A 105,664-nucleotide genomic window follows, 5' to 3' on the forward strand; every position below is an offset into this window, starting at 1 on the left:
CTGTTCGGGCTGGCCGGCTGGGTGGTCGAGCGGTTCGTCGCGCGGCGGCAGCAGTTGTTCGACCTGCAGTACCGGGCCACCCGGCTGCGGGAGAAGTCGGTGCTGCTGTGCCTGCTGATCGTGCTGGCCGGCAACGCCGCCGTGTTCGGGGCGCTCGGCTTCGCCGGGGTCACCGGCGGGCTCACGATCGACCGGATCGTCGTCTTCGCCCAGAGCGCGGTCGGCGTCAGCCTGATCGCGTTCGGCGGCCTGAACTGGGCCCTCGACGGTGCCGCCGCCCCGGTCGCCGCCGTGCTCCGGCTGCGGGGGGCGATGCGGGACCGCGGCGCGCTGGCGGAGCCGGCCACCACGGCGCACCGGCCGGCCGACGACGCCCCGGTGCGGGAGATCCGGTTCCGCGGTGTGACCTTTCGCTATCCCGGCACCGACCGGCTGATCTTCGACCGCCTGGACCTCACCATCCCGGCCGGCGGCTCGCTCGCCATCGTCGGCCAGAACGGCGCCGGCAAGACCACCCTGGCCAAGCTGCTCTGCCGGTTGTACGACCCGGACGAGGGCTCGATCGAGGTGGACGGCGTCGACCTCCGTGACCTCGACCTGGCCGCCTGGCGGGAACGGATCACCGCGGTGTTCCAGGACTTCGTCCGGTTCGAGCTGCCGCTGCGGGAGAACGTAGCGCCGGCGGGTCCGGCGTCCGACGACGAGTTGCGGGCCGCGCTCGCGGCGGCCGGCGCCGACGGGCTGGCCGGGCTGGACACCGTGCTGGCCAAGGGCTATCCGGGCGGCACCGACCTGTCCGGCGGCCAGTGGCAGCGGGTCGCGCTGGCCCGCGCGCTGCATGCGGTGCGGACCGGAGCCGGGCTGGTGCTGCTGGACGAGCCGACCGCCCAGCTGGACGTCCGGGGCGAGCTGGCGATCTTCGAACGGGTGCTCGCGGCGACCCGCTCGGCGACCACGATCCTGATCTCGCACCGGTTCTCGACGGTACGGCTCGCGGACCGCATCTGCGTGCTGGAGCACGGCCGGGTGATCGAGCAGGGCAGCCACGACGAACTGATCGACCGCGGCGGCCGGTACCGGACGATGTATCAGCTGCAGGCTCGACGGTTCGACGCCGGCTTCGACGAGGAGGGGGTGGCGTTCGATGTCCTCGGCTGACCGCGGCGACGGCCCGGACCCGGACGACCTGCCGCCGGCGCTGGCGTCGATGTGGCGGCTGTTCCGGCTCGGTTACTCGCACGAGCCCGTTCTGCTGCTGGTCTCGCTCGGGATCACCCTGCTGGCGGCCCTGCCGGACGCGCTGCTGGCCCTCTGGCTGCAGTGGCTCGGCAACGCGATCGTCGCCCGGGACGGCACGATGATCATGGTCTCGGTGTCGCTGATGGCGGTCTCGGTCGCGGCGAGCTGGCTGCTCCGGGTGCTCAGCACCCGGCTGACCCGGCGGTTCCGGGACAAGGTGACGGTCGGCCTCGAGTCACACATCGCGACCCTGCAGGCCTCGATCGGCGGGATCGAACTGCACGAGCGACAGGAATATCTGGACCGCCTCTCCGTGCTGCGCAACCAGGTCTTCGTGCTCGACCACATGTACATGTCGGTGCTCGGGACACTGGGCTGGATCCTCCGGCTGGCGGTCACCCTCGGCCTGCTCGCCTCGGTTCACCCGCTGCTGCTCCTGTTGCTGGTGTTCGGCCTGCCGCCCGTGTTCAGTTCGTCGATCCGGCCGGCCGTCGAGCGCAGGGTGGAGGAGCGGGTGGCCCGGCACACCCGGCTGGCCGAGCACCTGTTCAGCACGGCGACCACGGCCGCGGCCCGCAAGGAGGTCCGGGTGACCGGGATCGGGCCCGGCCTGGTCGCCCGCCGGCGCAGCGAGTGGGAGCGCTGGTTCCGGCCGGTCGCCGCGGCCCGCTGGGGTACGGCAGCGGCGCACGCCGTCGCCTGGGTCGTGTTCGGCCTCGGCTACGTCGGCGCCATCGTGTTCGTCGTGCTGCGCGGTTCGCCGGTCGGCGACGTCTTGTTGATCATGGCCGCCGGCGCCCGGCTGTCCAGCTACATCGGCGCGACCGTCGGCGAGATCGGCTTCCTCCGCGGCACCTGGCTGGACGGCTCCCGGCGGCTGGTCTGGCTGGAGCGCTACGCGGCGAGCCAGGTGCCCGGCGCCGACCGGCCGGCGCCGGAACGGCTGGGCTCCGGGATCGACCTGGCCGACGTCTCGTTCCGCTATCCCGGCGCCGACCGGCTGGCGCTGGAGGACGTCACCGTGCACCTGCCGGCGGGTGCGGTGATCGCGATCGTGGGGGAGAACGGCGCCGGCAAGTCCACCCTGGTCAAGCTCCTCTGCGGTCTCTACCGCCCGTCCGTGGGCCGCGTCCTGGTCGACGGCGCCGACCTGGCCCGGATCGACCCGGCCCGCTGGCGGGAGCGGCTGGCCGGCAGCTTCCAGGACTTCTACCGGTTCGAGTTCCTGGCCCGGACCAGCGTCGGGCTCGGCGACCTGCCCGAAGTCGATCATGAACCGGCCGTCGTCCGGGCGGTCGGCCGGGCCGGCGCCGGTGACGTGCTGGAACGGCTGCCGTACGGGCTGGACACGCAGCTCGGGCCGACCTGGCCGGACGGTGCCGAGGTGAGCTTCGGGCAGTGGCAGAAGCTCGCGCTGGCCCGCGGCTTCATGCGGACCGGCCCACTGCTGACCGTCCTCGACGAACCGACCGCCGCACTGGACGCGGAGACCGAACACGAACTGTTCGAACGCTACGCCGAGTCGGCCGCCGACCGGCACGATGGCGGCATCACCGTCCTGGTCTCGCACCGCTTCAGCACGGTCCGGATGGCCGACCTGATCTTGGTCCTGGACGGCTCCCGGCTGGCCGAGTACGGCAGCCACGCCGACCTGCTGGCCCTGGGCGGGCCGTACGCCGAGCTCTACCGGATCCAGGCCAGCGGCTACCGCTGATCCTTGCTATCCTGCGGTTATGCGTATGACAGGGCAGTGGTGGCCCGCCTGAGCGGCGGCCACTGAATCCTGCGTACGAAATCCCATCAGCCGCCCGCATCCCGGGCGGCTGTTCTCATGATCACGCTCCGGCGCGCGGGCCCCACCGGAAACGAGAAGACGATCATGACCGAGACCACTGCCACCGAGCCCGGGATCCCTGTCACGGCGCCGGATCCGGCGCGCCGGCTCAGTCTGCTGACCCCGAGCGGCAGCCTCACCCTGGGCAACTATCTGGGGGCGCTGCGGCCGATCCGTGACTCCGCCGGCGAGGGCTTCTACGGCATCTGCAACCTGCAGGCGATGACGACCGAACACGACCCGGCCACCCTGCGGGCCCGGACCGATGAACTGGCGATGATCATGGTCGCCGCCGGTGTCGACCCGGACCGGAACAGCCTGTTCCGGCAGAGCGAGGTGCCGGCCCACCTGGGCCTGCAATACCTGCTCGAATGCACGGCCACGATGGGCGAGTTCGGCCGGATGATCCAGTACAAGGACAAGGGCCGCGGCCGGCCGGAGACCCGGGTCTCGCTGTTCACGTACCCGGCGCTGATGGCGGCCGACATCCTGCTCTACCGGGCCGCCGAGGTGCCGGTCGGCGAAGATCAACGGCAGCACGTGGAGATCACCCGTGATCTGGCGATCCGGTTCAACCGCCGCTACGGCGAGGTGTTCGTGGTGCCGAAGGTGATCAATCCGCCGGTCGCCGCCCGGGTGATGAACCTGCAGCATCCGGCCGAGAAGATGGGCAAGTCCAACGACGCGGTCAGCGGCGTGCTGTTCCTGCTCGACCCGCCCGACGTGATCACCCGCAAGATCAAGAGGGCGGTCACCGACTCCGAGCGCGAGGTCGGCCACGACCCGGTCCGGCGGCCGGGCGTGTCCAACCTGATCGAGATCGCCGCCGGCTGCCGAGGCTGCTCGATCGAGACCGTGGTCGCCGATCACCCGGACCTGGGTTCGCTCAAGCAGGGCGTGATCGACGCGGTGCTCGCGGAGCTCGAACCGCTGCAGCGCGCGTACCGGAGCCTCGACAAGGCCGACGTGGACGCGTACTTCGCCGCCGGCGCCGAGCGGGCCCGCGCCGTCACCGAGCCGGTGCTGGCCGCGGCCCGGCAGGCGATCGGCCTCTAGGCGGCAGCGGTGCCGAGGGGCACGTGACGTGGCTTGGTCCCGCGACAGACTCGGGCCGCGTCAGACGCCACTAGGCTGGTGCGACCCGAGCGAAGGAGCCCTCACATGCCGTCGCCCTCCTGGCGCATCGCCGTCGCCGGATTCGATCACATGCACGCCGGCGACCAGATCTCTCTCGCGTTGGCCCATCCCGATGCGGAACTGGTCGGGGTCTGGGACCCGGAGCCGGCCAAGGTCGCGCCGGTCGCGGACGATCTCGGCGTCGATCAGGCCCTGCGCTACACCGACCTGGACACGTTGCTGGCCGAGGCCCGGCCGGACATCGTGATCGTCTGCTCCACCACCCGGGACCATCTCGCGCTGGTCCGGCGGCTGGCCCGCGACGACGTCCACATCGTGCTGGAGAAGCCGTTCGCGGTGTCGATCGAGGCCGCCGACGCGATGATCACGGCCGTGGCCGAGGCGCCGAGGGCGCGTCGGGTGCCGACCCTGTCGGTGAACTGGCCGCTGGCCTGGTATCCGCCGCACCGCACCACCAAGCGGCTGATCGCCGAGGGGCTGATCGGCGACGTCCTCGAGGTGCACTACTACAACGGCAACCGTGGCCCGTTGCACCATGTCCACGGCAAGGCCGAAGCTGATCAACTCGCGGCCAAGAACGACAGTTGGTGGTACTCGGCCGAGGCCGGCGGCGGTGCGCTACTCGACTATCTCGGGTACGGAACCACGCTGGCCACCTGGTACCGCGACGGCACGCTGCCGACCGCGGTCACCGCGCAGACCTGGGGTCCGCCCGGGCTCGAGGTTGACGAGCAGTCCGTCGTGATCGCCCGCTACCCGACCGGACTGTCGGTGTTCCAGACCAAGTGGGGCTCCTTCACCGACCCGTGGGCGATCCAGGGCCAGCCCAAGCACGGCTTCGTGGTCGTCGGCAGCCGGGGAACGATCATGAGCCTCGACTACGCCGCCGAGATCCACGTGCAGACCGTCGACGAGCCCGCTCCGACCGCGATCCCGGTGGACGTGCTGGAGCCCGCCGAGCAGTCCGCGCTCGCGTACCTGATCAGCAGGCTGGAGCAGGAGCTGCCCATCGAGGGCCCCACGTCCTGGCAGATCTCCCGCGGCGGCCAGCTGATCGTCGACGCGGCCCGGGAGAGCGTACGGACCGGAGCCGAGGTCGCCCTGCGGGACCAGGGAACCCCGGCATGAGCGGCCCGGACCTGTCCGTCCTGGACTTCGCACCCAAGCCGGAACGCGGCCCGCAGCTCGGCATCGCCGTCGTCGGCACCGGCGGGATCAGCGGCATGCACCTGACCGCCTATCGTGCCGCCGGCTACCGTGTGCTCGCGCTCTGTGATCATGCCGAGCCGAAGGCGATCGCCCGGCGGGACGAGTTCTTCCCCGAGGCCGACGTCTACACCGACCTGGACGACCTGCTCGCCCGGGACGACATCGCGGTGATCGACATCGCCACCCACGTCGACGTCCGGCCCGGCCTGGTCCGGCGCGCCCTCGCGGCCGGCAAGCACGTGCTCAGCCAGAAGCCGTTCGTCCGCGACCTGGCCGAGGGCGAGGAGTTGATCACGACCGCGGAACGTGCCGGCCGGCTGCTCGCGGTGAACCAGAACGGCCGCTGGGCGCCGCACTTCGCGTTCCTGCTCGCCGCCGTCCGGGCCGGCACGATCGGTCGGGTCAGCTCCGCCGACTTCGCCGTCCACTGGCCGCACGACCAGGTGGTCGAGCACGATCCGGTGTTCTCCACGATGGCGGATCTGATCTTGTACGACTTCGGCATCCACTGGTTCGACATCGCGGCCCAGGTGTTCGCCGGCGCCGAGCCGCGGTCCGTGTTCGCCGCCACCGGCTCGGTCGGCGGTCAGTCGATCGACGTACCGACCGTGGCCTCCGTGGTGATCGAATTCGATCAAGGTCAGGCGACGCTGCTGTTCCGCGGAGCGAGCCACTTCGCCGAGTCCGGCCGGTACCGGATCGAGGGCGAGTCCGGCGTGATCACCCACCAGGGAGAATCGCTCGGCGGGCCCTCCGCCACGGTGACGACCGCGGACGGTTCGACGACTCTTGATCTCGACGGCACCTGGTGGAGCCACGGGATGCACGGCACCATGGCCGAGCTGCTGGCCGCGATCCACGACGGCCGGGCCCCGGCGAACGCCGCCGGGACGTCGCTGCCCGGGCTGCGGCTCTGCTTCGCCGCGATCGAGTCGAGCCACACCGGCCGGCCGGTCGACCCGCGCACGGTCGGCGCGCTGCGCTGACCCGGAAACGCTTCGACAGCCACCTACCGCGGCCGGATACTCTTGCAGACTGACGTACCACGGCAAGGAACGGACGATGGCGAAGAAGACGACGAAGAACGGCAAGGCGGGCAAGGACCCGTCCGGCCGGACCATGGTGGCGCAGAACCGCAAGGCGCGCCACGACTACGCCATCGGCGACACCTACGAGGCGGGCCTGGTGCTGACCGGGACCGAGGTCAAGGCCCTCCGCGAGGGGCGGGCCTCGCTGGCCGACGCGTTCGCGACGGTCGACGACGGCGAGGTGTGGCTGCGCGCCGCGCACATCCCGGAGTACAGCCACGGCACCTGGACCAACCACGCCGCCCGCCGGACCCGGAAACTGCTGCTGAACCGGCGTGAGATCAGCCGGATCGAGCGGGACCTGACCTCCACCGGGTCAACACTGGTCCCGTTGTCCATCTACTTCCTCTCCGGATATGCCAAGGTGGAAATCGCGGTAGCGACCGGTAAGCGCGAGTACGACAAACGTCACTCGATCGCCGAACGGGAGTCGCGCCGGGAAGCCGAGCGGGCCCTCGCGGCCCGGAACAGGGGTGAATGAGTCGATGCGGCGGGTCGCGAGCAGGATCAGGGTCCGGGCCGAGGTCGTCAAACCCGTTCCAAGATCATTGATCTTGATCCTCGCGGCCATGATCTTGGTCGCCGGGCTTGCGCTGGCCACCGCCGGGCGGGCCTGGGGCGCGAGCGACGAGATCAGCTCGTACAAGATCGACTACAAGGTCGACGAGGCCGGCGTGCTGCACGTCACCGAGACCATCGACTACGAGTTCGGCAGCTCGGGGCGGCACGGCATCGACCGTACCTTCGTCACCCGGGAGAAGTACGACGACGAGAACGACGCCGTCTACGACCTCAAGATCGTCTCGGTGGAGAGCCCGACCGGCGCCGCGGACGGCTACAAGGAGTCGACCAGCGAGGACGACAGCGGCCGCACGGTCGAGACCCGGGTCCGGATCGGCGATCCCGACGAGACGGTGTCCCGCTCCGAGACGTACGTGATCAAGTACGAGGTACGCGGAGCGATGCGGACCAGCGGTGACTACGACGAGCTGTACTGGGACGCCATCGGCACCGGCTGGTCGGCCACCCTCAACGACATCTTGATCACCGCGACCGTTCCCGGCGGCGCCCAGGACACCAACTGCTACGTCGGGCCGCCGACCAGCAAGGACGAGTGCGAGGAGCAGTCGAAGAAGACCGCCTCGACCGCGACCTTCAGCCAGTCCCAGCTCACCTCCGGTGACGGCCTGACCATCGCCGTCATGATCAAGCCCGGGCTGATCAGTGACAACCAGCCGCATCTCGAGCCGGACGGGTCGAAGCTGACGCCGGGCGAGATGATCATGTTCGGGGTGCTCGGCCTGCTCGGCGCGGTGGTGATGATCGCCCCGCCGATCATCGGCTACCTGTGGTGGCGCAAGAACGGCCAGGACCAGCGCTACGCCGGGCTGGCGCCGGGCACCGTTCCGTTGGCCGGCCAGACCGCGCCGGTGGTCCAGCACGACCCGAAGATGCAGATCCCGGTCGCGTTCTCGCCGCCGAAGATCCCGGTCGCCGAGGCCGGCCTGTTGATCGACGGTCAGGTCGACACCCGGGAGACCGCGGCGACGATCATCGACCTCGCGGTCCGCGGCGCGCTGACCGTGCAGAGCGAGGGCCCGGACGACTTCCGGGTCACCCTGGTCGACCCGAACCGGGCGGCCGCGCCGCACGAGATGACCCTGCTCAGCAAGCTGTTCGACGGCCAGCCGCCGGGCACCGTGAAGGACCTGTCCAAGCAGGGCGCGATGGTCACCGCGCACACCTCGATGCAGACCGCGGTCCGCAACCAGGTCACCCAACGCGGCTGGTTCCTCAAGGTGCCGTCAGCGAGCACGTCCGGGGGAGCGGGCTTCGGTGTCGCGGTCATCGGTGCGTTCGGGGCGTTCGCGGTCGGCATCCCGTTGTTCTGGATCGCCATCCCGCTGGCCCCGCTGGTGATCACGCTGATCGTGCTGCGCAGCAAGCTGCGGCGCGGTCGCCGTACCCCCGACGGGCGGGCCGTCTGCGACCAGGTCGAGGGCTTCAAGACCTACCTGGAGACGGCCGAGGCCGAGCAGTTGCGGTTCGAGGAGGGCGAGGACATCTTCTCCCGCTACCTGCCCTGGGCGATCACGTTCAACCTGGCCGACCGGTGGGCCGAGGTGTGCGCCCGGATGGTCCAGCTCGGCCGGATCCCCGACGCGATGCCGTACTGGTACTCGGGCAACTATCACAGCCTGACCAGCTTCAACACCGGCTTCATCACCGGCACCCTGATCAGCGCCTCGACCCCGGTCCCGTCCAGCAGCGGCGGCAGCGGGTTCAGCGGCACCGGCTTCGGTGGCGGGAGCTCGTTCTCCGGTGGCGGTGGGTTCTCCGGTGGCGGTGGCGGCGGTGGAGGCGGCGGCAGCTGGTAGCGGGCCGCCGCCTCGCGGCGGAGTGGGTCAGCGAACGTCGATCAGGTCGACCACGAAGATCAACGTCTCGCCCGGGGCGATGGCGGAACCTGCGCCGCGATCGCCGTACGCGAGATGCGGCGGGATGACCAGCTTGCGGCGGCCACCCACCTTCATCCCGGCGACGCCCTTATCCCAGCCCTGGATGACGCGGCCGGCGCCGAGCGGGAAGTCCAGCGGCGCACCGCGGTTGTAGCTGGCGTCGAACTCCTCACCGGAGGAGTGGGCGACGCCGACGTAATGCACGCTCACCTGGGTGCCGGGCGCGGCCTCCGCACCTTCACCGACGGTGATGTCGATGATCTCCAGGTCCGCCGGCGGCGGCCCGTCGGGAAAATCGATCTCGGGTTTCTCGGTCATGGGCAAACCCTATGGGTACGTCCTCGCACCCGCGCGGAGGACCACGGGACCAGTCAGGGGAGTGCCCGATGGTCCCGCGGGCCCGAGTCGACCAGGCTTATCCCCATGACTTCCGCATTCGAACACCCCAGCCTCAAGATGCCGGTCACCGACGAGCAACGGGACCGCGCCGAACAGTGGCTGCAGGAGGCGTACGCCGACGGACGGATCAGCGAGCAGGAGTTCGACCGTCGCATCGGCCAGGTGATCTCGGCGGGCAATCGCCGGGAACTCAATGAGGCGTTCTTCGGCCTGGTCCACGTGCCGAACACCTCCAAGGCGCTCGGTGTGCATCCCGCCTACCAGCCGATGATCCGGCCGGAGACCAAGCAGCAGGCGGGGCGCGGCATGGCCGGGCTGGCGCACTTCTCGGTGTTCTTCCTGTGGATCTTCGGACCGCTGCTGTTCTTCGCGGTCTCCCGGGAAGGCAGCTACCCGCGGAAGGAGGCCGCCAAGGCCTTCAACTTCCAGCTCATCTCGATGGTCTCCTTCATCGTGGCCGCGATCGTGAGCACCTTCGTACCGTTCGACATCTTCGACTGGATCTTCCCGCTGATGTTCGTCGGCTGGCTGGTGCTGACCATCGTCGGTGGCGCCAAGGCCCTGCAGGGCGAGGACTGGCGGAACCCGGTCAAGTCGGTGATCAAGCTCGAGGCGCTCAAGGAACGGTGAGCCTCGGGGCACTCCCCGAAGAAAGGTCGGCATGCGCGGAACATGCCGGCCTTTCGCCTTGTTGAAATAGGTGCTGCAGGCTGTTGGCCGCTGAGCTACAGTAGGCAGGCACAACTCAACAGGGGGTGATCGGTTTCGACTTGGGACGATAGTTCCAGGGGAAGCGGGCCGAGGATCCAAGGTCATCTCGTAAACGACTCCTTGGAAACCAATAAGTGCCGATTCTAAGCGCACTGACTTCGCTCTCGCTGCCTGAGCAGTGATCGAAGGGTCAGACCGGGCGTGCCTCCGTCCCGGACCCTGGCCTCATTCAGGAGGCTCACCTGTACTGGCTGTGTCTTAGGGCCGTACGGGGACATTCACTGAGACTGGGCTTGTCTGCAACGTGCTGGTGCGAGTGCAGGAGCCGAGTAGAACGCTGAGCCAGCTGCGCCCGGAGAAGACCTGGTTCGTCGCTCGAGGACGCGGGTTCGATTCCCGCCACCTCCACCCGATCGAGGGGGCGAGGTCTGCCAGCAGAAAGCGCTGGCGGGCCTCGCTCTTTTGTTTCTGGGGGTGCAACCCCCAGGCCCCGCCCGGGGAGGTCCCCGGACCCCCATCGGTAGTGGTTGAGTTGTGTGCTGGTTCCCCCATCGATGGGTCGAGCCATGTCCAGGTCGCCCTAGGGTTGCTGCGTGACCCTTGAATTGTTCTCGCTCATCGTCGACGACTATGACGTCGCCATTGCGTTCTTCACCGGGACTCTGGGGTTCGAACTGGTCGAAGATGTGCCGGCCAGGACTACCGATGGGCGGGACAAGCGGTGGGTTGTTGTGCGGCCGGCGGATGGGGGAGCCGGGTTGGTGCTGGCCCGGGCGGACGGTGCGGAGCAGGCCGCGGCCGTGGGGCGGCAGTTCGCGGGGCGGGTCGGCTTGTTTCTCCGGGTCCAGGATTTCGATGGCGCCCTGCGGCGGGTTGGTCAGGCCGGTTGTGAGGTGGTCCGGCCGGCTCGGGTTGAGCCTTACGGGCGGGTCGCGGTCTTTCGTGATCCTTGGGGCAACCTCTGGGATCTACTTGGTGACTGATCGCGGCTTTACGCCTCGGTGAGTCGGATCGCGTCGAGGAGCAGGAGCGAGGCCGCGGGGGCGGCTTCGGTGTGGAAGCGGAGCCGGTGGCGGCCGCGGCTCAGGCGGGCCTCGCCGCAGGCGAACTCGGCGAAGCCTTCGCCCTCGGCCAGTCTCGTGTCGAAGGGGGCGCCCTGGGCGACGTCGTCGAGCAGGAGCCGGGTCGTGCTGCCGGTCTTGTGCTGCTTGACCCGCACCCAGATCCGGTACGTGCCCGAGCGCGGGACGTCCAGGCCGAGGTCCAGTGAGCCGCCGGCCTGGCCGACCGGGTGGGACAGCAGGGCGTAGCCGGCGGCGTTCTGGTCGGGGACCGGCTCCGGGCGGTCGCCGGTCGGCAGCACCGGCAGCTGCTCGGCCTGGCGGCGGAACGCGTAGCGGTGCGGACCGATGGCCAGTGAGTCCTGACCGTCGGTCAGCCAGGCCAGGTCGAAGCGGGCCAGGACGACGTGGTCGACCGCGTTGAACTCGTTCACGTCCCGGCCGTAGAGGACCAGGATCGTGCCGTCGTCGAGATGGCCGAGATCGGAGTAGCTGGACCGGCCGGCGTTGACCACTCGCTCGACGGGATAGCTGTCGCCGTTGTCGTAGCTGAGGCTGACGGTGAGGTTCTCCCGTGCGGTGGTGCTGTCCGGGCGGCTGAACAGGGTGCGGGACACGTCCCCGGTGCCGAGGTACCCGGCGAAGCCCGAGTCGACCGCGGTGTAGTGCCGGATCGCGGAGTCGAAGACCGGCGCCGACCAGGTGTCGCCGCCGTCCCGGCTGACCGAGCGGATCCGCGGGTGGACGCCCGAGCTGGCGTACCGGCCGTTCAAGATCAACGAGCCGTCGGTGCGCTCGACGATCCGGGACTCGTTGATCGGATAGGTCACGTCGAGCGGCAGGGTGCCGCCGGCCCGCCAGGTCTTTCCATGATCATCACTGATCACCACGCCGACCCCGTAGCGGCGCTCGGGCACCGGCAGGCTCACCTCGCGCCGGTGCCAGACCTGGACCACCAGTCGGCCGTCCCGGAGCTGGATGCCGTGTCCGGGGCCGGACAGGTGCACCGTCCACTCGGTCGGGTTGCCGTCGAACAGTCCGGTCAGTTCGATCCGGTCGCCCCAGGTCCGGCCGTCGTCGGAACTCCGGCGCAGGAACAGCCGGGTCGCGGCGTTGTGCTCGTTGAGCGCGTAGCAGAGGAAGACGTCACCGGTGTGACGGTCGACCACCGGGGTCGGGTTGGTCCAGCTCTGCGCACCGTCGGTCGGCTCGATCATGATCGTGTCCGACCAGGTCCGGCCGCCGTCGGTGCTCCGCTTGCCGACGATGTCGTGCGGCGCGTCGTCGCCCCGGGTCACCCGGGCCTCGCTGAAGGCGAGCACGGTGTCGCGGCGGGTCACCGCCAGCCCGTACACGAAATGGGTCTGGCGGCCGTTCTCCCCGCCGGCCCAGACGATCGACTCGGCGAACCGGCCCGGTCGTCCGGTGGCGCCGGCGGTGGCGGTACCGGTCAGCGCGGCGGCCCCGGTGATCATGCCCCCGGCGAGCAGCAGTCCGCGTCGTGAGAAACCCCGATGTCCCATGATCAACTCTCTCTTGATACGTATCAACCTCACGGTCTGGCTCAACCATCGCCGTCGCCGGGAGGCGGTGTCAAGGGCAGGCCGGGCTCGGCCCGGTGAGCGAGATGATCACCGAGCCGGCCCGCGGATGATCTTGAGCTCAGTCCGGCAGGCCGCGGTCGTAGGTCTGGTGCAGGCCGGGGGAGCGGTCCTCGATCGCGAACGACGCCCGGGTGTCGATCGGCTCGTCGGGCCGGGAAACCGTCGGGAGGACGCGGAAGTCGGCGTCCAGCCGGTCCGGCGTGATCGTCGTCATCACGTAGCCGCGGAGGTTGTTGTAGAAGCGGAGATGCGGGTTGTTGTGCAGGATCGACTGATCGGCGGGGTCGGTGTCCCGGCCGTCGCCGGTCGCCGTGATCGACGTGCAGACCAGCTCCGAGCCCACCGACGGGGTGGTCGGGTCGTCGTAGTCCAGCTTCAGATCGCACGCCCAGGCGCGGTGCACGTCGCCGGTCAGGACGACCGGATTCCGTACCCCGGCGTCGATCCAGCCCTGGGTGATCCGCCGGCGGGACGCGACGTAGCCGTCCCAGGCGTCCTGCGCGGTGATCTTGCCCGGCCCGTCGTCCCGGTCCTGCTGGGCGAAGAACACCTGCTGGCCGAGGAGATCCCAGCGCGCCTCCGAGGTGCGGAAGCCGTCGATCAGCCAGTCCTCCTGCGGCCGGCCCAGAATCGACCGGTCCGGCTGCTCGGCCGCCGGGCAGCTCCGCCAGCCGTCGCCGCAGGCCTGGTCGTCGCGGTACTGGCGGGTGTCGAGCATGTGGAAGTTCGCCAGCCGGCCCCAGCGGAGCCGGCGGTAGAGCCGCATTCCGAGACCCTGCGGGACCGAGGTGCTGCGCAGCGGCATGTTCTCGTAGTACGCCCGGAACGCCGCGGTCCGGCGGTCGAGGAACGTGGGCTGAGCGTTCTCCGGGACGTCACCGGCCCAGTTGTTGTCGACCTCGTGATCATCCCAGACCACCAGCCACGGCGCCGCCGCGTGCGCGGCCTGAAGATCAGGATCGGTCCGGTACTGGGCGTAGCGCTGCCGGTAGTTGGCCAGGGTTACCGTCTCCGGGCCGTCATGATCACGGATGTTGCCGCCCGGGATGGTGTAGTCGCCCTTGCGGTGCTCGTACTGGTAGTCGCCCAGGTGCAAGATCAGATCCGGATGATCTTCGGCGAGCCGCCGGTAGGCGGTGAACCAGCCGTGCTCGTACTGCGCGCAGGAGACGAACCCCATCCGAAGTTCGGTGCCCAGCGTCTGCGGGTCCGGCGCGGTCCGGGTCCGGCCGGTCGGGGAGAGGTAGCGCTCGGCGCGGAACCGGTAGAACAGCTCGCGGTCCGGTCGCAGGTCGCTCAGTTCGACGTGTACGGAGTGGGCGGTCTCGGGCCGGGCGAGCGCCGTGCCGCGCCGCACCACGCGGCCGAACCGGGGGTCGTCGGCGAGTTCCCACTGCACCCGTACGGTGCGGTTCGGCATCCCGCCGAGGCCGTCCTCGGCCAGCGGTTCCGGGGCCAGCCTGGTCCACAGGACGACCCCGTCGTGGGTGGGGTCGCCGGAGGCCACGCCGAGCGTGAAGGGGTCCTGCCGGAGTGCTGTCGCCGGGGTGGCGCCGGCGATGCCGGGCAGGGTCGAGGCCGAGGCGGTCGCCAGGCCCCCGAGTACGAAGATCCTCCGGCGGATGCCGGAGCGAGCTGGTTGAACCACGTCGTGTCCTCCAGATGAGAAGAGTGCGAACGTGGTCAGCGTGCGGTCCGGACGTGCCTCGAAGTTGATCTTCAGATGAGCGGCCGATGGCTGCTCGGTGGCGGGTCGTGATCAGTCGGATCTCTTGTGGGCAAGCGAAATCGGGCCCGGTGAGCGATGGCTCACCGGGCCCGTCCGATCATGATCAGTAGTCCTCGGTCTTCATGGCCTTCCGGAAGGTGGCGGCGCAGAAGGCGGTCCAGTTGGCCCCGCTGCTGGCGACGGTGCCGGAGCTCTGACCGATCCGGCGCAGCACCGAGGTCGAGTCGCCGCTGGTCTCCGGACCCCAGCTGCCGTCGACGCCCGTACCCAGACCCCAGACGAAGTTGCAGGCCGCCTGCACGATGTAGGTCTGGCTGGTCGAGCTCGTCTTGTAGGTGGCGTTCGTCGGTGAGCCGTAGATCGCGTTGTCGGCGTGGATGTGGTTGTGGTGGTCGGAGTTGTCGTAGTACGTCAGTACGTGCTGGAAGTAGCGGGCCAGGCTGCAGGCCAGACCCCAGTAGCGCGGCCGGAGGTACGCCTCGTTTGCCGTACCCCGCCATTGGTCGTAGCGGCAGGACAGGTGGTTGACCCCGCCCGAGGAGTTCCGGAAGTTGTAGCGGGCCAGGTCGAAGGCCCGGCCCTCGCCGTGCATGCCGGGCTTGTTGACGTAGGCGCCGTAGGAGTACGCCTCGACCGGCGATCCCCAGGTGGTCGGCACGTTGTAGGAGGTCCAGCGCTTCCAGGTGCAGAGCTGGTTGTAGAAGGTGTCATTGAACTGGAGCGTGACCGGGTTGCCGGTCGGCTCGTAGTAGAACTTGCAGTCCGCGCTGTCCAGCACGCTGTGCCCGGTCAGGGCGTGCGCGGTTCCGGCCAGCGCGGACCAGCCGACCGTTCCGGCGGCCAGCACACCACCGGCCCGGAGCAGGTCGCGTCTGGTCCGTCGAGGGCCTGGCATCGTCTCCGACATCGTTCGTCCTGTCGCAGTAGGGCAGGGCTCACGGGCCCGGATCGGGCCCGAGTCATCGGGAGGGCGCTCAGCCGGGCGTGATGATCAGGAGCCGCCGGTCTGTTGCAGGGACTCCGCGTACTCCGCGGCGATCTGGTCGCCGCCGTCGCGCTTCCAGGCCGCGACCGCCTCGTCCCAGTCCTGCAGGGTGCGTTGGCCGCGGATCACCTCGTCCTGCAGGCTCGACATCGTCTTGCCGAGGGTGACGCCCTTGGTCTCGTCGGTCTGCGAATAGAGGCCGGCGGTGGGCCAGGGGATGCCGTCGGCGACGGCCGACTCCTCGGCCCGGTACTCCTGCTCGGCGACATCGGGGAAGCCCGCCACGTAGTGCACCCGCGGCGGCGACATCAGGTAGCCGACGTTGAAGATCTCGCCGCCGGCGTCCTCGACCGGGACCGGGTTGCCGTCCTTGAGCGTGTGGTGGACGCCCTCGATCCCGCTGGAGAGGAACAGTTCCTCGGCGGTGCCGAACGGCGCGGCCAGGTAGTTCAGCATCCGGAGCAGCTCGGTGATCCGCTCCGGGGCGGCCTGCTTCAGTGCGGTGATGCAGAGGATCGCCGGGCCCAGATACTGCGGAGCCCAGCCGCCGCCCTCCCACTTCGGAGGGCGCACCACGGCCACCGTGTGCGCCGGGTCCTCGTCCTTGACCGCCTTGGCGCTCGGGAAGAACGCGCCGGGACCGCTGACCATCCGGACCGTGCCGGCGGCGATCCAGGCCGTCACCTGGGCGCTGACCGCGTTGAACGAGTCCGGGTGGAAGACGCCCTCCTTCCACAGCTGGCCGACGATGTCGAGCGTCTGCCGGTACTCCTCGGTGGCGTAGTCCCGGGTGAAGACGCCGCCCTCGACCCGCCAGGTGTTGGGCGCGCCGACCATCTGGCCGACGTACTGCATCATGTTGCGCGGCGACCGTTCGGCCCAGCGGTTGTGCTTCGGGTCGGACAGCTGCCGGAACAGCTCGCGCAGCTCCTCGCCGCTGGACGGTTCGATCCCGACGCCCAGTTCGGCGGCGATGTCGTCGCGCACGATCAGCGAGATCACCTGCGGCGTGCGGTGCTGCGGGATGCCGTAGATCCCGTTGTTGTAGACGCCGGCCGGCCAGCTCAGGGTGGGGATGTTCGCCAGCGCCGGATAGTCCTTGATCGCCGCGCCGCCGAGCTGCTCGGTGAGGTCGGCGAACTTGGCCTTGAGCAGGCCGGGCAGCTGCGTGGTCTGGTACAGCTGGACGATGTCGGGGATGTCGCCGCTGGCCAGGATCGTGGCCAGCTTGGCCGGGAAGTTCGCGGTCGGCGCGCCGAGCACGGTCAGTTCGGCACCGAGCCGACGTTCCAGCTCCTGCCAGTAGCGGTTGGCCGACCGCTCCTTGACCACGTTGTTGATGATCGCCGCGGAGGCGACCGCCTGACCGCTGGTGATCGGGGTGGTCGCCGGGTCCGTGAACGGTTCCGGGGTGCCCGGGTAGCGGTAGAAGGCCGGCTGGACGCCGGCGGCGGTCGCGGGCAGGTCGGCGGTGACCCCGGTGAAGGGGACATAGTCCGGCAACGTGATCTTGGTCCGGGACTGCTGGTTGCCGGTGGTCCCGCCGCTGTCGGTGCAGGCGCCGAGCAGGCCGGTCCCGCCGAGGGCCACGGCTCCCGCGGCGGCTCCGCGCAGCAGTTGCCGGCGGTGCAGTCTCCGGTCGGTCATGATCATCAGCCTTCCTTGATCAACTTGGCATGGTGGGTACGGCCGTCGCGGTCGCTGGCGTCGATCTCCAGCGTGATCGTGCTGCCGTCCCGGGTGACCTGGACGGTCGGGTCGGCCGTGTCCGGTCGCAGGTCGAGGCCGGTCAGCCGGACGGTCCAGCTGTCGACGTTGTTGGCCGGGTTGGCCAGGCCGATCCGCAGGCTGCTGCCGCGGGCGGTCAGGGCGACCGAGCAGAGCTTGGACGCGGTCAGCACGCCGCCGTCGAGCTCGCCGACCAGCCGGACCTCCTCGGCGGGGTCGGGGACGCCGAAGAAGTTGACGCCGGTGAAGCCGAAGCGATGGGCGTACACGGCGTGCGTGTACGTGCTCTGGGCCAGCAGCCGGACCCCGGGATCGCGGTGCCGCCGCTCGGTGGTCCCGGCCGAGGCGCCGGGCAGCACCAGATAGGCGTAGCTGCCGTCGGCCGGCTCCTTGCCGTGATCGAAGCGCAGCGACAGGTAGCGCCGGGTGTACGGGGTGTCGTCGTGACCGGTCCAGTAGTGGTTGATGTCGAGCCAGGTGCCGGTCCGCGCCTCCCGCAGCGCGACCAGGTCCGGCGCGCTGCCGGCCACCGGGTCCAAGATCACGTAGCCGGCGACCCCGTCGAGGTGCGCCCAGCCGGGCCGGCCGAGATTGGCGGTCCAGCCGAGGTCGGCCGGCTGCCGTACCCCGTCGACGGTGAGGGCGTTGGTCCCGTCCTCGAACAGGTTCCGGTTCTCCATGATCGTCTCGATCGGGTACGAGCCGTCGCCGACGATCGCCGAGCCGACCGCGACGATCGCGTCGTCGAGACAGAACCAGGACTTGTTGCCGCGGAGGGCGGAGCCTTCGCCCGGGCCGACGATCTTCTGGCCGATCACCGCCCGCACTCCGTCGGCGCTGGCGCCGCCGGCGAAGGCGGCACTGGTATTGCGTTCGCCCATCTCCGGCAGCGGCCGGCGCTCGACCGTGATCCCGGGCAGCCGCATCGGGTCAACCGTCACCCAGAAGGCGTCCGAGAACTGCGCGTTGTCGTCGGTGAGGTAGAGGTAGTTCATCCCGCGGCCCTGGTTCCAGCCGCGCTTGTTCTCGCCGGTGGACATCGCCTCGTAGGCCGAGATGCCGGTCCGGCACATGGCGATCGTGAAGGCCCAGCCGGGTTGCCGGTGGATCGCCCGGGCCATGCTCGGGATGATCTTGTGCTCGATCGGTTCCGGCGCCGCGGTCAGCTCCGGATCGTCGAGGATCCCCTTGAACAAGGCGATCCGGCGCAGGTTCGTGGTGTCCAGCGGATCGGCGAAGGAAGAGCGCTCGAACCAGCCCAGGCAGCGTTCCCGCCACTCCTTCGCCCGCTCGGCCGGGACCGCCGCGGCCAGCGTGAGGATGCCCTCGGCGATGTCCAGGGCCGGCCCGTGCTCGACCCGGTCCTGCCGCGAGGTGGCCCGGCCGCAGACGTGCGAGAAGGTCTGGTTGTCGTAGACCACGGGGGCGAAGCAGTCGTCGACCGCGGTGAAGATCAACTCCACCTGCGGGCCGGTGATCTCCCAGGTCGAGCCCGCCAGCAGGGCCAGCAGCACGCCGAGATCGCGGAGCAGCCCGGATCCGTAGGTGCCGGTGTAGGGCTGGCTGTTGTGCTGGATGAAGCCGCCGTCGCGGTGGAACCCGTCGCCCTTGGTGGTGTAGGCGAAGACGTCGAGCAACGCGTCCCGGGCGGTCTCGACCCGCTCCACGGACCGGCCGTTGATGCCGCGGACGAGTACGCCCTCGCAGAGGTCGACCCGGTTCGCTCCGGTGGACAGCTTGTGCCGCGGATCGCCCGGCGGATACACGTACCGCGGATCCGACACGTACCAGTCGATCGCCGCGCCGTAGGCCTCAAGATCATCGGGATCGGCCGCGTCGCCGAGGATCGCGAAGACCCCGCCCAGATACTGCGGCAGGGCGATCTCGGAGTTGTACCAGTTCCCGGTCTCCGGCACGCCGGCCGTGTAGTTGTGCTGCAGCAGGGTGTGCGCGCCGGCGGCGATCGTGGTCAGCAGCGCCGCGTCGGCGTGATGCCGGGAGCCCTCGGTGGCGTACCCGATCGCCATGGCGCGGAGCCGGCTGCCGCTGGTCGCGGCGGGACGGGACCGCTCCGGGTCGTCGAGATCGTACGGGAGGTCGGTGAAGACGGCCGTCCGGTTCGGATCCGGGTCGACCAGCGCGAGGTAGCCGTCGATGGCGTCGTCCTGGCCGGCGATCGCCCCGATCACGGTCGGGTCGGTGAGGTCCTGCGTGCCGCCGGTGAGGAAGTCGACCCACCACTGGCGGAGCCGGGCGAACTCGGCGTCGTCGGCCCGGGCGACGGCCGGCACGCCGAGCACGGTCGCCGCGGTGACGCCGGCGGCGGCCCCGGTGGCGCCGTGCAGGAAGCGCCGGCGGGTCAGGCTCGGAAGATCGACGGCGGACGCGCGGTGCGCCGGTCCCGGGTCGATGATCATGAAGGCTCCTCGGGATCGAGATCGGCGACGGATCTGCGATGACCTGCTCCGCCGATGCGAATCAGATTACGACGGGTTCCGTCATAAGGTCAATGGTGATCGAGATGACGATCTCTAGAACCATTGTTTCGAAGGAGTTTCGGACATTGCGGGTTATTATCGGCACTCGATGGAAATGGCCCGGCTAGAGTTCGGGTGACGATCAGGAGGTGCCGTCATGGTTGCTCCGGCCGCGTCGGGTTCGGACCCGGCACTGTTGCGCCGGCTCAACACGGAGCTGGCCCTGCGCACCGTGCGGGACCTGGGGGAGATGACGCTGGCCGAGGTGGCCCGGGTGGCCGGCCTGGCCCGGTCCACGACCGCCGACGTACTCGGCGATCTGGTCCGGTCCGGGATCGTCGCCGAGCTGCAGCCGGCCAGTGGTCGCTCCGGCCGGCCGGCGCGCCGGTACGCGTTCCGGGCCGACGCCGGGTACGTCGCCGGGGTCGGCATCGACAGCACCGGCGTGCAGGTCGTGCTCTGCGACCTGTCCGGCGACGTGATCTTGACCAGCTCCGGCGAACTCGACACCCGGCAGGCCGCTTCGCCGGTACGGATCGCGCGCCAGGTCGTCGAGAGCGCGCTGCGCGAGGCCGGGCTGCGGCCGCGGCTGCTGCGCGCGGTCGGCGTCGGCGTGCCGGGCGTGGTCGGCGCGGCCGGCGACATCCTGATCTGCCACAGCCACCCGGACTGGGACGGAGTTGATCTTGCCGGCACCTTGAGCCGGGAGCTGCACTGTCCCGTCCTGGTGGAGAACCGCGGCCGGATGGCGGTGCTGGGCGAGGTGTGGCGGGGGATCGGCGACGGTGTCCAGGACCTGATCTTCGTCCACGCCGGGGCCCGGAACGGCGTCGGCGTGATCGCCGGCGGCGTACTGTTGCGCGGCCGGCACGGCGCCGCCGGCGAGATCGGTCACCACCCGGCGCTGTCCTGGACCGGCCAGCGGCGCTACCGCGATGATCTTGCCGAGCTGTATCCCGAGCTCGGCCTCACCGACGCGGCGGCCGCCGCCTTCGCCGCCGCGGCCGCGGGCGAACCCCGCGCCAGTGCCCTCGTGGAACGTTACGTACGCGACCTCGCCGAAGGCATCAACGCCCTGGTCCTCGTGGTGAACCCCGAACTGGTCGTCGTCGGCGGCCCGATCACCCGCGGCGGCGACCCGGTGCTGGCCGCCCTGCGCGCCCGGATCGACCAGGTCGCCCTGTTCCCGCCGAAGGTCAGGTTCTCCGAGCTCGGCGACGACGTGGTCGCCCTGGGCGCCGTCCGCCGCGCCCTGCTCCGGATCGACGAGAACCTCCTCGAACTCACCTAGCCCCCAACCCCCCACCAACCCCCCCATCAACCCCGGTGACCGGGCACAAAAGCAGGCGTTCGGGCGGCGTGTCGCTGCTGAGGTGCCGACTCGGTGCCGCCACGGAATCGTGGCCGGCGGGCGGGACCAAACTCGGCCCGCGCGGTGTTCTGTCCAGTGGTGCCGCAGCCAGCGGCACCGGAAGAGGAGGAACCGTGTCACAGGTTTATCGCAAGACCCCGGAGGCGCTGGACCGGCTGACCGAGGACCAGTACCGGGTCACCCAGCAGGACGGGACCGAACCGGCCTTCGCCAACGCGTACTGGGACAACCACGAGCCCGGGATCTACGTGGACGTGGTCTCGGGGCAGCCGCTGTTCTCGTCGACCGACAAGTACGAGAGCGGCACCGGCTGGCCGAGCTTCACCAGGCCGATCCGGTCGGACGCCGTCCGCACCGAGTCCGACCGGTCGCTCTGGATGGCCCGTACGGAGGTGCGGTCCACGGCCGCCGACAGCCACCTCGGGCACCTGTTCTCGGACGGCCCGCGGGACGCCGGAGGTCAGCGGTACTGCATGAACTCGGCCGCGCTGCGCTTCGTTCCGGCCGCGGAGCTCGAGGCGCAGGGCTACGGCGAGTACCGCGCACTGTTCGACGAGCAGATCAGCACCGACACAGGGGAGACATCATGACCAGCGGGACCAACGACACCGGCGCGATCACGCGCACTCCGGGCACCGAGACGGCCGTCCTGGCCGGCGGCTGCTTCTGGGGCGTCGAGGATCTGATCCGGCGCCAGCCCGGCGTGCTGGGCACGCGGGTCGGTTACACGGGCGGTACGAATGATCATGCGACGTACCGCCGTCACCCGGGTCACGCCGAGGCGGTCGAGATCGTCTTCGACCCGACGGTGACCACGTACCGCGACGTGCTGGCGTTCTTCTTCCAGATCCACGATCCGTCGACCCTGAACCGTCAGGGCAACGACGTCGGGTCGAGCTACCGGTCGGCGATCTTCCCGGTCACTCCGGAACAGGAGCGGGTCGCCCGGCACACGATCGAGGACGTGGACGCCTCCGGCCTCTGGCCGGGCAACGCGGTGACGACGATCGAGCCGGCCGGACCGTTCTGGGAGGCGGAACCCGAGCACCAGGACTACCTGCAGCGGTATCCGCACGGCTACACCTGCCACTTCCCGCGGGCCGGCTGGGTGCTGCCCCGGCGTGACGCCGCCGTGTGATCAAGAGCAGTGGTGGTGCGCCCGGGGTTCATCCCCGGGCGCATGATCATCCGCGTTCGGCCGTGAGGATCCGGACCTTCGACGGGTCCTGACCTCGTTCGGCGATGTGCCCGTCCGGCCGGACCAGGAGGTACCCGCCACGCCGCATTCCGCACGCCGCGCGGGTGCCTCCGCCGGGGTCGGACTCGTCGTCGATCCGTACCAGCACAGGGTCATCGCCCGGCTCGACGGCATCCGCCCGGCCGCCGACCGGCGCGAAGTTGATCAAGGTGAAGTGGGCCGGATCGAGATGATCATGAAGGGATCCGCCGGTCACCGGAAGATCGGGCAGCCGGTCGCCCTCGGTCGGGACGGCGCCCGGACGGGGCCGCCGGCGGGCATAGCTGATGTCGAGCTGGGAGTTCTCCCAGCTGGTCTGCCGGGCCAGCGCCCGGCTGCCGGCCGTGGCCCGGAGCAGGAGATCCCGGGCGCCGCGGGCGAGCGGGTTGCGGATCCCGTACATCCGGCGCCGGGCCTCGACCTTGGTGATCGTCGCCGCGGCCACCGGACGCCGCTCGGCCTCGTACCCGTCGAGCAGGTCGGGCGCGGCGCCGCGGATCACCCGGGCCAGCCGCCAGCCGAGATTGACGGCGTCCTGGATGCCGAGGTTCATCCCCTGGCCGCCGAACGGCGGGAACACGTGCGCCGCGTCGCCGGCGAGGAACGCCCGGCCTACCCGATAGCGGTCGGCGAGGCAGACCCGGGTCCGGTACACCGAGATCCAGTCGGTCCGGACGATCGTGGTGCTGGTCGGTCCGCGTTCGTCGAGCAGGGCCTGGAGCAGTTCGGGCGGCGGCTCGGCCGGCCGGTCGTCGCCCGCGGTCCGGTCCGTGACGTCGACGAAGAGCCGCCACAGCCCGTCCGGACCGGGCAGCCTCATGATCATCAGCGGCCCCTCGGCACCGAGCCACATCGCGCTGTCCTGGACCGGCGGGGCCGGGTCGAGGACGGCGTCGGCGAGGTAGTAGGTCTCGCCGGTGGCCTCCCCGGTGAACGGGATCCCGAGCCCGTCCCGGACGGAGCTGCGGGACCCGTCGGCGCCGATCAGCCAGTCCGCGGTCAGCTCCCGGCCGTCGGCCAGGCGGGCGGTGACCGACTGCTCGTCCTGGGTCAGCGATTCCAGCTCGCTGCCGGCCGCGACGTCGATGCCGAGCTCGCCGAGCCGGCGCCGGAGGATCGCCTCCAGACCCTGCTGGGGCAGCACATAGGTGTACGGGTACGGACTCTCCGGCGGCAGCCACGGCATCCGGGTCAGCTCCCGGTCGCCCCGCATGATCGAGGCGCCACTGAGCCGGTACGCGTCCCGGGCGACCTCCTCGGCCAGGCCGAGCCCGGCCAGCAGTTCCATCGACCGGGCCTGGAGCCCGAGCGCGCGGGAGCTGCTGGTCGGGGTCGCCCGGCGGTCGATCAGGCGGCACGGAATCCGGTTGGCGGCGAGCACGAGGGCCGCGACCATCCCGGTCGGTCCGGCGCCGACGATCAGCACCTCGGAGCCCTGGCGGTGTCGAGTGTGGTCCACACCTTCCTGACGAGACAGCCGGGGCGAATGTCAGGATTGCCGAATGACATCATCCCGCGGCTCCGGCCTGCCGCTGCCGCCGCTGACCACCCCGGTCCGGATGATCGGCGGCCGCCGGTTCGACTTCGCCCGCGAGATCGCGATCATGGCGATCGTCAACCGGACCCCGGACTCCTTCTTCGACCAGGGCCGGGACTTCGAGCTGGACCGGGCGGTGGAGTCGGCCTGCGCGGCCGCCGAGTCCGGCGCGGACTGGGTCGACATCGGCGGCGTACCGTTCTCGCCGGACACCCCGCCGGTCAGCGTGGCCGAGGAACTGGACCGGGTGCTGCCGGTGATCACCGAGACCGCACGGCGCAGTTCCGTGGTGATCTCCGTCGACACCTGCCGGCCCGAGGTGGCCAGCCGGGCGATCGCCGCCGGCGCCTCCGTGATCAACGACACCAGCGGACTTCATGATCAGGAACTGGCCGAGGTGGTCGCCTCCTCGACCGCGACGCTCGTGGTCACCCACTCCCGCGCCGCGCCCGGCCAGCACCTGCGCCGGCCGCAGTACGGCGACGTGGTCACCGAGGTCCGGCAGTTCCTGGCCGACCGGGTCAACCTGGCAATCGGCCTCGGCGTCCCGGAGGACCGGATCGTCATCGACCCCGGCCACGACCTGAACAAGAACACCCAGCATTCGCTCGAGCTGACCCGGCGGCTGTCCGAGATCGCCCGGCTCGGGCTGCCGCTGCTGGCCGCCGTCTCCAACAAGGACTTCATCGGCGAGGCGACCGGGCTGGACAAACCGGACCGGCTCGCACCATCGCTCGCGGCCGCCACCATCTGTGCCTGGCAGGGCGCCCGGATCCTGCGGATGCACGACGCCGCGGCCTCGGCCGCCGCGGCGACCATGATCGAGACCATCGCCGGCTTCACCGACCCGGTCTACCAACGGCACAACCTGGACTAGCCCGTCAGCGGCGCAGCGGCGAAGAGTGGGTGCGGAACGGAGCGCCGTGGGGACGGCGGCGGGGCAGAGCAGTAGAGTCGGGGAACGCTCGGGGAGACCCAGGTACGTCGAGGAGGAGTCGATGCCGGACTCCGGACAGTCCGAGACCGCGGCTCCAGACACCGGACAACGCGGCCCGGATTTCGTCGCGCCCGGGTTCCCAGGAGAAGGTACGGCCCCGCCGGCGATCCAGCCGGTGCCGTACCACGGCCAGGTCGGCGCCTACCTGGGCGACCTGCACCAGCCCGACCCGAACCAGCCCGGTCAGCCCGAGTCGCCGTACGGACCCGTACCGCCGGCAGGGCCCGGGGCGCCGAACCGGCCGAAGCGCCCGGCGCGACTGCTCTGGATCCCGATCGTCGCCGTGGTCGTGGTGCTCGCCATCGTCGTCGCCGTCGCAGCGCTGACCCGGCAGCCGGAGTCGCCGGCGGTCCAGGTCCCGCTGCCGGAGGACACCGCGCGGGCGTTCGTCGAGGCCGGCTACCGGAGTGACTGCGAGGCGGCGCGGAAGACGATCGACGAAGAGTTCTGGGACCGGGGCGGACTGACCTGCCAGGACGTCAGCTTCCACGGCGCGGAGTTCATCGACACCACGATCGCCGACTGGGCCTTCACCGACACCGAGGTGACCGGCGACCTGGCCAGCATCACGCTGGACCCGCCGGGTGAGATCGCGCCGACGGTGCTCCGGATGCGCCTGATCGACGGCGGCTGGCGGATCACCGACTGGCAGTTCTGAGTCAGCTCCGAACGGCGAGCCCGATCTCGCGGCCCACCGGGCGGAGCAGCTCGGCGGCCAGCCGCATGCTGCGCTCCGGATCCGGCTCCCGGTCGGCGAGCGCGTACACCGCGTCGAAGCCCGCTCCGGCGGCTTCCTCGGCCGTGAGCAGGTTGCGTCCGCAGACCGCGTAGACGGCCGGCACCCCCGCGGCCCGGGCCCGGCGGGCGACCCCGATCGGCGACTTGCCGCCCAGGCTCTGCGGGTCGAGGCTGCCCTCGCCGGTGATCACCGCGTCGGCGCCGGCCAGCCGCCGGTCCAGCCCGACGAGTTCGCAGACCAGGTCGATGCCGGGCCGCATCCGGCCGCCGAGTACGGCCAGCGCGGCGAACCCCACCCCGCCCGCCGCACCGGCCCCGGGCGCCGAGACCAGCACCTCCGGGTCAGCACCGAGCGCGTCCGCCACCAGCCGGGCGTAACCGTCCAGGGCGCGGTCCAGCAGCTCGACGTCCGCGGCGGTGGCACCCTTCTGCGGGCCGAACACGGCCGCCGCGCCGTTCGGGCCGAGCAGCGGATTGCCGACGTCGGCGGCCAGCACGATCCGGGTGCTCGCGATCCGCGGATCGAGCCCGGACAGGTCGACTCGGGCCAGGCCGGTCAGTCCGCCGCCACCACTGGGCACCGGCCGGCCGTCGGCGTCGAGCAGCCGGGCGCCGAGCGCGGTGAGCAGCCCGGCGCCGCCGTCGGTGTTGGCGCTGCCGCCGACGCCGAGCACCAGCTCGGTGCAGCCGGCGTCCAGGGCGGCCCGGATCAGCGCACCGGTACCGGCGCTGGACGCCTGCAGCGGGCTGAACCTGGGACGCCCGTCCGCGTCGCGCGGCAGCTGGTCCAGGCCGGACGCGGCGGCCAGCTCGATCACGGCCGTCTCGGGCCCGCCGCCGGCCGGCACCCCGATCGCGTACGTCGCGCGCACCGGCTCGCCCAGCGGACCGGGCACCTCGACCGGGACGGCCCGGAACCCGGTGCTGACGGCCGCCTCGACCGTGCCCTCGCCGCCGTCGGCGACCGGCACCTGGTCGGTCTCGATTCCGGCCCCGGCCAGGCCGTCGGCCAACGCCCGGGCCACCTCGGCCGCGGTCAGCGAACCCTTGAACTTGTCCGGGGCGATCACGATGCGCACGGCCCTATTTTCCAGCCCGCCGCCGACCCGGCGCAGCGTGGCCCACCGGCCGGGTGCGGCGTGAGAGGATCGGCGGGTGAACGCGCCCTCGGTCTCGTACTCGATCACGGTCCGGCTTGAGGTCCCGGCGGTCGGCGGTGGTGTCGGCCAGCTGACCATGGCCGTCGAGCAGGCCGGCGGTGCCATCACGGCCCTCGACGTGACCCGCTCCGGTCATGAACGGCTGAGCATCGACGTCACCTGCGCGGCCCGGGACACCGAGCACGCCGACCAATTGGTCGAGGTGATGCGGTCCGTGCCGGGCGTGGTGATCGGCAAGGTCAGCGATCGGACCTTCCTGATGCACCTCGGCGGCAAGATCGAGATGAACGCCAAACACCCGATCCGCAACCGGGACGACCTGTCGATGATCTACACGCCGGGAGTGGCGCGGATCTGCACGGCGATCGCGAAGAACCCGGAGGACGCCCGCCGGTTGACGATCAAGCGGAACAGCGTCGCGGTGATCACGGACGGCTCCGCCGTGCTGGGGCTGGGCAACATCGGGCCGAAGGCGGCGCTGCCGGTGATGGAGGGCAAGGCGGCGCTGTTCAAGCGATTCGCCGAGATCGACGCCTGGCCGCTCTGCCTGGACACTCAGGACACCGACGAGATCATCAACGTGGTCAAGGCCGTCGCGCCGGGCTTCGCCGGCATCAACCTCGAGGACATCTCCGCCCCGCGCTGCTTCGAGATCGAGGCCCGGCTGCGGGAACAGCTCGACATCCCCGTCTTCCACGATGATCAACACGGTACGGCGATCGTCGTCCTGGCCGCGCTCTACAACGCGCTCCGGGTGGTCGGCAAGGAGCTCCCCAAGATCAGGATCGTGATGTCGGGCGCCGGTGCGGCCGGCACCGCGATCATCAAACTGTTGCTGGCGGCCGGCGCGACCGACGTGGTAGTGGCCGACATCGCCGGCGTCGTGCACCGCGGCCGGGACGGGCTGGCCGGGGAACTGGCCTGGCTGGCCGACCACACCAACCGGCTCGGGCTGACCGGGACGCTGTCCGACGCCATCGACGGCGCGGACGTGTTCATCGGCGTCTCCGCGCCCGGCGTGCTGACCGGTTCCGACGTGCAGCGGATGGGCGACAAGGCGATCGTGTTCGCGCTGGCCAATCCGGAGCCGGAGATCGACCCGGCGGTGGCGATGGAGTACGCCGAGGTCGTGGCGACCGGCCGGTCGGACTTCCCGAACCAGATCAACAACGTGCTCGCCTTCCCCGGGGTGTTCCGCGGGCTGTTGGACGCCCGGTCGACCGAGGTGACCACGCCGATGCTGATCGCCGCGGCCCGCGCCCTGGCCGGCGTGGTGACCGACGAGGAGTTGAACGCCGCCTACATCACGCCGAGCGTCTTCCACGCCGACGTCCACCATGCCGTCGCCACGGCGGTACGGCAGGCGGCCGGCGGCGAGGCCGAAGGAGTCGAGGCCGACGGGTCGCTCGAGGCGGCGACGTCCGACGGCTGACCCAGTTCGGTTGATGGCGCAGCCAGCGACGGTCGGCGGCGGACGTCCTTCCGGGGAAGGTACGGCCGCCCGCCGGGTCCTGCTCTGCGCGGTGGTGATCAGCTGTCTGGCCCAGCTGATCGCGCTCTATCGTCCGGCCGGACCGCCGACGCCCGACGTCATTCCGCACCTGGACAAGGCCGGACACCTGGTGATCTTCGCGTTGCCGGTGCTGCTGATCATGCTCTGGCGGGCGGCCCGGCGCGGTGACCGGCCGGGCTTCGGCGCGGCGGTGATCGCGATCTTCGCGGGCCACGCGGTGCTGAGCGAGATCCTGCAGGGCGCGCTGCTGCCGCAACGAAGCGGTGACCCGCTCGACGTCGTCGCCGATCTGCTCGGTATCGCCATCGGGTACGGTACGGCGGTGCTGATCATTGCTCGGCGGCGGTGGGGGGACGGATGACCGAGGTGGCGCCGAGACCGGGCCAGCTGCTGGTCTCCAGCGTGTTGCTGACCGAGGGGATCTTCAGCCGGTCCGTCGTGCTGGTGCTGGACAGCGACGCCGACGGAGCCCTCGGGGTGATCGTCAACGAGATCGCGCAGACCCGCCTGGAGGCCGTACTGCCGGACTGGGTGGACGCGGTGACCGAGCCCCGGCTGCTGTTCAGCGGCGGGCCGGTGTCGCCGAACGGCGCCATCTGCCTGGCCAGCGTGGCCCGGTCCGGCGAGGAACCGCCGGGCTGGCGCCGGCTCTTCGACGACATCGGCCTGCTGCACCTGGACACCCCGATCGAGATCGTCTCCGGCGCCTACGCCGACCTGCGGATCTTCGCCGGCTACGCGGGCTGGGAGCCCGGCCAGCTGCAGACCGAGATCGCCAACGGCATGTGGCACGTGGTGTCGTCCACCTACGCCGACGTGTTCGGCGGCCGGCCGCACGACCTGTGGCGCCGGGTGCTCCGCCGGCAACGCAACCGGCTCGCCTTCTTCTCCGCCTACACCGACGAGGCCGAGCACAACTGACCCCCTGGGCTCAGGACGACGCGCTCGAGTAGCGGGCCAGGGCAACCCGCCAGTGCAGCCGGGTCAGCACCATGATCACCGCCGCGGCGCCGACCACCCCGGCCAGCAGCACCGGATCCACGCCGTGGCTGAGGAACTGGACCGGCAGCGTGGCCGCGGCCCCGATCGGCACGACGAAGATCAACACCACCCGGATCGCGGACGGGAAGAACGCCACCGGATAGCGGCCGGCGGTCAACGCGGACAGCACCACGTTGTGGATGAACGACGCCGCTTCGAACCAGAATGCCAGGTAGGCGAGGTTGGCCCAGACCGCGGCGATCGTGGCCAGACCGCAGCCGAAGACCACGGCGGCCGCGAGCACACCGACCGGCGAGATCGGCGTGCCCCACAGACCGACGATGATCAACGCGGTCCCGGCCAGCGCCCCGGTCAGCGAGGCCGGCTGGACCCAGCGGAAGGTGGTGAGCCACTGGGCCGAGGCCGGCCGGATCAGGACCGTGTCCAGTTCGCCGGTACGGACGTAGGCGTCGATCCGGGTCAGGTTCGGCGCCACGAACGCATTGATCAATCCCATCGCCAGCTGGAACGTCCCGGTCACGGCGATGATCTGACCGCCGGTCCAGCCGTTCAGCTGCGGCGAGCTGCGGATGATCAACAGCACCGGGATCAGTCCGGTGGCGATCTCGGCCAACGCGACCAGGGCGGTGGTCCAGGCCTGGGCCCGGAACTGCGCGTCCCGCTTCAGGGCCTGGACGGCGACGGCCCGCCAGATCCGGCCGTGCCGCCGGAGGTGACCTGCGATGTTGATCATGCTCCCACCGCCGAGTACGAGCGCAGACCGCGCCGCCAGATCAAGAGCGCCGCGGCGGCGAACACGAGCAGCCAGCCGAGCTGCTGGGCGAAGCCGAACGCCAGCCCGCCCGGCACCCGGTCCAGCAGCACCTCCATCGGGAACGAGACCATGAACCGGAACGGCTGCCAGAGCGTGATCCCGGAGATCTCCGGCGGCATCAGGGCGAGCGGCACGATCACGCCGGCCAGCACCGGCGTCATGATCGAGATCGCCAGGTTGAAACCCTGCACGTCCTCGAACCAGAACGCCAGGGAGCCGCGCGCGATGTCGAAGATGTAGCTGATCGCCATGGCCACGGCGATGGCCAGCCCGAACAGCAGCCAGCGCGCCGGGGTGGCCGGCAACGGCAGCCCGCCCGGCACCACGACGACCATGATCAACACCAGCGGCACCAGCAGCAGGAGCTTGATCGTCTTCTCGCCGAGGTTGTTGGCGAACCCGTCCAGGTGCACCGAGGTCGGCCGGATCAGCCACTTGTTCAGGTCGCCGTTGCGGATCATGCCGGCCAGGAAGAAGGCGGTCCAGGACGAGGTGAGCATGTTCACCACCGCGACCAGCAGGAAGTAGCTGTTCAGGAACGCCGGGGTGACGTTGACCTGCGCGCCGGCGGTCAGCGCGGCCTGCCAGACCGCCAACGAGACCAGGGGAGTGAGCAGGGTGCCGATCTGCATGAGCAGGAAGTCGCCGCGGTAGACGAACGTCATGCCGATGTTCAGGGCGAGCACGCGGCCGAAGACCCGGAGGTGCCGCCGCAGCGGACGGGACCTCATCGCAGGCCCCCGCTCAGAACGGCGCGCATCACCTCGTCGAGGTCGGCCTCGCCGACCTCGACGTCGACCAGCTCGCCCCAGGACGGTGCGCCGGACAGGACCTCGGTGATCTTGGACCGGTCGGCCTCCATCCGGAGGATCGGACCGTCGCTGTCGATCATGGTCACGTCCGGCGGCAGCGTCGCCGGCGGACTCGGCGGGCTCGCGTACGTCAGCGTCAGGCGTTTCGCCGGTCGGGTGGACCTGATCAACTCGGACAGCGAGCCGTCGAAGCCGAGCCGGCCGTGATCGACGAGCAGCACCCGCTCGCAGAGCGCCTCGACGTCGTCCATGTTGTGGCTGGTCAGGATGATCGTGGTCCGCCGCTGCCGGTTCACCTCGCGCAGGAAGTCCCGGATCACCGCCGTGGACAGGACGTCCAGCCCGATCGTCGGCTCGTCCAGGAACAGCACCTCCGGCTGGTGCAGCAAGGCGCCGATCAGCTCGCACTTCATCCGCTCGCCGAGGGACAGCTTGCGGACCGGGATGGTGAGCAGGTCGCCGACCGAGAGCAGCTCGGCCAGTTCCGTCACCGAGCGCTCGAAGGTGGCGTGGTCCAGGTCGTACATCGCGCGGTGCACCAGGTAGCTGTCCATCGCGGAGACGTCCCACCAGAGCATCGACTTCTGGCCGAGCACGACGGCGATCCGGCGCAGGAAGCCGAAGTCGCGCCGCCAGGGCTGGTGGCCGAGCACGGAGACCGTACCGGAGGACGGGCGGAGCAGGCCGGACAACAACTTCAGCGTGGTGGTCTTGCCGGCGCCGTTGCGGCCGAGCAGGCCGACGAACTCGCCGGGCTCGATGGTCAGGTCGAGGCTGTCCAGGGCTCGACGGGTTTCACGGGTGCGGTGGAAGAGGCTCTTGATGGCCCCACCGAGGCCGGGCGACTGACGATGGAACCGATAGTCCTTGGTCAGGCCAGAGGTCGTGATCACGGGCATGGTGACTCCTTTGCTGCACGTATCTGCGGCGCCGGGAAGGTTCGCTGACTATGGCGTGAGATGTGCAGCCCTGGAGGAGGCGCCCGTACGGACGCCGAACAATGAAGGTCCGGGCTGCGGACCTAGTTAGCTCGCCCGATCACGGGGCAGAGCTTAACGCAGAGTCGCCCGAAGGTGGATCGAATATTCCTGGCCATGATCGCGGGAGCGCGATCAGAGCGGCATCGAGGCCCGGTCGTAGTCCAGCGGGTCGATGCCGTCTTGGCCGTAGATCAACTTCTCGAACGCGGCCCAGCCCTCGGCGTCGACGAAGGTGGCCTCGGCCGCCGAGACCGGCAGCAGCCAGTCGATGTTGACGGACAGGTCGCCCGTGCGGAACCGGGCGAAGTCGGGCGCCAGGTAGGGCGGCCGGCCGAGGTAGAGCGTGTTCATGGTGGACAGGTCGCCCAGGTGCGGGATGTTGCCGACGACCGTGCCGATGTCGGGCAGTTCGCGCAGCGCCAGGACCATCCGCGCGTAGTCGCCGAGCACGTACGGCAGCACGCTCCGGTGCAGCCGTTCCGGGGCGACCATGATCAACTCGAGCCGGAACCGTCCGTCGGCGCTCAGCGAGTCCAGGACGTAGTCACTGAGCCCGACCGTCGAATAGACGACGGCGCCGTCGATCCGGCTGGGGGCGAACTCGACCACCTGGAACCCGAGGTCGGTGCCGGCCTGGTCGGTGGACCAGGCCGCAGAGACCGAGCCGAGGTGGCGGGTCAGGTGGTGATACAGCTGGTCGGCGAGCCCACCCACTGCCGATGCTGTGCCCCGTTCGCCTCGGCTCGGCCGGTCAGCCACCCGGTCGGCAACGTTCGGAATGGACGGAATCCCGGTCTCGCCGTGCCAGCCGGTCCCACGACGCTGGCCGTCGTCGTGGGACCTGAACCACCCATGGTCTCCGGCACGTCGCGGCGGTTCGACGAGGCAGGTTCCCGAGGTCGCGAGGACCCCTTCGCCGCCACGGAAAGTGGGGTACTCCAGGGCTCGAAACATCGCAGTCCTCCTCCGTCGCGCTCGCACTGGGCGTTCGATGAGGTGGACGGTGAAATCGTCGTCACTTTGACGCCGATGCCGATGTGATGTGAGTCACGTCAGGGTTCGTCGGGCCCAGGTCAGGGCCCGGTCGGGAGGGCCATCAGGCGTCGAGGAACGCGGCGACCCGGGCCAGATGGCGGGCGTACTGCTCGGCGCCGCCGCCCTCGTGACCGTTGTACGGCCAGACGGCGATGTCCTTGGGCCCGGCGTAGTGGTGGTACGCGGCGAACACCGTCGAGGGCGGGCAGACCTGGTCCATCAGGCCGACCGAGAAGTCCGCCTCGGTGCTCGCCCGGGCGGCCAGGTTGACCGTGTCGAAGTACGCCAGCGTGGCGAACACCTGGTCGATCCGGCCCCGCTGCCCGGACAGGTAGCGGGCGATCTCGGCCCGCGACCCGACGCCGCAGATCTCGGTGGCCCGCCGGAACAGGGCGAACGAGGGTACGTCGAGCAGGGCCAGCGCCAGATCGGACCGGAGGCCGGCGACGGCCAGGCCGATCCCGCCGCCCTGGCTGCCGGCGGCGAGCACCACCTCGGCCTCGGCGCCGACCAGTTCCCGGGCCACGTCGACGAACCGGTAGGCGTCGACGTAGACCCGGCGCAGGTAGAACCGGTCCCGGTCCTCGATGCCGCGGGTCAGGAAGCCGGGCACCTCGGCGTTGTCGCTGGCTCCCGGATCACCGGTGCTGCCCGGGCTGTCCGAGCCGCCGCCCTGGCCGCGGACGTCCATCACCAGCACCGAGACGCCGAGCGACGCGTAGCCGAGCCACTGGTGCGGATAGCCGCGGCCGCCGTTGTACCCGGGGAAGTGCAGCACGCAGGCCGGCCGGCCGCGCGACACCTCCGGGCGCAGCCACCAGCCCCGGATCCGGTGCCCGTCGAAGCCGGCGAACTCCACGTCGTGCACGGTCATCCCGGCGAACGGTGCCGGCTCGGGCCGGGTGATCACGTCCAGCGGTCCCGACTGCTCGGCCAGCGTCGCGGACCAGAACGCGTCGAAGTCGGCCGGCTCGTCGCGGTCCGGACGGTACTGCCGAAGTTGATCAAGGGGGAGGTCGAACAGCGGCACGGACTCTCCTTCAGCTCACGACAGGCCGTTTCCGGTCAGGACAGGGCGGTTCCGGCGACGACGACCTGGCGCAGCCGGAGCGACGGGTCGCCCGCCGCGAAGTCGAACAAGATCAGATCGGCCGGCCCGCCCGGCTCCAGGGTGCCCCGGCCGTCGGCCAGCAGGCCGGGATTGCCGGTGGCCAGCCGGAGGGCGTCGGCGAGCGACAGCCCGGCCAGCCGGACCCCGCCGGCGACCCCGTTGGCCAGCGGCACGGCGGCGCCGGCGAGATAGGTGTGGTTGGCGTCGCCGAGCCGGCCGTCCGCGGTCAGTACGACGTCGCCGCCGACCGGGGTCCGGTAGCGCCCCGGCGGCATCCCGGCCAGGGCGGCGGTGTCGGAGACCAGGTAGGCCCGGTCGAGCCCCTTGGCCCGCAGCATCGTGGTCAGCGTCGCGGCCGGCAGATGGTGGCCGTCCGCGATGAAGCCGCAGCTGAGCCGGTCCTCGGCGAGCTGGGCCCAGAGGTAGTTCGGGTGCCGCGGCAGCGTGGCGTGGGCGCCGTTGCCGAGGTGGGTGGACCAGCGCGCGCCGGCGTCGACGGCCGCGGTGATCTGTTCCGGGGTGGCGTGGGTGTGGCCGATCGACACCGCGACCCCGCGGCCGGTCACCGCGGCGATGTAGTCGGTCACGCCGGGGTAGTGCGGCGACACGGTGATCATCCGGATCGCGCCCTCGGCGGCTTGCTGCCAGGCCTCGAACTCGGCCAGGTCGGGCGGCCGTACGTGCTCGGCGGGGTGCGCGCCGCGGGCGCCGTCCTGCTCGGAGATGTTGGGGCCCTCGACGTGGATCCCGGCGATCACGTGGGCGGTCAGCGGATCGTTCCGGCGGGCCTCGGCGATCGCGCGCAACGACCGCAGCATCGCCTCCGGCGCCTCGGTGATCACGGTGGCGAAGGTGGTCGTCGTGCCGGCCCGGACCAGGGCGTTGATCATGGCGACGATCGCGTCCGGGGTCACGTCGGGGCCGTTGGCGTCGTGGCCGCCGAAGCCGTTGACCTGGATGTCCACCAGGCCGGGGGCGAGCCACGGAAGCTCGGCGTCCGCGGCGGCCGCGGCCTGCCGTACGTCGGTGATCCGTCCGTCCGCGTACCGGACCTCGATCGGCCGGCCGCTGCCCGGGTCGCGCCCGATGAGCGACTGCTGCTGGGTCATAGGGCTGAATCTTCGCATGCAACCGATTGCAGATCAACGCCGCGATTCCGGTCCGCTGGGTGTAGTGTCACTGAACGTCCGGCCTGCGAAGGGAGGAAGTCGGCGGTGAGCAAGGTGACAATCTACTCGATCGCCGAGGAGCTCAATGTCTCGGCCTCGACGGTGTCGCGTGCCTTCAGCAGGCCCGAACTGGTCAAGTCCGACGTCCGGGAGCAGATCCTGGCCCTGGCGGAGCGGCTCGGCTACCAGCCCAACAAGACCGCCCGGCGGCTGGTCACCGGGGTGACCGGGGCGATCGGGCTGTTCGTGCCCGACATCACCAACCCGTTCATGCCACCACTGGTCCGGGCGATCCAGCAGGCCGCGGTCGAACGGGACGCGTCGGTGCTGCTGGTCGACGCCGAGGAGGACAGCCGGGCCGAGCTCGGCTTGATCACCCGGATCGCCGGTCAGGTGGACGGCATGATCATCGTGTCGCCGCGGTCGGCCAGCTCGGTGATCAAGCAGGCCGTCGGGCGCAAGCCCGCGGTGTTGATCAACCGGGTGATGGACGGCGTTCCGTCGGTGGTCTGCGACAACACGTCGGCGCTGCGGGAGGCCGGCAGCTACCTGGTCGAGCTGGGGCACCGGACGATCGCCCTGCTGCGCGGTCCGTCGGCGTCCTGGGCGGCGCAGCGCCGGTCCGAGGCGGTCCGGACCTGGGCCCGGAAGGCCGACGTGACCTTGATCGAACTCGGCCCGTTCGACGCCTCCTTCGACGGTGGCCGGGCCGGTGCCGAGGCGTTCGCGGCGTCCGGGGCGACCGCGGTATTCGCCTTCGATGATCTTGCCGCCTGCGGCGTGGTGGCCGGGCTGGCCGACCGCGGTCTGCGGGTGCCCGAGCACCGGTCGGTGATCGGCTGCGACGACGTGCTGCTGGCCCGGGTGCTGACGCCCAGCCTGACCACGATCACCGCGCCGGTGGACGACCTCGGGACCACGGCGGTACGGATGCTGGAGGAGGCCCTGGCCGGCAACGACCCGGACCCGGTCCGGCTGCCCGGCGCCTTCGTCCCGCGGGACTCCACCGGGCCCGCCGCGCCCTGAGCAGGAGATCAGACGCGCACTGAGCCTGTCGAAGTGCCAGGCGCGATCGAGCCTTGCCCTTCGACAGGCTCAGGGAACGTGTTCGACGCGGCCCCGAGCGCTTCCGCGAGCCAGTGACCGCAGGCTGCGACGACATGCGCCGGCGGCGGATGGCCGCGGTCGTGCAGCAGGGTGCTGAGTCCGTACGGATCCGGCCAGGCCGGCCGGGCCCGCTCGGCCAGCGGCAGGTTGGCCGGGCCGTCGCTGTCGCCGCCACCGGCCAGCAGGAACGGCCGCGGTGCCACCAGCCCGAGCAGTTGATCATGGTCGCGGTCCGGCCGATGATCACCGAGATACCAGGGCGCGTCCCAGTTGGAGTGGTCGAGCCCGAGCCCCGGTTCATGGGCCACCGCGGCGGCGATCCGCTGGTCCAGCGCGGCGAGGTGCAGGGCGAGCTTGCCGCCCAGCGAGTGACCGAAGACGCCGAACCGGTCCAGGTCGAGGCCGGCCAGGCCGAGCCGGCCGGCGGCGCCCGGCTCGGTGAGCTGGTCGAGAACGAGCCGGAGATCGGCCACGCTGCGGCCGAGCCCGGTGATCGACAACCGCTCGGCGTGCCGCCGGGCCGGCGGTCCGTAGCGGCCGGCCAGGTCGAGCGGTGCGTCGTCGGCCGCGGTGACCTCGAACCACCACGGCACCGCCAGCACCGCGAGCCCGTACGCCAGCAGGGCGGAGCCGTGCGCGCGGGACGGCTGGCCCGGCGGTCCCGCCGGTCGCCGGCCGACCAGCCCGAACAGCGGCTCCACCTCGTAGAAGGGCATGATCACCAACGGACGCGGACCCGCACCGTCCGGCCGGACCAGCAGGCAGTCCAGGTCGTCGCCGAAGCTGTGCAACCGCAGTACCTGGCCGGTCCGGTCGCCGACCGGCCGCTCGGTGATCATGGTCAGTGAGCCCGACGGATCCGGTGCCGCGCCGAGCCATTCGGTCCACCAGGCCCGGGCGGCCTGCTCACGGCCGGACTCCTCGGTGATCATGACTCCAGCGCGCGGTCGATCTCGGCCAGCACGACCGCTTCCACCGACGGGTCGAAGACGCCGGGCAGGCCGAAGTAGTACGGCGACTCGGCCGGCTCGTAGCCGCCCTCGGCCAGGTGCTGCGCGGTGATCAGATAGCCGGTCATCCCGTTCGTGTAGCCGAGCACGATCGCGCCGGAATCCGTGCTCTCCTTGGCGTGGCGGCCGAACCGGGTGACCAGTTCGGCGGAGAAGCCGAGGAACCGGGTCGATTCGGTCAGCCGGAGGTCGGTCAGCCGTACGGTGACCGGCGCGGCCAGTCGGTCCGGGTCGGCCAGCATCAGCCGGGCCCACTCGGCCACCGGCCCGTCGCCGGCCGCCAGGGCTCGCAGGTCGTCCGGGGTCCGGCGGTCCGGCACCGGGACCTCGAACGGCCGCTCGGTCACCGCGACCGCCGGCGTCTCCGGGCGCCAGGCGCCGGTCCGGAGCAGGCCCTGGACGGCGTCGGCGAGCCGGGCCCCGAACGCCTCCACCTCGGCCTGCTCGGCGGCCGGGAATTCCGTACCCACATAGCGATCCGGGTTCACGTCGCCACAGCATCCCTGCAGGTACAGGGCGACGCCCGCTCCGGAGTTCTCGAGGGCCGACATCGCCGAGCCGGTGAAGTCGGAGGTGATCGCGTTGGCGTGGTGCAGCACCGGATGGCAGGCGTGCTGGACCAGCAGGGCGATCGGGTCGCCGGCGTCGGAGCAGAACCTGATCACGGTCGCCTCGTGATCGAGTTCGGTCGGCGGGTGCGCCCCGCCGGTCCGGGCGTGCCGGCGGTCGACGCCGAGCGGGACCATGATCGACGACCGCTCCACCGTGACCGGCTGGTGGCCGGCCAGGGCCCGCTTCGCCGAGGCGAGGACGGTGTCGACCAGGAGGTCGAGGAACCGGTCGTCCGGCACCCCGAGCGAGCCGAGGAACCGCCGGCCGGCCTGCGGGCCCGAGTGGGTGTGGGTGGCGTGCAGGATCAGGTGATCACGGTCGATCCCGTACGTCTCGTGGAAGCGGTCCTTGATCAGCTCCACGACATCGTCGCCCCAGAACAGCAGGTCGGCCGAGACCAGCAGCACCGGATGATCATGGTCGGTGCCGAGGGCCAGCGTGCGCAGCCGCAGCGGCGACAGGACCTGGTCGGCCGGCCCCTCCGCGGCCCGGGCGGCGAAGCCGGCCAGCGCGATCGGCAACGGCAGCGGCAGGTCGGTGCGGTCGGTTCCGATGGTGATCCGTGCGTTCACTGAGGGCCGCTTTCACTGTGTGAGGAGGAGTTTCCCGCCCGGCAAGATGATCGCGCGATCGGCGAGGATCCGCTTCCGGGCCGACGTTATCGTAAGCCCCGGCTCGGCAACGGCCGGAGCCTGCCCGGCAACGGGCCTGCCCGACGGATGGAGACGGTCATGGCGGACACGGTGCTGCGGTTGGCGGTGGTCGGCGGGCGTCGCGGCCGGCACTTCGGCCGGGCTCTGGGCCGGCTGGCCGACCGGATCCGGCTCACGGCGGTGTGCGACCTGTCGGCCGAGGTGCTCGACGCGTGGCGGGCCGACTTCCCGGCCGCGAGGACGTACCAGCGCTTCGAGGAACTGCTCACCGACGACGAGGTGGACGCGGTCTTCCTGGCCACTCCGCTGCAGCTGCATGCCGGCCAGGCGATCGCGGCACTGGACGCCGGCAAGCACGTGCTCAGCGAGGTCACCGCGAACAACACCCTGGACGAGGGCGCCGCCCTGATCGAGGCGGCGCGGCGGACCGGGCGGACCTACATGATGGCCGAGAACTACTGCTTCATGCGGCCCAACCTGATGGTCGAGAACCTCGCCGGCCAAGGGCTTTTCGGCGAGGTGACCTACCTCGAGGGCGGCTACCTGCACGACTGCCGGCACCTGATGCACACGCCGTCCGGAGAGCTGACCTGGCGCGGCCGGCTGCGGGTGGACGCCGACTCCGTCTACTACCCGACCCACTCGCTAGGGCCGGTGGCCCGGTGGCTGCGGGCCGCGAACGGGCCGGACGACCGGCTGGTCTCGGTGTCCGCCTTCACGACCAGGAACGCGGCCGTCTCCGATCACTTCGCCGAGCAGTTCGGTCATGATCATCCGGGCGCCGATCCGGGGTACTGGCGGCAGGGCGACTCCGGGACGGCGATGATCACGACCAGCTCGGGAGCGCTGATCTCGCTCCGGGTGGACGCGTCGTCGCCGCGGCCGCACAACATGACGCACTATGCGCTGCAGGGCCGGGCCGGCGCCTACCAGTCGGCCCGGTACGAGGGCGAGGATCCGCTGGTGTGGCTGGCCCGGGACGCCGCCCCGGCCGAGCCCGGGACCGAGCCGGAGCGGCACTGGTCGTCGCTGTGGGACTACGCGGAGGCGTACGAGTCCGACCGCTGGCGGGACCGGATGGACGTCGCCGCCGAATCGGGCCACGGCGGCGGGGATTTCTTTGTCCTGGAGGAATTCGCGGCTGCGGTCGCGGAGGGGCGGCCGCCGACGATCGACGTGTACGACGCGGTGCTGTGGAGCTCGGTGGTCCCGCTCAGCGTGGAGTCGATCCGTCGCGGCGGGGCTCCGGTGGAGTTTCCGGACTGGCTGCGCCCGGCCGATCGAACAGCCCCCGGGACAGCAGGCCCGGCACCACGGTGAAGATCAAATAGCACGCGCCGAGCAGGAACAGCGCCGGCGACAGGCCGACCAGCGTGATCAGTCCCGCCGCGACCAGGCCGCCGAACGGCATCCCGGCCCAGGCGAGGGCGTCGCTCAGCCCGCCGACCCGGCCGAGCAGCCGGCGCGGAATCCGTTCGTAGAAGATCGCGCCGAGCATCGGGTTCAGGAAGCCGCTGGCGAGCCCGGCGACACCGTACGCGACGGCGACCGACCAGACCGGCCAGCCCAGACCTAGCACCAGGAACGGCGTCGGGCCAGAGATCGCGAACGCCACGAAGAAGGTGAGCCGGCGGGGCAGCCTCCTGCCGAGCCAGCCGGCCAGCAGTGAGCTGACCGTGGAACAGACCGCCTGGCAGGTCAGCAGCAGGCCGATGGCGCCGACGCCGTGACCGCCGTCGCGGGCCCAGACCGGCAGCAGCACCTGGGCCTTGGCGATGTCGAGCAGGTTGGTGGCAGTGATCATGAACACCAGCAGGGTCAGCAGCCGGTCCTGGAACAGGAACCGGAGGCCCGCGCGGAGCTCGCCCAGGTAGCCGCCCTCGGTGGACGGTTCGGCCGGGTCGGCGTCGAACCAGCGCGGCAGGCCGACCGCGACGATCACCGCCGAGGCCGCGAAACAGAGGGCGGTCACCCCGACGGCGCCGGGCGGGCCGAAGATCATGATCATGCCCGCGGCGATCGCCGGCGCGACCAGCCCGGAGCCGCGCTCGATGGCGCCGAACAGGCCGGTGACGCGCTCCAGCTCGACCCGCGCGGCCTCGGCCACCAGCGGGACCGAGGTCTCCTTGGCGTTGTCGCCCGGCCCGCGGAGCGCACCGGCGACGGCGACCAGACCGAGCAGCAGCGGCAGCGGCAGCAGCCCGGCCAGGTGCAGCAGCGGGATCGCCCCGATGATCACCGCGCTGCCGAGGTCGGCGACCAGGCTCACCCGGCGTTGCCCGATCCGGTCCACCACCGGGCCGCCGAGTGCCTTCACGACGACGTACGGTCCGAGCTCGCAGGCCGCGACCAGCCCGGTGATCGTCACCGAGCCCGTACTGGACAGGACGAACCAGGGGATCGCGATCGCCGAGATCTTGGTGCCGACGTGGGCGATCACCGACACGATCATCAACGACACCAACGGCGTCCTGGTCCGCTTGTCGGCCGGGACCTGGGTCGTGCTCATGGCTGATTGACGTCGTCGAGGAAGAGCTGCAGCTGCACCGCGACCTGTCGGTGTCCCTCCGGCACCGGCTGGTCCGGCCGGTGCAGCGGATATTCCTTGATCAACGCGTGGATCCGGTCGGTCAGCTCGGCCGCCTGCTCGGGGGTGAGCAGCAGCATCACATCCGAGACGTCGAACCGCGGCCGCCACTCGTCCGGCCAGTCCGGCCAGGACTGGGCCGCCTCGGCCAGCCGCTCCACGGCGCGCTGGACGATCTCGGCGTTCAGCAGCCGGCCCGACGCCTGGCTCTCCAGGCTGATCGGGTCGAACTCGGTGGTCCGGTGGTTCGCCCGCCACCAGCGGTCCCGGCGGTTGCCGTGCTCGGTGTCCTCGCTGACGAAGCCGTACCGCTCCAACTGGCGCAGATGGTACGAGAGCGCGCCGCTGGTGGTGTCGAACTCCTTGGCCAGCATCGACGCCGTGGCCCGGCCGTGCCGCCGGAGCCGCCCGAGCAGCCGGATCCGCAGCGGATGGGCGAGCCCGCGCAGGTTGCTGCCGTCGACGACGACCCGGTCCTCGGCCGGAGATGGTTCGCTCACACTGGAGAGCCTAAACCGCAAACATCTCTTTGCAAAAGAACCTTTGCAATCTTGCCGAGGATCAGGAGGCGATCAGCTCCTGGACCGGGCCCCGGTGCAGGGCTCGGTAGACGCGGTCCCGGAGCAGGTTGGCCTCGGCGTCGGTGAGGGTCCGGTCGAGGGCCTGCCAGGTCAGCCGGATCAGGGCGTTGTGCTGACCCGGGCCGATCCGCAGCCGATCGGCGGCGCTCGGCGGAAGGTCCGTGGCGGCGGTGTCGGTCACCACGGCGAGGTCGGCCAGCAGGTCGGCGTCGGGGCCGAGTTCGGCCCGGGCCAGATCGCCGAGCAGTTCCGGATCCGGCGCCTCGTCGATCACGATCGAGATGTCCCGCCGGATCGCCGGCATCACGGAGACGGCGTGCCAGGGTTCCAGGTCGCCGAGCTGCCGTACCGCCTCGGGATGCCGGGACCGCAACAGCCGGATGTCGGCGATCCCCTTTCTGATCATGAGCGCGCGATCAAGCCCGAGTCCCAGGGCCAGCCCGGACCAGACGCCCGGATCAAGATCGGAACGGGTCAGCACGGTCCGCCCCGCCAGGCCGCACTCGGCGAGTTCGAGCCATTCGCCGTCGATGCTGACCTCGACCTGCAGCCCGTGCGAGGTGTACGGGTGCACGGCCGGGATCACCCGCCACCGGGCCCCGGGCAGCACCGCCTGGACGACGGTCCGGGCCAGCCGGTGCAGGTCGTCGACGCCGAGCCTGGTCCCGTTGCTCAGTCGCCACAGGTCGACCTGGTGCGGGGTGCCGACGTGCGTCCGGTCGATCACGTCGCGCCGATAGACCAGCCCGGGCAGGGCCAGGATCTGATCATGACCGGCGGGTGCGTCCCGGAGCCGGTCGAGCAGGCCGGGAACGCCCGCGCTGGTGTGGCTGCGCAGCATCACCGACGGGCTGAGATGCCTTGAATAGCGGGAATCCCGGGTGATGTCGTCGCTCGCGTAGCCGAGCCGGTCGTAGTTGTCGGCGGTGGCGACCAGAGGCGGCAGCCGGTGCTCGACGACGGTCACCCCGGCCTCCCGGCCGACCGCGTCGAGAATCTCGGTCAAGATCAACTGCAGGGAGTGCCGGCCCTGGGCCGGATCGGTCAGATCGGGTACGGCGAGCGCAGCGGACAGCTCGGACGGCGAGAGATAGTGCAGGTGAGACATGGGAGTGGTCCTTCGGATGAGGTCTGAGACGGGGGAGAGAACCCCTCGACCACTCCGGACCGGATCAGCGCAGCGTCAGCACGCCCCGGCCGGACTGCGGCCGAGGGCGAAGAAATCGCCGACTGTCGATCATGATCAAACGATAACCCCGGCCGACCCGATCCTCAAGTCGGCACCGCCTGCCCCGGCTTGGCCCTGGTCGGTTTTTCACGTTCCGTGAAAAACTGGCACTTCCCGCGAGATATAACTCGCGGGAAGCGACAAGAAGTGTCGGGAAGTGGGTCGCGGGCGGCCTGGGCCGGCCGTCAGACGCCGGTGAAGTCCTTGACCAGCGTCTCGGCGGCGCGCTGCAGTTCGGCGGCGACGGCGGGCACCTGATCGGTGGCGAACCGGCTCGCCGGGGCGGACAGGCTGATCGAGGCGGGCAGGCCGATCCCGGGCAGTGGCACCGCGACGCAGCGGCCCTCGTCCTCGTTCTCCTGGTCGTCGATCGCGTAGCCGAGTTCGCGGATCCGGTCCAGCTCGCTCAGGTACGCGCGCACCGAGGTGATCGTGGTCCGGGTCCGGCGCGGCATCCCCTCCGCGGCGAGGATCGCCTTCACCCGGTCCAGGTCGAGGGTGGAGGCGATCGCCTTGCCGAGCGCGGTGCAGTGGATCGGATCCCGGTCGCCCGGCCGGGCCGCGAGCCGGACACTCTTCGGGCTCTCCACGATCTCGATGTAGGAGACCCGGTTGCGGTCCAGGATGCCGAGGTTGATGGTCTCGGAGAACCGGTCCCGCAGCCGGTTCAGCTGCGGCCGCGCCCGGTCGGCCAGCACGTTGAGCTGCTGCGACTGCAGCGGCAGGAACGCTGCCCCGATCCGGAACAGGCCGGTCGGCTCGTCGCGCCGGACGTAGCGCCGTTCCTCCAGCGTCGCCAGGTAACGGAAGGCGGAGCTCTTCGGGAACGCGGCCCGCTCCGCGACCTGGGTCAGCGTGAAGCCCTCGGGATTCTCCTGGATCAGGTCGAGGATGTCGCAGACCCGTTGGACGGCGCGGATCGAGTACGCGTTGGTCGAGGGCTGATCCATCTGCTGACACTCCGGTTTCCGTCGGCGGGCACTCAGATTAGCCTGAATCCGTGGACGGACGCCGTAGCGAGCGGCGTCAGAGGGGTGCGCTGGTGGTGTCGCCGGCGCGAGGGTGGTCTGGTTGACCATTGAGCGTCGGCGACGCCGCCAGCGTGCCCCTCTGGGGTCGCGCAGTAGGCGTGCGTCCACGGATTCAGGCTAAAAGCCCTGCCGGGAAGCCGGTGGCCAGCAACGGGCCATTACCAGGCGAGGGGCGCGCCGCCGGATTCCGCGCTCTGCTGGGCCAGCAGTGCGACCCGGGTGGCGAGCAGGCTCTCCGCGGTGGTCACGGCCGGCTCGGTATCGGCGATGATCGCGTCGAAGAAGAACTGCATCGGCCGCATCGGCGCCTGCAGCGGCTCGGTCCAGGTCGGCCGGTCGTGGGTGGCCACGGTGAGCGTCTCGTAGCCCCAGTCGATCTCCGCGGTGCCCTCGGAGCCGCTCAGCCGCATCCGGTAGTGCCCGTGCAGTTCGGCGGCCTCCGGGGACAGCCAGTTCGCCTCGATGGTGGCGATCGCCGAGCCGGCCCGGAGCAGCAGCGCGACATGATCATCGAAGTCCGGGTGGTCGGCGCTGCGGACGTTGCCGGTCGCCGCCGAGACCGTACCGCTGGTGGCGCCGGTGAAGTACAGAGCAAGATCAACATCGTGCACCGGCAGGTCGCCCGCCGCGCCGCCGTACGCCGCCGAGTCGAAGAACCAGGCCGGCCGGTTGGACTGGGTGAGCTTGTGCGGCCCGGTGCTCGCGATCAAGGCCAGCTCGCCGAGCACGCCCTGGTCGACCAGCCGCTTGGCCGCGACGGTGGCCGCCGAGAAGCGCTTGGTGAACATCAGGCCGAGCCGGCGGTCGCTGTCGGCGAACGCGGCGCCGATCTGGTCCAGCTGCTCCAGCGTGGTGCAGAGCGGCTTGTCCGCGAACACGTGCGCCCCCGCGGCGAGCGCGGTCAGCACGGCCTCGCTGCGCTGCGCGTAGATCCCGGAGACCACGGCGACGTCGACCCGGTGCCGTTCCAGCAGTTCGGCGTGGCTGGCGTAGACGGGCGCCGAAACGCCACCGAGGAAGCGTTCCCGCATGGTGGCGTCGGGCTCACTCGCGCCGACCAGGGCGACGTCGTCGCGCCAGGCGATCTCCTCCAGCGCCTCGCCGATGTGCGGGTGGGCGGCACCGAGCACGGCGACCTGAAGCATGTGTTTCTCCTTGATCAGGAAAGTTCGTCGGGGTTCACGGCGCGGCCGGATTCGGCCGCGGCATAGATCGCGCAGAGCAGGCGCACGGTGGCGACGGCGTCATCGAGGTCCGGCTGGTCCTGCGGGTCCGAACCGAGCGCGCCGATCAACTGCTGCCACTGGGTGACATGGCCGGCGATGCCGATGTTGGCCGGGTCGGCGGCACCGCTCTTGACCTCCTCGCCGGCGGCGGGCCGGGGGACCGGCACGTCCCAGCGGATCACCTCGCCCTGGCCGAGTTCGATGCCGCCGGAGGCGAACTGGAGGGTCACCGTCGCCGGGGTGCCGGGCGGCGTCGCGGTCGAGGTGCTGATCATGCCCAGGGCGCCGGACCGGAAGGCCAGCGTCGCGACCGTGGTGTCCTCGGCGTCGATGTCATGCCCGAGCGTCGCGTACTGGGCGGTGACCGCGCCGACCGGCCCGGCCAGCCAGCGCAGCAGGTCGATGTTGTGCACGCCCTGGTTCATCACGGACCCGCCGCCGGCCGCCATCGAGCCGCGCCAGCCGACCGCCGTGTAGTAGTCGTCGTCGCGCCACCAGTGCACCTGGGTCGCGGCCAGCCGCAGCGGCCCCAGCTCGCCGGCGTCGATCAGGCGCTTGACGTGCGCGTACTCGGTCTCGTAGTGCCGTTGCGCGACCATCCGTACGATCAGGCCGCGGTCGCGGGCCAGCCGCCGGATCTGCTCGGCCTCGGCCACCGCGAGGGTCAGCGGCTTCTCGACCAGCACGTGCTTGCCGGCCTCGAGCGCGGCGAGGGTCAGCTCGCCGTGGGTCTGCGACGGCGCGGCGACGGCGATCACGGAGACGTCGGGGTGGTTGATCACCGCATCCACCGGGAGCTGCTCGGCGTCCGGCCAGCCGGCCTCGGCCGCCTTGGCCGGGCTGCCCCCGCTGTAGGCCACCAGGGAAACGCCCTGATCACCGGAGCCGGCGATCGCCGCGAGCGCCCGGGCATGGGTGACACCGATGCTGCCGAGGCCGACGATGCCGACGCCGAGGCGGTTCGCGGAGATCATAAAGCCCAAACCTAAAGCTTCCCCGATCGGGATGCAACCGATTGCAGATTTCCGTTGTGGGGCCGGTGTGCGACTGCTACAGTTCCTCGAATCAGCGTCTCACCGCACGCACTCCAGGGGTAGCTTCTCAATGACACGGAGTACGGAAATCCCCGGCCCAGACGATACCGATCGCCCGCTCGACTGGGGGCAGAGGTTCGACCGGATCATGCCGTTCGGCTCCAGTACGTCCTCCAAGCGGGCCCGGCTCACCCCGGAGGAGCCGACCGTGATCGTCCGCGGCGACGGGTGCCGCGTGATCGACGACCAAGATCGCGAGTTCATCGACTTCCGCAACTCGCTCGGTCCGGTGACGCTGGGCTACCGGTTCCCGGCGATCGACCGGGCCATCCGCGACCAGCTCGACCAGGGCATCGTCTTCGGGCATCCGCACCCGATCGAGTGCGAGGTGGCGGAGCGGTTCTGTGATCTTGTGCCGGGCATGGAGCAGGCCCGGTTCCTGAAGACCGGCGGTGAGGCGATCGCGGCCGCGATCAGGATCGCCCGCGCGCACACCGGCCGGGAGCGGATCATCCAGGTCGGCTACAACGGCTGGCTGAACAGCCTCGGCGGCGGCGGAGTCGTGCTGCCCGGCCAGGCCGGAGCGGTCGCCGGGGTGCCGAAGGCCCTCAGCGAACTCCATCACCCGGCGGACTGGAACGACGTCGCCGGCGTGGAACGGATCCTGGCCGAGCATCCGGGCGAGATCGCCGCGATCGTCGTCGCGGCCGACTACGCGGGCATCGGCGCCGGCTGGCGGTTCTATCCGGCCCTGCGCAAACTCGCCGATGATCATGGAACGTTGTTGATCTTCGACGAGATCGTGACCGGCTTCCGGATCGCGATCGGCGGCGTCACCGAGTACTTCGGCGTGCACCCCGACCTGGCCGTGTTCGGCAAGGGGATCGCCAACGGGATGCCGATCTCGGTGTATGCGGGCCGGCGCGACGTGATGGCGGCCTGCGGCCCGGGCGGCGCGGTGATCTCGTCGACCTTCGGCGGCGAGACCCTGTCCCTGGCCGCGGCCAAGGCGGCGATGGACGTCTACGTGGAGGAGTCGGTGGTCGGCTACCTGTGGCGGGAGGGCGAGCGGTTCTGGTCCCAGGTGGACCGGCTGCTGGCCGACCATGGCGTGCCGATCACGATCAAGGGCTACCCGCCCTGTCCGGCGTTCGTCGCGGCCGACGGTGCGCCGGCCGGCGTGCTGGACCGCTTCTTCCGGGCGGCCTACCGGCACGGCGTCTCCCTCTACACGATCTCGTACGTGAACTTCAGCCACCGTCCGGAGGACCTGGACGCGGCCCGGGACCGGCTGGCCCGCGCCGCCGCCGACGTGGCCGCGGAACTGGCCGGTGAGTCGGTCGTCGAGGGGGCCCGGTCATGATCATCGACGCGCACACCCACCTGACGGCCGGCGACTCCACGCTGACCGAGCAGGCCGTCGCCGAGTGCACCCGGCTCGGCGTCGACAAGATCGTCTGCTCCTCGATCGCTGGCTATCGGCACTATCCGGTGGACCAGCAGGTCAGCCGGGCCAACGACGCCATGGTCGAGGTGATGGCGGCGCATCCGGACCTGGTGCTGGGCTACTGCTACGTCAATCCGCGACACGGCAAGCCGGCCCTGGACGACCTGCGCCGCCGCGTCGAGGAGCAGGGCATGATCGGGATCAAGCTCTGGGTGGCCACCCGGTGCGACGACCCGCTGGTCGATCCGGTGATCGAGCAGGCGATCGCGTACCGGCTGCCGGTGCTGGTGCACGCGTGGCGCAAGACGGTCGGTCAGCTGTCGTACGAGTCGACGGCGGAGAACGTGGCCCGGCTGGGCGAGCGCTATCCGGAGGCTTCGATCATCATGGCTCACCTGGGTGGCCAGACCGAGAGCGCGATGAACGCGATCGCGCCGTACCCGAACATCCGGACCGACACCTCCGGCTCGCTGATCGGCGGCGCCGAGGTCGCGATCGCCGTCGAACGGCTCGGCGCGGAGCGGGTGATCTTCGGCTCCGACCTGCACGGTGGTGATCTTGCGGTGAACCTCGGCAAGATCATCGCCGCCGAACTGTCGCCGGCCGACCAGGCGCTGGTGCTCGGCGGCAACATGGCGGCCCTGCTCGCGGAGGTACGGCGATGACGACGGCTCCATCGAACGACCTGGATCCGCTGGCGATCTTCGCCACCCAGCGCGGCATCGACCTGACCGCCTTCGTCGGCACCTGGCCGTGGCGGCTGCAGGCGAGCGCAGGTCCGGCCCGGCTGATCGAGCTGGCCGACCGGCTCGGCCTGGAGGCCCTCTGCGTCAGCCACCTGGCGTCGGTCTTCGGCTTCGACACGAACGCCGGCAACGAGGCACTCTGGCAGGCCGCCGCCGATGATCAACGGCTGTGGCCGTTCGTGATCATCAACCCGACCGAGCCCGGCTGGACCGAGGAACTGGAACGGGCGAGCGGCAACGGGGCGCGCGGGATCCGGCTGGTGCCCGCGTACCAGTGGTTCGGGTTGGCCGGCCCGGCGGTCGCGGACCTGTTCGAGGCCGCCGACGAGCTCGGGCTGCCGGTGCAGGTCTGCATCAACCTCGACGACGAGCGGGTCCGGCATCCGCGCTATGCGGTGGATTCGATCGACTCGGCGGCGATCGCCGAACTGATCCGTACCCGGGCCGGTCGCCGGATCGGGTTCAGCGGGATCAAGTACACCGACTGGCCGGAGATCGCGGCGCATCTCGATCATGGACACGACCTGTCCCGGGTGCTGGTCGATCTCTGGTTCACCAACGGGCCGGTCGGCGCGCTCGGTGAGCTGTGCGGGAACGGCCTCGACCGGCTGTTCGGCTTCGGCAGCTGCCATCCGGTGCAGGAGCTGGTCGCGACGGCGTACCAGCTCGGCGCCGCCGATCTCGACCATGATCAACGAGCCCGGCTCTGCGGCGACAACGCGCGGCGCTGGTTCGACGCAGAGGAGGAGTGAACCCGGTGCAGACCGTGCAGGCGGGATTCCAGGCCGGTCACGGCGTGGTGGTGACGGAGGGCAAGCTCGACGAGCCCGGACCGGACGAGGTCCTGATCGCTCCGGCGTTCAGCTTCCTCAGCGCCGGCACCGAACTGATGTCGCTGCGGGCGTTCCGGGCCGCAGAGCCGGACCAGCGGCCGCCGGCTCAACCGGGTTACAGCCAGGCCGGCACCGTGCTGGCCGTCGGCGACCGGGTGGACCGGATTGCCGTCGGGGACCGGGTGGTCGCGATCGGCGCCGGGGCCTTCCACGCGTCCCGCACCCTGGTCGCCCGCAACCTGGTGGTGCCGCTGCCGGACCAGGTGGACCTGGCCGAGGCCGCGACGATGGCCATGTGCTGCTTCGCCCTGGAGGCGGTGCACAAGTCGGCCGCCCGGATCGGACAGTCGGCGATCGTCTTCGGCGCCGGCATGATGGGCCAGCTCGCCGCGCGGCTGTACCGGATCGGCGGCGCGCGGGTGGCGATCATGGACTCGGAGCCGTACCGGCTGTCGTTGGTGCCGTCCGGCATCGCGACCTTCAGCACCGATGATCATGGTTGGGCCGGGCTGGCCGAGTGGGCCCAGCCCTATGGGATCGAGCACGCCTGTGTCGCCTTCGGTGGCGATGCCAGTGACACGATCGAGCGGCTGAAGCCGATCATGTCGACCGCCCCGGACGGGGTGCCGCATGGCCGGTTCGTCTTCCCGGGCGGGGCGAAGGCCACGCTGCTGATGGCCTCCAACCTGGGCAACATCGAGTTCGTCAGCTCGGCCAAGGCCGGGCCCGGCTATCGCGACCCGGCCTACGAGAGCGGCGTCGACTACCCGGCCGTGTACGTCAGCTCACCGGTCCGCCGCAACGTGGAGACGCTGCTCGACTTGATCAGCCGGTCGGCCGACGATCCGCGCCGGCTGGACCTGACCGGCCTGATCACGCACCGGTTCCCGATCACCGAGGCGCCGGACGGCTACCGGCTGGTCGAGGAGTCGCCGGGCGAGGCGATGGCCGTCCTGTTCAGCTACCCGGATCCGGACTGAAGGAGGCCACCATGGCGAGGTTCCGCGATCGGGTCGTGATCATCACCGGCGGCGGTTCGGGAATCGGCGCCACGATGGCGGAGTTGTTCGCGGCCGAGGGCGCTTCCGTGTTCGTCTTCGACCGCACCGCCGCGGTCGCGGAACACCCGGCCGGCCGGGTCGTCGACGTCACCGACCGGGCCGCGGTCCGGGCCGCCGTGGCGGAGATCGAAGCCGAGCAGAACCGGATCGACGTCTTGATCAACAACGCCGCGGTCGCGGGCGACACCCCGTTCCTGGAGCTGACCGAGGAACAGTGGGACGCCGAGGTGGCGGTCACCCTCAAGGGCAGCTTCCTCTGCAGCCAGGCGGTGCTGCCCGGGATGATCACCCGCGGCGCCGGGAGCATCGTCAACATCGGCTCGGTCAACGGTTCGCAGTATCTCGGCAACGAGGCCTACAGCGCGGCCAAGTCCGGGCTGCTCAGCCTGACCCGCAGCCTGGCCGTCCGGTACGGGCCGGACGGTGTTCGCTGCAACGCGATCCTGCCGGGCACGATCCGGACACCGATCTGGGACGACCGGCTGGCCGCCGAGCCGGACCGGCTGGAGAAGGTGTCCCGCTGGTATCCGCTCGGCCGGGTGGGGGCACCCGAGGACGTGGCCCGGGCGGCCCTGTTCCTGGCGTCCGACGACGCCGCCTGGATCACCGGGGTGGCGCTGCCGGTGGACGGCGGCCTGCTGGCCGGGAACCTGCCGATGACCCGGGAGGTCGTTTCGGAATGATCATGGACCCGGACTGCTGGGACGATGATCAACTTCACGCGGAGGCCGCCCGCCGTGGCGCGGCGGGCGCGAGGGCACGGGAGCTGCCGGTCGACTACTACCGGATCGGCTACCGGCTGAGCTGTCCGCTGCCGCTCGACTCCCGGCCGCAGGACTTCCCGGCACCGATTCCGGGCATCCCGATCTACCCGTGGCTGGTCTGGATCGGCTGGGGCCTGGAGGAGCGCTGGGCCGCCCTGCACAACGCCGGCGCCGCCGAGACCGTCCTGCGGGAACTGACCGGGCTGGCCGGCTGGTCGACCTTCGTCGACGACAGTGATCAGGCGGGCTTGATCACCGCCTCGGTCGCGCTCTGGCTGACCCGCGGGCTGGCCGCCGCGAACGGTCAGGCCCGAGCCGAGCTGGCCCGGACTGCCGACCGCCTGATCACCGACTCGCTGCTGCCGCGGTACCGGCGGGAACGGGCCGAGCCGCCGGCGGACGACCTGCGCCGGCTGCAGAACATCCGGCTGATCCCGCTCTTCACGGCGGGCCGGCTGGCCGCCGAACTTGATCACCCGGCGCTGCCGGAGCTCCGTGAGCTGGCCGACCAGGCCGTGTCGCTGTGGGTACGGCTCCGTCGCGACGCCGGCTACACGGAGGGCGTCGGCTACGACGGCTACCTGATCGAACACCTGCTGGAGTGGCTGGCGGTCACCCCCGATGCGGCGGCGACCGAGGAGATCCGGAGCGCCGCCCTCGGCTGGCCGGCGACGACCGTGCCCGGCCGGCCCGACCTGCAGGTGCCGCTCGGCGACGTCGAGCCCGAGATGACGCAGTGGCTTACCGTGATCGCCGCGGTGGCGGCCACCGAGCCCGGACTCGCGGACTGGTGCCGTACGGTGCCGCTGCGGGCGTTTCCGTCGGCCGCGTTGACCCGGATGCTGGCCTGGCCCGAGCCTGACGACGGTCCGGCGCTCCCGGTCACCGGGGTCCGGCAACCGGGTGCGGTGGCGCTGCGGACGGCCGGTCCGGGAACGACCGGCGAGGTGCTGGCCGCGGTGGCCACGCCCCGGGTCGAGGTCGGCCATCTCCATCACGACGCTGGCCAGCTGGTCCTCGGCTGGCGCCGGCCGGACCTGGATCTCCGATCCCGGCTATCAGCAGTACCGGTCCGGTGCGGAGCGGGACTTCACTCTTGATCATGGAGCGCACAACGCTCCGGTGATCGACGGCGCCGGCCAGACCCGGCGGGGCGCCGTGCTGACCGCGTGGTCGGCGACCGAGGCGGTCGTCGACCTCGGCGGCTGCTATCCGGAGCTGACCGGGCCGCTGCACCGGGCGGTCCGGCTGGACGGGGCCACGGTGCTGGTCCGGGACGTCCTCGCCGGCGCCACCGAGGTGATCACGCACTGGCTGGCTCCGGGCGACCTGCACTGGCAGTTCGTCGACGGCTGGGCCCGGCTCTCCGGTGATGATCAAGAAGAGGCGGTGTGGTTCGGCTGTTCGAGCACGGACCTGTCGCCCCGCTGGCTCGGCCGGCACCCGGGCAGCCGCGGCCAGCTCACGCTGACCGTACCGACGACGACGGAGACGACCGACTGGGTGTTCGTCCTGGATCCGTCGGCCGGTTGGCAACCCCCATCGAAAACGATCTTGGAGAAGCGATCATGAGCAAGGTGAGCAGAACCCTTGGCCGACGCGGTTTCCTGACCGGCGTCTCACTCGGCGCCGCCGCCACCGGCTTCGCCCTGGCCGGCTGTTCGAGCCCGTCCTCGGGCGGCCCGGGCGGCGGTACGAACGCGGAGGCGGTCCCGCCGCCGACCCGGATCCCGTACACGGGCGTGAAGGCGGACCTGCCCGAGGGCGACGGCGGCATCCCGGCCGGCTACTTCGCGTACCCCAAGGAGCCGGTCAAGCGGGACGGCTTCCCGCTGTCGCTGTCGGCGCCGGTGACCACGCTGTTGCAGTCCGATCAGGTGATCGCGCAGCGCGGCCAGAACTCCTGGTGGCAGGCGATCGAGAAGCAGTCCGGGGTCACGGTGGAGATCAACACCGTGACGTCGACCGACTACCAGGCGAAGTTCCAGACCACCATCGCCGGCGGCCAGATCCCCGACCTGTGCCAGGTGATCAACGTGCCGGGCATGCCAGGGATGCTGGAGAAGTACTTCGCCGACCTCTCCGATCACCTGTCCGGGGACAAGATCAAGGACTATCCGGTGCTGGCGTCGATCCCGACGCTCGCCTGGCAGGTGCCGATGCAGAACGGGCGGATCTGGGGCATCCCGCAGCCCCGGCCGCACGGCGGCCAGATCGCCAGCTACCGCAGCGATCTCTTCGAGTCGTTCGGGATCTCCGAGCCGCCGGACCTGTCCGACGGGCAGGACTTCCTCGACCTGTGCCGGCAGCTGACCGACCCGAAGCGGTCGAAGTTCGCGATGGGTGCGCACCCGGCCGACTGGATGCTGCAGTCGATGCTGGAGATGATGGGCGGCCCGAACAACTGGTCCGAGGAGGGCGGCGCGTTCGCCCACGAATACGAGTCGCCGATCATGAAGGACGCGCTGTCCGAGACCGGCAAGATGTATCAGGAGGGCCTGATCCATCCGGACGGCGTCGCGAACCCGTCGCAGAACTGGCCCTGGTGGATGGGTGGCACCACGTCGATCTACCTGCAGGACTTCTCCCAGTGGATGCGCTACGGGCGGCTCTATCCGCAGTGGCGGATCAACGTGCTGACGCTGCCCCAGTGGAGCGGCGGCGGTGCGGCGCAGAAGCACCTCGGCAATCCGGCCTACGGGGCCTGGTGCGGGATCAAGGCCGACTCCGAGGACCGGGTCAAGGAACTGCTGACGTTCGTCGACTACGTGGCGTCGCCGTTCGGCACCGCGGAGTACCTCACGGTGAACTTCGGCGCCGAGGGGACCGATCACACGCTGAGGGAGACCGACCCGATCCTCACCGAGTCGGCGTCGATCAACTCCCCGCAGGGCCTGCACTACTGCGGCTCGCAGCAGTACGGATCCCTTTACATGCCAGGGGATCCGGACCGGGTGAAGGCCATGCACGCGTACGCGACCAAGATCCTCAAGGACGGGGTGCTGAACGCCGCCCTCGGTCTCTACTCGGAGGAGAGCGTGACCAAGGGCGCCGCCGCGACGGCCCGGATGAAGGACGCCCAGACGGAGATCATCGTCGGACGCAAGCCCGTGTCCGGCTGGGACGACGCGGTCAAGCAGTGGAAGAGCGAGACCGGCGACGCCCAGCGCAAGGAACTCGAGGAGGGCTTCCAGAAGAGGGGACCGCGCTGACGATCGAACTGGCTGAGGTAGTCTGAAACGTCATATCAGTGGTATGACTCGCTGGGACCCTGATGGTATCCTGGCCGCATGTCCGAGATGACCACGATCAAGGTGCCCAAGGACTTGCGTGAGACCGTGATGCGGTCCGCCCGAGCCGAGGGGCTGACGGCGGCTGAGTTCTTGCGGCGCGTGACCGACGAGCATGCCCGGACGCAGCGGTTCGCAGCGGTTCGGCAGGCCTATGGCGGCGGTGGTCGGGACAGCGACTACGACGAGGTCACGGAGGTGTGGGATCAAGCCGCGGACGATGGCCTAGCCGATGCGTGAGTTGCGCCGGGGCGACGTGGTGTGGGTCGATTTCAGCCCGACTCGTGGCCGCGAACAGTTCGGCCAGCGACCAGCGGTCATCGTCGCATCGAACGACTATCTGGAGTCTGTGCCCGACCTCGCGATCGCCCTCCCCGTCTCGACCAAGGACCGTGGCTGGCCCCACCATGTGCGGCTGACAGGCTCCGGTCTGCGTCTGCGCAAGGCCGGTTGGGCGCTCACGGAACAGCCACGAGCCATCAGTCGAGACCGGGTGAGCCGGACGGCCGGCCGGATCGACGCGGATTGCCTGCATGAGATCGATCAGTGGCTGCGAGACTTCCTCGGCCTCTACTGACCGTGGTTCAGCCGACCGGGAGATCGCGGCGGCGCAGGGCGGCCAGGCCGGTCATGATCAACACCAGCGACGCGCCGACCATGATCAGCAGCGGTAGCGGGGTGAAGGTCCCGCCGGGCAGCTCCGGGACGTACTCGAACACGGAGAGCCGGGCGACCCAGTGCCCCGGCGCGAGCTCGCCGGTGATCCAGCCGAAGAACAGGCTGACCGCGGCGAGGGCGTACGTGATCGCGGCCAGTCGCGGCCGCCAGCCGAACAGGGCGAACGCGATCGCGGTGAACAGCCAGACCAGCGGCAGGTAGACCAGCGCGCCGGGGAGCACCCGGGCCAGGTCGGCGCCGAGGTTCCCGGTGATCAGGCCGAGGCCGAGGCCGTGGAACAGCCCGCCCGCGACGATGCCGACGGTCCCGTTGACCAGCGCCAGCAGCAGGTGGCCGGTGGCCCAGCGGAGCCGGTCGACGGGGCCGGCGAGCAGGAGTTCGGCGCGGCCGTCGCGTTCCTCGACCCGCAGCCGCAGCACCGCGTTCACGGCGCTGCAGGCACCGACGACGCCGGCCATCATCATCATGCCGACGACGTACTGGTCGATCACGTTGCCCGGTCCGCCGATCCGGGCGACGGCCTGACGGCCCGCCTCGGTGCGGTCGAGCAGCTCGGAGATGCTGAGCCCGACCACGCCGGTCAGCAGCCCGACCAGGGCGAAGCCGGCGGCCCAGCTGGCCAGCCCGCCGCGATGCAGCCGCAAGGCCAACGCGAACGGTGAGGCCAGGGAGCCGGCGGCGGTGGCGGGACCGGGCCGGGGCCGGACCACGCCGCTGCCGAGATCACGCCGGCCGGACACCCACAGCGAGCCTGCGACGACCAGTCCGATGATCACCGCGACGACGGCGGCCACCCACCAACGCTCACCGCTGAACGGGTGCAACTGCCCGGCCCAGGAGATCGGGGAGGCCCAGGACAGCCAGCCGAAGCCGCCGCCGGTCTGGGCGCTGACGTCGCCGACGCCCCGGATCAGGAAGGCCGCGGAGATGATCATGACGCCGATCAGCCGGGCGGTGCCGGCCTCGGTGGTGAGCTGGGCGACCAGTCCGCCGATCGCGGCGAACGTGCAGCCGACCAGTCCCAGTCCGAGGCCGTACGCCAGCGAACCGGCGACCGGCAGGCCGGCCAGCGCTAGGGCCAGCGTCGAGCCGAGGCCCAGCAGCAGGCTCACTGCGCCGTACTCGATCATGGCTGCGGCCAGCGCGGCGTGCCGGCCGACCCGGGTCGCGGCGACCAGCTCGCGGCGCCCGGCGGCCTCCTCGGACCGGGTGTGCCGCATGATCAACAAGAGCACCAGGACGGCGACGACCACCGGCAGGAAGCCGGCCCGCCAGGTGACCAGTTCGCCGAGGCTCGAGCCGCGCAGCACCCCGTACGTGACGGAGAAGGCGGCGTTGTGCAGGCTGGTCTCGGCGTAGGCCTGGCGAGCCTCGGCGGTCGGCGCGGCGGCCGTGAACGCCGCCACGAAGACGAGTTGCACCAGGCCGGGGAAGACGATGATCCCGGGCAGGAACCAGCGGTCGCGGCGCAGGAACAGCCGCAGCATCGCCCCGGTGCCGGTGAAGGTGCCGTTCACCGGGCACCGGACCCGGTCGGCACCCGCTCGGCCCGGGCGGACGACTCGTAGTGGCGGAGGAAGAGCTGCTCCAGCGTCGGCGGCTGACTGATCAGCCCACGGACGCCGGCCGCCACCAGCAGCCCGAGCGCCGCCTCCAGCTGCTCGGGATCGACATCGAACCTGATCTTGGTCCCGTCCGCCTCGAGGTCGTGCACACCAGGCAGCGTCGCGAGCGCCGGCGCCGGCCCGGTCAGCTCGGCCTGGATCGTGGTCCGGGTCAGGTGCCGCAACTGATCCAGGGTGCCGGACTCGACGGTCCGGCCGTCCCGGATGATCGTCACCCGGTCACAGAGCGCCTCGACCTCGGACAGGATGTGACTGGACAGCAGGACCGTCGCCCCGGACTTCTGGTGGATCTCGGCCACGACGTCGCGGAAGACGGCCTCCATCAACGGATCGAGGCCGGAGGTCGGCTCGTCCAAGATCAACAATTCGGCGTCGGCGGACAGCGCGGCGATCAGCGCGACCTTCTGCCGGTTGCCCTTGGAGTAGGTACGGCTGCGCTTGCGCGGGTCCAGCTCGAATCGCTCGATCAGCTCGTCCCGGCGGCGCCGGTCCTGGCCGCCGCGGAGCCGGGCCAGCAGGTCGATCACCTCCCCGCCGGTGAGGTTGGGCCACAGCGTGACATCGCCCGGCACGTAGCTCAACCGCCGGTGCAGTTCGGTCGCCTCGGTCCAGGGATCCCCGCCCAGCAAGGAGATCCGGCCGTCGTCGGGCCTGATCATGCCGAGCAGGATGCGGAGGGTGGTGGTCTTGCCGGCCCCGTTCGGGCCCAGGAAGCCGTGCACCTCGCCGGTGGTGACGCTGAGGTCGAACCGGTCCAGGGCCCGGTTGGCGCCGAAGTTCTTGATCAACCCGGACACCGTGATGGCGTCGGTCATCGAGTTCTCCTTGGGAGTGGTTGGTCGTTCGGGCCGGCCGCCATGGCGTCGAGCGCGGTGTGGATGCGCTCGGCCTCGGGCCGGCTCAGGATGGGATGCGAGTAGAGGTCGACCAGCGAGCGCATCAACAGCAGCTCGCCTTCCGGGGTCTCCGGGTCGACGCCGAAGCCGCGTTCGAGGTGCGGCCGCAGCAGGGTCACCGAGAGGCTCATCGCGGTCAGCAGCGCCGCTCGAGCCGTCGCAGGGGTGCGCGGCGGGTCCGGGTCGGCCGCGTCGGTCGCAGCCAGCCACTCGGTCGAAAGGGCAGCCATGTGATCGAAGATCGCACTGGGCCCGCCGTCGGTCAGGCTGCGGACCAGGTAGTTCTGGTAGCGGCGCAGCTCGGCCGCGGGATTGATCGGGCCGGCTGCCGGGAAGGCGTGCGCCTGCTCGTTCAGCCGCCCGATGATCTTGGTCAGGTGATCATCACAGGCCTCCCGCAGGGCCTGCTTGGAGCCGTAGTGGTGTCGCACCAGTCCCGACGAAACCCCTGCTGCCGTAGCGATCCCGCGGATCGTCGCCCGGTCGAACCCGAGTTCGCCGAACTGCTGGATCGCGGCCTCCCTGATCCGCGCGCGGGCGGTCAGATCATCCGGGTCGGAAACGTTCGTCATCACTACCTCCAGGAAGAGCGTACTACTCACGTGCATCATTTACTACACATGTGTGTAGCGACACGTTTTCGGGAGTCGACGAGCGGCGCGGGGCGGATCAGGGGGAGCGGAACCCGGCCACGGGTTCGACCCTCGCGGCCCACTGGCCGCCCGAGTCGTACCAGGGGTTGGATCGAGCTGCCAAGCCGTGCCCGGGCCCAGCCTGTCGGGCCATGCCGTTAGCGGAGGTTCAGTTAGAACGCCGCGGAGCCTGAACCTTCCACGGGGCGGGACGCCGCGAACCCGGAGGCGCCGGCGCGGCTAGGTTCGATCACGGGCGTCGTCGGCAGCCCGCAGAGGAGGTGGCTTGCGATGTCAGCAATCGGTTCGGAGGTCGTGTCCGCACTGGGCTTGGACGAAGCGGAGGCCGAGCCGGTCATCGGCGGCCGGGTCAATAAGGTCTGGCGGGCCTACCGTGACGGTGTCCCGGTCGCCCTGCGCCAGTCGCCGTCGTTCAGGTTGCTGCCCGAGGTGGCTTACGAGTGCGAGTTGCTGGCGACCCTCGTCGACACGGGCGCGCCGGTCGCAGCCGTGGTCGCCGGTCCGACTTCGGTGAACGGCTCAGTCTGGGTCGCCTTCGACTGGGTCCGTGGCGCGCATCCTGAAGTCCCGGTCGCGGACCCGGCGTCCTACGGGCGGCTGCTCGCCGAGCTGCATGAGCACACGGCGAAGCAGCTGGATCAGCTCGGGCAGCGGCCCGGCTGGGGCCGACTGGACGAGTTTCTCACCCTGCCGCGACCGGGTGGCGGCAGCACGATGGCGGAGGTCCTGCCAGACTTCGAGCGGGCCTTCGGCCGCGCCGGAGCGTGGCTGCGGCGACAGGCGGAGGAGGTGGCCGCGCGGCTGTCCGCAGCATCGATCGCGTCGTACCCGCAGGTCATCGCCCATGGCGACTTCGCCCCAGGCCAAGTGCTGTTCCGCGAGGACCAGGTCGGCGCGGTAGTCGACTGGGACTTTGCACACCTGGACCTCCGGCTGGCCGACCTCGCGATTGCCGCATCCATGGCGCGGCCCACCGTGGCCCGAGCGGCCAGCTTCGTCCGCGGCTACCTCGACGTCGCTGGGACTGACCTCGGCGACCTCGACCTGCTGGCGGACCTGCGCTGCGCGTTCCACCTGAACAACCTCGGCAATCACCTCTGCGCTCGCTGGGCCAATGGCGCCGACATCACGGCTCAGGTGGCGACGATCACCGAACGCCTGGAACGTGACCAATGGTTCGGACCCACTCTGGTCGCGGCGGCGAAGGAGGCGGCGGGTTTGACTTCGTCGCGCGCGGTCGCGGCTCCGGTCACCCGACAGTCGTCCGATCTCGAGCTGGCGCAGGAACTTGCCGATCGGGCTGCGGTCGTGGCCCGCCACTACTTCGAGCGTGGAGTCACCACCGAGACCAAGGATGACGCCAGCCCGGTCACCGAGGCTGATCGCGCGGTGGAGCGGCTGCTGCGCCACGCGCTGGCCGAGCTGCGGCCGGACGACGGCATTCTCGGAGAGGAACTCGGCGCCCAAGTCACCGGGACCCGGACGTGGATTCTCGACCCGATTGACGGCACCGGCGCGTTCGCCAGGGGCAACCCGAATTGGCGGATCCAGATCGCCCTCGACATCGACGGTGAACTCAGCGTGGCCGTCGTCGACGCGCCGGCCCTGGGCGTGCGCTGGTGGGCTTCGGCCGGATCTGGGACGTACGAGCGCAGGACTGGCGAGCCGACCCGGCGACTACGGGTGTCCGAGACGGCGGCGCTCGACGGCGCGCTTGTCGCCCCTCACCCTGCGCCGGTCGTGAACCGTTTGCCGGCCGGTACGCTACGGCCGGCTCCGACTCCGCTGCCGCTCGTCGAGCTCGTCCGCGGTGAGATCGACGCCTTCTTCGTCGACTGTTGTCATCCGTGGGATCACGCACCCTGGATCCTGCTGATCCGGGAGGCCGGCGGCTCGTTCACCGATCACCGCGGCGGATCATCGCCCGACCACCACGGCGGCCTCTACAGCAATCGGCGGATCCACCAAGCTCTGCTCGCCGCATTGCAACCGCCGCTGACGCCCGGCCCGAGCTAGGTGGGCCCGGCCAAAGACGTTGGCAGCGGCTTCGCGAGTGTTCGTGTTCCCCGGCCAGTGCGACGGCGTACCGCTCGGGCCGAGGGTGCGTTCAGTCGGTTGCGGAGCCGACCCGGTCAGCGGACCAGGCGCTCCCGAACCCGTCGCGGGGCCCTCAGCCCGACCTCGATCTGGCGCGGTTGCAGCTCGGTCAGCCGGCAGTACTCGGTGACCAGGCTCATCCGCGGGAATGTGTTGATGATCAACTGGTCCGGGGCGAGCCGGTCCAGCAGCGCGGCAGCGCGCCCGTGCCCGGGGTGGAACGCCGCCGTACCGCCGACGTCGGCGGCACGGAGTTCGGACACCTTGCGCTTCAGTCGGTCGAACGCGAACAGGGTGATCATGATCGAGAACACGGTGGGCACCATGATCACGATCAGCACGATCTCACCGATCGAGCGGTTGATCGCCTCCACGATCCGGTACGTCCAGACGTCGATCACGTAGATCAGCAACAGCGAGAGCAGGCCCCAGTAGATCGAGTAGCGCAGGCAGATCCGGCCATGCAGGTTCAGCGGCTCCTTGCTGTAGTCCCAGAAGACCGTGTGGAAGGCCTTCTCCATGACGAGACTCGCGACATACTCCAGGGCGCTGCCGACCAGCATCCCGACGAAGAACAAGATCAACGGCTCGTGCACGTACGGCAGCAAGAAGAGCGTGATCAACACGCCGCCGATCCCGTAGATCGGGCTGAGCGGGAGGTAGAGCAGCCCGCGCCGGGATTCGATCACGCCGTCCTGCGCGATCGCGTACAGCATCTCGACGATGACGCCGAGCACGCTGAAGATGAAGAAGAACCACAGGATCACGTACAGCTCAGCCCCGAGAATCGTCAGCGTGAACATGGCTCGAACCCTAGCCATCCGCCGCCCGGCCACCCCCGCGACTCGCGCGGCGCCCGGCACGCGTCCCTGACCTGGTCGACGGGCACCGTCAGCTGTCGCGAAAGCGCTTGAACTGGACCGCTGGAGGCCAGTTCAACGTTGAACCTGTCGAGTTGAAGAGCTTTGACGACAGCCGGACGCTCCAAGGCGGGTTCAGGCAGCGAGTGGCACGGGATTGCATCTCAACGCCTCCACCAGCCCCGATTTCGGGACTTTCGGGTCGTCGAAATGCAATCCAGTGCCACTTGCGCGGTCCAAGACCGGACGGAGAGTGGGGCGGTCTCGGTAGCGGCGGCACCCGGAGCGGTGTGGGATCTACTGGTTGCGCTGGAGGTCGACTCGGTGCCAGGGCGTCAGTCCGAGGCGAGGCCTGGCCAGTTCAAGATCGTTCCGCCGCCCCTGGGACCGTGCGGGTTCGTCGCCCGCCGCTCGTCGGGCCGTCTCATTTGTCGGGTCGCCCTGTTCGTCGGGTCACCTGTTCGTCGAGCAGTCTCTCGCGCCGCGCCGCGCCGTGCGCCGCCCGCCCGTTTCGCCGCCCCGGCCCGGTCGCCGAGTCGTTGGGTTCGTCGGACCGGCTCGTTCGTCGGGTCGCCCTGTTCATCGGGTCACCTGTTCGTCGAGCAGTCTCGCCGCGCCGCGCCGTGCGCGGGTCCGCCCGTTCGCCGCCCGCCCGTTCGCCGCCCCGGCCCGTTCGCCGAGTCGTGGGGTTCGTCGGACCGTCTCGTTCGTCGGGTCGCCTCGATCGCCGAGCCAGCTCGTCCGTCGGGTCGCCCGTGCGCCGCCCCGGCCTGGTCGCCGAGTCGTGGGGTTCGTCGGACCGTCTCGTTCGTCGGGTCGTCTCGATCGCCGAGCCGGCTCGTTCGTCGGGTCGCCCGTGCGCCGACCCGCCCATTCCGAGTCGTGCGGTTCGTCGGACGGTCTCGTTCGTCGCGCCGCCCCGGTCGCCGAGCCGTCTCTTTCACGGGCCCGTCTCTTTCACGGGCCCGCCCTTTCACGGGCCCGCCCTTTCACGGGCCCGCCCCTTTCACCGACCCGCCTTCGGCCCACCGCCCCCTTCGCCGACAGGGCACCTCTGCAGCGACACGCCGCAAAAACGGCTGCTTTTGTGCCCAGTCGGCGGGGTTGGTGGGGGTCGGCGGGGGTCGGCGGGGTCAGGGCTCCGTGGGGGCGGGGCGCCTTGGCGGGTCAGGCGAGCCAGGTGTCCAGGTGCTCGGCGACGAAGGCGTCGTCGCGCAGCTGGGGGTAGGCGGCCCAGATGCGGTCGATCTCCTCGAGCTGGCCGGGGCTCAGGACCTCGCCGGGCTCCAGGCACCAGAGGCCCTGCAGCAGGCCCTGGCGGCGGAGGATCTCGTGGATTCCGGGGAGGCAGCCGTGGAACTGGTTCGCGGCATCGAAGATCGCGGCGTTGGCGTCGGTCAGCGGGCCGTCGACGGCGAGCACCCGGTTCAGGGCCTCGGTGTCGCCGGCCTTGGCCAGCTTGCTGTCCTCGAGCAGCTTGACCGCCTCGGCCGTCCAGAGCGACCACTGGCCGAGCAGGCCGCCGATGAACTCCAGTCGCCGCCCACCGGGCAGCGGGAAGTTCATCAGCAGGTCGCCGGCGATGTGATCGTCGTTGCCGGTGTAGAGCGCGATGTCCAGGGCGCGATCGGACTCGGCGATGCCGGTCAGCACGTCCAGGGTGGCGTACCGGTCGAACGGGGCGATCTTGATACCGACCAGGTTCTCGATCTCCGCCATCCCGGTCCAGAACCGGCGCGGCAGCGGCCGGCCGCCGACGCTGGGCTGCAGGTAGAAGCCGATCAACGGCAGCACCTCGGACACGGCCCGGGCCCGTTCCAGCAACTGGTCCAGATCAAGATCACCGGCGCCGTACGGGGCCAGCAGCACCGCGTCGTAGCCGAGCTCGGCGGCCAGCTGGGTCTCGGCGACGGCCTGCTCGGTCGGGCCACAGGCGCCGGCGACCAGGACCGCGTCCTCGTCGCCGGACTCCTTGACCACGTCCGCGGCGAGCGACAGCACCGGCTTGAGCAGGTGGTTGTGCTCGAAGTGGATCCCGAACTGGGTGCTGTGCACGCCGACCGCGATGCCGCCGGCGCCCGCCGCCAGGTAGTAGCGGGACAGGGCACGCTGCCGCCGCTCGTCCAGGTCCAGGTTCTCGGTCAGCGCCAACGGCTGGGCCGGGATCACGGTCCCGGCGGCGAATCGATCAAGGGCACTCATCAGAACTTCCCGTCCCTCGTCTCGAAGTGCGTCGGCTTGCCCAGCATCGCGCCGCCCGCGGCGACCCAGTCCGCGGTCCACTCGATCACTTGATCAAGAGGAACGTTCGGGTAGCCGAACAGGCGGTGGCACTTGGTCGCGTCCGAGAGCAGTGCGGTGTCGGCCTCGCTGCCGGTGTAGGTCACCTCGACGCCCATCCGGGCGGCCAGCTTCGCTGCCGCACGGCGGATCGAGAGGGTCTCCGGGCCGGTCAGGTTGAGGACGAACGGCGACGTGTCGGCGTGGTGCAGCGAACGGAGGATGACCTCGTTGCAGTAGCCCTGCCAGACCACGTTGGCGAACCCGGTGGTCAGGTCGATCGACTCGCCGTTCTTGATCTTGGTGGCGAGATCGACCAGCACGCCGTACTGCAGCTCCACCGCGTAGTTCAACCTGATCAAGGCGAGCTTGGTCTGGTTGGTCTTGGCGAAGTGGGTCAGGATCCGTTCCCGGCCGAGGCACGACATCGCGTAGTCCCCGACCGGCCCGACCGGGTCGTCCTCGGCGCTGCCGCCCGAGGTGACGGGGGACAGCGGGTACACGTTGCCGGTGGACAGGGCGACGATCTTGGCCGCCTTGTACCGCTCGGCGACCCGGCCGGGCAGGTAGGTGTTGGTCGCCCAGGTCGCGGATTCGTTGCCCTGGGTACCGAACTTGGCGCCGACCAGGAAGATCACGTTCTCCGCGTCGGGGAGCGTGGCCAGCGCCTGGTCGTCGGTGATGTCGGCGCGGATCACTCCGGCGCCGGCGCGTTCCAGCCGGTCGGCGAGCTCGCCGCGGCTGAACCGGGACACGGCATGCACCTTGGCCCCGGTGCCCGCCGCGGCGATCCCGCGGCAGGCGAGTTCGATCAAGCTCGGACCGAGCTTTCCTGCGGCGCCGAGGACGACGATGTCACCCCGCAGACGGCTGAGATCGGCGACGAGATCATCGCCGGGTTCACTCAGCGTGTGGTCGAGATCGGCAAGGGTCTTCACGCAACATCCCTTTCAGTTGGCGGTTTTCAGCGCAGCACCGGAGCCGACGACCTTGGTGATGGCGTCGGCGACGGCATGGATCTGCTCGGTGCTGCCGAGCATGATCGTTTGCGGGAACCAGATGGTGTCGGTGCAGACCAGGTCGGAGACCGGGCAGTCGGCCTGCGGGTACGGCTGCCCGAGGCGCTCCGCCAACGCGGTCGACTCGGCGAGCAGGGCTTCGTTGCGGTGCAGCGGCACGTAGCCGCCGGAGGCGCCGACGACGCCCTCCGCGTTCAGGGCCTTCGCGGCCGCGTCGCGCAGGCCGGCCTTGCCGAGCTCGGGTACCCGGAACATGAACAGGTGCCGGCCGTGGGCCGTCATCTCGGCGGGCTCGCGGTCCACCTCGACGCCGTCGACGTCGGCCAGCAGCTGGGTGAGCAGCTTGGCGTTCTCGTCGCGGACCTTCTGCTGTTCCGGCAGCCGGGACAACTGGCCGCGGAGCAGCGCGCCCTGGAACTCGGTCAGCCGGAGGTTGTACCCGACCGACGCGTGCTCGTACCAGCCGCCGCCGCGGACCCGGCCGACGTTCACCAGGGAGTAGACCGCGGAGGCGAGCCGCTCGTCGTCGGTGAGGACGATGCCGCCCTCGCCGGCGGTGATGTTCTTGCTGCTCTGGAAGCTGAACGTGCCGAGATGGCCGATCGCGCCGACCGGCCGGCCGCGCCAGGCGGCGCCGGTCGCCTGCGCGGCGTCCTCGATCAGGGTCAGGCCGCGGGTCTCCGCGATGTGGTTCAGCGCGTCGAGGTTGGCCACCGAGCCGGCCAGGTGGACCGCGATGATCGCCTTGGTCCGCGGGGTGATGGCCCGCTCGACGGAGGCCGGATCGATCAGGTGGGTGTCCGGCTCGACATCGGCGAAGGTCGGCACGGCGCCGACGAACAGGGCGGCCGAGGCGGTGGCGATGAAGGTGTACGGCGGCACGATCACCTCGTCGCCGACCCCGACCCCGGCGGCCCGCAGCGCGGCCGCGATGGCCAGCGTGCCGTTGGTCAGGGCGACGCCGTACTTCGCGCCGTGGGCGGCGGCGAATTCCGACTCGAAGGTCGAGACGATCTCGCCGTGCGTGCTGCCCCACTTGCCGGACTCGAGCACGCCGAGCAGAGCCTGGGCGTCGGCTTCGGAATGTTGCGGCCAGGACGGGAACGGGGGCAGACCCTCGAGTGCGGGGCGCCCACCCTCAACGGCCAAACCCTTGTCGGCACTGGTGCTGGTCACGTCGTCACCTCTCTGAGACTTGCAGCTGGTGCGTCTCGACTCTCGATCCGGTGGCCTCGAGTAGTTTCGGCGCGCAGTATTTTGCATTAGATTAGCGCCTAAATTACCAAGCGTCGAGGTAGGACTCAGCGATGACCACCACAGAACCCTCCGGCCCGATCCGTACCACGCCCTTTCCGACGGTGAACGACCTGTCCGGTCGTCGGATCGGCGCAGAGGAACTCGAGGCCGTCACCCGCGTGATCAACAGCGGTCAATTGAACAGTACGGTCGGCGGCGAGACGCGGGCCTGGGAGCAGGAGTTCGGCGCGTACTGCGGGGTGGAGCACGTCGTGGCCTGCTCCTCCGGTACGTCAGCGCTGCACCTCGCCGTCGCGGCGGTGAACCCGGGGCCGGGCGACGAGATCATCACCACCGGCCTGTCCGACGCCGGCACGGTGCTGCCGATCGTCATGCAGAACGCCATCCCGGTGTTCGCCGATGTCGATCAGCACACCGGCATCCTCGATCCCGCATCGGTCGAGGCGGCGATCACCGAACGGACCAAGGCGATCATCGTCGTGCACCTGTTCGGCGTCCCCGCGCCGGTCGAGGAACTGCGGGAGATCGCGGACCGGCACGGCGTGATCTTGATCGAGGACTGCGCGCAGGCGTACGGCACGCTCACCGCGTCCGGCGCCCGGGCCGGCACCGTCGGGCACCTGGGCTGCTTCAGCCTGCAGCAGTCCAAGCACATCACGGCCGGCGACGGCGGCATGGTGATCAGCAAGAACGAGCCGGACCTGGTCCGCCGGGCCCGGCTGTTCGCCGACAAGGCCTGGCCGCGCGACACCAACGAGCGGACCCATCTGTTCCTCAGCCTGAACTACCGGATGACCGAGCTGCAGGCCGCGGTCGCCCGGGCCCAGCTGCCGAAGCTGGACGGGATCGTCAAGGACCGCAGGGATCGGGCGCACCAGCTGACCGAGGCGATCGCCGACCTGCCCGGCCTGCGCGCCGCGCCGGTGGACGGATCCAGCTACTGGCAGTTCCCGCTCTTCATCGATCCGGAGCAGGCGGGCGGCGACGGTCACGTGTACGCGAAGGCGCTGGCGGAGCAGGGGGTCGCGGCCGGCCCGGGCTACATCCAGCGGCCGCTCTACCTCAACCCGGTGCTCAGCGAGGCGAAGACGTACGGCGACTCGGGATACCCACTGACCGAGGTTCATGATCGTTATGTCCGCGGCCTTTGCCCGGTCACCGAGTCCTTGATCGACGGACGGCTGCTGGTGATCGGCTGGAACGAGAACTACACCGCCGCCGACGTCGACGACATCGCCGCCGCCCTGCGCCTGGCCAGCAAGCAGATCGCCGGCTGAGGAGTCGATCATGACCGAGCCCGCGGGGTACCGGGTCGGCATCGCGACGGCGGACATCACGCCGCCGGTCGGTGCCCCGCTGGCCGGTTTCGCCGCTCGCGGACAGCACACCAGTACCGGAGTCGATCACCCGCTGCGCGCCGTGGCGACGGTGATCGACGACGGCCGGACCGACCTGCTGGTGGTCGCCCTGGAGTGGCTCGGCTGCTACGACCAGGCGCCCCGGTTGCGACGGGCGCTCGCCGAGCGGACCGGCATCGCCGAGCAGCGGATCCTGCTCAACGCCTCGCACACCCACTGCGGGCCGGCGATCCGGGAAGCCGACTACGCCGAGCACGGCTGGATCGACGAGGACTATCTGGAGTCGGCGATCCAGAAGATCGCGCACGCGGCCGGGATCGCTGCCCGGCACCGGTATCCGGCCGTGCTGCGCTGGGGCGTCGGCGAGTGTGCGATCGCGATGAACCGGCGCCGGCCCGACCCGGTCCGGCCGGGCCGGGTGTTCGACGCGATGCTGCCGCATCCGGACGGTCTCACCGATCATGAGGTGGGTGTGATCACGGTCGAGTCGGCCGCCGACGGGATGCTCCGCGGGATCATGATCAACTACGCCTGTCACCCGACGTCGCGGAGCGGTCTGCGGATCGGCGGGGACTACGTCGGGTTCGCCTACGACCGGCTGGAGCAGGACTTCCCGTTCGCGCAGCCGCTGTTCCTGCAGGGCTGCGCCGGTGATCAGAAGCCGCGGCCGGAGCAGGCCGGGGCCGACGTGTTCGGCTCCCGTACCGTGGAGCAGGTCCGGGAGCTGGGGGCCGAGCTGGGCGAGGCCGTGGCGGCCGTGATCCGGTCCGGACTGACGCCGGTGACCGGTCTGATCAGGGTCGGGTCCGGGATCGAGGTCCTGCGCACCGAGCCGGTCGATCGGGCGACGCTCGAGGCCGAGCGGGACCGGCCGACGGCCTCGTTCCGGCGGCACTGGGCGGAGGTCCTGCTGGACCGCCTGGACCGCGGCGTGCCGGACCTGGACCGGGTGCCGTTCGAACTGCAGACCGTGGCCTTCGGCGACTCGGTGGCCATGATCGCGATGGCCGGCGAGATGACGGTCGAGCACGGACTCCGGCTGAAACGTGATCATGGTGAGCGGTTCGGCGCGGTGTTCCCGCTCGGCTATGCGAACGGGATGGTCGGCTATGTCCCGGTCGCCCGGCAGTTCGAGGAGTACGGCTACGAGGTGCTCGACTCCAACCAACGGCACCTCCGGACCGGGCGCTATCTGCCCGGCACCGAGGACCAGCTCCATGATCGAATCAGCCGGCTGCTGGCTCCAGCCGATCCAGGTAGCGCTCGATCGTCTGACTGAACAGGCCGGCGTCGAACACCGCCTGATACGCGTCCTGGCCGTGCCAGGCGGTCGTCTTCAGGTCAGCCCAGTGCCGGCGGGTCGCCGCCCAGTCCTGGATCGACGCGGCCTCGAATACCCGGCAGAGCCCGAGGCACAGCTGGCGATGGAAGGCGAGCGCCCGCCAGGAGGCGGCCCAGACCGGATGATCGAGGTCGCGATGATCATCGATCACGGCACCGAACGCGGTGAGCCGCTCGGCGGTCCGGGCGATCCCGGCCGGGTCGAGGCTCGGCCGGTGCAGCAGCCGGTGGTCGAGATTCCAGTCCAGGAAGTCGGCTGAGAGCTGTTCCAGGTGCTGTCGTACCAGCGCGGCGTCCGGCCCGTAGGTCGCGGCGAGATGATCATCGAGTTCGGCGTCGAAGCCGGTCCCGGGATTCCACAGGGTGCGGGCCATGATCGTCATCGCGAAGCCGTGCGGCAGGAAGACCCGCTGCGACTGACAGCTGATCAGCCCGTCCAGGCCAAACTCCGGAAAGAACCGGAGGTCGTCGGCGAGCACCCGGGCGGTGATCAACTGGCCCGGATCGAACCAGTGCTGCCACATCAGGTGATAGTCGAAGTCGAACGAGGATCCGGCGAAGACCCGTTGCCAGGCCTGCAGCAGGACCAGGTGGTCGGCCCTGCTGTGCGGAGGTTCTGTCGCATTGCCGGCGTAGTCGGGGAGCGGGCCGGGGCGGGCGTCGGCCAGCGAGCGACGATGATCACGCCGGATCGGCGCGAACATGAACACGAACCGGTCCGGATCGGCGATCGTCGCGCTCAGCGGCGGCCAGAGGAGCTGGTGGTAGGCCAGGAACGCGATCTTGGTCGGCGAGCCGGCCGCGGCGAGCAGCTCGGCGACCTCGTTGAGCACCGCCACGTACCAGTCGGCGGGCCGGAGCCGGGAGCAGTCGTCGCACTCGCAGTGGTTGGCGGTGCCGTCGGAGAGCCAGACGTGCAGCACGTCGATCTCCGGGTGGGCGGCGGCGTGATCGGTGATCAGCCGGGCCATCGCGGTGCGCGCCTCCGGCCGCGCGTAGCAGAGCTCGGTGTTCAGCGGGATGCCCTGCCAGAGCTCCCGGACGCCGCCGACCTGCGCCACCAGTTCGCGCCGGAACTCGGCGCCGGTGACCGCGTTCCAGCCGTCGGCGGCGACCCCGATCACGCCCGAGGTCCAGCCGTGGCCGACGGCGTGGTGGCTCAGCCCGCGCAGTTCGATCCCGTCGAGCAGGGCCCGGTGCGCGGCAGCGGTGCGTTCGGTGCGCGGGTAGGCGTTTGGTCGGCCGGCCGGATCTCCGTTGCGCTCGTACCAGGACCTGAGGAAGACGTGCGGATCCTCGAACTGGATGAAGTAGCTGTTCAGGCCGACCTTCGGCAGCCAGTCGATCAGGTCGAGCAGATTGGTCAGGCTGTTGGCGCCCTCGATGCAGACCCCGCGGTGCCGGAATCCGGGCCGCTCGGTGATCTTGATCGAGGTGTGGTCGAGGTCAACGGACGGTACGTACTCGCCGTCGGGACCGGGCCTGACCCAGCGGCAGCCGAGCTCGGTCAGGTAGCGGTAGACGGCGATCAGCAGGGCCCGCGGCCCGGCTCCGCTGATCGTCCCGGTCGCTCCGGCGGTGTCGATGGCGATCGCGTCGTCGAGCGGGTCGCCGGACGGATTCGGCTCGACCTTCAGGGTCAGCGCGCCGACGGGCGCGGCCGCGGCGTCGAGCAGCATCACCGGCCGGCCGGTGAGCCGGAACAGGAGCCGGCGCAGCTCTTGGGCGGCGAAGCGTACGGTCGGGGAGGCCTCGTCATCATGATCGACGGCGAGCAGGATCGAGTCACGGCCCATGATGATCAAGGTACGTCACCGATCCGCCGGCGGGAACCCATAGGTCAGGTCGCGGTCCTCTGGCATGCTCAGGGGTATGGCTGAGATCGGAGCCGACCTCGGAGCCGGCGGCGCGGGGGAGTGGGCCCTGGTCGACGGTGCGGCGGAATGCTGGTTCGAGGCCCCGTCGCACGCTGCGGGCGCGGAGTTGATCATCGACGTCGCACGGCTGGCGGCCCCCGGGCCGCTGCCCGAGTTCGGGCTGCGGCGGACCGGTGTCTCCGTACGGGTCCCGTACGACGCCAAGGGTCAGCCTCCGGCACTGACCGGAGCGATCTCGGACCTGGCCCGGCGGGCCGGGCTCCGCCCCGATCCCACTGCCGCGCAACGGATCGGGATCACGATCGAGTCGCCCCATCCGGCTGCCGTGCGCGGCTACTGGCGACTCGTCTGCGACTACCGCTCTGTCGGCGACGAGCTCGTCGACCCGCTGCATCGGGATCCCGTCCTGAGGTTCGCGGTGACGGATGAGGTCCGGCCGTTGCGGAATCGGATCCATCTCGACGTGGATGCGGGCACGGCCTTCGGTCCGGACCGCCTCGCCGAGCTGGAACGCGTCGGCGGGCACGTCGTCCGGGGCGCGATCTCGGCGGACCCGGACGGCAACGAGGTGTGCATTCCGTCGAGGCCACCGTCCCGGCTCGACGACACGGACGAACTGGCGGACTGGCGGCAACTGATGGGAGCCATGGTCCGCTACCCGACCGCCGGCCCGGCCCAGGCGGCCGAGCTCGCCGCTGCGGTGGCGGCCGTCGCCGACGATGCGGGCCGGCCGCTGATCATCGACCTCCGGCCGGGCACCGTGATCATCGACTCCGGGAAGGACCAGCAGGAGGACGAGCGGTTCGACCTCGACGCCGGGTTCCGCGAGGTCGCCCGTGCGGTCCAGGCCGCGGCCCGGGACCTCGGTCTGGTGGCGGGCTCGGATACCGGGCTCCGGCACCTTCAGGCGGCGATCGATGCGGCCGATATTCCTGCCGTGCAACGGTTCTGGCTCGCCGCCCTGGGCTACCGGCCGGATCCGCGAAGCTTCCTCACCGACATCGTCGACCCGAGACGGCGGGGTCCGGTGATGTGGTTCCAGCAGCTCGAGGAGGAGGACGAGGCCCGGCGGGCGCAGCGCAACCGGCTCCGGCTCCGCCTCGCCGTACCGCCGGCTCAGGCGCCCGGTCGCCTCGCCGCCGCGCTCGGTGCCGGCGGCATGATCATCGACGACACGGCCGCGCCCACCCGCTGGCTGGTGGCCGACCCGGAGGGCAACGAGCTGGAACTCGTCGCCGGCTGATCATGGCGATCCAGTTCGAGCACCGCGCATCCGATTCACCGGCCATCGAACGGGTCTGGCGCAGCCACAGTGATCACGAGACGTCGATGACGTCGGTCGCCTCGGCGCACTGGACGCTGGTGGCCTGGCGGGTCGGTCGCGAGTGGCGGGTGGCGGCCCAGGGTCCGGAAGCCTGTGCATCGACGGCACCGGTGCCGCCCGAGTCGGAGTTCGTCGGGATCAGGCTGGCGCTCGGGCTGCGGCTCGCCCAGCCGGCGACCGACCGGATCGTCGACGACGCGGCCGAGTTCTCGGCCTCCAGGCATTCGGTACGGATCGGCGACGTGACCCTCCCGCTGCCGGCCTACGACGACGCGGAGGACCTGGTCCGGCGGCTGATCAGGACCGGGCGCCTGCTCCGCGACCCGCTGGTGATCAACAGCCTGCGCGGCGAGCCGCCGGCCAGCACGGTCCGCACGGTCCGGCGCCACTTCCTGGCCACCACCGGACTCACCGCCGCGACGGTGCGGCAGATCGAACGGGCCCGCGCGGCCGCGGTACGGATCCGTACCGGACAACCGATCGCGGACGTCGCCCACGAGCTCGGCTACTTCGACCAGCCACACCTGTCCCGCTCGCTGACCCGGTTCCTGGGCCACCCCGCCGGCGCGCTGCGCGACGGCACGGCCGGACAGCTGTCCCTTCTGTACAAGACCTGATCGGGCGCGCCGCCTAGCCTCCGGGACAAGAAGCCGAGAACCCAGGAGGACCAAGTGCGCAAGCTCGTACTCGCGATGATGACCGCCGTCAACGGGCGGCTGGACGATCCGGACGCCTGGACGTCCGGGATCAGCGATGATCACTACCGCGAGATCGACCGCGGCTACGCGACGTTCGACACCATCCTGGTGGGCCGGGTCACCGCCGCGGAGATGATCGACTTCTGGCCGGGCCAACGGAACCAGGAGGGTGCTGGCGAGACCCATCTCGCCATGGCGGAGAAGATGCACGCCTACCGGAAGTACGTCTTCACGTCCGACCCGGACCTCGCGCTCGACTGGCACAACACCGAAGTCGTGCCGGTCCGGGACGACGACGAGCTCGGGGCGTTCGTCCGCGAGCTCAAGTCTCGGCCGGGTGCGGACATCCATCTCTCCGGCGGCGCCCGGCTGGCCGCGACCCTGGTCCGGCTCGGGCTGGTGGACGAATACCGCTTCTTCGTCCACCCGGTCCAGTCACCCGGCGCGACCTGGTACGGCCGGCTCGATGATCAACTGCGGCTGGAGTTGATCAAGGCGCAGACCTTCGAGAACGGAGTCGTCGCCCTGACCTACCGGCCGGTCAGCGAGTGATCCGCCAGCTGCTCGAACCGGCCGGCAGGTCCACCGCCAGTTCGTGGAAGCGGCGGCCGTGCCGGGTCACCTCTGACACGGTGGCGCCCTCGGTGGCCGCGCTCGGCGCCTGATCGGCGCCGGGCAGCTGCAGCACCAGGCCGGCCCGGGCGATCGGCTGCTCGGACTCGACCGCCACCAGCCAGCCGTCGGCGTCCTCGGTGATCGTCACCCGCACACCGCGCCGGGCGCGTTCCCACTCGCTGAGCTGGCCTGCGGTCCACCACTCCATGCCGCGTTCCCGGGCCAGCCGGGCCACCTCGGGGCACGAGGCCCGGGTTGCCGGCTTGCCGCGCAGATGCGGGCCGTGGAACAGGAAGTGGGCCACGCCGTGGACGGCCTCCGCGCCGTCCAAGATCACGTCGCGGCAGGCCAGGTGACCGGCCCAGGCGAGATCCTGCGTGTGCAGCGGCAGGTTCAGCACGTCCATCGGGCGGTTGTGCACGGACAGGTCGCCGATCGGGAAGGACAGGTGCGCGGTGCCGAACGGGAAGCCGACCGTGCCCTGCTTGCTCGGCCCGCGGGACTCGTCGATCTTGATCCCGACCCGCTCGCACCAGGTGTAGAACTCGGTCCAGCCCTCCCACCGGGTGTAGTGGTTCTTGTTGGACACGATCGCGTCGGTGCCGGTGACGGCCTGCGCCCAGGCGTGCTGGGCGCGGAACTGCGGCCAGCCCCAGTTGGCCAGGTCGGCGTCGCCCATCGCGTTGTAGTGCAGGGCCTGCTCGTGCCCGGCTTCGCCGATCTTGGCGTACAGCTCGGGGGAGTAGCCGCCCGGGAACACCTGGCACCAGGTCACCGCGACCTCCGCCTCGGCGAACGCCTCCAGCGCGGCCAGGCCGTCTTCCTCGACGTTGCCGTCGGCGTCGTGGGACATGTGCGCGATGGCGGGGACGCCGGCCGGCCAGTAGTGCAGCCACGCGGACGCCTGCCGCCGATGATCATGAGCGGCCCAGATCTGCTGCAGCAGGGTGATCCACCACTGGTCGGCCTGGGCCGTGGAGAAGATCGGTACGGCGCTCGGCGGCGGGTAGCTGTGGGTGAAGTCGGCGGCGAGCTCGGGCTCACCGGGCGGCAGGACGCGGTCGGCGTAGTCGAGCGCCATCCCGTCCTCGCACTTGAGGATCCCGTCGTCGATCGGTGCGGTCCCGTCCGGTGCCGGCTTGCCGTCGCCGGCCACCGGATAGCCCTGCTGGATGGTGACGATCGTCCGCCACAGGTCGACGCCGTAGCTGATCACGGTGCCGTCGCCGTGCCGCTTCCGTACCACGGCGGCGGCGCCGTCGGACCAGCCGGCGAGCACCTCGGCGCCCTCGGCGGACGCCAGCACCCGGCCGCCGATCCCGCGCAGCGGCAGCTCCGGTCGGGTCGTCCAGGTCGGATCGTCCGCCAGCGTGACGGTGTCCTCGATCCGGGCCGGGCCGACGGCCACCCCGGCGAGCCCGTCCAGTTCCGGCACGACCGCGGTGATGATCAAGGTCCCGCCGGCCGTCAGCCAGCCGTCCAGAGCCCGTACGGACTCGGCCGCCAGCCGCTGCGGCGACGCGATGATCAACACGTCCAGGTCGGCCAGCTCCGCCGGCACCGAGCCCAGCCGCCGATGATCAAGACCGGCATGGCCGAGCACCTCGGTCGCGTACAGCCACCAGGCGTCGTCGCCCGCCGCGTGCGCCGCCCGGGTCGCCTGCTCGTCGATCACGACCCCGAGCCTGGGCGCGGGCACCTGGACGGGGGACTGGGGACGAGACACCGAAGGACCTCCTGGGTGAGAACCGTCCGGCATGCTGGCCGGACCGACGGACCTACTCTGCCCGATCTGCCGGTTTAGGGGCAAGCACTAACTGCTATTTGGGCGCGTTATTATCCGACTTAGGGACGTTGTTGGCCGGCGCCGAGCCCTCCAGCCGCTCGCCGAGCAGCTGGTACTGCATCGGCGGGCGGCCGACCTTCCGGGACCGCGACGGCGGCATCGGCCAGGCCAGTCCGGCCCGGACCAGACCCTGCAGGGTCCGGCGCGCGGTGCGCAGCGTGACCTGCAACAGCTGGGCGACCCGCTCGGCGTCGATCACCAGCGAGTCGGCCTCCTCCTCGCCGAGCTTGTCGACCAGGGTGCGCAGCAGCGCCTGGTCCTTGGACTCGGTCGGTCGCTGCGGGGTCGGATCGCTGTCCCCGTCGGGGTTGGCCGGCAGTCGCAGGGTGAGTTCGTCCGGCCCGATCAGGTACGCCTGCCGGGCGCCCTCGGCGGACGCCTTGCTGACCGCCCGGTACGCGTTGTTCTCGGCTTCGACCGTGGACCGGCCGAGCCCGATCCCAACCTCGAGATCGACGTTCAGCGACGCGCTGGCGCGGGCCAGGAACGGCGCGACGGCAAGATCATCGGTGACCGGCCGGAGCATGCCGAGCGTCGTGATCACCATGTAGCTGCGCTGATCATGGGGCAGCACGATGGCGTCCATCCGCCGCGCGTCGTGCAGCAGCTCCCGGTGCAGCGTGAGCCGGAGATCCTGGTACCAGTACTGGGCCGGGCTGGTTCGCGGCGGCAACGCCGAGTCGGCCAGCTGCACCAGCACGATGGCGATCCGGGACTCCGAGAACTTGGCCCCGCTGGCGGTCAGCACGGCCGTGTTCAGGGCCTGCCGCAGGGTCAGCGGCGACGGCGACATCTTCAGCGCCGGTACGTTCTCGGCGGCCAGGCCGGCCATCACGGTCGGGATGGTCGAGATCGCGCCGCTGGTCTTGCCGGACCGGAACAGGTCGAGGTGGAACTTCAGATACCCCTCGGGGGTGATCGACTCGTCGTAGCGGACGTAGTGCACGTCCTTCGGGTCGATCTCGATCTCGGCATAGCTGTCCAGCACGTCCCGTTCGCCCATTGAGTCGATGCTGACCCGTTGCGGGTCGAGCACGCCGGACCGGATGCCGCGGACCAGGGTGCTGTGCAGCGCCGGCCCGCCGGTCGGGACATAGGTCGCGGGAACGGTCAGGTCGCCGGCCTTCATCGCGATGTCGTACGGCAGCGGACCGGCGAACAGGATCGCGTCGACCCGGTCCGTGATCTTGCTCGCCGCCTCGGCGGCCTGGTCCTCGCGCCGGTAGACGGCGGGCACCAACCGCAGGCCCGGGTAACTGCTGCTGCGGGCGAGTTCCGCCGCTTTCTGGACGAACTCGTCGGCACCCACCAGCCCGATGGTGACTTCCTCGCGCGTTGCGTCGGAATTATGGACAGCCATAGCGCGAACTCTATAGCCGAAATTGCCAGAAGTGCCGTAACTCGACCAAATCGGACGTAGAAAAGTGTGATTTGAGTCTTGTCGTTAATGGCGGGTTCATGCGAAAGTCTGGGACATAGATCGCCGCCCGACGGAGGAGACAGGCATGGCTGATCACTCACATCAGACCCCATTCGGGACCCCGGCAGGGTTGCCGCCGCGGACCCGTCGGCAGTTCCTGCAGGCCGCCGGACTGGCCGGACTGGTCGGCGCCGGTGCCGCGGCCGGCGGAGTCGGCGCGCTGCCGGCGGCCGCCGAGCCGGCCGTCCTGGCCGACGCGCCGGTGAAGACGCGGGCCACCTACTACACGCCGGAGAAGATCACGGCGGCGCGGGCCAACATCGCGGCCTACCCGTGGGCTCGTGATCTTGCTGCCGGCGTGAAGCCGCTGGCGGACCGGCTGGTCGCGCTCACGGATGATCAACTGTGGGGCGCGGTCTCCACCCAGGGTGTGCCGCGCAGCTACGCGGTGAACCAGGACCTCGGCTCGCCGATCACCGGCACCGACGTCTACGAGTACGGCGCGTACCCGTACCGGGCCGACCCGATCGCCCGTCCCTGGAAGCTGGTCGACCCGTCCAGCGACTACGTCTTCCCGACCAACGACTTCGCGTCCTACTACGCGAGCGGCCTGGATGATCACGGGAACTTCAACCGGGAACTGGCCGATCCGCAGTTCCTGGTCAACGAGCTCTACCCGGACCGCGGGCCGGACTGGGGTGTCGACGACGGCTTCGGCTGGATCGACGAGGACGGCCACAAGTGGACCTTCGTCGCCTACTACAACCACTGGTTCTGCTGGTACACGGCGCTGGCCGGCACCGGCTATTCCCTGCTCGGGACCGGCTTGGCGGCGCTCCGGGACAGCTACCTCTACACCGGTGATCAGAAGTACGCGCACGCCGGATTGATCTTGCTCGACCGGGTCGCCGACGCGTACCCGTCGATGGACACGGCGCCGTACAAGCGTGCCGACGGGTACTTCCACTCCGACGGGCTGCGCGGCACCGGCAAGGTGATCGGCGGCATCTGGGAGACCGGCCTGGCCCGGAACATGGTCGCGGCCTACGACGCGTTCTACCCGGCCATCGCCGACGCCGACCAGGCCGGCGTGATCGAATTCCTGTCGGCGAAGTCGCAGCAGTACGGGCTGAATCCGAAGGCCACCACGGCCGACATCCGGCTGAACCTCGAGAACGGCATCCTGCGCCAGATCTACCCGGCGGTGAAGACCACCCAGATCTTCGGCAACTTCGGCATGCACCAGAGCACGCTGGCGCTGTCGGCGGTCGTGCTCGACGAGCCGACCGAGTCCAAGGAATGGCTGGACTTCGTCTTCGCCGCGGGCGGCATCCTGACCAACCCGTACCGCTGCACCGGCGGCAACGTCGGCCCGCAGTTGATCAACGTGCTGGACCGGAACGGCTGGCTGAACGAGGGCGCGCCGGGCTACAACCGGCTCGGCATCGGCCACCTCAAGTCGATCGCCGACATCCTGGACGGCTACGACACCTATCCGGCCGCGGACATCTACGCCAATCCCAAGTACGAGGCGATGGTGACCACCCGCGGCAAGCTGACCATGATCAACCGGTACACGCCGAGCATCGGCGACAGCGCCACCACCGGTCAGCCCTACATCCTGGCGACCGCCGTCGAGTTCACCGCCGCCTACGCGAAGTACGGCCGCGTGGTCGACGCCCAGCTCGCGTACCAGCAGAACGGCAACTCGGCCGACAACCTCTACACCGACATCTTCTCCACCGACGTGGACGGGCTGCAGCAGCGGATCCGGGACGTGATCGCCGAACACGGCGAGCTGGACCTGCCCAGTGATCATCAGACCGGCCACGGCTTCGCCGCCCTGCGCACCGGCGCCGGCGACGACCGACGGGGTGCCTGGCTCTATCACGGCATCTCGTTCGGGCACGGGCATCGCAACACCCTCGCGATCAACCTGTACGGCTTCGGGCTCGACCTCGCCTCGCCGCTCGGCTACCCGTCCTACGCCGACGGCAAGGCGCTGCGCCGGGAGTGGGAGTCGACCACGGTGGCCAACAACACGGTCCTGGTGGACGCCAAGCCGCAGACGACCCAGCTGGTGGCCCGGCCGATCGACTTCGGCGACACCGGGAGCAACGGCGTCCGGTACGTCGACGTCGAGGCACCGAAGCCGTACCCGCAGACGTCGCGGTACCGGCGCAGCGTGATCATGGTCGACGTCGACGAGGCCGATTCGTACCTGGTCGACGTGTTCCGGGTCCGCGGCGGCACTGATCATCTGTACTCGTTCCACGCGGTGGCGCCGGCGGTGACTACGACCGGGCTCGAGCTGGTGGCGCAGGGGCGCGGCAACTACGCCGGCCCGGACGTGCCGGCGCCGGACCCGCTGGCCAACCCGCGGCCGGACGCCAACGGGTTCGACTACCTGGTCAACGTCGAGCGCGACGCCGACGTGGCCGGTGCGTTCTCGGTCGACTGGAAGGTGCCGGACACCTGGAACGTGCACGATCCGGACCCGGACAGCCACCTGCGATTGACCATGCTGACCAAGGTCGACGAGGTCGCCTTCGCCGACGGCATCCCGCCGCAGAACAAGCCGGGCAACCCGGAGTCGCTGCGCTACCTGCTCGCCCGGCGGCGCTCGACCTCGGCGCTGACCACGCAGTTCGTCTCGGTGCTCGAGCCCTACCTCGGGCAGCGCAAGATCAGCAAGATCGAGCCGGCCCGGATCGTGCCCCGCGGGACGCTGGACCCGGACGACGCGGCGGCGGTCAAGATCACGCTCGCCGACGGACGGGTGGACTACGTCGTGCACAACGTCCGGCCCGAGACCACGCTCGTCGTCGACGGCCGGGTCGAGGTGACCGGCCGGCTCGCGGTGATCAGGTTCGAGGGCGACAAGGTGGTCCGCGCCTCCGGCTCCGACATCGCGGTGGCGAAGGTCAGCGGCGGCGGCGCGACGGAGCTGGAGATCACGGCCGCTCCGATCACCGGGGTGGTGGCCGACTTCACCCGGGACCTGGTCAACGAGAACGTCCTGACCCTCACCCTGGACCAGCCCTGGGAGGACTACGACCTCAAGCCGGAGGACCTGGTCGGCCGGTACGTCTACGCCGAGGACGACGGCGAGCGCAACGCGGCGTACGCGATCACCGCCGCCGAGGGCTCGGGCAGCACGCTCAAGATCACCACCGACACGACCTTCATCCGGGGCTACGTCAAGGACACCGACCCGGACGCCGGCTTCCGTTACGACGTTGCGGAAGGCCGCAAGGCACGGATCCCGCAACTCCGGACCTGGTCCGACTGAGCCGAGGAGCACCGATGCGGTTTCGGGGACTGATCGCGGCGCTGGTCGCGGCGATGCTGGTGATCACGGTGAACGGCACGACCCCGGCGGCGGCCGATCCGCCGGCCGGGACGTTCACCGACCTCGGTCCGACGGTGACGTCGCTGACCGTGATGGAGGGCACCTACGGAAAGTGCCCCGGCGGCTCCGACTGCGTGTATGCGGTGGTCGCCGGGGACAACACCAAGCTCAACATCATCGACGTGCGCAGCCGGGAGCTGATCAAGACGATCGCCCTGCCCGGGGCCTCCGGCGGTTGGGGTGCGACCACGGCCAGCGACGGCAGCATCTACATCGGCAGCTACAACAACGGCCGGCTCTACCGGTACGAACCGGCGGCCGACCGGATGACCGACCTCGGCCAGCCGATCCCCGGCGAGGGGCTGCTCTATCACCTGGTCCCCGGTCCGGACGGCACGATCTTCGGCGGCACCTATCCGAACGCGCATCTGTTCTCGTACTCGCCGACCAAGGGCGTCACCGACTTCGGCCGGATGGATCCGGAGCAGAACTATGTCCGGTCGGTCGCCTACGACCATGATCACGGCTACCTGTTCGCCGGGATCGGGGCGCGGGCCGGGCTGGTCCGGATCGACCTGGCCACCGGCGAGCGGACCGACGTGCTGCCCGAGGCACTGGCCGGCTACGCGTTCGTCTACGACCTGGACTACGCCGGCGGCCGGCTGTTGATCAAGGTGCACAACGGACCGGACATCAAGCTCGCCGTCATGGACCCGGTCTCGGGCGAGCTGATTCCGATCAAGGACGAGTCGACCGGGCAGACCGTCGACCGGGTGCCGATCGCCTCCCGCGGCACCGCGCCGCTGGCGCCGGACGGCCGTTCGGTCTACTACACCGCCGCGGGCGGGCTGTGGGTCTACGACCTCGAGACCAGCACCACCCGGCCGATCTTGATCGACGGCGCACCGGCCGCGGTGGACGGCGCCGGGATCGGCTTCAGCTGGCTGCCGTCGGCCGAGGATCCGTCCCGCCAGGTCCTGTACGGGCTCGCCGGCAATTACGCCGGCCGGGCGTTCACCTTCGATCCGCAGGCCCCGACCCTGGAGCGGTACAGCCTGTCGTTCGCTCCGGTGCCGGTCGATCTGTCCCAGCTGTATGCCGGGGCCGACGGGGACGGCAAGGTCTACACCAGCGCGTACATCAATGGTGATCTTGGTGTGTACGATCCCGCGACCGAGACCCTGCAGCAGTTCCCGCGGCTCGGCCAGGTGGAGGGCTGGACCTGGTACGAGGGCAAGCTCTACATCGGCACCTACCCGACCGGGAGCCTGCGCGAGTACGACCCGAAGTCGCCGTGGGGCAGCGGGAATCCGAAGCTGCTGGTCAGCCTCGCCGACGAGCACAAACAGAACCGGCCGACCGCGATGGCGGCCGCCGACGGCAAGCTCTACGCCGGCACGACTCCGGACTACGGCGAGCACGGCGGCGCGCTGACCGTCGTCGATCTCGCTTCCGGCCAGGTCCAGGTGCATCGGCACATCGTCGAGAACCAGACCGTGTCCTCGATCGCCTTGCTGGACGGCGTTCTCTACGGCGGCACCAGCATCGCCGGCGGCGGCGGAACGGACCCGATCGCGACCGAGGCCAAGCTGTTCACCGCCGATCCGGTGACCGGCGAGAAGACGGGCGAGTTCGCTCCGGTGCCCGGTGCGTACAGCATCAACGCGCTGCTGACGGGCCCCGACGGCAACCTGTGGGGACTGGCCGACGGAACCCTGTTCGTGTTGGACCCGAAGACGCACGAGGTGCTGTCGACGACCAAGATCTTCGACGGCACCGCCGGCGAGACCGACGGCGACCTGGTGATCGTCGGCGGCGAGTACGTCTACGGACACTCGGGGGCCCGGCTGTTCCGGATCGACCCGCTGTCCCAGCAGGCGACGATGATCAGCCAGGGCGGCACCCGGCGGCTCACCGTCGATCCGCGCGGTGATCTCTATCTGCTGCACGACGGCGACGGCACCAACATCAATCGGCTGCTGCGCTACCGCCCGGCCGCGGATGCCTGCCCGGATTCCGATCTTCGCCCGAAGGTGTTCACCGGCGCGGTGGACAGCGGCGTCGGCAATCGCTACACGGACGACGGCTGCACCGTGAACGACCTGATCCTGGACGACCGGGACTGGCCGACCCGCGGCCGGTTCGTGGCGCACGTGGCCGGCGTCGCCGAGGAGTTGACTGCGGCGGGAGTGATCACCGAAGCGGAAGCCGACGCGCTGGCCGCCGCGGCGGCGCGGTCCTGATCACCAGGCGGCTCGGTTCGGATCGATCGCAGATCGACAGGGGAGAGCGACATGGAACGACGACGGTTTCTGATCACCGCACTGGCCGCATCCTTGGTCCCCGGCCTGATCGGGGCGACCGAACGGGCCTGGGCCGACGAGCCGGTCGATCCTGGCCTCGGCGGCGGCGACCTGCCCAAGGGAGCGGTCGCGTTCGCCACCGACCGGTGGACGATCGCGACCCGCAGCAAGGCCGCGCCGACGATCGACGGCCGGCTGGACGAGGAGATCTGGTCCGACGCGGCCACGATCACGGGCTTCGTCACGCCGTACTACCTGGAGGCGATCGACGGCGAGGCCGAGGTCAAGATCGCCTACGACGACGCGGCCCTCTACCTGGCCGTGCGCTACACCGATCCGGACGGCGCCGCCTCACTGGCCTCGATCGAGATCTTGATCAACAACGGCACGGACGGCTTCCGGCTGCCGGTGACCGTGCACCAGCCGGACATCGAGTACCGCAACGACTGGGGTCCCGGCCTGACCGACGTGACCGGAGCGGACAGCGCGACCGGGACGGTCGAGGGCGGGATCACCGCGGAGGTCGCGGTGCCGTTCAGCGCGCTCGGTGGGGCGCGGACCGACTCGGGTGCCGAGTGGCGGATCAACGTGATCTTGCAGCACGCCATGATGACCCGGCCGCTGAGCTCCTGGACGCCGCTCCGGACGGCGACCAATTCCTACCAGGGCGGCAGCAGTGCGCCGGTCCGGGCCGAGGTCACCCAGCATGATCGGCTCGGCAGCCTGTTCCTCGGCGCGCCGCCCGCCGCGGACCGGCCGGCGCCGCCGGAGCCGTACCCGATCACGAACGCCCAGCTGACGTACGCGAGCTTCACCGAGAAGGTGATCGCCTTCGACCGGGACGGCATCGGTCCCGAGGACGAGATCCGGCTGGAATGGCGATCGCCCGGCGGCGACTGGGCGCCGGTGACCGATCCGCGGCCGGAGCGGGAGACCCGGCAGGTGACGATCCGGTTCGGGCACCCGGGACCGGTCCGCAAGGGCCAGTACCAGCTCAAGATCATCATCGAGCGCGGCGACCGGCGGCAGCCGGACGGACTGGCCGTACTGACCTTCGACAGGGTCGCCCTGATCAGGGCCGGCGACTCCGCGATCACCCTGCCCGGCCGCACCGGCAAGCCGACCGCGGTCAAGGCGGCGGCGGCTTCGGCCGAGGTGGAGCGGTTGATCAGCTGGATCTCCGAGCGGAACGGGTTCATCTTCGTCGGCATCCCGGACCAGCCGCAGCTGCACCCGAACAACCTGTACACCTTCGATCCGGACGATCCGGAGGTGCTGCAGTCCAACTACACCGACGAGCGCTACCCGAACCATCCGGACTATCCGGAGGACAAGTCGATCACGGTGACCAACCGGCTCGGCCAGCAGCAGGAGTACCGCTACTACGAGGATCCCGGCACCGGCCGGCGGTTCTTCCTCACCGCGCACCTGTGGTTCCGCCGCCGCGAGTACGTGCTGAACCGGCTGCAGGACCTGGCCAAGACCGACCCGCTCGGCGCCGCCCGGGTGATGCACCGGTTCGCGCAGGTCTACCCGGGCTGGGTGCCGACCAACGAGTATCCGTGGTTCACCCGGCCGACCGAGCCCGCCTCGCTGCCGGTCAACTACTACTGGGGCGGGACCTGGAGCCGCTGGTCGGCCAGTGAACTGAACACGTTCCGCAACCTGCCCTACGCGTACGCCACCGTCGCCGCGACGAACGCCTTCGACGTGCTCGGCGACGAGGTCGGCGAGGACGTCGCGGCCAAGATCAAGAACGAGATGCTGCTGCCGTCGGTGGAGTTCTACCGCAGCTACGTGATCTTGTACCACAACATGGACTACACCAACGCGGTCGGCCTGATCGCGATGGGCAAGGCGTTCGCCGATCCGAGCTACATCCACGAGACCGTCGAATGGGCCCGGGAGTACGGGCGGATCACGTACCTCTTCGACGGCTACTACAAAGAGAACACGCTCTCGTACCACAACCAGGCCACCAACGGCCTGGTCCAGGTGATCGACCAGCTGGCCGGCTGGACCGACCCGGAGGGTTACGCGTCGCCGCGGTCGGGCGAGCGCTTCGCCGATCTTGATCTCGGGGCCGAGGTCCCGGTGCTGGCGAACGCGATCGAGGTGGCCAACCGGCTCGCCTATCCCGACGGGAAGCTGTTCCCGATGAACGACACCTGGGCGAACGCGACCAGCGGGCGGCCGCAGCACGACCTCGGGGCGTTCCAGCTGCCGGCCGGCGGCGTGGCCCGGCTGGCCCGCGGCCGGACCGTCGATCCGTCCGACTACTTCGGCGTGATCTTCGGCTTCCCGGAGCTGGAGATCACCGCGCAGTCCGTACCGCACACGGAATACCCGGACAGCGGCACGCTCCAACTGGAGGCGACCAGCGTCGGCCAGTCGATCAGCTTCGCCTTCGACGCACCGGCGGCCGGCACGTTCGATCTTGATCTGCAGCCGTTCCGGGCGGCCAGCTACGGCCGCTACCGGGTGTCGGTCGACGAGACCGCGGTCGGCGAGATCGACTTCTACGGCTCCGGCGGCGTGGCGAAGTTCGAGACCGTCGGTTCCGTACAGCTGACCGCGGGCGGGCACGTGATCACCTTCGTCGGCGTCGGCAAGAACGACGCGTCCACCAACTTCAAGCTGGGCATCGTGCAGTTCGCGCTGCTCGACGAGGCCGCGCAGGCGGAACGCGACGCCGCCGGCGAGCCGACCGGCAACCCGACCCAGGCCTACCTGGTGTACTCGCCGAAGTACGGACACCACCACTACGACCCGCTCAGCCTCGCCGTGTTCGCCGAGGGCCAGGAACTGCTGCCCGACATCGGCTACACGCACACGTTCTACCGGCAGTGGACGCTGTCGACCCTGGCGCACAACACGGTGGTCGTGAACAGCAAGAACATGATCACGGCCGGCCAGGCCCAGCACGGCGGCAACCTCGAGCTCCTGGAACACACCGACGAGCTGGTCCAGGTGATGCGGGCCGCCGAGCCGGACGCCTACCCGGAGACGTCGGAGTACGTCCGCGAGGTGTGGCAGATCGGCTTCGACGGCGCCGACGACAACGGGGGCTATCTGCTCGACCTGTTCCGGGTCACCGGCGGCGAGCGGCACGAGTACGCGCTGCACGGTGACGCCAACCGCGACGCGACCTTTGCCGCCGACGCCGAACTCGCCGACTACGGCCCGTACCTGTTGCCGGCAGGCGTGCAGGTACGGGAGCCGACCACCGAGCTCGACCCGGGCGACGCCGAGGGGCACTACTACGGCTACATCTACGTCCGGAAGGTGAAGCGCGGCGAGGTGGCCGGCGGCGCCTACGGGCTGCGCCTGAACACCGTCGACGCAGCGGGCCAGAACCTCAGCGGGGCAAGGATCCTGGGCCTCTCCGGCGACGGCGCGGCCGAGCTGTTCCTCGGTGAGTCACCCTCGCTGCGGGCCACCCGGACCGGCGGCACCAGCAAGGACACCAACAACGAGGCGGTCAAGTACTGGCTGCCGACGGCGGTGCTGCGCAAGGACGGCAGCGACCTGCGCAGCCAGTTCGTGACCATGATCGAACCGCACGGGCCGGGGCAGCAGACCCGGGTCGAACGGATCGAGCGGATCGTCCCGGACCAGGCCGCGGACGGCTCGATCGCGGTCAAGATCAGCTACGGCGACGTGACCGACCTGGTGCTCAGCTCGGCCGACCCGGAGTCGCCGATGATCGCGGGCGGTGCGACGCTGACCGGCAAGCTCGGCCTGGTCCGGATCGTCGGCGGCACGGTCACCCGGCTGATCTTGATCGGCGGCACCGCTCTCAGCCACGGCTCGGCCCAGGTCACCGGCGACGGACCGGTCACCGGCAAGCTCACCGGGGTGTTGCGGCGGCCCGACGGCGACGCCAAGAACGCGTTCGTCACCGACGTCGCCGTACCGGAGACCATGATCGGCAAGACGCTGGTGGTGACCCATCCGGACGGCAAGACGCACGGCTATCCGATCAAGGCGGTCTCCGGCCAGGAGGTGGAGGTTGACGGGATCGACCCGGGCTTCCGGTTCAACGACGACGGCAGCACCGAACTGCAGTTCCTCCCGTTCACCCGGTGGACCGGCGACACCACGTTCCGGATCGAGAACCAGGCGTCCTTCCGGGCGTAGCGGACCTCGAGGCGACCCTCGGTGAGAACTACCCGGCCGGGACGGGTTCGGCCGAGACGCGCCGGAACCGGGGATGCACGGCGACGAACACCGTGACGGCGGCCATGATCACCGCCGAGGCGATGATCGGCAGGGCCGGCTGGAGGCCGTACAGGGTGGTGCCGGCCATCGGGGCGATCACGAAGGTCAGGCCGAGGTTCGCGGTGAGCAGGCCGGCCAGGCCGCCCTGTTCCTCGCGGCGCATCGACATCGTCGGCCCGGCCAGATAGCCGGGTCCGGCGATCCCCAGCCCGAGCCCGATCACCAGCATCGAACCGATCAGCACCACCGGACCGGCGTCCGGGATCATGATCAGATAGCCGGCGAGCGCACTGGCCGAACCGACCCGGAGCAGGGTGCCGGGCCGCCAGCCGGTCCGCGGCACGATCACCGACTGCGCCAGGATCACGCCGACGCCGGCGGCGATCAGGGCACCGCCGGTGAGCGGCCCGGCGGTCTGCGGATCGAGCCCGAACCGGTCGATGACGATGAAGCCGGTGGCGACCTGGATGAAGCCCAGTGCGGTGTAGAGGCCGAACCCGGCCACCAGGTACGGCCAGATCCGGCCGTCGCTCACCCGGGGCCGGACGGGCTTCTCGATCAAGGCCGCCGGCGGCTCCCGGCGCAGGGTGATGATCACCAGCAGCAGGCCGGCCGACAGCACCACCGGCACCGCGATCAGCGCCGTCGCCAGCCCGAACGCGGACAGGCCGCCGCCGAGCGCGGCGCCACCGACCATGGCGATCCCCTGCGCGGCGCCGAGCCCGGACAGCCAGGAGATCCGCTCCCGGCCGGGCTCGGTGACGTCGGCGATGTAGGCCTGGGCGGTGGGCGGGACGGCCGAGATGGCGATGCCGAAACACAGGCCGCGGAGCAGCACGAACAGGACGAACAGACCGGTCCCGGCGATCAGGCCGCGCATGCCGAGGATCGCCACCAGGGTGAACATGATCATGGTCGCCGCGCCGAGGGCCAGCGCTCCGGTGAGCACCGGCTTGCGACCCCAGGACTGGGACCGCCGGCCCCAGAACTGGCTGGTGCCGACCAACATCAGCGCCGCGGCGCCGATCGTCACGCCGATCTGCCACTCGGCCAGCCCGACCTCGCGGGCCAGCGGGGCGATGATCGGGTTCAGCGTGAACTGGCCGAGGTAGGCGACGAACACGGTCGCCAGCACCAGCTTCAGCTGCCGGCGCGTCGTGGCTGTCGTCGTGGTGGTGGTCATCGTGCCCATGCCTGATCCCGTTCCTGTTCGTGGGGTGATTCGCTGTTCGGCGGTACGAGCTCGAGGGCGTGATCGGCCACCGGGCCGAGCAGCGCCTCGTCGTGGCTGATCACCACGACCACGGCTCCCGCGTCGGCGACCTCGCGGATCACCCGGGTGATCGAGGCGAGGTGCCGCCGGTCCACGCCCGAACTGGGTTCGTCGAAGACGACGACCGGCTTGCCGGACAGCCGTGCTGCGGCGATCGCGACCCGCTGCTGCTGGCCGCCGGAGAGGGCGAGCGGGTGCCGATCCCGTACCGCCAGAAGATCGAGTTCGGCGAGCAGCCCGGTCACCCGTTCGCGGTCGGCCGCGGGGCCGCCCAGGGTCAGCTCGGACGCCACCCGGTCGGTGAACAGCTGCCGCTGGACGTCCTGCATCACCAGCGCACTGGACCGCTGCCGCCGGGCCGCACTGAGCGGCCGGCCGTTCAGCCGGACCACGCCGCGATGCCGCTGCAGCCCGGTGATCACCCGGGCCAGGGTGGTCTTGCCGGCGCCGTTCGGCCCGCGGACCGCCGTCACCGCACCGGCCGGGAAGAAGGCCCGGTCCAGGGCGAGCACGGTGCGCTTCCGCACGGTGCACCGTACGTCCGCCAGGGAGAGTCCGTGATCATGGTCCGGGGGAGCCGGCCGCGGCTCCGGCACCGGCAGGGGATCGCCGCGCAGGCCGGCGGCGGCCAGGGACTCGTCGTCGAGACCGCGGAACTCGCCGGCCGTCCAGGAGGCCTCGACCCGGCCGTCCCGGAGCACGACGACCCGGTCGACGACGTCTCGCAACGGGTGCAGCCGATGCTCGGCGATCACCACGGTGACACCGGAAGCGCGAAGCCGCCGCACGCCCGCGACGAAATGATCAATGGCGTCGGCGGACAGGTTCGAGGTCGGTTCGTCGAAGAGGACCAGGCCCGGCCGGTGGGTGACCGCGGCGGCGCAGGCCACCCGCTGCTGCTCGCCGCCGGACAGCGCCGCCAACGGCCGCTCCAGCAGCGGTAGCAGGGCGTAGCCGGCGGCGCTGAGCTCCACCTCGCGCCGGATCACGGCCGGCTCGGTGCCCAGGTTCTCCAGGGCGAACGCGAGTTCGGCAGCGACCGCACCGGTGAAGAACTGCCGCCGCGGATGCTGCAGCACCGACCCGGTTCGGCGGCCCAGTTCCTCCAGCGGTGTGTCCGGTACGGGCAGCCCGGCGACCCGGATCGTGCCCTGCAGTTCGCCGTCGTGGAAGTGCGGGATCAGCCCGTTCAGCAGCCGCAGGGCGGTGCTCTTGCCGGAGCCGCTGGAGCCGCAGAGCAGGACGACCTCGCCCGGCTCGACGGCGAGGCTGAACCCACACAGCGCCGGCTCCGCCGCGGCGGCATAGCGCCAGTGCGCGTCGCGGATGTCGATCATGGTCGACCGGTCCAGAGCAGGGTGGCGGCTGCGGCGGCGGCGACCATGATCAGTCCGAGCAGGTCGGCCGGGCCGAAGCGCGGCGGCCGCATCGACGTCGGCCGCCGCCGGGAGCCGAGCCCGCGCAGCAGCGCGGCCGCGGCCAGGTCCTCGCCGACCCGCAGGCTCGCCGCGATCACCGGCACCGTGAAGCGCTCGATGCTCCGCACCGGGTGCCGGACCAGGCCGGTCCAGCCGCCGATGCCGCGCAGCCGCATGGCGTCGTGGACGGCCGCCGCCTCCGCCGTGATCACCGGGACGAACCGGAGCATCACCGCGGTCGGGACCGTGACGACCCGCGGCACCCGGACCGCTCGCAGCGCCGCGGTCAGTTCCGCGGGCCGGGTGCTGGCGATCAGGTGGGCGGCGACGCCGCCGACGGCGGCGAACCGCAGGAAGTACGCGGCCGCGACGCCGATCGCGCCGACCGCCGGGTACGGCGCCAGCGGCGGCAGCAGGTAGGCGGCGCCGGCCAGGGCGAGGGCGGCCACCGGCAGGATGATCATCCGCCGCCAGGCCCGCTCGGTGGCGGCCAGCACGACCCCGGCGGCGAGCGCGGCCGGGACGAACCGGTGACCGCCCGGCGCCATCACGGTGAGGCTGGTGGCCAGCACCAGCGCCAGCTTCGTCCGCGGATCCAGGAGCCCCGGACTCACGCCAGGCCGGCCTTCTCGAAGTGCTTGCGGAGCAGCCGCAGGCCGAGCAGCCCGCCGAGCAGGCCGAAGATCACGGTCGACAGGTCGAAGGCGATCAGCATCCCCGGCGACAGCAGCGCCTCCAGTTGACGTACGTAATCCTGGCCCATGCTCTGCATCGTCGGGCCGCCGAAGTAGTCGTCCCGGGCGTAGAACATCGGCATCATCGGGCCGACGTACCAGGCCGAATAGATCGCGTACGCCAGCACGCTCGCCCGCCCGGACCGGTAGCGGCCGGCCGCGACGACAACCTCGGCCAGGAGCGCGCACAGGATCGTGATCACGAAGCTGATCGGCGGATGCCCACCGAACATGAGGATCCCGGCCGTGACGACCGCGAAGATCACGATCATGCCGGCGTGCCGGACCCGGGTCAGGAAGAGCAGGAACGGGATGCCGCCGGCCACGATGCTGGCCGCCAGCGCGACCAGCATCACGGTGGGATTGATGAAGCCGAGCAGATTGATGCCGTACACGATCACCAGGTAGAGGGCGCCGAAGATCCCGATGTTGATCAAGTCCCGGGGACTCATCCGCAGGCTGAGACCTGGTGCGGCTTCGGAGATGGACAAGGGTGGGCTCCTGTCAGGTTTGCGGGGTGAGTCGCCAGCCGGCCGCGTCGACGCGCTCGTTCCAGTAGTGCGCGTAGCGGCCGCCGGCGGCGAGCAGTTCGGCATGGGTACCGCGTTCGGCGACGGTGCCGGACTCGTCGAGCAGCAGGATCTGGTCGGCCCCGGCGATGGTCTGCAGCCGGTGCGCGACCACGACCACGGTGCGGCCGTCCCGGACGGCGGTCAGGGCGTCGGTGATCGCGGCCTCGTTGGTGATGTCGAGGGCCGCGGTCGCCTCGTCGAGCAACACGATCGGGGCCCGCTTGAGCAGGGCGCGGGCGATCGAGACCCGCTGCCGCTCGCCGCCCGAGAGGTTGCTGCCGCCCTCACCGACCCTGGCCTGCCAGCCGCCCGGCAGCCGGTCCGCGATCTCGTCCACCCGGGCCCGCCGGGCCGCGTCGAGGACCTCCTCCTCGGTGGCTTCCGGGTTGCCGATCCGGATGTTGTCCATGATCGTCGCGTCGAACAGGTAGACGTCCTGGAACACCGGCGCCACCAGAGCGGCGACCTGCGGGGTGCCGAGGCCGGGCAGGCCCGTGCCGCCGATCGTGACGGTGCCCCGGTGGGGATCGTAGAAGCGTGCGATCAACCGGATGATCGTGGTCTTGCCGGAACCGGACGGGCCGACGATCGCGGTCGTACTGCCGGCCGGGACCTCGAAGCTCAACTCCCGCAGCACCGGTTCCTCGCCGTAGCCGAAGGTGACCCGATCGAACCGGATGGTCGAATCGTCCGGCCGGCCGGGCACCGACGGTTCGGCGAGGGCCGGCTCGTCGAGCAGTCCCTGGATCCGGTCCAGGGTGTTGCTCGCGATGGCGACCCCGCCGCCCAGGGCACCGGAGTGCACGACCGGTTCGGTGAACCGGACGGCGAGCACGAGCAGCGCGATCAGGGACCCGATGCCGAGGTCACCGCCCAGCGCCAGGTAGGTGCCGACCACGAGGACCGCGATCACCGTCAGCTGGACCACGCCGCCGAAGACGCCGACGCCGGTGCCACCGGTGATCATCAGCCGCCGGTTCGCGGCGTGCTGGTCGTGCAGGGCGTCGGCCACCAGCCGCCGGGTGATCGCGTTGTCGCCGGCGCCGCGCAGGGCCGGTTGGACCCGGGCGTATTCGATCACCTGGGCCGAGGCGTCGCCGACCGCCGCGGCATGATCACGATCGGCCGCGGCCATTCGGCGGGCGATCCACCGATAGCAGAGCCAGATCAGCGGGACGGCGAGGGCCAGGGTGAGTCCGATCCGCCAGTCGATCACCAGGGCGCCGACCAGCACGGTCGCCGGCGTCACGAAGGAGGTGAGGATCGGCCGCAGGATCGCGTACGGGACCGTCGAGGCGAACACCACACCCCGGGTGGCCGTGTCCGCCGCCGCCCCGGACCGGTCCGTCGCGTACCAGCCGAGCGGCAGCTCGACCAGCCGGTCGCCGAGCCGGTCCAGCAACGACTGCAGCACCTCGGTCGCGGCGCGCTGGCCGAGCTGGCTGCCGATCCAGAACGCCACCCCGTAGAGCAGCGCGATCCCGCCCAGCGTGATCAGCCAGCCGGTGGCGGCCGTCGTGTCGCCGGCGATCCAGGAGGTCAGGAACGGCACCAGCACGACGAACGCGACGCCCTGCAGGACCGCGGTGATCACGATGGTGGTGATCAGGCCGATCAGCTGACGCCGGCCGGTGGCCGTGGTGAGCCGGAGCAGTTTGCCGATCATCCGGTGACCTCCAGCCGGCTCGCTCCGGACCGCGCCCGCTGGTACTGCTGCCAGAGCGCCTGGTACGGGCCGCCGGCGGTGGCGAGTTGATCATGGGTGCCGCGCTCGACGATCCGGCCCGCGTCGAGCACCAGCAGCTGGTCGACGCCGGTGATGGTGTGCAGCCGATGGGCGATCACCAGCAGGGTGCGCCCGGCGGCGAGCCGGGACAGTGCGTGCTGGATCGCCGCCTCGGAGTCCGGGTCGGCGAACGCGGTCGCCTCGTCCAGGACCAGGATCGGCGCGTCGGTGAGCAGGGCCCGGGCGATGGTCAGCCGCTGGGCCTCGCCGCCGGACAGCGTCGCCTCCGACCCGATCACCGAGTCGTAGCCGCGCGGCAGCCGCAGGATTCGATCATGGATCTGGGCGGCCCTGGCGGCCCGCTCGACGGCGGCGTCGTCGGCGTCCGGCCGGGTCAGCCGGAGGTTGTCGCGGATACTGGCCCGGAGCAGGTAGGCGTCCTGGAAGACGAACCCGATGTCGGCATAGAGGCGCCGACCGGCGATCGTCGCGACGTCCGTAGAGCCGATCTCCACGGTGCCGGCGGTCGGGTCGTAGAACCGGGGGACCAGCCGGGCCAGCGTCGACTTGCCGGAGCCGGAGGCGCCGACCAGCGCGGTCACCGTGCCGGGCTCGCAGCGGGCCGCGATCTCGTGCAGCACCTGATGATCATGGTCGTAGCCGAACGACACGTCCCGCAGCGCGACATCGGTACCGGCCGGCTCGGCCGGGTCCGCCGGCTCGGTGATCGGCGGTGTCCGGAAGAACTCGGCCAGTGACCCGCGGGCCTTGGTGGCGTTGCGGAGGAACTGGGAGGTGGCGCCGAGCTGGAGCATCGGCGCGGTGAGCCCGAGACCGAGCAGCAGGGCCGGCAGCACGTTCAGCGGAGTGATCAGGCCGGCGCCGACCAGCCAGAACCCGACCGCGCCCAGGTAGACCAGGATGATCACCGGCGAGGTGATCAACTCGATGGTGCTGGCCAGCGCGGAGGTCTCCCGCATCCAGCCGTCGTAGAACCGGACGAACCGGCGCGTCTCCTCGCGGTAGCGGGCGTGGCTGCGGCCGGCCTGGCCGAAGCTCTTGACCACCGCGATGCCGTGGACGTACTCGATCGTGGCGCCGTTCAGCCGGACGACGGACGCGTCGTACTCGACGTACTTCTGCTGGCCGCCCCGCATCATGATCGAGTAGAGGACGACGGTGAGCAGCACCGGCAGCACGCTCGCAGCCGCCATCCGCCAGTCGACGACGAACAGGTAGCCGAGCGAGATCACCGGTACGGCGATCGCCATGATCGTGTCCTGGATCGCGTGCGCCACCAGCTGGTGCAGGGCCGCGACGTCGTTCTCGACCAGCTTCTTGACGGTGCCGGAGGAGCGCCGGTCGAACCAGCCCAGCGGCAGCGTGCGGAGGTGCCGGACGATCCGGGTCCGCAGGTCGAGCTGGAGGTCGTTGTCGGCGAGGTGGCTGATCATGGAGGAGCCGACGGCCGCGAGGAACCCGACGACCAGGGCCGCGGCGCCGCCGATCACGACGGCCCAGGCCCGGCCGGTCTCGACCGGACCGCCGGACAGCCCGGGCCAGAGGGTCCGGACCAGTTCGATGATCGCGACGAACGGCAGCACGCCGGCGACCGCGCCGATCAGAGCGAGGCCGCCGATGATCACCAGCCTGCCTCGGACAGCGCTGAACATCCGGAACCCCCAAAGAGCTTGTTGAAAATCATTGCCAACTATACCGAACACCGTTCTAATCGGCGAATCGGACCTTGAAGGCAAGCCTTACCTCTAGCGGTTCGCTCGGGCCGATCGGTCAGACTGGGGGACCGACCCAGGAGGTGACCCCGTGCCCGGACCTGCGACCGCGCCCTTCCACACTGGGCTGACGCCGGAGTCGGTGATCGACGCGGCGGTCCGGCTGTCGGCCGGGCAGCACCTGTTCCGCTGGTCGATCCGTGATCTCGCCGGTCAGCTCGGGGTGGCGCCGTCGGTGATCTATCACCATGTCGGCGGCAAGGATCTGCTCTGCCGGCACGTGGTGGAGCGGGTCGTGGCGCCGCTCCGGCCGCCGTCCGCCCGCTTCGGCTGGGCCCGCTGGTTCCGGACCCTGCTCCTGGACCTGCGGCCGATCCTGGCCGCCTATCCGGGCACCGCGAAGTGGCTGCTGATGCACGGCCCGACCTTCCCTGCGCTGCTGCAGGTGGTCGACGGCGGCGTGGCGGCGCTGCGCCGGGCCGGCTTCGGCGATCGGGTCGGATTCGCCTACGGCGCCTTGATCAACTCCGCGCTGCTCACCATCTCGATCACCGACGACCGGCTCGACCATGAGGGCGACGGCCCGCGTGATCATGCCGCGATGATGAACGACTTCCGGCGCGAAGGGGCCGACAGCGAGGGGCTGTCGCTGATCGCCGAGTCGCTCGTGGTTCCCTTCGCGGCCGGCGCGGCGGAGGCCGAGGAGCAGCGGGACGCCTTCTACCGGTTCATGATCGACACGGTGATCGCGGGCCTGGCCCGGTTCGCTACCGGATCGCGTACGGCTGCTCGGCCGAGTACGAGGCGTTGACCTCGGGATCGTCCGGTACGAACTCGGCGTAGGCCAAGCCACCGTCGAGGGCGAGCTTGCTCGGGAAGGCGATGATCACGTCGCCCAGCTCGTTGGGCCGACCCTCGCCGAGCTTGATGTGGTGGCCCTGCTCCTCGCCGTGCGAGTCGTCCCAGATGATCACCTTGCCCGCCGGGGCGCCGGACTCGACCGACACGTGCACCTGCGCCCGCAGCGCGTTGGTCTGATCACCGCGCGCCGAGGACGGTGACAGCACCAGCCCGGTGGTCGAGTCGCGCGGCTTCAGGCGGACCGGACCGGAGGCGTCGACGGTGACCGTCTCGTGGCCGGACAGGCTCGCGGTGACCCGGGCGCCGACGGTGCGGCCGGCGTCGGCGGCGGTCAGCCGGTAGGCCCGGTCGGTCGCGCCGCGGATCGGCCGTCCGTCGCGCAGCCAGGTGTACCGGAGGGTCGCGTTGGGGTGGTACCAGGGGTTCACGACCTCGAGCTGGGCACCCTTCGCGAGCGTTCGCGGCGCCCGGATCTCCGGCCCGCCGAGACCCGGGTCGAGGGTCGGGTCGGCGAAGTCGGCGTCCAGCCTGGTCGTCGTACCGGCGGCGACCTCCACCGTCTTGATCAACTTCGCGCCGGTGCGGCCGTCGAAGAAGGTGACCTGCTGCCGGCCGGGGAGGACCAGCATGGTCCGGTACTCGCCGCCGGTGGGCCAGCCCGAGCGCACTCCGTGGCTCAGGCCGCTCGAGTCGGTGTAGTTGACCTGCAGGTCGTTGACCGGCTCGCCGAGGGTGTCGTTGGTGAACCCGATCAGGCGACCGCCGATCGGAAGGGCACCGTCCAGTCCGGTGAGGTCGCCGCCGGACACGGTGAAGCGCTTGGCGCTGCTCTGCGGGTTCTGCCAGCAGGCGTCACCGAGCGCCTTCACATCGCCGTACCAGCGCGAGACGAGGAGCCGGGTCCCGTTCTGCGGGGTCGACCACGGGTCGCGGAACAGGAACGTGTAGTCGCCGTCCGGGACGCCGGTGATCATGAACCGGCCCTTCTCGTCGGCGATGCCCAGCCGGCGCGTCTCGGTCGGGGTGCCGTCCTCGTCGAACCGGCAGAGCTCGGCCTCGGCGCCGGGCACCGGGTCGCCGCCGGCGGCGGTGATCGTCCCGGACAGCGTCGCCGCGTTCTCGGCAGCCGCCGGCTGGACGAACAGCAGGATCAGGGCCGCGGCGACCAGGCCCACAGCAAATCTGGTGCGCATCTGATCAGTCTTCGACGATCAAGCTCCGGCGTCCGGCCGGGCACCGACTGTTCGTCGAGAATTCACCGGTCAGTGCTGCAGCAGGTAGTCGATCACCTGGGGCCAGACCTCGGCCTCGGCGCGCTTGTTGGCGGCCGGGCTGGTGCCGCGGCTGTCGTCGGACGGCACCACCGGCGTGTACGGCAGGAGCCCGCCGAGCCCGTGCCCGGCCTCGGGGTAGGACCACAGCCGGTGCTCCGGGTGGCCGGCCTGGTCCAACCGGTTCATGATCGACTCCGCGTGACGGCAGGAGGGCCAGAGCTGGTCGGCGCCGCCGCAGACGGCGAGCACCGGGCCGTCGATCCGGCCGACGGGGATGATCGCGGCCTGCTCGGCCGGCTCGGGGTTGCCCGGCTGCCCGTACGGGAGCGGCTTCGACCCGAGCGTCCAGGCCGACCGGTCGCAGTCGGGGAAGCCGCAGACCACGACGCCGGAGGGGACCGTGGCCAGCACGCCGTGGATCAGGTCCGGGTGCTGGGCGGCGAGCAGCTGGGCCGGCTCGGAGCCACGGGAGACGCCCATCGTCCAGATCCGGTCCGGGTCGACGCCGGGCTGTCGGCGGAGCCAGCGCAGCGCCGGTTCGAAGGTCTCCAGCGGGATCTCGTTCAGGGTTTCGGGCAGACCGGGCAGGCCGAAGTACGCGACCGAGAGGGTCGCCAGGCCGCGTTCGGCGAGGGCGTCACCGAGGACGGTGGTACGGAGGCCGCCTTCAGCGCCGCCGATCAGGAGGACGGCGGGGCGCCGCTCGGTCGACTCCGCCGCCGGCCGGTAGCTGCCGATGAACCCGTCCCGGTCCAGGTCCAGCGGCTGCCGCTCGCGGCCGCCCGAGTAGAGGGTGCGGGTGACGTCGCGGGCCGCCGCGGCGCGGCCGTCCAGCGACGCGGTGATCGTGAACGTCGCGGGACCCGCCGGCCAGGCGTAGCGGACCGGCTCGGCCGACGCGGGAACGGGCTGCATCGACCAGAGCAGGCCCATCGGGTCGACGTCGGTGTACGTACCGGCGGTGGGAGCCAGGACGGCCGGGTCGACCACCCCGTCCCGGCCGGCCGTGTAGGTCCCGGTCGACTCCCAGGTGATCTTGTCCGCATCCGTCGACCGGACGGCGAGCTGTACCTCGGCGCCGGCGCGGAGCCCGCTGATCCGGATCGTGACCGGCTGGTCGGCCCGGGCCGTCGCCGGCCCGACCTCGATCACCGGATCACCCGACGCGGCGCAACCGAGCGGGCCCAGGGCCAGCACGGCGGCGCCGACCATGATCGCGATCCGCCGCGGGCCGGAGATCATCGAGCCGTGGCCTCGGCCTCGGCGTCCGTACCGAGGGAGTCGACCAGCCGGTCCGCCTCGGCGTTGCGCCAGGGCCGGACCAGGCCGATCACGATGAAGATCACCAGCGCGACCAGCACCGGGCCGCCGACGGTGATCGCGGTCGCCTGGTCCGGGGCCAGGGCGGCGATCTGCTTCGGCAGGACGAACTTGGTGATCACGAAGACGGCCAGCCCGGCCGCCCAGGAGATGATCGCCGCGCCCGGCCCGCACCGCTTGAAGGCCGGCAACAGTCCGAGCAGCATCGGGATGGCGATCGGGCCGACCAGGCCGCCGAACCAGGTGATCAACAGTCCGAGCACCCCGCCGAAGGAGCCCGAGGTCAGCGCGATCACCATGCTCAGGGCGATGAAGCTGAACACCGCGATCCGGCCGACCGTCAGCTCGGTCCTGGTGCTGAGGCCGGTCCGTCGCCGCCAGAGGGCGGGCAGGATGTCCCGGGTGACGACGGAGGAGATCGCGTTCGCGTCGGAACCGGTCATCGCCATCGTGTGCGAGAACAGCCCGGCCAGCACCAGCCCGACCAGGCCGGCGGGCAGCAGCTGCAGGGCGAGCCGGGCGTAGGCCTGGGACGGGTCGGCCAGGTCCGGCACCAGCAGCGGCGCCGCCCACATCGGGAAGAACATGATCAACGGCCAGACCAGGTAGAGCCCGGCCGACAGGAGCGCGGCCCGGCGCGCGGTGCTGCCGGTCGGCGAGGCGATGAAGCGCTGGGCGAGGTTCCAGGTGCCGCCGTTGTACGAGAGCGTGTTGATCAACAGGTAGACCGCGACGAACAGCACCGTGTACTGGCCGTTGAACGCGTCGCCGTGGCCCTCCGGCAGCCGGTCCCACAACGTCCACAGCGTCGCCACGCCGTCCAGTGAGGTGAGCACGACGACGAAGAGCACGATCCCGGCGACGAACTGGATCAGGAACTGGCCGGTGTCGGTCAGTGCGTCGGCCCAGAGCCCGCCGACGGTGGAGTAGACCAGCGTCACGCCGCCGGTCAGCAGGATGCCCCAGACCAGCGGGACCCCGGCGAAGACGTTCAGCAGGATGCCCATCGCCGTCCACTTCGCGCCGACGTCGAACACCTTCAGCGCCGTACCGCTCCAGGCCAGCAGCTGCTGGGTCGGCAGGTTGTACCTGATCTTGAGGTACTCCAGCGGCGAGATGATGTCGAGGCGCTGCCGGAGCCGGGGCCAGCGCGGCGCGAACAGGAAGGCCCCGACGACCATCGCGACCGTGATCCCCATCGCCCACCACACGTAGAGCACGAAGCCCTCCGTGTACGCGATCGCCGCATACCCGACGAAGACGGCCGCGCTGTAGCCCGACATGTGGTGCGAGATCCCGGACAGCCACCACGGCATCCGGCCGCCCGCGGTGAAGTAGTCGGCCGAGTTCTTCACCCGGGCCTTGGCCCAGAGCCCGATCCCGATCATGACCAGGAAGTAGCCGCCGACGATCACCCAGTCCAGTGCCTGCATTGAGAAACGGTGGCATGCAATCGGTTGCAGGTCAAGGGGGTGCTGCGGTCCCTGAGCTTGTCGAAGGGATGAGGCGGCTCTGGCTTGGCCCTTCGACAGGCTCAGGGCGCGGAAGGGTTCGCAGGCTCAGGGCGCGGAAGGGTTCGCGGGCTCGGGGTGCGGAAGGGTTCGCGGGCTCGGGGTGCGGAAGGGTTCGCCGGGTCAGGGTGCGGGCGGGGTCGCCAGGGCCTGCCGGACCATCTCGGCGGAGGCGCCGGCGAAGTAGTCGTGGTGCTCGATGATCAGCTCGTCCCGGACCCGGACCACGTGCAGCTGCCGGAACCGGTGCCGGGCGCCGCTGCCGGGATCGACGACGACGGCGTCGAGCTCGGCGATGATCAGTTCCGGGTCGGTGGTCTCGTGCACGGTCAGGTTCGACTCCTCCGGAACCGGCGCGGTGGTGCCGCGGACCCGGTCCAGGGCGACGGACATGGCCCGGATCGCGTCCCGGCCGTCGAACCGGTCCGGCACTCCGGCCGGCGCGAACGGGAAGTGCACGACCGCGTCCGGCGCGTAGTGAGCGGCCTGGGCGTCCCGGTCGCCGGCGATCGCCAGTTCGAGCTGGCGCAGGTAGATCTCCTTGGGGGTCATTGGGGTCCTTCTCTCCCATCGAGCGAAGCGGACTGATCAGTCCGCTTGATCCGAGTATATGGAGTGATCACTCCGTTTCTCAAGAACGCGGCCGCAGGAGGGCCGGACTCGGTAGATTCGCCTTACTGTGCCGAGCAACGAACCGACTCCTCCGGTCTCCAGGCAACGCGCGGACGCCGTCCGCAACCGCGCGCGGGTGCTGGCCGCCGCCGAGGAAGTGTTCGACCGGTCCGGCCCGACGGCCTCCACGGCCGAGATCGCCCGGGTCGCCGGCGTCGGGGTCGGCACCGTCTTCCGGCACTTCCCGACCAAGCGCGACCTGCTCTCGGCGATCGTCAAGGACCGTTGGGTACGGGTCGCCGAGCTGGCCGAGCGGATGAACGAGGGCGACGACCCCGACGCGTTCTTCACCTTCTTCGGCGACCTGGTCGCCATCGCCGCCGGCCGGAAATCGGTCGTCGACGCGCTGGCGCTGGAGGGGGTCGACCTGAGCGTCGACAAGCCGATCGGCTCCCTGCAGGCCATGATCACGCCGCTGCTGGACCGGGCCAAGGACGCCGGCCGGGTGCGCCGCGACATCGAGGTGCCCGAGGTGATGGCGCTGCTGATCGGCACCTGCCAGGCCGCCCTGTCGGCGGGCTGGAGCGCCGAGCTGCGAGACCGTACCACCAAGATCATCTTCGACGGGCTCCGGCACCGCTGACGTTCAAGTCACGTTCAGGTCGGGTTCAGTCCGTCGTCGAGCGCCGCTCGCCCGGAGGGCAGGTCGAAGGCTCATCGTCGAAACATGGTGGCCAAATTGTCCCGGGAAGTCGCCGCGGTGCTGGCGGCCGAGATCCGCGAACTGCCGGCCGGGCACCGGCTGGACGGCGAGCACGCGATCATGAAGCGGTTCGGTGTCAGTCGCAGCACGGTGCGTGCCGCGCTGAAGGAACTCCATGATCAATATCTGGTCCGCCGGGTGCAGGGCTCGGGGACGTTCGTCAACCGGCGGATCGACTACGTGATCTCGCGGAGCCGGCGGCCGTCGCTGCACGAGACGATCGCCAGTGCCGGTGCGAAGGCGTACACCCATCTGGTCGGGGCCGAACTGCGCGCCGTGCCGGAACCCGTCGCCGACCGGCTCGGCCTCGCGCCGGGCACCGAGGCGCAGCGCCTGATCCGGATGAGCTACATCGACGACGAGGTGTCCGGCTATTCGGAGGAGTGGATCAGCCTCGAGGTCTGCGACCACATCGAGGTCGGCCTGCGGGTGATCGAATCGCTCGACCAGGTGCTCCGCGGTCGCGGGTACGACCCCGTCCGGGCCTGGTGCCGGATCGGGCTGGACACCCCGCCGGCCGCGGTCGGCGAGCGACTCGGGCAGGACGGGCCCCGGCCGACCTGGATCGTGGAGAGCCTGACCCGGAACCGGAACGACGCGCGGCAGCTGATGTGCAGCACGACCTGGACCCGGCCGGATCTGGTCCGGATGGTCCTTGAGCTGGAGGAATGACCCCGTAACGGAGTTGTCCGCCTGACCGGCGGCGATTGTCAGCGAGGATTTCCGATTGTTCACCTGGTCCTGAGGTGGGCGTCAGGCCGGGCGCGGACAGAGATCGACGACGGCAGTGACGATCCGATTCGCGAGGAGCCCAGATGAACGTCGGCCCGTACAGGGGGAAGGTCGCGATCGCGACCAGGAAGGGACGGGCCGTGCTGGCCGCCGCGTTGCTGGCCGGGGCGGGACTCCTGGCCGGCTGTGGCGAGAGTGCGGTGGCCGGACCGGAGCCGGGTACCGACCCGGAGGTGCTGATGCTCGGTCACATCCCGAGTGAGAACTCGAACAACATCGACGAGGAGTACCAGCTCGTGATGGAGGTGATCGAGAAGGAGACCGGCAAGAAGGTGGAGTTCCAGCCGGCGACCAGCTACGCCGCGGTGATCGAGGCCCAGCGGGCCGGCAAGGTGCAGTTGGCGTCCTACGGCCCGTTCTCGTACGTCGTCGCGAAGGACAGCGGCGTCGGCATCACGGCGCTCGGGTTCCTCGCCGAGACCAAGGACTCGACCGGCGGCTACCACTCGGCCGCCTGGGTGCCGAAGGGCTCGCCGATCAAGGACCTGGCCGGGTTCAAGGGCAAGAAGGTCTGCTTCGTCGACCCGACGTCGACCTCGGGCTATCTCTATCCCTCGGCCGGCCTGCTCGAGGCCGGCCTCGATCCGAAGAAGGACGTGACCCCGGTGTTCGCCGGCGGCCACGACTCGTCGGTGATCGCGATCGCCAACCAGCAGTGCGAGGCCGGGTTCTCCCAGGACTCGATGCCGGAGGAGCTCAGCAAGAGCGGCCAGGTCGCCGACGGGGCGGTGTCCGAGGTCTGGAAGTCGGCTCTGATCCCGTCCTCGCCGATCGTGATGAGCGACTCGCTGTCGGCGCCGCTGAAGGAGAAGCTCACGGACATCTTCGCCAACAAGCTCAACGTCGACTGGCTGTCGGCCAACGGCTACTGCGACAGCGCCGACGCGTGCCCGCTGCCGGGTGAGGAGAGCACCAGCGCCTGGGGCTTCAAGCCGGTCGAGGATTCCACCTACGACGGGATCCGCGAGGTCTGCACGATCACCAAGTCCGACTCCTGCCAGGTGAGTTGATCATGACCGGCCACTCGGCGGTGATCGAATTCGACGGCGTCGGCAAGCGGTTCGGCGACACCGTGGCGCTGGACGACGTCACCTTCGGGGTCGAGCCCGGCACCGTGGTGGTGCTGCTCGGCCTGTCCGGCTCCGGCAAGTCCACCCTGCTCCGGCAGGTGAACGGGCTGCAGCAGCCGACCACCGGGACGGTCCGGGTGCTCGGCGCGGAGGTGTCGGGCACCCGCGGCCGGTCGCTGCGGGAACTGCGCCGGCAGATCGGCTTCGTGTTCCAGAACTTCCACCTGGTCGGCCCGTGCACCGTGCTGGAGAACGTCTGCACGGGCCTGCTCGGCTCGCTGATCGGGCCCCGGCTCGGGCTGGCGATGTATCCGCGTTCGGTCCGCCGGCAGGCGCTGGAGCAGCTGGACCGGGTCGGGCTGGCCGACCGCGCGTTCCAGCGGGCCGACACACTGTCCGGCGGGCAGCAGCAGCGGGTCGCGATCGCCCGGGCGCTGGTGCAACGCCCGAAGATCCTGCTGGCCGACGAGCCGGTCGCGTCGCTCGATCCCGAGTCCAGCGCCCAGGTGATGGAGCTGATCCGCGAGATCGGGGCCGAGGACGACCTGACCGTGCTGTGCAGCCTGCACCAGGTGGAGCTGGCCCTCGACTTCGCCGACCGGATCGTCGGGCTGCGGTCCGGTGCGGTGGTGCTGGATCGGGCGGCGGCGGGACTCTCCCGGGACCAGGCGATGGAGATCTACGGCTCCGTCGGTGCCGAGCCCGAGGGCGCCCCGGCACCGACCCGGCCGGTCCGGGTGGGACTGCCGGCGCTGGCCGGGTAGCGCCGATGACCGCAGTGGACACCCGGTCCGGGGTGGCGGGCGGGGTCGGTACGGGCGGCGGCGGCTCGGGCAGCGGCGGCGAGCCGGTCCGGTTCCCGCCGCGGCCGCGGACGCCGCTCGGCCACGTGATCATGAACGTGGTGCTGCTCGGCCTGCTCGGCGCCGCGATCTGGTCGATCATCGACCTCAAGATCAATCTGGCGACCATGATCGACGGGATCGACTACGCGATCGCGTTCCTGCGCCGGGTGGTGCCGCTGGACTTCCCGCCGGTGCAGGAGATCCTGGTCATGGTGGGACAGACACTGGCCATCGTCGTCTGCGCGACCGTCCTGTCGGTGCTGCTCAGCGTGCCGGTCGCGCTGCTGGCCGCCCGGAACACCACAATCAACTCGGTCACCCGCGGCGGCGCCCGGGTGATCATCGTGGTCGCCCGCGCGTTGCCCGAGTTGATCTTGGCGATGTTCTTCCTGCGGATCTTCGGGCTCGGCGCGCTGGCCGGCATCCTGGCGCTCGGGCTGCACTCGGTCGGCATGGTCGGCAAGCTGTACGCGGACGCGATCGAGGAACTCGAGCCGGGCCCGCGGGAGGCGCTCCGGGCCACCGGGGCGACCGGGCTGCAGCAGCTCACCGGGGCGATCCTGCCGCGGCTCGGCCCGGCCCTGGTGGCGACCGCGCTGCACCGGTTCGACATCAACCTGCGCGGCTCGGTGATCCTCGGCTTCGTCGGGGTCGGCGGGATCGGCCTCGAGCTGGCCGGCGCGCTGAACACGATGAACTACCGGCGCGGGCTGGCGCTGGCGATGATCCTGCTGGTGATCTGCCTGGTCACCGAGCTGCTGTCCGGGCTGATCCGGACGGCCCTGCTCGGCCGGGCCTCGGTCCGGCGATCACCGCTGGCCTGGGTGCGGCGGCTCCGGGACCGGGCCGACCGGGCGTCCGGCGGCTGGGTCCGCGGATCGGCGGGGTCGGTCGCTCCGGGAGCGGCGGCCGGGTCAGGTGGCCGGATCAGCCCGCCGTGGAACGCGGAGCGGGTCGGCCGCACGCTGTCGTACCTGCTGACGGCGATCGTGATCGGCGCCTCGCTGGCCGGTGCCCAGATCACCCCGGAACAGCTCGCCGGCGGGCTGCAGCAGGCGCTGCACGTGAGCTCGCTCTACCTGCCGCCCGGGCTCGGCGGGATCGGCGACAAGCTGTTCGCCGCGATGGTCGAGACCGTGCAGATGGGCCTGGCCGGGACCCTGATCGGGTTGGTCACCGCGATCCCGATCGGCGTCCTGGCGGCCCGGAACGTCGCACCCCGGCCCGGCATCGCGACGTTCTGCCGGGTGATCATCGTCGGCGTCCGGGCGTTCCCCGATCTGATCATCGCGATCTGCATCGTCGTGATCACCGGACTCGGCCCGGTCGCCGGTGCGCTGGCCCTCTCCTTCGGCGCGGTCGGCTTCCTGAGCAAGATCATCGCCGACTCGATCGAGGAGACCGACGTCGCCGTCCAGGAGGCCGTCCGGTCCACCGGCGGCGGTGGCCTGCAGGTGTTCGGGGCCGCCACCCTGCGCCAGGCCGCGCCGTCCGTGGTCGCCCACGTGATGCATCAGCTCGACGTGAACGTACGGGGAGCGACCAACCTCGGCGTGGTCGGCGCCGGCGGCATCGGCTATTACATGACCAACGCCAACCGGGTGCTCAACTACCAGGTCGTGACCAGCTGCATGATCATGATCCTGGTGGTGATCCTCGCCATCGAGGCGCTCGCGATCTGGGTTCGCCGCCGGGTCAGCTGAATCCCTCGGCCGAGTGGGGTGGTCGGGGGAGCGGCACGGCGATCGGGCGGGCGACCCGGACGGCCAGGTCGTCCCGGTGCGGCGCGGCGACGATCTGTGCGCCGACCGGCAGGCCGTCGAGCCGTCCGACCGGGACCGTGATCGCAGGATGGCCGGAGAGGTTGAACGCCCAGCAGAGGTCGCAGGCGACGTGCTCCTGGTAGTTCCGGTACCGGAACGCGGTCTGCGGGGTGGTCGGCGTGATCAACGCGTCCACGTCGGCGAAGAGTTCGCTCAGCGTGCGTTCGAGTTCCCTGCGGTACGCGAGCGCCGCCTGCAGGTCCGCATGATCGACCTCGCGGCCGCGGTCCAGGGCGTGCAGGGTGTGCCAGGCTTCGCTCGGGTCGCTCAGGGCCACCGGGCGGTCGACCAGGTCGAGCGAGCCCTCGTCGGCGAGGGTCTGCAGGCGATCTCGTACCAGAGTGGCGAGGGCGGGGTCCGGTGAGGCGAAACCGAGTTCGGCGGAGAACGCGAAGCGGGGCGGGCGTTCGTTTGCCGGGACGGTCGGCTGCCAGGCGGGCAGCGCGGTCGGGTCGAGCGGGTGGCTGCCGGCGGCGACCTGGACGGCGGCCACGACGTCATCGACGGTGGCCCCGATGACGCCGGCACAGGTCAACTGGGCCAGGCCCCGGCCGCCGGTCCGCGGGATCCGGCCGACCGTGCCCTTGAACCCGACCACGCCGCAGAACGCGGCCGGGATCCGCAACGATCCGGCGCTGTCGCCGCCGGTCGCGAACGGGACGACCCCGGCCGCGACCGCCACCGCGGAGCCGGCCGACGAGCCGCCGGAGCTGTGCTCCAGGGACCAGGGGTTGCGGGTGTGATCACGCCCGTTCCAGCCCCAGGTCTGGGAATCGACCCGAGGATCGGGCCGGGTCGTCGTCCCGATCGGTACCGCTCCGGCCGCGACCAGCCGCTGCACGATCGGCGTCTCCAGCCCGGTCCCGTCCTTGATCATGAACGGAGTCCCGGCCAGCGGCCCGCGCTCGACGGCCGGTTGCGCGGCGACCCGTCGGGCCAGGGCCCGGGCCTGGTCCGGCCAAGGCTCGGCGACGAAATGAAGATCGACATCGAGCCGGGCCATGTCCGACAACGCGTTCTCGACCCGCTCCTCGAAGTGCACCTCACGAGCCTAACCAGCGCAGCGACGGCGGGTCGGTCAGCCGCTCGGGGACCCACGGCGCACCCCTGAACTCCCTAGGACCTCACCCGGCCCCGACTCGCCCGCCCATCGCCGAGTCGTCGGGCGACCGGAGTGCAGCGTTGTCGACATCCCCGCGTTGCCGGGGATCCGTAGTGTGGGGTTGTCGACATCCCTGCGTTCTCGGGGGTCGGTGGTGTGGGGTTGTCG

At 70.7% G+C, this 105,664-nt stretch carries 87 protein-coding genes and 1 other RNA gene (1 of these 88 cut by a window edge); 45 read left to right on the top strand and 43 right to left on the bottom strand.

All coding sequences use genetic code 11. The features are described 5' to 3' along the window. The 7 genes from ACFQU4_RS00560 to ACFQU4_RS00590 all read left to right on the top strand — a co-directional run. Window positions 1–1,158: the 3' portion of an ABC transporter ATP-binding protein gene (locus tag ACFQU4_RS00560; RefSeq protein ID WP_377485596.1), read on the top strand. It extends 672 nt beyond the left edge of the window; the window shows 1,158 of its 1,830 coding nt (coding positions 673–1,830); its start codon lies beyond the left edge, outside the window; it ends in the stop codon at window positions 1,156–1,158. After that, entirely contained in the window at window positions 1,145–2,953 is a 1,809-nt protein-coding gene (locus ACFQU4_RS00565; RefSeq protein ID WP_377485598.1) for an ABC transporter ATP-binding protein, read from the top strand. The genes ACFQU4_RS00560 and ACFQU4_RS00565 overlap by 14 nt, the downstream gene beginning before the upstream one ends. 165 nt (window positions 2,954–3,118) lie before the next feature. Next, complete coding sequence (gene trpS / locus ACFQU4_RS00570; RefSeq protein WP_377485600.1) at window positions 3,119–4,129, top strand: tryptophan--tRNA ligase; 1,011 nt, start codon at window positions 3,119–3,121, stop codon at window positions 4,127–4,129. Window positions 4,130–4,234: 105 nt separating this feature from the next. Further along, the gene (locus tag ACFQU4_RS00575) at window positions 4,235–5,338 is read left to right on the top strand and encodes a Gfo/Idh/MocA family protein (RefSeq protein WP_377485602.1); all 1,104 of its coding nucleotides are present in this window, start codon (window positions 4,235–4,237) and stop codon (window positions 5,336–5,338) included. Further along, entirely contained in the window at window positions 5,335–6,405 is a 1,071-nt protein-coding gene (locus ACFQU4_RS00580) for a Gfo/Idh/MocA family protein (protein ID WP_377485604.1), read from the top strand. Before ACFQU4_RS00575 ends, ACFQU4_RS00580 begins: the two co-directional genes overlap by 4 nt. 76 nt (window positions 6,406–6,481) lie before the next feature. Next, complete coding sequence (gene smpB / locus ACFQU4_RS00585) at window positions 6,482–6,988, top strand: SsrA-binding protein SmpB (protein WP_377485606.1); 507 nt, start codon at window positions 6,482–6,484, stop codon at window positions 6,986–6,988. Next, window positions 6,981–8,885, top strand: coding sequence for a DUF2207 domain-containing protein (locus ACFQU4_RS00590; protein WP_377485608.1), 1,905 nt, complete (start codon window positions 6,981–6,983; stop codon window positions 8,883–8,885). The genes smpB and ACFQU4_RS00590 overlap by 8 nt, the downstream gene beginning before the upstream one ends. A 27-nt stretch (window positions 8,886–8,912) precedes the next feature. Here the strand turns inward: ACFQU4_RS00590 and ACFQU4_RS00595 are convergent, their stop codons facing one another. Then, a complete protein-coding gene (locus ACFQU4_RS00595) occupies window positions 8,913–9,284 on the bottom strand; it encodes an FKBP-type peptidyl-prolyl cis-trans isomerase (RefSeq protein ID WP_377487318.1) in 372 nt (123 codons plus the stop codon). Window positions 9,285–9,389: 105 nt separating this feature from the next. Here ACFQU4_RS00595 and ACFQU4_RS00600 point away from each other — a divergent pair, with 105 nt between their 5' ends. The 3 genes from ACFQU4_RS00600 (at window position 9,390) to ACFQU4_RS00610 (ending at window position 11,059) form a co-directional block, all read left to right on the top strand. Further along, entirely contained in the window at window positions 9,390–9,995 is a 606-nt protein-coding gene (locus tag ACFQU4_RS00600) for a DUF1707 and DUF4870 domain-containing protein (protein ID WP_377485610.1), read from the top strand. Between the two features lie 121 nt (window positions 9,996–10,116). Next, window positions 10,117–10,487, top strand: a transfer-messenger RNA (tmRNA) gene (gene ssrA, locus ACFQU4_RS00605). 182 nt (window positions 10,488–10,669) lie between these two features. Further along, window positions 10,670–11,059: a VOC family protein gene (locus tag ACFQU4_RS00610; protein ID WP_377485612.1), complete on the top strand. Its 390-nt coding sequence runs from the start codon at window positions 10,670–10,672 to the stop codon at window positions 11,057–11,059. Window positions 11,060–11,067: 8 nt separating this feature from the next. Here ACFQU4_RS00610 and ACFQU4_RS00615 read toward each other — a convergent pair whose 3' ends face one another. The 5 genes from ACFQU4_RS00615 to ACFQU4_RS00635 all read right to left on the bottom strand — a co-directional run bounded on the left by ACFQU4_RS00615 (window position 11,068) and on the right by ACFQU4_RS00635 (window position 19,600). Then, entirely contained in the window at window positions 11,068–12,660 is a 1,593-nt protein-coding gene (locus ACFQU4_RS00615) for an exo-alpha-sialidase (protein ID WP_377485614.1), read from the bottom strand. Window positions 12,661–12,799: 139 nt separating this feature from the next. Then, window positions 12,800–14,389 (bottom strand): alkaline phosphatase D family protein, encoded by a 1,590-nt coding sequence (locus ACFQU4_RS00620; RefSeq protein ID WP_377485616.1) that lies wholly within the window; start codon window positions 14,387–14,389, stop codon window positions 12,800–12,802. Between the two features lie 184 nt (window positions 14,390–14,573). Continuing rightward, window positions 14,574–15,377, bottom strand: a complete 804-nt coding sequence (locus ACFQU4_RS00625; protein ID WP_377485618.1) for a hypothetical protein — start codon at window positions 15,375–15,377, stop codon at window positions 14,574–14,576. 84 nt (window positions 15,378–15,461) lie between these two features. Continuing rightward, window positions 15,462–17,108, bottom strand: a complete 1,647-nt coding sequence (locus ACFQU4_RS00630) for a hypothetical protein (protein WP_377485620.1) — start codon at window positions 17,106–17,108, stop codon at window positions 15,462–15,464. After that, on the bottom strand, window positions 17,108–19,600 hold the full coding sequence (locus ACFQU4_RS00635) for a polysaccharide lyase 8 family protein (protein WP_377485622.1): 2,493 nt from the start codon (window positions 19,598–19,600) through the stop codon (window positions 17,108–17,110). Before ACFQU4_RS00635 ends, ACFQU4_RS00630 begins: the two co-directional genes overlap by 1 nt. A 217-nt stretch (window positions 19,601–19,817) precedes the next feature. Between ACFQU4_RS00635 and ACFQU4_RS00640 the strand changes: the two genes are divergently transcribed. The 3 genes from ACFQU4_RS00640 (at window position 19,818) to msrA (ending at window position 22,170) form a co-directional block, all read left to right on the top strand. Further along, window positions 19,818–20,951, top strand: coding sequence for an ROK family protein (locus ACFQU4_RS00640; protein WP_377485624.1), 1,134 nt, complete (start codon window positions 19,818–19,820; stop codon window positions 20,949–20,951). A gap of 194 nt (window positions 20,952–21,145) precedes the next feature. Beyond that, a complete protein-coding gene (gene msrB, locus ACFQU4_RS00645) occupies window positions 21,146–21,622 on the top strand; it encodes a peptide-methionine (R)-S-oxide reductase MsrB (protein ID WP_377485626.1) in 477 nt (158 codons plus the stop codon). Further along, window positions 21,619–22,170 carry a peptide-methionine (S)-S-oxide reductase MsrA gene (gene msrA, locus ACFQU4_RS00650; protein ID WP_377485628.1) on the top strand — a complete coding sequence of 184 codons (552 nt, stop codon included), beginning with the start codon at window positions 21,619–21,621 and terminating at the stop codon, window positions 22,168–22,170. Before msrB ends, msrA begins: the two co-directional genes overlap by 4 nt. A gap of 46 nt (window positions 22,171–22,216) precedes the next feature. Here the strand turns inward: msrA and ACFQU4_RS00655 are convergent, their stop codons facing one another. Further along, window positions 22,217–23,728 carry an FAD-dependent monooxygenase gene (locus tag ACFQU4_RS00655; protein WP_377485630.1) on the bottom strand — a complete coding sequence of 504 codons (1,512 nt, stop codon included), beginning with the start codon at window positions 23,726–23,728 and terminating at the stop codon, window positions 22,217–22,219. A 43-nt stretch (window positions 23,729–23,771) separates the two neighbouring features. Between ACFQU4_RS00655 and folP the strand changes: the two genes are divergently transcribed. Both folP and ACFQU4_RS00665 read left to right on the top strand, forming a co-directional pair. Beyond that, a complete protein-coding gene (gene folP, locus ACFQU4_RS00660; protein ID WP_377485632.1) occupies window positions 23,772–24,683 on the top strand; it encodes a dihydropteroate synthase in 912 nt (303 codons plus the stop codon). A 121-nt stretch (window positions 24,684–24,804) separates the two neighbouring features. After that, window positions 24,805–25,461: a hypothetical protein gene (locus ACFQU4_RS00665; RefSeq protein ID WP_377485634.1), complete on the top strand. Its 657-nt coding sequence runs from the start codon at window positions 24,805–24,807 to the stop codon at window positions 25,459–25,461. A 1-nt stretch (window position 25,462) separates the two neighbouring features. On the opposite strand, the gene ACFQU4_RS00670 is transcribed toward ACFQU4_RS00665, so the two are convergent. Further along, window positions 25,463–26,728 carry a glycerate kinase gene (locus tag ACFQU4_RS00670; protein ID WP_377485636.1) on the bottom strand — a complete coding sequence of 422 codons (1,266 nt, stop codon included), beginning with the start codon at window positions 26,726–26,728 and terminating at the stop codon, window positions 25,463–25,465. Here ACFQU4_RS00670 and ACFQU4_RS00675 point away from each other — a divergent pair. Genes ACFQU4_RS00675 through ACFQU4_RS00685 form a run of 3 tightly spaced genes read left to right on the top strand, consistent with a single transcriptional unit; the run spans window position 26,697 to window position 29,135 of the window. Beyond that, on the top strand, window positions 26,697–28,133 hold the full coding sequence (locus ACFQU4_RS00675) for an NAD-dependent malic enzyme (protein WP_377485638.1): 1,437 nt from the start codon (window positions 26,697–26,699) through the stop codon (window positions 28,131–28,133). The genes ACFQU4_RS00670 and ACFQU4_RS00675 overlap by 32 nt on opposite strands. A gap of 13 nt (window positions 28,134–28,146) precedes the next feature. Further along, window positions 28,147–28,575, top strand: a complete 429-nt coding sequence (locus ACFQU4_RS00680; RefSeq protein ID WP_377485640.1) for a VanZ family protein — start codon at window positions 28,147–28,149, stop codon at window positions 28,573–28,575. After that, window positions 28,572–29,135 carry a YqgE/AlgH family protein gene (locus ACFQU4_RS00685; RefSeq protein ID WP_377485642.1) on the top strand — a complete coding sequence of 188 codons (564 nt, stop codon included), beginning with the start codon at window positions 28,572–28,574 and terminating at the stop codon, window positions 29,133–29,135. The genes ACFQU4_RS00680 and ACFQU4_RS00685 overlap by 4 nt, the downstream gene beginning before the upstream one ends. A 10-nt stretch (window positions 29,136–29,145) precedes the next feature. Here ACFQU4_RS00685 and ACFQU4_RS00690 read toward each other — a convergent pair whose 3' ends face one another. From ACFQU4_RS00690 to ACFQU4_RS00715, 6 genes are all read right to left on the bottom strand, one after another. Beyond that, on the bottom strand, window positions 29,146–29,949 hold the full coding sequence (locus tag ACFQU4_RS00690) for an ABC transporter permease (protein ID WP_377485644.1): 804 nt from the start codon (window positions 29,947–29,949) through the stop codon (window positions 29,146–29,148). Then, complete coding sequence (locus tag ACFQU4_RS00695; RefSeq protein ID WP_377485646.1) at window positions 29,946–30,761, bottom strand: ABC transporter permease; 816 nt, start codon at window positions 30,759–30,761, stop codon at window positions 29,946–29,948. Before ACFQU4_RS00695 ends, ACFQU4_RS00690 begins: the two co-directional genes overlap by 4 nt. Beyond that, on the bottom strand, window positions 30,758–31,741 hold the full coding sequence (locus ACFQU4_RS00700) for an ATP-binding cassette domain-containing protein (protein WP_377485648.1): 984 nt from the start codon (window positions 31,739–31,741) through the stop codon (window positions 30,758–30,760). The genes ACFQU4_RS00695 and ACFQU4_RS00700 overlap by 4 nt, the downstream gene beginning before the upstream one ends. Window positions 31,742–31,954: 213 nt before the next feature. Beyond that, window positions 31,955–32,536, bottom strand: coding sequence for a suppressor of fused domain protein (locus tag ACFQU4_RS00705; protein WP_377485650.1), 582 nt, complete (start codon window positions 32,534–32,536; stop codon window positions 31,955–31,957). 382 nt (window positions 32,537–32,918) lie between these two features. After that, complete coding sequence (locus ACFQU4_RS00710) at window positions 32,919–33,887, bottom strand: acetylxylan esterase (RefSeq protein WP_377485652.1); 969 nt, start codon at window positions 33,885–33,887, stop codon at window positions 32,919–32,921. Between the two features lie 35 nt (window positions 33,888–33,922). Continuing rightward, a complete protein-coding gene (locus ACFQU4_RS00715; RefSeq protein WP_377485654.1) occupies window positions 33,923–35,077 on the bottom strand; it encodes an N-acetylglucosamine-6-phosphate deacetylase in 1,155 nt (384 codons plus the stop codon). Window positions 35,078–35,182: 105 nt separating this feature from the next. Between ACFQU4_RS00715 and ACFQU4_RS00720 the strand changes: the two genes are divergently transcribed. Further along, window positions 35,183–36,163: a LacI family DNA-binding transcriptional regulator gene (locus tag ACFQU4_RS00720; RefSeq protein ID WP_377485656.1), complete on the top strand. Its 981-nt coding sequence runs from the start codon at window positions 35,183–35,185 to the stop codon at window positions 36,161–36,163. A gap of 8 nt (window positions 36,164–36,171) precedes the next feature. On the opposite strand, the gene ACFQU4_RS00725 is transcribed toward ACFQU4_RS00720, so the two are convergent. Both ACFQU4_RS00725 and ACFQU4_RS00730 read right to left on the bottom strand, forming a co-directional pair. Then, complete coding sequence (locus ACFQU4_RS00725; RefSeq protein WP_377485658.1) at window positions 36,172–37,176, bottom strand: hypothetical protein; 1,005 nt, start codon at window positions 37,174–37,176, stop codon at window positions 36,172–36,174. After that, window positions 37,173–38,438: a hypothetical protein gene (locus ACFQU4_RS00730; RefSeq protein ID WP_377485660.1), complete on the bottom strand. Its 1,266-nt coding sequence runs from the start codon at window positions 38,436–38,438 to the stop codon at window positions 37,173–37,175. Before ACFQU4_RS00730 ends, ACFQU4_RS00725 begins: the two co-directional genes overlap by 4 nt. Window positions 38,439–38,597: 159 nt before the next feature. Between ACFQU4_RS00730 and ACFQU4_RS00735 the strand changes: the two genes are divergently transcribed. Then, a complete protein-coding gene (locus tag ACFQU4_RS00735; protein ID WP_377485662.1) occupies window positions 38,598–39,839 on the top strand; it encodes a Gfo/Idh/MocA family protein in 1,242 nt (413 codons plus the stop codon). Here ACFQU4_RS00735 and ACFQU4_RS00740 read toward each other — a convergent pair. The 6 genes from ACFQU4_RS00740 to ACFQU4_RS00765 all read right to left on the bottom strand — a co-directional run bounded on the left by ACFQU4_RS00740 (window position 39,733) and on the right by ACFQU4_RS00765 (window position 46,146). Further along, a complete protein-coding gene (locus ACFQU4_RS00740; protein WP_377485664.1) occupies window positions 39,733–41,028 on the bottom strand; it encodes an MFS transporter in 1,296 nt (431 codons plus the stop codon). The genes ACFQU4_RS00735 and ACFQU4_RS00740 overlap by 107 nt on opposite strands. Continuing rightward, complete coding sequence (locus ACFQU4_RS00745; RefSeq protein ID WP_377485666.1) at window positions 41,025–41,606, bottom strand: helix-turn-helix domain-containing protein; 582 nt, start codon at window positions 41,604–41,606, stop codon at window positions 41,025–41,027. The genes ACFQU4_RS00740 and ACFQU4_RS00745 overlap by 4 nt, the downstream gene beginning before the upstream one ends. Window positions 41,607–41,667: 61 nt before the next feature. After that, the gene (locus ACFQU4_RS00750; RefSeq protein ID WP_377485668.1) at window positions 41,668–42,795 is read right to left on the bottom strand and encodes a hypothetical protein; all 1,128 of its coding nucleotides are present in this window, start codon (window positions 42,793–42,795) and stop codon (window positions 41,668–41,670) included. Window positions 42,796–43,100: 305 nt separating this feature from the next. Continuing rightward, window positions 43,101–43,865: an IclR family transcriptional regulator gene (locus tag ACFQU4_RS00755; RefSeq protein WP_377485669.1), complete on the bottom strand. Its 765-nt coding sequence runs from the start codon at window positions 43,863–43,865 to the stop codon at window positions 43,101–43,103. 239 nt (window positions 43,866–44,104) lie between these two features. Beyond that, on the bottom strand, window positions 44,105–45,091 hold the full coding sequence (locus ACFQU4_RS00760; protein WP_377485671.1) for a Gfo/Idh/MocA family protein: 987 nt from the start codon (window positions 45,089–45,091) through the stop codon (window positions 44,105–44,107). A gap of 14 nt (window positions 45,092–45,105) precedes the next feature. Beyond that, window positions 45,106–46,146 (bottom strand): Gfo/Idh/MocA family protein, encoded by a 1,041-nt coding sequence (locus ACFQU4_RS00765; protein WP_377485673.1) that lies wholly within the window; start codon window positions 46,144–46,146, stop codon window positions 45,106–45,108. A gap of 208 nt (window positions 46,147–46,354) precedes the next feature. Here ACFQU4_RS00765 and ACFQU4_RS00770 point away from each other — a divergent pair, with 208 nt between their 5' ends. The 10 genes from ACFQU4_RS00770 to ACFQU4_RS00815 all read left to right on the top strand — a co-directional run bounded on the left by ACFQU4_RS00770 (window position 46,355) and on the right by ACFQU4_RS00815 (window position 54,924). Then, the gene (locus tag ACFQU4_RS00770; protein ID WP_377485675.1) at window positions 46,355–47,569 is read left to right on the top strand and encodes an aminotransferase class III-fold pyridoxal phosphate-dependent enzyme; all 1,215 of its coding nucleotides are present in this window, start codon (window positions 46,355–46,357) and stop codon (window positions 47,567–47,569) included. After that, complete coding sequence (locus ACFQU4_RS00775) at window positions 47,566–48,318, top strand: amidohydrolase family protein (protein WP_377485677.1); 753 nt, start codon at window positions 47,566–47,568, stop codon at window positions 48,316–48,318. Before ACFQU4_RS00770 ends, ACFQU4_RS00775 begins: the two co-directional genes overlap by 4 nt. Then, window positions 48,315–49,151, top strand: coding sequence for an amidohydrolase family protein (locus ACFQU4_RS00780; RefSeq protein ID WP_377485679.1), 837 nt, complete (start codon window positions 48,315–48,317; stop codon window positions 49,149–49,151). Before ACFQU4_RS00775 ends, ACFQU4_RS00780 begins: the two co-directional genes overlap by 4 nt. Before the next feature lie 5 nt (window positions 49,152–49,156). After that, window positions 49,157–50,212: an alcohol dehydrogenase catalytic domain-containing protein gene (locus tag ACFQU4_RS00785; RefSeq protein ID WP_377485681.1), complete on the top strand. Its 1,056-nt coding sequence runs from the start codon at window positions 49,157–49,159 to the stop codon at window positions 50,210–50,212. 11 nt (window positions 50,213–50,223) lie between these two features. After that, on the top strand, window positions 50,224–50,976 hold the full coding sequence (locus ACFQU4_RS00790; protein WP_377485683.1) for an SDR family NAD(P)-dependent oxidoreductase: 753 nt from the start codon (window positions 50,224–50,226) through the stop codon (window positions 50,974–50,976). After that, entirely contained in the window at window positions 50,973–52,157 is a 1,185-nt protein-coding gene (locus ACFQU4_RS00795) for a hypothetical protein (RefSeq protein WP_377485685.1), read from the top strand. Before ACFQU4_RS00790 ends, ACFQU4_RS00795 begins: the two co-directional genes overlap by 4 nt. 22 nt (window positions 52,158–52,179) lie before the next feature. Beyond that, the gene (locus tag ACFQU4_RS00800) at window positions 52,180–52,629 is read left to right on the top strand and encodes a hypothetical protein (RefSeq protein ID WP_377485687.1); all 450 of its coding nucleotides are present in this window, start codon (window positions 52,180–52,182) and stop codon (window positions 52,627–52,629) included. Between the two features lie 5 nt (window positions 52,630–52,634). After that, complete coding sequence (locus tag ACFQU4_RS00805; protein ID WP_377485689.1) at window positions 52,635–54,269, top strand: extracellular solute-binding protein; 1,635 nt, start codon at window positions 52,635–52,637, stop codon at window positions 54,267–54,269. A gap of 78 nt (window positions 54,270–54,347) precedes the next feature. Beyond that, entirely contained in the window at window positions 54,348–54,587 is a 240-nt protein-coding gene (locus ACFQU4_RS00810; protein ID WP_377485691.1) for a hypothetical protein, read from the top strand. Continuing rightward, entirely contained in the window at window positions 54,580–54,924 is a 345-nt protein-coding gene (locus ACFQU4_RS00815) for a type II toxin-antitoxin system PemK/MazF family toxin (protein WP_377485693.1), read from the top strand. The genes ACFQU4_RS00810 and ACFQU4_RS00815 overlap by 8 nt, the downstream gene beginning before the upstream one ends. 7 nt (window positions 54,925–54,931) lie before the next feature. On the opposite strand, the gene ACFQU4_RS00820 is transcribed toward ACFQU4_RS00815, so the two are convergent. From ACFQU4_RS00820 to ACFQU4_RS00830, 3 genes are read right to left on the bottom strand one after another with little or no spacing between them, the layout of a single operon-like run. Continuing rightward, a complete protein-coding gene (locus tag ACFQU4_RS00820) occupies window positions 54,932–56,542 on the bottom strand; it encodes an ABC transporter permease (protein WP_377485695.1) in 1,611 nt (536 codons plus the stop codon). After that, window positions 56,539–57,465: an ATP-binding cassette domain-containing protein gene (locus ACFQU4_RS00825; protein ID WP_377485697.1), complete on the bottom strand. Its 927-nt coding sequence runs from the start codon at window positions 57,463–57,465 to the stop codon at window positions 56,539–56,541. The genes ACFQU4_RS00820 and ACFQU4_RS00825 overlap by 4 nt, the downstream gene beginning before the upstream one ends. Continuing rightward, entirely contained in the window at window positions 57,462–58,118 is a 657-nt protein-coding gene (locus ACFQU4_RS00830) for a TetR/AcrR family transcriptional regulator (protein WP_377485699.1), read from the bottom strand. The genes ACFQU4_RS00825 and ACFQU4_RS00830 overlap by 4 nt, the downstream gene beginning before the upstream one ends. 351 nt (window positions 58,119–58,469) lie before the next feature. On the opposite strand from ACFQU4_RS00830, the gene ACFQU4_RS00835 reads away from it, so the two are divergent. After that, on the top strand, window positions 58,470–60,215 hold the full coding sequence (locus tag ACFQU4_RS00835; RefSeq protein ID WP_377485701.1) for an inositol monophosphatase family protein: 1,746 nt from the start codon (window positions 58,470–58,472) through the stop codon (window positions 60,213–60,215). A 116-nt stretch (window positions 60,216–60,331) separates the two neighbouring features. Here the strand turns inward: ACFQU4_RS00835 and ACFQU4_RS00840 are convergent, their stop codons facing one another. The 4 genes from ACFQU4_RS00840 to ACFQU4_RS00855 form a co-directional block, all read right to left on the bottom strand. Beyond that, window positions 60,332–61,099, bottom strand: a complete 768-nt coding sequence (locus ACFQU4_RS00840; protein ID WP_377485703.1) for a putative ABC transporter permease — start codon at window positions 61,097–61,099, stop codon at window positions 60,332–60,334. Between the two features lie 1,224 nt (window positions 61,100–62,323). Continuing rightward, entirely contained in the window at window positions 62,324–63,358 is a 1,035-nt protein-coding gene (locus ACFQU4_RS00845; protein WP_377485705.1) for a dihydrodipicolinate synthase family protein, read from the bottom strand. Then, entirely contained in the window at window positions 63,358–64,374 is a 1,017-nt protein-coding gene (locus tag ACFQU4_RS00850) for an NAD-dependent epimerase/dehydratase family protein (protein WP_377485707.1), read from the bottom strand. The genes ACFQU4_RS00845 and ACFQU4_RS00850 overlap by 1 nt, the downstream gene beginning before the upstream one ends. Window positions 64,375–64,386: 12 nt before the next feature. Beyond that, window positions 64,387–65,631: a DegT/DnrJ/EryC1/StrS family aminotransferase gene (locus ACFQU4_RS00855; RefSeq protein ID WP_377485709.1), complete on the bottom strand. Its 1,245-nt coding sequence runs from the start codon at window positions 65,629–65,631 to the stop codon at window positions 64,387–64,389. Between the two features lie 131 nt (window positions 65,632–65,762). On the opposite strand from ACFQU4_RS00855, the gene ACFQU4_RS00860 reads away from it, so the two are divergent. Beyond that, a complete protein-coding gene (locus ACFQU4_RS00860; RefSeq protein ID WP_377485711.1) occupies window positions 65,763–66,989 on the top strand; it encodes a DegT/DnrJ/EryC1/StrS family aminotransferase in 1,227 nt (408 codons plus the stop codon). A gap of 10 nt (window positions 66,990–66,999) precedes the next feature. Beyond that, window positions 67,000–68,349 carry a neutral/alkaline non-lysosomal ceramidase N-terminal domain-containing protein gene (locus ACFQU4_RS00865; protein WP_377485713.1) on the top strand — a complete coding sequence of 450 codons (1,350 nt, stop codon included), beginning with the start codon at window positions 67,000–67,002 and terminating at the stop codon, window positions 68,347–68,349. On the opposite strand, the gene ACFQU4_RS00870 is transcribed toward ACFQU4_RS00865, so the two are convergent. Continuing rightward, window positions 68,297–70,207, bottom strand: coding sequence for a DUF4838 domain-containing protein (locus ACFQU4_RS00870; RefSeq protein ID WP_377485715.1), 1,911 nt, complete (start codon window positions 70,205–70,207; stop codon window positions 68,297–68,299). The genes ACFQU4_RS00865 and ACFQU4_RS00870 overlap by 53 nt on opposite strands. A 76-nt stretch (window positions 70,208–70,283) precedes the next feature. Between ACFQU4_RS00870 and ACFQU4_RS00875 the strand changes: the two genes are divergently transcribed. Genes ACFQU4_RS00875 through ACFQU4_RS00885 form a run of 3 tightly spaced genes read left to right on the top strand, consistent with a single transcriptional unit; the run spans window position 70,284 to window position 72,862 of the window. Further along, the gene (locus ACFQU4_RS00875; RefSeq protein ID WP_377485717.1) at window positions 70,284–71,531 is read left to right on the top strand and encodes a VOC family protein; all 1,248 of its coding nucleotides are present in this window, start codon (window positions 70,284–70,286) and stop codon (window positions 71,529–71,531) included. A gap of 2 nt (window positions 71,532–71,533) precedes the next feature. Continuing rightward, the gene (locus tag ACFQU4_RS00880; protein WP_377485719.1) at window positions 71,534–72,229 is read left to right on the top strand and encodes a helix-turn-helix domain-containing protein; all 696 of its coding nucleotides are present in this window, start codon (window positions 71,534–71,536) and stop codon (window positions 72,227–72,229) included. A 54-nt stretch (window positions 72,230–72,283) separates the two neighbouring features. Further along, a complete protein-coding gene (locus tag ACFQU4_RS00885) occupies window positions 72,284–72,862 on the top strand; it encodes a dihydrofolate reductase family protein (protein ID WP_377485721.1) in 579 nt (192 codons plus the stop codon). On the opposite strand, the gene ACFQU4_RS00890 is transcribed toward ACFQU4_RS00885, so the two are convergent. Both ACFQU4_RS00890 and ACFQU4_RS00895 read right to left on the bottom strand, forming a co-directional pair. Further along, window positions 72,852–74,651 carry a hypothetical protein gene (locus ACFQU4_RS00890; RefSeq protein WP_377485723.1) on the bottom strand — a complete coding sequence of 600 codons (1,800 nt, stop codon included), beginning with the start codon at window positions 74,649–74,651 and terminating at the stop codon, window positions 72,852–72,854. The genes ACFQU4_RS00885 and ACFQU4_RS00890 overlap by 11 nt on opposite strands. 94 nt (window positions 74,652–74,745) lie before the next feature. Next, window positions 74,746–76,131 (bottom strand): hypothetical protein, encoded by a 1,386-nt coding sequence (locus ACFQU4_RS00895; RefSeq protein ID WP_377485725.1) that lies wholly within the window; start codon window positions 76,129–76,131, stop codon window positions 74,746–74,748. A gap of 145 nt (window positions 76,132–76,276) precedes the next feature. On the opposite strand from ACFQU4_RS00895, the gene ACFQU4_RS00900 reads away from it, so the two are divergent. Genes ACFQU4_RS00900 through ACFQU4_RS00910 form a run of 3 tightly spaced genes read left to right on the top strand, consistent with a single transcriptional unit; the run spans window position 76,277 to window position 85,986 of the window. Continuing rightward, the gene (locus ACFQU4_RS00900) at window positions 76,277–79,483 is read left to right on the top strand and encodes a heparinase II/III family protein (protein WP_377485727.1); all 3,207 of its coding nucleotides are present in this window, start codon (window positions 76,277–76,279) and stop codon (window positions 79,481–79,483) included. 14 nt (window positions 79,484–79,497) lie between these two features. Next, window positions 79,498–81,786, top strand: a complete 2,289-nt coding sequence (locus ACFQU4_RS00905) for a hypothetical protein (RefSeq protein ID WP_377485729.1) — start codon at window positions 79,498–79,500, stop codon at window positions 81,784–81,786. A gap of 51 nt (window positions 81,787–81,837) precedes the next feature. Then, window positions 81,838–85,986, top strand: coding sequence for a heparinase II/III family protein (locus tag ACFQU4_RS00910; RefSeq protein ID WP_377485731.1), 4,149 nt, complete (start codon window positions 81,838–81,840; stop codon window positions 85,984–85,986). A 28-nt stretch (window positions 85,987–86,014) separates the two neighbouring features. Here ACFQU4_RS00910 and ACFQU4_RS00915 read toward each other — a convergent pair whose 3' ends face one another. The 6 genes from ACFQU4_RS00915 to ACFQU4_RS00940 are packed head-to-tail and all read right to left on the bottom strand — an operon-like array spanning window position 86,015 to window position 93,463. Continuing rightward, window positions 86,015–87,250, bottom strand: a complete 1,236-nt coding sequence (locus ACFQU4_RS00915) for an MFS transporter (RefSeq protein WP_377485733.1) — start codon at window positions 87,248–87,250, stop codon at window positions 86,015–86,017. Next, on the bottom strand, window positions 87,247–88,677 hold the full coding sequence (locus ACFQU4_RS00920; protein WP_377485735.1) for an ABC transporter ATP-binding protein: 1,431 nt from the start codon (window positions 88,675–88,677) through the stop codon (window positions 87,247–87,249). The genes ACFQU4_RS00915 and ACFQU4_RS00920 overlap by 4 nt, the downstream gene beginning before the upstream one ends. Further along, entirely contained in the window at window positions 88,674–89,372 is a 699-nt protein-coding gene (locus ACFQU4_RS00925; protein WP_377485737.1) for an energy-coupling factor transporter transmembrane component T, read from the bottom strand. Before ACFQU4_RS00925 ends, ACFQU4_RS00920 begins: the two co-directional genes overlap by 4 nt. Beyond that, a complete protein-coding gene (locus ACFQU4_RS00930) occupies window positions 89,369–89,983 on the bottom strand; it encodes an MptD family putative ECF transporter S component (RefSeq protein WP_377485739.1) in 615 nt (204 codons plus the stop codon). The genes ACFQU4_RS00925 and ACFQU4_RS00930 overlap by 4 nt, the downstream gene beginning before the upstream one ends. 13 nt (window positions 89,984–89,996) lie before the next feature. After that, the gene (locus tag ACFQU4_RS00935; RefSeq protein ID WP_377485741.1) at window positions 89,997–91,730 is read right to left on the bottom strand and encodes an ABC transporter ATP-binding protein; all 1,734 of its coding nucleotides are present in this window, start codon (window positions 91,728–91,730) and stop codon (window positions 89,997–89,999) included. Beyond that, complete coding sequence (locus tag ACFQU4_RS00940) at window positions 91,727–93,463, bottom strand: ABC transporter ATP-binding protein (protein ID WP_377485743.1); 1,737 nt, start codon at window positions 93,461–93,463, stop codon at window positions 91,727–91,729. The genes ACFQU4_RS00935 and ACFQU4_RS00940 overlap by 4 nt, the downstream gene beginning before the upstream one ends. 151 nt (window positions 93,464–93,614) lie before the next feature. Between ACFQU4_RS00940 and ACFQU4_RS00945 the strand changes: the two genes are divergently transcribed. Continuing rightward, complete coding sequence (locus ACFQU4_RS00945; RefSeq protein WP_377485745.1) at window positions 93,615–94,334, top strand: TetR/AcrR family transcriptional regulator; 720 nt, start codon at window positions 93,615–93,617, stop codon at window positions 94,332–94,334. Here the strand turns inward: ACFQU4_RS00945 and ACFQU4_RS00950 are convergent. The 4 genes from ACFQU4_RS00950 to ACFQU4_RS00965 form a co-directional block, all read right to left on the bottom strand. After that, window positions 94,291–95,577 carry a carboxypeptidase-like regulatory domain-containing protein gene (locus ACFQU4_RS00950; protein ID WP_377485747.1) on the bottom strand — a complete coding sequence of 429 codons (1,287 nt, stop codon included), beginning with the start codon at window positions 95,575–95,577 and terminating at the stop codon, window positions 94,291–94,293. The two genes, ACFQU4_RS00945 and ACFQU4_RS00950, sit on opposite strands and share 44 nt — an antisense overlap. Before the next feature lie 69 nt (window positions 95,578–95,646). After that, the gene (locus ACFQU4_RS00955; RefSeq protein WP_377485749.1) at window positions 95,647–96,900 is read right to left on the bottom strand and encodes an acyl-CoA thioesterase/bile acid-CoA:amino acid N-acyltransferase family protein; all 1,254 of its coding nucleotides are present in this window, start codon (window positions 96,898–96,900) and stop codon (window positions 95,647–95,649) included. After that, entirely contained in the window at window positions 96,897–98,411 is a 1,515-nt protein-coding gene (locus tag ACFQU4_RS00960) for a sodium:solute symporter family protein (protein WP_377485751.1), read from the bottom strand. The genes ACFQU4_RS00955 and ACFQU4_RS00960 overlap by 4 nt, the downstream gene beginning before the upstream one ends. A 201-nt stretch (window positions 98,412–98,612) precedes the next feature. Further along, a complete protein-coding gene (locus ACFQU4_RS00965) occupies window positions 98,613–99,041 on the bottom strand; it encodes a nuclear transport factor 2 family protein (RefSeq protein WP_377485753.1) in 429 nt (142 codons plus the stop codon). A 127-nt stretch (window positions 99,042–99,168) separates the two neighbouring features. Here ACFQU4_RS00965 and ACFQU4_RS00970 point away from each other — a divergent pair, with 127 nt between their 5' ends. From ACFQU4_RS00970 to phnE, 5 genes are all read left to right on the top strand, one after another. Further along, window positions 99,169–99,744 carry a TetR/AcrR family transcriptional regulator gene (locus ACFQU4_RS00970; RefSeq protein WP_377485755.1) on the top strand — a complete coding sequence of 192 codons (576 nt, stop codon included), beginning with the start codon at window positions 99,169–99,171 and terminating at the stop codon, window positions 99,742–99,744. A gap of 84 nt (window positions 99,745–99,828) precedes the next feature. After that, window positions 99,829–100,536, top strand: coding sequence for a GntR family transcriptional regulator (locus ACFQU4_RS00975; RefSeq protein WP_377485757.1), 708 nt, complete (start codon window positions 99,829–99,831; stop codon window positions 100,534–100,536). A 143-nt stretch (window positions 100,537–100,679) separates the two neighbouring features. Beyond that, a complete protein-coding gene (locus tag ACFQU4_RS00980; RefSeq protein WP_377485759.1) occupies window positions 100,680–101,666 on the top strand; it encodes a phosphate/phosphite/phosphonate ABC transporter substrate-binding protein in 987 nt (328 codons plus the stop codon). 2 nt (window positions 101,667–101,668) lie between these two features. Then, on the top strand, window positions 101,669–102,490 hold the full coding sequence (gene phnC / locus ACFQU4_RS00985; RefSeq protein ID WP_377485761.1) for a phosphonate ABC transporter ATP-binding protein: 822 nt from the start codon (window positions 101,669–101,671) through the stop codon (window positions 102,488–102,490). Window positions 102,491–102,495: 5 nt separating this feature from the next. Then, on the top strand, window positions 102,496–104,274 hold the full coding sequence (gene phnE, locus ACFQU4_RS00990) for a phosphonate ABC transporter, permease protein PhnE (protein WP_377485763.1): 1,779 nt from the start codon (window positions 102,496–102,498) through the stop codon (window positions 104,272–104,274). Here phnE and ACFQU4_RS00995 read toward each other — a convergent pair. Then, window positions 104,267–105,436: an amidase family protein gene (locus tag ACFQU4_RS00995; protein ID WP_377485765.1), complete on the bottom strand. Its 1,170-nt coding sequence runs from the start codon at window positions 105,434–105,436 to the stop codon at window positions 104,267–104,269. The genes phnE and ACFQU4_RS00995 overlap by 8 nt on opposite strands. Between the last annotated feature and the right edge of the window lie 228 nt (window positions 105,437–105,664).

This window comes from Microlunatus sp. GCM10028923 (assembly GCF_042666975.1).
GTDB lineage: Bacteria > Actinomycetota > Actinomycetes > Propionibacteriales > Propionibacteriaceae > Microlunatus.

Bases quoted from the DNA above. Each gene is read 5' to 3' on its own strand.
- ACFQU4_RS00565 (WP_377485598.1), top strand. From the start codon at position 1,145: ATGTCCTCGGCTGACCGCGGCGACGGCCCGGACCCGGACGACCTGCCG.
- trpS (WP_377485600.1), top strand. From the start codon at position 3,119: ATGACCGAGACCACTGCCACCGAGCCCGGGATCCCTGTCACGGCGCCG.
- ACFQU4_RS00575 (WP_377485602.1), top strand. From the start codon at position 4,235: ATGCCGTCGCCCTCCTGGCGCATCGCCGTCGCCGGATTCGATCACATG.
- ACFQU4_RS00580 (WP_377485604.1), top strand. From the start codon at position 5,335: ATGAGCGGCCCGGACCTGTCCGTCCTGGACTTCGCACCCAAGCCGGAA.
- smpB (WP_377485606.1), top strand. From the start codon at position 6,482: ATGGCGAAGAAGACGACGAAGAACGGCAAGGCGGGCAAGGACCCGTCC.
- ACFQU4_RS00595 (WP_377487318.1), bottom strand. From the start codon at position 9,284: ATGACCGAGAAACCCGAGATCGATTTTCCCGACGGGCCGCCGCCGGCG.
- ACFQU4_RS00600 (WP_377485610.1), top strand. From the start codon at position 9,390: ATGACTTCCGCATTCGAACACCCCAGCCTCAAGATGCCGGTCACCGAC.
- ACFQU4_RS00615 (WP_377485614.1), bottom strand. From the start codon at position 12,660: ATGGGACATCGGGGTTTCTCACGACGCGGACTGCTGCTCGCCGGGGGC.
- ACFQU4_RS00625 (WP_377485618.1), bottom strand. From the start codon at position 15,377: ATGTCGGAGACGATGCCAGGCCCTCGACGGACCAGACGCGACCTGCTC.
- ACFQU4_RS00630 (WP_377485620.1), bottom strand. From the start codon at position 17,108: ATGATCATGACCGACCGGAGACTGCACCGCCGGCAACTGCTGCGCGGA.
- ACFQU4_RS00635 (WP_377485622.1), bottom strand. From the start codon at position 19,600: ATGATCATCGACCCGGGACCGGCGCACCGCGCGTCCGCCGTCGATCTT.
- ACFQU4_RS00640 (WP_377485624.1), top strand. From the start codon at position 19,818: ATGGTTGCTCCGGCCGCGTCGGGTTCGGACCCGGCACTGTTGCGCCGG.
- msrA (WP_377485628.1), top strand. From the start codon at position 21,619: ATGACCAGCGGGACCAACGACACCGGCGCGATCACGCGCACTCCGGGC.
- folP (WP_377485632.1), top strand. From the start codon at position 23,772: ATGACATCATCCCGCGGCTCCGGCCTGCCGCTGCCGCCGCTGACCACC.
- ACFQU4_RS00665 (WP_377485634.1), top strand. From the start codon at position 24,805: ATGCCGGACTCCGGACAGTCCGAGACCGCGGCTCCAGACACCGGACAA.
- ACFQU4_RS00680 (WP_377485640.1), top strand. From the start codon at position 28,147: ATGGCGCAGCCAGCGACGGTCGGCGGCGGACGTCCTTCCGGGGAAGGT.
- ACFQU4_RS00685 (WP_377485642.1), top strand. From the start codon at position 28,572: ATGACCGAGGTGGCGCCGAGACCGGGCCAGCTGCTGGTCTCCAGCGTG.
- ACFQU4_RS00690 (WP_377485644.1), bottom strand. From the start codon at position 29,949: ATGATCAACATCGCAGGTCACCTCCGGCGGCACGGCCGGATCTGGCGG.
- ACFQU4_RS00695 (WP_377485646.1), bottom strand. From the start codon at position 30,761: ATGAGGTCCCGTCCGCTGCGGCGGCACCTCCGGGTCTTCGGCCGCGTG.
- ACFQU4_RS00700 (WP_377485648.1), bottom strand. From the start codon at position 31,741: ATGCCCGTGATCACGACCTCTGGCCTGACCAAGGACTATCGGTTCCAT.
- ACFQU4_RS00715 (WP_377485654.1), bottom strand. From the start codon at position 35,077: ATGACCCAGCAGCAGTCGCTCATCGGGCGCGACCCGGGCAGCGGCCGG.
- ACFQU4_RS00725 (WP_377485658.1), bottom strand. From the start codon at position 37,176: ATGATCACCGAGGAGTCCGGCCGTGAGCAGGCCGCCCGGGCCTGGTGG.
- ACFQU4_RS00735 (WP_377485662.1), top strand. From the start codon at position 38,598: ATGGCGGACACGGTGCTGCGGTTGGCGGTGGTCGGCGGGCGTCGCGGC.
- ACFQU4_RS00740 (WP_377485664.1), bottom strand. From the start codon at position 41,028: ATGAGCACGACCCAGGTCCCGGCCGACAAGCGGACCAGGACGCCGTTG.
- ACFQU4_RS00750 (WP_377485668.1), bottom strand. From the start codon at position 42,795: ATGTCTCACCTGCACTATCTCTCGCCGTCCGAGCTGTCCGCTGCGCTC.
- ACFQU4_RS00755 (WP_377485669.1), bottom strand. From the start codon at position 43,865: ATGGATCAGCCCTCGACCAACGCGTACTCGATCCGCGCCGTCCAACGG.
- ACFQU4_RS00760 (WP_377485671.1), bottom strand. From the start codon at position 45,091: ATGCTTCAGGTCGCCGTGCTCGGTGCCGCCCACCCGCACATCGGCGAG.
- ACFQU4_RS00765 (WP_377485673.1), bottom strand. From the start codon at position 46,146: ATGATCTCCGCGAACCGCCTCGGCGTCGGCATCGTCGGCCTCGGCAGC.
- ACFQU4_RS00770 (WP_377485675.1), top strand. From the start codon at position 46,355: ATGCCGTTCGGCTCCAGTACGTCCTCCAAGCGGGCCCGGCTCACCCCG.
- ACFQU4_RS00775 (WP_377485677.1), top strand. From the start codon at position 47,566: ATGATCATCGACGCGCACACCCACCTGACGGCCGGCGACTCCACGCTG.
- ACFQU4_RS00780 (WP_377485679.1), top strand. From the start codon at position 48,315: ATGACGACGGCTCCATCGAACGACCTGGATCCGCTGGCGATCTTCGCC.
- ACFQU4_RS00790 (WP_377485683.1), top strand. From the start codon at position 50,224: ATGGCGAGGTTCCGCGATCGGGTCGTGATCATCACCGGCGGCGGTTCG.
- ACFQU4_RS00795 (WP_377485685.1), top strand. From the start codon at position 50,973: ATGATCATGGACCCGGACTGCTGGGACGATGATCAACTTCACGCGGAG.
- ACFQU4_RS00810 (WP_377485691.1), top strand. From the start codon at position 54,348: ATGTCCGAGATGACCACGATCAAGGTGCCCAAGGACTTGCGTGAGACC.
- ACFQU4_RS00815 (WP_377485693.1), top strand. From the start codon at position 54,580: ATGCGTGAGTTGCGCCGGGGCGACGTGGTGTGGGTCGATTTCAGCCCG.
- ACFQU4_RS00825 (WP_377485697.1), bottom strand. From the start codon at position 57,465: ATGACCGACGCCATCACGGTGTCCGGGTTGATCAAGAACTTCGGCGCC.
- ACFQU4_RS00830 (WP_377485699.1), bottom strand. From the start codon at position 58,118: ATGACGAACGTTTCCGACCCGGATGATCTGACCGCCCGCGCGCGGATC.
- ACFQU4_RS00835 (WP_377485701.1), top strand. From the start codon at position 58,470: ATGTCAGCAATCGGTTCGGAGGTCGTGTCCGCACTGGGCTTGGACGAA.
- ACFQU4_RS00840 (WP_377485703.1), bottom strand. From the start codon at position 61,099: ATGTTCACGCTGACGATTCTCGGGGCTGAGCTGTACGTGATCCTGTGG.
- ACFQU4_RS00845 (WP_377485705.1), bottom strand. From the start codon at position 63,358: ATGAGTGCCCTTGATCGATTCGCCGCCGGGACCGTGATCCCGGCCCAG.
- ACFQU4_RS00860 (WP_377485711.1), top strand. From the start codon at position 65,763: ATGACCACCACAGAACCCTCCGGCCCGATCCGTACCACGCCCTTTCCG.
- ACFQU4_RS00865 (WP_377485713.1), top strand. From the start codon at position 67,000: ATGACCGAGCCCGCGGGGTACCGGGTCGGCATCGCGACGGCGGACATC.
- ACFQU4_RS00870 (WP_377485715.1), bottom strand. From the start codon at position 70,207: ATGGGCCGTGACTCGATCCTGCTCGCCGTCGATCATGATGACGAGGCC.
- ACFQU4_RS00875 (WP_377485717.1), top strand. From the start codon at position 70,284: ATGGCTGAGATCGGAGCCGACCTCGGAGCCGGCGGCGCGGGGGAGTGG.
- ACFQU4_RS00880 (WP_377485719.1), top strand. From the start codon at position 71,534: ATGGCGATCCAGTTCGAGCACCGCGCATCCGATTCACCGGCCATCGAA.
- ACFQU4_RS00895 (WP_377485725.1), bottom strand. From the start codon at position 76,131: ATGGCTGTCCATAATTCCGACGCAACGCGCGAGGAAGTCACCATCGGG.
- ACFQU4_RS00900 (WP_377485727.1), top strand. From the start codon at position 76,277: ATGGCTGATCACTCACATCAGACCCCATTCGGGACCCCGGCAGGGTTG.
- ACFQU4_RS00905 (WP_377485729.1), top strand. From the start codon at position 79,498: ATGCGGTTTCGGGGACTGATCGCGGCGCTGGTCGCGGCGATGCTGGTG.
- ACFQU4_RS00910 (WP_377485731.1), top strand. From the start codon at position 81,838: ATGGAACGACGACGGTTTCTGATCACCGCACTGGCCGCATCCTTGGTC.
- ACFQU4_RS00915 (WP_377485733.1), bottom strand. From the start codon at position 87,250: ATGACCACCACCACGACGACAGCCACGACGCGCCGGCAGCTGAAGCTG.
- ACFQU4_RS00920 (WP_377485735.1), bottom strand. From the start codon at position 88,677: ATGATCGACATCCGCGACGCGCACTGGCGCTATGCCGCCGCGGCGGAG.
- ACFQU4_RS00935 (WP_377485741.1), bottom strand. From the start codon at position 91,730: ATGATCGGCAAACTGCTCCGGCTCACCACGGCCACCGGCCGGCGTCAG.
- ACFQU4_RS00940 (WP_377485743.1), bottom strand. From the start codon at position 93,463: ATGTTCAGCGCTGTCCGAGGCAGGCTGGTGATCATCGGCGGCCTCGCT.
- ACFQU4_RS00950 (WP_377485747.1), bottom strand. From the start codon at position 95,577: ATGCGCACCAGATTTGCTGTGGGCCTGGTCGCCGCGGCCCTGATCCTG.
- ACFQU4_RS00955 (WP_377485749.1), bottom strand. From the start codon at position 96,900: ATGATCTCCGGCCCGCGGCGGATCGCGATCATGGTCGGCGCCGCCGTG.
- ACFQU4_RS00960 (WP_377485751.1), bottom strand. From the start codon at position 98,411: ATGCAGGCACTGGACTGGGTGATCGTCGGCGGCTACTTCCTGGTCATG.
- ACFQU4_RS00965 (WP_377485753.1), bottom strand. From the start codon at position 99,041: ATGACCCCCAAGGAGATCTACCTGCGCCAGCTCGAACTGGCGATCGCC.
- ACFQU4_RS00975 (WP_377485757.1), top strand. From the start codon at position 99,829: ATGGTGGCCAAATTGTCCCGGGAAGTCGCCGCGGTGCTGGCGGCCGAG.
- ACFQU4_RS00980 (WP_377485759.1), top strand. From the start codon at position 100,680: ATGAACGTCGGCCCGTACAGGGGGAAGGTCGCGATCGCGACCAGGAAG.
- phnC (WP_377485761.1), top strand. From the start codon at position 101,669: ATGACCGGCCACTCGGCGGTGATCGAATTCGACGGCGTCGGCAAGCGG.
- phnE (WP_377485763.1), top strand. From the start codon at position 102,496: ATGACCGCAGTGGACACCCGGTCCGGGGTGGCGGGCGGGGTCGGTACG.